98 protein-coding genes, 7 tRNA genes and 4 pseudogenes are annotated in these 107,577 nt (G+C 53.3%); 35 read left to right on the top strand and 74 right to left on the bottom strand.

The window, feature by feature from the left end:
• The 7 genes from entC to AC3G3F_RS21480 all read left to right on the top strand — a co-directional run.
• The coding region (gene entC, locus AC3G3F_RS21510; protein WP_488395727.1) for an isochorismate synthase EntC at positions 1-990 on the top strand (990 nt) is incomplete at its 5' end.
• Positions 991-999: 9 nt separating this feature from the next.
• Entirely contained in the window at positions 1,000-2,610 is a 1,611-nt protein-coding gene (entE, locus tag AC3G3F_RS21505) for a (2,3-dihydroxybenzoyl)adenylate synthase EntE (RefSeq protein ID WP_023246782.1), read from the top strand.
• Between the two features lie 13 nt (positions 2,611-2,623).
• Positions 2,624-3,481 carry an isochorismatase gene (locus tag AC3G3F_RS21500; RefSeq protein WP_023246783.1) on the top strand — a complete coding sequence of 286 codons (858 nt, stop codon included), beginning with the start codon at positions 2,624-2,626 and terminating at the stop codon, positions 3,479-3,481.
• Complete coding sequence (entA, locus tag AC3G3F_RS21495) at positions 3,481-4,236, top strand: 2,3-dihydro-2,3-dihydroxybenzoate dehydrogenase EntA (protein WP_053508450.1); 756 nt, start codon at positions 3,481-3,483, stop codon at positions 4,234-4,236. Before AC3G3F_RS21500 ends, entA begins: the two co-directional genes overlap by 1 nt.
• Positions 4,237-4,238: 2 nt before the next feature.
• The gene (gene entH / locus AC3G3F_RS21490; protein ID WP_023246785.1) at positions 4,239-4,652 is read left to right on the top strand and encodes a proofreading thioesterase EntH; all 414 of its coding nucleotides are present in this window, start codon (positions 4,239-4,241) and stop codon (positions 4,650-4,652) included.
• A gap of 181 nt (positions 4,653-4,833) precedes the next feature.
• Positions 4,834-6,939, top strand: coding sequence for a pyruvate/proton symporter CstA (cstA, locus tag AC3G3F_RS21485; protein ID WP_023246786.1), 2,106 nt, complete (start codon positions 4,834-4,836; stop codon positions 6,937-6,939).
• 63 nt (positions 6,940-7,002) lie between these two features.
• Positions 7,003-7,200, top strand: a complete 198-nt coding sequence (locus AC3G3F_RS21480; RefSeq protein WP_000460619.1) for a YbdD/YjiX family protein — start codon at positions 7,003-7,005, stop codon at positions 7,198-7,200.
• A gap of 35 nt (positions 7,201-7,235) precedes the next feature.
• Here the strand turns inward: AC3G3F_RS21480 and AC3G3F_RS21475 are convergent, their stop codons facing one another.
• A complete protein-coding gene (locus tag AC3G3F_RS21475) occupies positions 7,236-8,324 on the bottom strand; it encodes an oxidoreductase (RefSeq protein ID WP_070803502.1) in 1,089 nt (362 codons plus the stop codon).
• 126 nt (positions 8,325-8,450) lie between these two features.
• Here AC3G3F_RS21475 and AC3G3F_RS21470 point away from each other — a divergent pair, with 126 nt between their 5' ends.
• Entirely contained in the window at positions 8,451-9,611 is a 1,161-nt protein-coding gene (locus AC3G3F_RS21470; RefSeq protein ID WP_488395726.1) for a pyridoxal phosphate-dependent aminotransferase, read from the top strand.
• Here the strand turns inward: AC3G3F_RS21470 and AC3G3F_RS21465 are convergent, their stop codons facing one another.
• The 4 genes and pseudogenes from AC3G3F_RS21465 to dsbG all read right to left on the bottom strand — a co-directional run bounded on the left by AC3G3F_RS21465 (position 9,612) and on the right by dsbG (position 13,570).
• On the bottom strand, positions 9,612-10,229 hold the full coding sequence (locus tag AC3G3F_RS21465) for an IbrB-like domain-containing protein (RefSeq protein WP_044136115.1): 618 nt from the start codon (positions 10,227-10,229) through the stop codon (positions 9,612-9,614).
• Positions 10,202-11,437 (bottom strand): annotated as a pseudogene (locus AC3G3F_RS21460) (phosphoadenosine phosphosulfate reductase). The gene AC3G3F_RS21465 and the pseudogene AC3G3F_RS21460 overlap by 28 nt, the downstream one beginning before the upstream one ends.
• A gap of 134 nt (positions 11,438-11,571) precedes the next feature.
• On the bottom strand, positions 11,572-12,507 hold the full coding sequence (citR, locus tag AC3G3F_RS21455; protein WP_079817230.1) for a DNA-binding transcriptional repressor CitR: 936 nt from the start codon (positions 12,505-12,507) through the stop codon (positions 11,572-11,574).
• A gap of 316 nt (positions 12,508-12,823) precedes the next feature.
• Complete coding sequence (dsbG, locus tag AC3G3F_RS21450) at positions 12,824-13,570, bottom strand: thiol:disulfide interchange protein DsbG (RefSeq protein ID WP_070803506.1); 747 nt, start codon at positions 13,568-13,570, stop codon at positions 12,824-12,826.
• Between the two features lie 440 nt (positions 13,571-14,010).
• Here dsbG and ahpC point away from each other — a divergent pair, with 440 nt between their 5' ends.
• Together ahpC and ahpF are read left to right on the top strand one after the other, a co-directional pair.
• Complete coding sequence (gene ahpC, locus AC3G3F_RS21445) at positions 14,011-14,574, top strand: alkyl hydroperoxide reductase subunit C (RefSeq protein WP_000052802.1); 564 nt, start codon at positions 14,011-14,013, stop codon at positions 14,572-14,574.
• A gap of 241 nt (positions 14,575-14,815) precedes the next feature.
• Positions 14,816-16,381 carry an alkyl hydroperoxide reductase subunit F gene (gene ahpF / locus AC3G3F_RS21440; RefSeq protein WP_070803507.1) on the top strand — a complete coding sequence of 522 codons (1,566 nt, stop codon included), beginning with the start codon at positions 14,816-14,818 and terminating at the stop codon, positions 16,379-16,381.
• A gap of 76 nt (positions 16,382-16,457) precedes the next feature.
• Here ahpF and uspG read toward each other — a convergent pair whose 3' ends face one another.
• Positions 16,458-16,886 carry a universal stress protein UspG gene (uspG, locus tag AC3G3F_RS21435; protein ID WP_000278499.1) on the bottom strand — a complete coding sequence of 143 codons (429 nt, stop codon included), beginning with the start codon at positions 16,884-16,886 and terminating at the stop codon, positions 16,458-16,460.
• Between the two features lie 223 nt (positions 16,887-17,109).
• On the opposite strand from uspG, the gene AC3G3F_RS21430 reads away from it, so the two are divergent.
• A complete protein-coding gene (locus AC3G3F_RS21430; protein WP_053529311.1) occupies positions 17,110-18,348 on the top strand; it encodes a zinc-dependent alcohol dehydrogenase in 1,239 nt (412 codons plus the stop codon).
• An 82-nt stretch (positions 18,349-18,430) separates the two neighbouring features.
• Here AC3G3F_RS21430 and rnk read toward each other — a convergent pair whose 3' ends face one another.
• The 9 genes from rnk to citC form a co-directional block, all read right to left on the bottom strand.
• Entirely contained in the window at positions 18,431-18,841 is a 411-nt protein-coding gene (rnk, locus tag AC3G3F_RS21425; RefSeq protein ID WP_000089752.1) for a nucleoside diphosphate kinase regulator, read from the bottom strand.
• Between the two features lie 234 nt (positions 18,842-19,075).
• On the bottom strand, positions 19,076-19,882 hold the full coding sequence (gene rna / locus AC3G3F_RS21420; protein ID WP_063390241.1) for a ribonuclease I: 807 nt from the start codon (positions 19,880-19,882) through the stop codon (positions 19,076-19,078).
• A 109-nt stretch (positions 19,883-19,991) separates the two neighbouring features.
• Entirely contained in the window at positions 19,992-21,455 is a 1,464-nt protein-coding gene (gene citT, locus AC3G3F_RS21415) for a citrate/succinate antiporter CitT (protein ID WP_023246796.1), read from the bottom strand.
• A gap of 37 nt (positions 21,456-21,492) precedes the next feature.
• Positions 21,493-22,389: a triphosphoribosyl-dephospho-CoA synthase CitG gene (gene citG / locus AC3G3F_RS21410; RefSeq protein WP_053529312.1), complete on the bottom strand. Its 897-nt coding sequence runs from the start codon at positions 22,387-22,389 to the stop codon at positions 21,493-21,495.
• On the bottom strand, positions 22,361-22,912 hold the full coding sequence (gene citX / locus AC3G3F_RS21405) for a citrate lyase holo-[acyl-carrier protein] synthase (protein ID WP_053529313.1): 552 nt from the start codon (positions 22,910-22,912) through the stop codon (positions 22,361-22,363). The genes citG and citX overlap by 29 nt, the downstream gene beginning before the upstream one ends.
• A gap of 3 nt (positions 22,913-22,915) precedes the next feature.
• Positions 22,916-24,445 carry a citrate lyase subunit alpha gene (gene citF, locus AC3G3F_RS21400; RefSeq protein ID WP_063390243.1) on the bottom strand — a complete coding sequence of 510 codons (1,530 nt, stop codon included), beginning with the start codon at positions 24,443-24,445 and terminating at the stop codon, positions 22,916-22,918.
• Positions 24,446-24,454: 9 nt separating this feature from the next.
• Complete coding sequence (citE, locus tag AC3G3F_RS21395; protein WP_023246800.1) at positions 24,455-25,363, bottom strand: citrate (pro-3S)-lyase subunit beta; 909 nt, start codon at positions 25,361-25,363, stop codon at positions 24,455-24,457.
• The gene (gene citD, locus AC3G3F_RS21390; RefSeq protein ID WP_023246801.1) at positions 25,360-25,656 is read right to left on the bottom strand and encodes a citrate lyase acyl carrier protein; all 297 of its coding nucleotides are present in this window, start codon (positions 25,654-25,656) and stop codon (positions 25,360-25,362) included. Before citD ends, citE begins: the two co-directional genes overlap by 4 nt.
• Positions 25,653-26,729, bottom strand: coding sequence for a [citrate (pro-3S)-lyase] ligase (gene citC, locus AC3G3F_RS21385; RefSeq protein ID WP_023246802.1), 1,077 nt, complete (start codon positions 26,727-26,729; stop codon positions 25,653-25,655). Before citC ends, citD begins: the two co-directional genes overlap by 4 nt.
• Before the next feature lie 384 nt (positions 26,730-27,113).
• On the opposite strand from citC, the gene dpiB reads away from it, so the two are divergent.
• Together dpiB and dpiA are read left to right on the top strand one after the other, a co-directional pair.
• The gene (gene dpiB, locus AC3G3F_RS21380; protein WP_023246803.1) at positions 27,114-28,775 is read left to right on the top strand and encodes a sensor histidine kinase DpiB; all 1,662 of its coding nucleotides are present in this window, start codon (positions 27,114-27,116) and stop codon (positions 28,773-28,775) included.
• Entirely contained in the window at positions 28,744-29,424 is a 681-nt protein-coding gene (gene dpiA, locus AC3G3F_RS21375) for a two-component response regulator DpiA (RefSeq protein ID WP_000138786.1), read from the top strand. Before dpiB ends, dpiA begins: the two co-directional genes overlap by 32 nt.
• Positions 29,425-29,479: 55 nt before the next feature.
• On the opposite strand, the gene dcuC is transcribed toward dpiA, so the two are convergent.
• Positions 29,480-30,865, bottom strand: a complete 1,386-nt coding sequence (gene dcuC / locus AC3G3F_RS21370) for an anaerobic C4-dicarboxylate transporter DcuC (protein ID WP_023182931.1) — start codon at positions 30,863-30,865, stop codon at positions 29,480-29,482.
• A 379-nt stretch (positions 30,866-31,244) separates the two neighbouring features.
• Between dcuC and pagP the strand changes: the two genes are divergently transcribed.
• Both pagP and cspE read left to right on the top strand, forming a co-directional pair.
• Complete coding sequence (gene pagP / locus AC3G3F_RS21365) at positions 31,245-31,817, top strand: lipid IV(A) palmitoyltransferase PagP (RefSeq protein ID WP_072162039.1); 573 nt, start codon at positions 31,245-31,247, stop codon at positions 31,815-31,817.
• A gap of 187 nt (positions 31,818-32,004) precedes the next feature.
• A complete protein-coding gene (cspE, locus tag AC3G3F_RS21360) occupies positions 32,005-32,214 on the top strand; it encodes a transcription antiterminator/RNA stability regulator CspE (protein WP_000034826.1) in 210 nt (69 codons plus the stop codon).
• Between the two features lie 56 nt (positions 32,215-32,270).
• Here the strand turns inward: cspE and crcB are convergent, their stop codons facing one another.
• Positions 32,271-32,654: a fluoride efflux transporter CrcB gene (crcB, locus tag AC3G3F_RS21355; RefSeq protein ID WP_000939753.1), complete on the bottom strand. Its 384-nt coding sequence runs from the start codon at positions 32,652-32,654 to the stop codon at positions 32,271-32,273.
• A 90-nt stretch (positions 32,655-32,744) separates the two neighbouring features.
• On the opposite strand from crcB, the gene AC3G3F_RS21350 reads away from it, so the two are divergent.
• Together AC3G3F_RS21350 and tatE are read left to right on the top strand one after the other, a co-directional pair.
• Entirely contained in the window at positions 32,745-33,533 is a 789-nt protein-coding gene (locus tag AC3G3F_RS21350) for a deaminated glutathione amidase (protein WP_053508417.1), read from the top strand.
• 128 nt (positions 33,534-33,661) lie between these two features.
• Positions 33,662-33,865: a twin-arginine translocase subunit TatE gene (tatE, locus tag AC3G3F_RS21345; RefSeq protein ID WP_000503937.1), complete on the top strand. Its 204-nt coding sequence runs from the start codon at positions 33,662-33,664 to the stop codon at positions 33,863-33,865.
• 85 nt (positions 33,866-33,950) lie between these two features.
• Here tatE and lipA read toward each other — a convergent pair whose 3' ends face one another.
• The 11 genes from lipA to AC3G3F_RS21290 form a co-directional block, all read right to left on the bottom strand.
• Positions 33,951-34,916 carry a lipoyl synthase gene (gene lipA, locus AC3G3F_RS21340; RefSeq protein ID WP_023246807.1) on the bottom strand — a complete coding sequence of 322 codons (966 nt, stop codon included), beginning with the start codon at positions 34,914-34,916 and terminating at the stop codon, positions 33,951-33,953.
• A gap of 204 nt (positions 34,917-35,120) precedes the next feature.
• Positions 35,121-36,074, bottom strand: coding sequence for a YbeF family transcriptional regulator (locus AC3G3F_RS21335; RefSeq protein ID WP_023246808.1), 954 nt, complete (start codon positions 36,072-36,074; stop codon positions 35,121-35,123).
• 301 nt (positions 36,075-36,375) lie between these two features.
• Positions 36,376-37,017 (bottom strand): lipoyl(octanoyl) transferase LipB, encoded by a 642-nt coding sequence (lipB, locus tag AC3G3F_RS21330; RefSeq protein ID WP_023246809.1) that lies wholly within the window; start codon positions 37,015-37,017, stop codon positions 36,376-36,378.
• Positions 37,018-37,116: 99 nt separating this feature from the next.
• Positions 37,117-37,380 (bottom strand): DUF493 family protein YbeD, encoded by a 264-nt coding sequence (gene ybeD, locus AC3G3F_RS21325; RefSeq protein WP_000850547.1) that lies wholly within the window; start codon positions 37,378-37,380, stop codon positions 37,117-37,119.
• 107 nt (positions 37,381-37,487) lie between these two features.
• Positions 37,488-38,699: a D-alanyl-D-alanine carboxypeptidase DacA gene (gene dacA / locus AC3G3F_RS21320; RefSeq protein WP_023246810.1), complete on the bottom strand. Its 1,212-nt coding sequence runs from the start codon at positions 38,697-38,699 to the stop codon at positions 37,488-37,490.
• 139 nt (positions 38,700-38,838) lie between these two features.
• On the bottom strand, positions 38,839-39,933 hold the full coding sequence (gene rlpA / locus AC3G3F_RS21315) for an endolytic peptidoglycan transglycosylase RlpA (RefSeq protein ID WP_023246811.1): 1,095 nt from the start codon (positions 39,931-39,933) through the stop codon (positions 38,839-38,841).
• Between the two features lie 10 nt (positions 39,934-39,943).
• Complete coding sequence (gene mrdB / locus AC3G3F_RS21310; RefSeq protein WP_000131713.1) at positions 39,944-41,056, bottom strand: peptidoglycan glycosyltransferase MrdB; 1,113 nt, start codon at positions 41,054-41,056, stop codon at positions 39,944-39,946.
• A gap of 2 nt (positions 41,057-41,058) precedes the next feature.
• The gene (mrdA, locus tag AC3G3F_RS21305) at positions 41,059-42,960 is read right to left on the bottom strand and encodes a peptidoglycan DD-transpeptidase MrdA (protein WP_000828702.1); all 1,902 of its coding nucleotides are present in this window, start codon (positions 42,958-42,960) and stop codon (positions 41,059-41,061) included.
• A 30-nt stretch (positions 42,961-42,990) separates the two neighbouring features.
• Positions 42,991-43,458, bottom strand: coding sequence for a 23S rRNA (pseudouridine(1915)-N(3))-methyltransferase RlmH (rlmH, locus tag AC3G3F_RS21300; protein ID WP_023246812.1), 468 nt, complete (start codon positions 43,456-43,458; stop codon positions 42,991-42,993).
• A 3-nt stretch (positions 43,459-43,461) separates the two neighbouring features.
• Positions 43,462-43,779, bottom strand: coding sequence for a ribosome silencing factor (gene rsfS / locus AC3G3F_RS21295; protein ID WP_001161670.1), 318 nt, complete (start codon positions 43,777-43,779; stop codon positions 43,462-43,464).
• 329 nt (positions 43,780-44,108) lie between these two features.
• Positions 44,109-44,717, bottom strand: coding sequence for an adenosylcobalamin/alpha-ribazole phosphatase (locus tag AC3G3F_RS21290; protein ID WP_023246814.1), 609 nt, complete (start codon positions 44,715-44,717; stop codon positions 44,109-44,111).
• Positions 44,718-44,814: 97 nt separating this feature from the next.
• Here AC3G3F_RS21290 and cobD point away from each other — a divergent pair, with 97 nt between their 5' ends.
• Positions 44,815-45,909, top strand: coding sequence for a threonine-phosphate decarboxylase CobD (gene cobD, locus AC3G3F_RS21285; protein ID WP_488395718.1), 1,095 nt, complete (start codon positions 44,815-44,817; stop codon positions 45,907-45,909).
• On the opposite strand, the gene nadD is transcribed toward cobD, so the two are convergent.
• The 4 genes from nadD to leuS are packed head-to-tail and all read right to left on the bottom strand — an operon-like array spanning position 45,884 to position 50,745.
• Positions 45,884-46,525, bottom strand: coding sequence for a nicotinate-nucleotide adenylyltransferase (nadD, locus tag AC3G3F_RS21280; RefSeq protein ID WP_023246816.1), 642 nt, complete (start codon positions 46,523-46,525; stop codon positions 45,884-45,886). The genes cobD and nadD overlap by 26 nt on opposite strands.
• A gap of 1 nt (position 46,526) precedes the next feature.
• The gene (gene holA / locus AC3G3F_RS21275) at positions 46,527-47,558 is read right to left on the bottom strand and encodes a DNA polymerase III subunit delta (protein WP_023246817.1); all 1,032 of its coding nucleotides are present in this window, start codon (positions 47,556-47,558) and stop codon (positions 46,527-46,529) included.
• A complete protein-coding gene (gene lptE, locus AC3G3F_RS21270; RefSeq protein ID WP_023246818.1) occupies positions 47,558-48,148 on the bottom strand; it encodes an LPS assembly lipoprotein LptE in 591 nt (196 codons plus the stop codon). Before lptE ends, holA begins: the two co-directional genes overlap by 1 nt.
• Before the next feature lie 14 nt (positions 48,149-48,162).
• The gene (gene leuS / locus AC3G3F_RS21265; RefSeq protein WP_023246819.1) at positions 48,163-50,745 is read right to left on the bottom strand and encodes a leucine--tRNA ligase; all 2,583 of its coding nucleotides are present in this window, start codon (positions 50,743-50,745) and stop codon (positions 48,163-48,165) included.
• Positions 50,746-51,032: 287 nt separating this feature from the next.
• Between leuS and AC3G3F_RS21260 the strand changes: the two are divergent.
• Both AC3G3F_RS21260 and AC3G3F_RS21255 read left to right on the top strand, forming a co-directional pair.
• Positions 51,033-51,221, top strand: a pseudogene (locus tag AC3G3F_RS21260) (UxaA family hydrolase); the annotation flags it as partial.
• A gap of 135 nt (positions 51,222-51,356) precedes the next feature.
• Positions 51,357-51,830, top strand: a complete 474-nt coding sequence (locus AC3G3F_RS21255) for a zinc ribbon-containing protein (protein WP_023246821.1) — start codon at positions 51,357-51,359, stop codon at positions 51,828-51,830.
• A gap of 85 nt (positions 51,831-51,915) precedes the next feature.
• Here the strand turns inward: AC3G3F_RS21255 and rihA are convergent, their stop codons facing one another.
• The 10 genes from rihA to miaB all read right to left on the bottom strand — a co-directional run bounded on the left by rihA (position 51,916) and on the right by miaB (position 62,238).
• The gene (gene rihA / locus AC3G3F_RS21250) at positions 51,916-52,851 is read right to left on the bottom strand and encodes a pyrimidine-specific ribonucleoside hydrolase RihA (RefSeq protein ID WP_430725486.1); all 936 of its coding nucleotides are present in this window, start codon (positions 52,849-52,851) and stop codon (positions 51,916-51,918) included.
• A 116-nt stretch (positions 52,852-52,967) separates the two neighbouring features.
• Positions 52,968-53,693, bottom strand: coding sequence for a glutamate/aspartate ABC transporter ATP-binding protein GltL (gene gltL, locus AC3G3F_RS21245; protein ID WP_000631371.1), 726 nt, complete (start codon positions 53,691-53,693; stop codon positions 52,968-52,970).
• A complete protein-coding gene (gene gltK, locus AC3G3F_RS21240) occupies positions 53,693-54,367 on the bottom strand; it encodes a glutamate/aspartate ABC transporter permease GltK (RefSeq protein ID WP_000272799.1) in 675 nt (224 codons plus the stop codon). The genes gltL and gltK overlap by 1 nt, the downstream gene beginning before the upstream one ends.
• Positions 54,367-55,107 carry a glutamate/aspartate ABC transporter permease GltJ gene (gene gltJ, locus AC3G3F_RS21235; protein WP_000020930.1) on the bottom strand — a complete coding sequence of 247 codons (741 nt, stop codon included), beginning with the start codon at positions 55,105-55,107 and terminating at the stop codon, positions 54,367-54,369. Before gltJ ends, gltK begins: the two co-directional genes overlap by 1 nt.
• Positions 55,108-55,267: 160 nt before the next feature.
• Positions 55,268-56,176 (bottom strand): amino acid ABC transporter substrate-binding protein, encoded by a 909-nt coding sequence (locus AC3G3F_RS21230; protein ID WP_053508403.1) that lies wholly within the window; start codon positions 56,174-56,176, stop codon positions 55,268-55,270.
• Between the two features lie 353 nt (positions 56,177-56,529).
• The gene (lnt, locus tag AC3G3F_RS21225) at positions 56,530-58,068 is read right to left on the bottom strand and encodes an apolipoprotein N-acyltransferase (RefSeq protein ID WP_053508402.1); all 1,539 of its coding nucleotides are present in this window, start codon (positions 58,066-58,068) and stop codon (positions 56,530-56,532) included.
• A 19-nt stretch (positions 58,069-58,087) separates the two neighbouring features.
• On the bottom strand, positions 58,088-58,966 hold the full coding sequence (gene corC, locus AC3G3F_RS21220) for a CNNM family magnesium/cobalt transport protein CorC (RefSeq protein WP_053508400.1): 879 nt from the start codon (positions 58,964-58,966) through the stop codon (positions 58,088-58,090).
• A gap of 132 nt (positions 58,967-59,098) precedes the next feature.
• Positions 59,099-59,566: an rRNA maturation RNase YbeY gene (gene ybeY / locus AC3G3F_RS21215; protein WP_053508398.1), complete on the bottom strand. Its 468-nt coding sequence runs from the start codon at positions 59,564-59,566 to the stop codon at positions 59,099-59,101.
• Positions 59,563-60,609 (bottom strand): PhoH family protein, encoded by a 1,047-nt coding sequence (locus tag AC3G3F_RS21210; protein WP_053508396.1) that lies wholly within the window; start codon positions 60,607-60,609, stop codon positions 59,563-59,565. The genes ybeY and AC3G3F_RS21210 overlap by 4 nt, the downstream gene beginning before the upstream one ends.
• Positions 60,610-60,813: 204 nt before the next feature.
• Complete coding sequence (miaB, locus tag AC3G3F_RS21205) at positions 60,814-62,238, bottom strand: tRNA (N6-isopentenyl adenosine(37)-C2)-methylthiotransferase MiaB (protein WP_053508394.1); 1,425 nt, start codon at positions 62,236-62,238, stop codon at positions 60,814-60,816.
• Positions 62,239-62,381: 143 nt separating this feature from the next.
• On the opposite strand from miaB, the gene ubiF reads away from it, so the two are divergent.
• On the top strand, positions 62,382-63,557 hold the full coding sequence (gene ubiF, locus AC3G3F_RS21200; RefSeq protein WP_488395713.1) for a 3-demethoxyubiquinol 3-hydroxylase: 1,176 nt from the start codon (positions 62,382-62,384) through the stop codon (positions 63,555-63,557).
• Between the two features lie 132 nt (positions 63,558-63,689).
• Here the strand turns inward: ubiF and AC3G3F_RS21195 are convergent.
• From AC3G3F_RS21195 to nagB, 12 genes and pseudogenes are all read right to left on the bottom strand, one after another.
• Positions 63,690-63,764 (bottom strand) — tRNA-Gln (locus AC3G3F_RS21195).
• A gap of 106 nt (positions 63,765-63,870) precedes the next feature.
• Positions 63,871-63,945 (bottom strand) — tRNA-Gln (locus AC3G3F_RS21190).
• A 94-nt stretch (positions 63,946-64,039) separates the two neighbouring features.
• A tRNA-Met gene (locus tag AC3G3F_RS21185) sits at positions 64,040-64,116 on the bottom strand.
• Between the two features lie 15 nt (positions 64,117-64,131).
• Positions 64,132-64,206, bottom strand: a tRNA-Gln gene (locus tag AC3G3F_RS21180).
• Between the two features lie 35 nt (positions 64,207-64,241).
• Positions 64,242-64,316, bottom strand: a tRNA-Gln gene (locus tag AC3G3F_RS21175).
• A gap of 23 nt (positions 64,317-64,339) precedes the next feature.
• A tRNA-Leu gene (locus AC3G3F_RS21170) sits at positions 64,340-64,424 on the bottom strand.
• Between the two features lie 8 nt (positions 64,425-64,432).
• Positions 64,433-64,509, bottom strand: a tRNA-Met gene (locus AC3G3F_RS21165).
• Between the two features lie 221 nt (positions 64,510-64,730).
• Positions 64,731-66,395: an asparagine synthase B gene (gene asnB / locus AC3G3F_RS21160; protein ID WP_070789306.1), complete on the bottom strand. Its 1,665-nt coding sequence runs from the start codon at positions 66,393-66,395 to the stop codon at positions 64,731-64,733.
• Between the two features lie 288 nt (positions 66,396-66,683).
• Positions 66,684-67,436, bottom strand: a complete 753-nt coding sequence (nagD, locus tag AC3G3F_RS21155) for a ribonucleotide monophosphatase NagD (RefSeq protein ID WP_000153143.1) — start codon at positions 67,434-67,436, stop codon at positions 66,684-66,686.
• 46 nt (positions 67,437-67,482) lie between these two features.
• Positions 67,483-68,703: a DNA-binding transcriptional regulator NagC gene (nagC, locus tag AC3G3F_RS21150; RefSeq protein WP_023248889.1), complete on the bottom strand. Its 1,221-nt coding sequence runs from the start codon at positions 68,701-68,703 to the stop codon at positions 67,483-67,485.
• 4 nt (positions 68,704-68,707) lie between these two features.
• Positions 68,708-69,863: pseudogene (nagA, locus tag AC3G3F_RS21145) on the bottom strand (N-acetylglucosamine-6-phosphate deacetylase).
• 59 nt (positions 69,864-69,922) lie between these two features.
• Positions 69,923-70,723, bottom strand: coding sequence for a glucosamine-6-phosphate deaminase (gene nagB, locus AC3G3F_RS21140; protein ID WP_488395711.1), 801 nt, complete (start codon positions 70,721-70,723; stop codon positions 69,923-69,925).
• Between the two features lie 326 nt (positions 70,724-71,049).
• Here nagB and nagE point away from each other — a divergent pair, with 326 nt between their 5' ends.
• The 4 genes from nagE to chiQ all read left to right on the top strand — a co-directional run bounded on the left by nagE (position 71,050) and on the right by chiQ (position 77,121).
• Positions 71,050-73,002, top strand: coding sequence for a PTS N-acetyl glucosamine transporter subunit IIABC (gene nagE / locus AC3G3F_RS21135; protein WP_079814192.1), 1,953 nt, complete (start codon positions 71,050-71,052; stop codon positions 73,000-73,002).
• Between the two features lie 210 nt (positions 73,003-73,212).
• The gene (glnS, locus tag AC3G3F_RS21130; RefSeq protein WP_488395709.1) at positions 73,213-74,880 is read left to right on the top strand and encodes a glutamine--tRNA ligase; all 1,668 of its coding nucleotides are present in this window, start codon (positions 73,213-73,215) and stop codon (positions 74,878-74,880) included.
• 452 nt (positions 74,881-75,332) lie between these two features.
• Complete coding sequence (gene chiP / locus AC3G3F_RS21125; protein ID WP_001258799.1) at positions 75,333-76,739, top strand: chitoporin ChiP; 1,407 nt, start codon at positions 75,333-75,335, stop codon at positions 76,737-76,739.
• A 49-nt stretch (positions 76,740-76,788) separates the two neighbouring features.
• Positions 76,789-77,121, top strand: a complete 333-nt coding sequence (gene chiQ / locus AC3G3F_RS21120; RefSeq protein ID WP_070801456.1) for a ChiQ/YbfN family lipoprotein — start codon at positions 76,789-76,791, stop codon at positions 77,119-77,121.
• 49 nt (positions 77,122-77,170) lie between these two features.
• On the opposite strand, the gene tcuC is transcribed toward chiQ, so the two are convergent.
• The 9 genes and pseudogenes from tcuC to ybfF form a co-directional block, all read right to left on the bottom strand.
• Positions 77,171-78,475, bottom strand: a complete 1,305-nt coding sequence (gene tcuC, locus AC3G3F_RS21115) for a tricarballylate/proton symporter TcuC (RefSeq protein WP_023248882.1) — start codon at positions 78,473-78,475, stop codon at positions 77,171-77,173.
• Positions 78,476-78,525: 50 nt separating this feature from the next.
• A complete protein-coding gene (gene tcuB, locus AC3G3F_RS21110) occupies positions 78,526-79,665 on the bottom strand; it encodes a tricarballylate utilization protein TcuB (protein WP_023248881.1) in 1,140 nt (379 codons plus the stop codon).
• The gene (gene tcuA / locus AC3G3F_RS21105; protein WP_488395707.1) at positions 79,652-81,055 is read right to left on the bottom strand and encodes an FAD-dependent tricarballylate dehydrogenase TcuA; all 1,404 of its coding nucleotides are present in this window, start codon (positions 81,053-81,055) and stop codon (positions 79,652-79,654) included. Before tcuA ends, tcuB begins: the two co-directional genes overlap by 14 nt.
• A gap of 97 nt (positions 81,056-81,152) precedes the next feature.
• Complete coding sequence (gene tcuR, locus AC3G3F_RS21100; protein ID WP_053529330.1) at positions 81,153-82,079, bottom strand: tricarballylate utilization LysR family transcriptional regulator TcuR; 927 nt, start codon at positions 82,077-82,079, stop codon at positions 81,153-81,155.
• 116 nt (positions 82,080-82,195) lie between these two features.
• A complete protein-coding gene (gene fur, locus AC3G3F_RS21095; RefSeq protein ID WP_023248877.1) occupies positions 82,196-82,648 on the bottom strand; it encodes a ferric iron uptake transcriptional regulator in 453 nt (150 codons plus the stop codon).
• A pseudogene (locus AC3G3F_RS21090) lies at positions 82,641-82,726 on the bottom strand (fur leader peptide). Before AC3G3F_RS21090 ends, fur begins: the two are co-directional and overlap by 8 nt.
• 203 nt (positions 82,727-82,929) lie before the next feature.
• Complete coding sequence (fldA, locus tag AC3G3F_RS21085; protein WP_001018620.1) at positions 82,930-83,460, bottom strand: flavodoxin FldA; 531 nt, start codon at positions 83,458-83,460, stop codon at positions 82,930-82,932.
• 150 nt (positions 83,461-83,610) lie between these two features.
• Complete coding sequence (ybfE, locus tag AC3G3F_RS21080; RefSeq protein ID WP_023248876.1) at positions 83,611-83,904, bottom strand: LexA regulated protein; 294 nt, start codon at positions 83,902-83,904, stop codon at positions 83,611-83,613.
• Between the two features lie 133 nt (positions 83,905-84,037).
• On the bottom strand, positions 84,038-84,808 hold the full coding sequence (ybfF, locus tag AC3G3F_RS21075; protein ID WP_088734212.1) for an esterase: 771 nt from the start codon (positions 84,806-84,808) through the stop codon (positions 84,038-84,040).
• 184 nt (positions 84,809-84,992) lie between these two features.
• On the opposite strand from ybfF, the gene seqA reads away from it, so the two are divergent.
• Entirely contained in the window at positions 84,993-85,535 is a 543-nt protein-coding gene (gene seqA, locus AC3G3F_RS21070) for a replication initiation negative regulator SeqA (protein WP_023248874.1), read from the top strand.
• A 24-nt stretch (positions 85,536-85,559) separates the two neighbouring features.
• The gene (gene pgm, locus AC3G3F_RS21065) at positions 85,560-87,200 is read left to right on the top strand and encodes a phosphoglucomutase (alpha-D-glucose-1,6-bisphosphate-dependent) (protein ID WP_023248873.1); all 1,641 of its coding nucleotides are present in this window, start codon (positions 85,560-85,562) and stop codon (positions 87,198-87,200) included.
• Between the two features lie 129 nt (positions 87,201-87,329).
• On the opposite strand, the gene AC3G3F_RS21060 is transcribed toward pgm, so the two are convergent.
• From AC3G3F_RS21060 to kdpF, 10 genes are all read right to left on the bottom strand, one after another.
• Positions 87,330-87,815 (bottom strand): pyridoxamine 5'-phosphate oxidase family protein, encoded by a 486-nt coding sequence (locus AC3G3F_RS21060; protein WP_023248872.1) that lies wholly within the window; start codon positions 87,813-87,815, stop codon positions 87,330-87,332.
• A 64-nt stretch (positions 87,816-87,879) separates the two neighbouring features.
• A complete protein-coding gene (potE, locus tag AC3G3F_RS21055; RefSeq protein WP_000042655.1) occupies positions 87,880-89,199 on the bottom strand; it encodes a putrescine-ornithine antiporter in 1,320 nt (439 codons plus the stop codon).
• Positions 89,196-91,394: an ornithine decarboxylase SpeF gene (speF, locus tag AC3G3F_RS21050; protein WP_023248871.1), complete on the bottom strand. Its 2,199-nt coding sequence runs from the start codon at positions 91,392-91,394 to the stop codon at positions 89,196-89,198. The genes potE and speF overlap by 4 nt, the downstream gene beginning before the upstream one ends.
• A gap of 379 nt (positions 91,395-91,773) precedes the next feature.
• Positions 91,774-91,878, bottom strand: a complete 105-nt coding sequence (gene speFL, locus AC3G3F_RS21045) for a leader peptide SpeFL (RefSeq protein WP_015632840.1) — start codon at positions 91,876-91,878, stop codon at positions 91,774-91,776.
• 277 nt (positions 91,879-92,155) lie between these two features.
• Positions 92,156-92,833, bottom strand: a complete 678-nt coding sequence (gene kdpE, locus AC3G3F_RS21040) for a two-component system response regulator KdpE (RefSeq protein ID WP_023180512.1) — start codon at positions 92,831-92,833, stop codon at positions 92,156-92,158.
• Positions 92,830-95,514, bottom strand: coding sequence for a two-component system sensor histidine kinase KdpD (gene kdpD, locus AC3G3F_RS21035; RefSeq protein WP_053529334.1), 2,685 nt, complete (start codon positions 95,512-95,514; stop codon positions 92,830-92,832). Before kdpD ends, kdpE begins: the two co-directional genes overlap by 4 nt.
• The gene (kdpC, locus tag AC3G3F_RS21030) at positions 95,511-96,095 is read right to left on the bottom strand and encodes a potassium-transporting ATPase subunit KdpC (protein ID WP_023248869.1); all 585 of its coding nucleotides are present in this window, start codon (positions 96,093-96,095) and stop codon (positions 95,511-95,513) included. Before kdpC ends, kdpD begins: the two co-directional genes overlap by 4 nt.
• Positions 96,096-96,103: 8 nt before the next feature.
• Positions 96,104-98,152: a potassium-transporting ATPase subunit KdpB gene (gene kdpB, locus AC3G3F_RS21025; RefSeq protein ID WP_053510858.1), complete on the bottom strand. Its 2,049-nt coding sequence runs from the start codon at positions 98,150-98,152 to the stop codon at positions 96,104-96,106.
• A gap of 20 nt (positions 98,153-98,172) precedes the next feature.
• Positions 98,173-99,852 (bottom strand): potassium-transporting ATPase subunit KdpA, encoded by a 1,680-nt coding sequence (kdpA, locus tag AC3G3F_RS21020; RefSeq protein ID WP_053510860.1) that lies wholly within the window; start codon positions 99,850-99,852, stop codon positions 98,173-98,175.
• On the bottom strand, positions 99,852-99,941 hold the full coding sequence (gene kdpF, locus AC3G3F_RS21015) for a K(+)-transporting ATPase subunit F (RefSeq protein WP_001670793.1): 90 nt from the start codon (positions 99,939-99,941) through the stop codon (positions 99,852-99,854). The genes kdpA and kdpF overlap by 1 nt, the downstream gene beginning before the upstream one ends.
• A gap of 335 nt (positions 99,942-100,276) precedes the next feature.
• Here kdpF and AC3G3F_RS21010 point away from each other — a divergent pair, with 335 nt between their 5' ends.
• Both AC3G3F_RS21010 and phrB read left to right on the top strand, forming a co-directional pair.
• Positions 100,277-100,483: a YbfA family protein gene (locus tag AC3G3F_RS21010; protein ID WP_000401438.1), complete on the top strand. Its 207-nt coding sequence runs from the start codon at positions 100,277-100,279 to the stop codon at positions 100,481-100,483.
• A 111-nt stretch (positions 100,484-100,594) separates the two neighbouring features.
• Positions 100,595-102,016, top strand: coding sequence for a deoxyribodipyrimidine photo-lyase (phrB, locus tag AC3G3F_RS21005; protein WP_053529336.1), 1,422 nt, complete (start codon positions 100,595-100,597; stop codon positions 102,014-102,016).
• Between the two features lie 38 nt (positions 102,017-102,054).
• On the opposite strand, the gene AC3G3F_RS21000 is transcribed toward phrB, so the two are convergent.
• Positions 102,055-103,536, bottom strand: coding sequence for an MFS transporter (locus AC3G3F_RS21000; protein ID WP_053529337.1), 1,482 nt, complete (start codon positions 103,534-103,536; stop codon positions 102,055-102,057).
• A gap of 328 nt (positions 103,537-103,864) precedes the next feature.
• On the opposite strand from AC3G3F_RS21000, the gene ybgI reads away from it, so the two are divergent.
• The 6 genes from ybgI to AC3G3F_RS20970 form a co-directional block, all read left to right on the top strand.
• Entirely contained in the window at positions 103,865-104,608 is a 744-nt protein-coding gene (ybgI, locus tag AC3G3F_RS20995; RefSeq protein ID WP_023248864.1) for a radiation resistance protein YbgI, read from the top strand.
• A 15-nt stretch (positions 104,609-104,623) separates the two neighbouring features.
• Complete coding sequence (gene pxpB / locus AC3G3F_RS20990; RefSeq protein ID WP_001188371.1) at positions 104,624-105,280, top strand: 5-oxoprolinase subunit PxpB; 657 nt, start codon at positions 104,624-104,626, stop codon at positions 105,278-105,280.
• Positions 105,274-106,206, top strand: a complete 933-nt coding sequence (gene pxpC / locus AC3G3F_RS20985) for a 5-oxoprolinase subunit PxpC (RefSeq protein ID WP_023248863.1) — start codon at positions 105,274-105,276, stop codon at positions 106,204-106,206. The genes pxpB and pxpC overlap by 7 nt, the downstream gene beginning before the upstream one ends.
• Positions 106,196-106,945 (top strand): 5-oxoprolinase subunit PxpA, encoded by a 750-nt coding sequence (pxpA, locus tag AC3G3F_RS20980; protein ID WP_053529338.1) that lies wholly within the window; start codon positions 106,196-106,198, stop codon positions 106,943-106,945. The genes pxpC and pxpA overlap by 11 nt, the downstream gene beginning before the upstream one ends.
• Positions 106,946-107,253: 308 nt before the next feature.
• On the top strand, positions 107,254-107,376 hold the full coding sequence (locus AC3G3F_RS20975; protein ID WP_044136514.1) for a hypothetical protein: 123 nt from the start codon (positions 107,254-107,256) through the stop codon (positions 107,374-107,376).
• Between the two features lie 69 nt (positions 107,377-107,445).
• On the top strand, positions 107,446-107,577 hold a 132-nt coding region (locus AC3G3F_RS20970), incomplete at its 3' end, for a tyrosine-type recombinase/integrase (protein ID WP_345964801.1).

The raw sequence follows: 107,577 nt of genomic DNA, 5'->3' as shown, positions 1-107,577 counted from the left end.
CCGCCAAACCGCGCGGCCCCCCACCCCCCTTCGCGGGGGGGGGCCCCCCCTTTTCACCCCCCCCCGCGTTGTTCTTTTTTTTGTGCTGTGGTGGGGCGTTTATTGCCCCCCCCTAAAAACCCCCCCACGGCGCGTTATTTTACCGACCATCAATCGCTGACGGTGACGGCGCGAAAGGCGATTCCGGAGCAGGATGCTTTTGAAGCGATGGTCGCACGCGCGGCTATGCTGACCGCCACGCCAGATGTCGATAAAGTGGTGCTTTCCCGGCTGATAGATATCACCACTGACATGGCGGTGGATAGCGGAGCATTGCTGGAGCGGATGGTTGCGCAGAATCCAGTTAGTTACAACTTCCATGTGCCGCTGGCGGATGGCGGCGTTCTGCTGGGTGCCAGCCCCGAATTGCTGCTACGCAAAGAGGGCGATAGGTTTAGTTCGCTGCCGTTAGCAGGCTCAGCGCGCCGACAGCCGGATGACGTTCTGGATCGCGAGGCGGGAAACCGACTGCTGGCTTCACAAAAAGATCGCCATGAACATGAGCTGGTGACTCAGGCGATGAAGCAGATCCTGCGCGATCGCAGCACGGAACTGCAATTACCTTCCTCTCCGCAGTTGATCACCACGCCGACGCTATGGCATCTCGGTACGCCGTTTGAGGGCAAGGCCAACGCCGGAGAAAACGCGCTGACGCTGGCCTGTCTGCTGCATCCGACGCCTGCGCTAAGCGGTTTCCCCCATCAGGTCGCGAAAAAGCTGATCGCTGAACTGGAACCGTTCGATCGGGAACTGTTTGGCGGTATTGTCGGCTGGTGCGACGCCGAAGGAAACGGCGAGTGGGTAGTGACGATTCGTTGTGCGAAATTGCACGGTAATCAGGTGCGCCTGTTCGCCGGCGCCGGGATTGTCCCCGCCTCTTCGCCAGTCGGAGAGTGGCGGGAAACGGGCGTCAAACTCTCTACGATGTTGAACGTTTTTGGACTGCATTAAGGAACGATGATGCGTATACCTTTCACCCGTTGGCCGGATGAATTTGCCCGCCGTTATCGTGAAAAAGGCTACTGGCAAGACGTGCCGTTGACCGATATTCTGACCCGCCACGCTGACAGCGACAAGACGGCGGTCATTGAAGGCGAGCGCGCGTTCAGCTATCGCCAGCTCAACCAGGCTGCGGATAACCTGGCCTGCAGTTTACGCCGTCAGGGTATCAAACCTGGCGAAACCGCTCTGGTGCAACTGGGGAATGTGCCGGAACTGTATATCACCTTTTTCGCCCTGTTGAAGCTTGGCGTAGCGCCCGTTCTGGCGCTGTTTAGCCATCAACGCACCGAACTTAACGCCTATGCGACGCAGATCGCGCCGACGCTGGTAATTGCCGATCGCCAACATACGCTGTTCACCGGGGAGGACTTCCTCAACACGTTTGTGGCTGAGCACCGCTCTGTGCGGGTGGTATTATTGCGTAACGACGATGGCGATCACAGCCTGGACGCGGCGATGCGTCAGACGGAGGAAGATTTCACCGCCACGCCATCACCTGCTGACGAGGTGGCCTACTTTCAGCTTTCCGGCGGTACTACCGGCACGCCAAAGCTTATTCCCCGTACCCATAACGACTATTACTACAGCGTGCGCCGCAGCAATGAGATTTGCGGTTTCAACGAGGAGACGCGTTTTCTGTGCGCGATTCCCGCCGCGCATAACTACGCCATGAGTTCGCCGGGCGCCCTGGGCGTCTTTCTCGCCAAAGGAACGGTGGTGCTGGCGACCGATCCCAGCGCCACCCTCTGTTTTCCGTTGATCGAAAAACACCAGATTAATGCCACGGCGCTGGTGCCGCCAGCGGTCAGTCTATGGCTACAGGCTATCCAGGAGTGGGGCGGCAATGCGCCACTGGCGTCATTAAGGTTATTGCAGGTTGGCGGCGCACGGCTTTCCGCGACGCTGGCCGCCCGTATTCCGGCTGAAATTGGTTGTCAGTTGCAGCAGGTCTTCGGCATGGCGGAAGGGTTAGTGAACTATACCCGGCTGGACGATAGTCCGGAACGGATTATCAATACCCAGGGAAGACCCATGTGCCCGGACGACGAAGTGTGGGTGGCGGATGCCGAGGGAAATCCTCTGCCGCCGGGCGAGATTGGCCGTCTGATGACGCGCGGCCCCTATACTTTCCGCGGCTATTTCAACAGTCCGCAACACAATGCCAACGCTTTTGACGCCAACGGCTTTTACTGTTCCGGCGATCTGATCTCCATTGATCAAGACGGTTACATCACCGTCCACGGACGTGAAAAAGATCAGATCAATCGGGGCGGCGAGAAGATAGCCGCCGAAGAGATAGAAAACTTGTTACTGCGCCACCCGGCGGTGATCCATGCGGCGCTGGTCAGCATGGAAGATGAACTGCTGGGGGAAAAAAGTTGCGCATACCTGGTGGTAAAAGAGCCGCTGCGTGCGGTACAGGTACGCCGTTTCCTGCGAGAGCAGGGAGTGGCGGAATTTAAATTACCGGATCGTGTAGAGTGCGTTGCGTCACTGCCGCTGACGCCGGTTGGTAAAGTCGATAAAAAACAATTACGCCAGCGGTTGGCGTCACGTTCACCGCTCTGAAGGAGAAAGAGAGATGGCAATTCCGAAATTACAGTCTTACGCGCTGCCTACCGCACTGGATATCCCGACCAACAAAGTGAGCTGGACATTTGAACCGGAGCGCGCTGCGCTGCTCATCCACGATATGCAGGAGTACTTTGTCAGCTTTTGGGGCCGCAACTGTCCAATGATGGACCTGGTGATTGCCAATATCGCCGCCCTGCGCCAGTACTGTAAAGAGCATCATATTCCGGTCTATTACACCGCTCAGCCGAAAGAGCAAAGCGATGAAGACCGCGCGTTACTCAATGATATGTGGGGACCGGGACTGACGCGCTCTCCGGAACAGCAGAAGGTGGTAGAAGCCTTAACGCCGGATGAGGCGGATACGGTGCTGGTGAAGTGGCGTTATAGCGCGTTTCACCGCTCGCCGCTGGAACAGATGTTAAAAGATACCGGACGCAATCAACTCATCATTACCGGCGTATATGCGCATATTGGCTGTATGACCACCGCTACCGATGCGTTTATGCGCGACATTAAGCCGTTTATGGTGGCGGATGCGCTGGCGGATTTCAGCCGGGAAGAGCATCTGATGGCCCTGAACTATGTGGCGGGGCGTTCCGGTCGCGTCGTCATGACTGAATCGCTGTTGCCGGCGCCGGTTCCTGCCAGTAAAACGGCGCTGCGGGCGTTGATTCTGCCGTTGCTGGATGAGACCGACGAGCCGCTGGACGATGAAAATCTGATTGATTATGGCCTGGACTCTGTACGAATGATGGGACTTGCGGCGCGCTGGCGTAAAGTACACGGCGATATCGACTTCGTGATGCTGGCGAAAAATCCGACCATTGATGCCTGGTGGGCACTGCTTTCTCGCGAGGTGCAGTAATGCCTGGTATTGATTTTTCAGACCAAACGGTGTGGGTGACCGGTGCGGGGAAAGGGATTGGCTACGCGACGGCGCTGGCCTTTGTCGACGCCGGAGCCAGGGTAATCGGCTTCGATCGTGAATTTACGCCAGCGGATTACCCCTTTACTACCGAAGTTATGGACGTGGCGGATGCCGCGCAGGTCGCTCAGGTGTGCCAGCGCATATTGCAAAAAACACCACGGCTGGATGTGTTGGTCAACGCCGCCGGTATTTTGCGTATGGGAGCGACCGACGCGCTTAGTGTCGACGACTGGCAACAGACATTTGCGGTCAATGTGGGCGGGGCGTTTAACCTGTTTTCGCAAACGATGGCGCAGTTTCGCCGTCAGCGAGGTGGGGCGATTGTCACCGTTGCCTCAGATGCGGCGCATACACCGCGTATCGGTATGAGCGCCTACGGGGCCTCTAAAGCGGCGCTGAAAAGTCTGGCGCTGACCGTAGGGCTGGAACTGGCGGGCTGCGGGGTGCGCTGTAATGTGGTGTCGCCTGGCTCGACCGACACCGATATGCAGCGCGCATTGTGGGTGGGCGAGGATGCCGAACAGCAGCGCATTCGCGGTTTCGGTGAACAGTTTAAACTGGGTATTCCGCTCGGTAAAATCGCCCGTCCGCAGGAGATAGCCAATACCATTTTGTTCCTTGCCTCCGATCTGGCCAGCCACATTACCTTGCAGGATATCGTGGTGGACGGCGGTTCAACATTGGGAGCGTGATGATGATCTGGAAACGACATTTAACGCTGGATGAATTGAACGCCACCAGTCAGAACACGCTGGTGGCGCATCTGGGCATTGTTTACACCCGTCTGGGTGATGGAGTGCTGGAGGCGGAAATGCCCGTCGATACCCGCACTCATCAACCGTTTGGCCTGCTACACGGCGGCGCATCGGCAGCGCTGGCGGAGACGTTAGGATCAATGGCGGGTTATCTGATGACCCGCGACGGGCAGTGTGTGGTCGGGACCGAGTTAAACGCCACCCACCACCGCGTCGTCTCGCAGGGGAAAGTACGCGGCGTTTGCCAGCCGCTGCATCTGGGGCGGCAGAATCAAAGCTGGGAAATTACTCTCTTTGATGAGCAGGGAAGGCGCTGCTGCACCTGTCGCCTGGGAACGGCAGTAATGGGATAGTACTGGCAAAGCAAAATGTAATTGCAGCGTTAACGAAGAAAGGAAGTGATCTGGTTAACACTGTAATGTAAAAAATGAGTAACACTCCGGTTTTATCATGTTGTTGTGTTGTTAATTACGCTAAAGGTGTTATAGAAACAAAATGTAACATCTCTCTGGAACACACAAACGGACAACAACTATGAATAAGTCAGGGAAATACCTCGTCTGGACAGCGCTCTCAGTATTGGGTGCGTTTGCCCTGGGCTATATTGCGCTAAATCGTGGGGAGCAGATCAACGCGCTATGGATTGTGGTGGCGTCGGTCTGTGTCTATCTTATTGCGTATCGTTTTTATGGACTCTATATCGCCAAAAAAGTGCTGGCGGTTGACCCAACGCGTATGACGCCCGCGGTACGTCATAACGATGGTCTGGATTATGTCCCGACCGATAAGAAAGTGCTTTTTGGTCACCATTTTGCGGCCATTGCTGGCGCTGGTCCGCTGGTCGGGCCGGTACTGGCGGCGCAGATGGGCTATCTGCCGGGGATGATCTGGCTACTGGCGGGCGTCGTGCTGGCGGGAGCGGTACAGGACTTTATGGTGCTGTTCGTCTCGACCCGGCGCGATGGACGTTCGCTTGGCGAGCTGGTTAAAGAGGAGATGGGCGCGACGGCAGGGGTGATCGCGCTGGTAGCCTGCTTTATGATCATGGTGATCATTCTGGCCGTCCTGGCGATGATCGTGGTGAAGGCGCTGACCCATAGCCCGTGGGGAACGTACACTGTCGCATTCACCATTCCACTGGCGATTTTTATGGGCATCTACCTGCGTTATCTGCGTCCGGGGCGCATCGGCGAGGTGTCGGTCATTGGGCTGGTATTTCTCATTTTCGCTATTATTTCCGGCGGATGGGTGGCGGCAAGCCCAACCTGGGCGCCGTACTTTGACTTTACCGGCGTGCAGCTTACCTGGATGCTGGTGGGGTACGGTTTTGTCGCGGCGGTATTGCCGGTCTGGCTGCTGCTCGCGCCGCGTGATTACCTCTCTACCTTCCTGAAAATTGGTACGATTGTCGGTCTGGCGGTTGGGATTCTGATCATGCGTCCGACGCTGACTATGCCAGCGCTGACCAAATTTGTTGATGGTACAGGACCGGTCTGGACGGGTGACCTGTTCCCGTTCCTGTTTATCACCATCGCCTGCGGCGCGGTATCCGGTTTCCATGCGCTCATCTCCTCCGGCACGACGCCGAAGATGTTGGCCAACGAAGGCCAGGCCTGTTTTATCGGCTACGGCGGGATGTTAATGGAATCTTTCGTCGCTATTATGGCGCTGGTCTCCGCCTGTATTATCGATCCGGGCGTTTACTTTGCGATGAATAGCCCGATGGCGGTACTGGCGCCAGCGGGGACTGCGGATGTCGTGGCTTCTGCTGCGCAGGTGGTCAGCAGTTGGGGGTTCGCTATCACGCCGGATACGCTACACCAGATTGCCAATGAAGTCGGCGAACAATCCATTATCTCCCGCGCAGGCGGAGCGCCAACGCTGGCGGTAGGGATGGCCTACATTTTACATGGCGCGTTGGGCGGCATGATGGATGTGGCGTTCTGGTATCACTTCGCCATTCTGTTTGAAGCGCTGTTTATTCTGACGGCGGTGGATGCGGGTACCCGTGCGGCGCGCTTTATGTTGCAGGATCTGTTGGGCGTGGTGTCGCCAGGGCTGAAACGTACCGATTCGCTGCCAGCGAACCTGCTTGCTACGGCATTGTGCGTGCTGGCGTGGGGGTATTTCCTCCATCAGGGCGTGGTCGATCCGTTGGGCGGTATTAACACATTGTGGCCGCTGTTTGGCATCGCTAACCAGATGCTGGCGGGTATGGCGCTGATGCTTTGCGCCGTGGTACTGTTCAAAATGAAGCGTCAGCGTTATGCGTGGGTCGCGCTGGTGCCGACGGCCTGGCTGCTGATTTGCACGCTGACGGCGGGCTGGCAGAAAGCGTTTAGTCCGGATGCGAAAATCGGCTTCCTGGCCATTGCCAACAAGTTCCAGGCGATGATCGACAGCGGCAATATTCCGCTGCAGTACACCGAATCGCAGCTCGCGCAGTTGGTATTCAATAACCGTCTGGATGCCGGGCTAACAATCTTCTTTATGGTGGTGGTCGTGGTGCTGGCGGTATTCTCTATTAAGACGGCGCTGGCCGCTCTGAAGATTGATAAACCGACGGCGCATGAAACACCGTATGAGCCGATGCCGGAAAATGTGGATGAGATCGTGACGCAGGCGAAAGGCGCGCACTAATCTTTTTTCATCAATAGCCCTCTCCAGGACAAGGGGAGGGCGTTTGGATGACAGGTGACAACGATGTTCGATACGCTTTCGAAAGCCGGAAAATATCTGGGACAGGCAGCAAAAATGATGATTGGCGTGCCAGACTACGACAACTATGTTGAGCATATGCGCATAACGCATCCGGATCAGACGCCGATGACCTATGAAGAATTTTTCCGCGAGCGGCAGGATGCGCGCTATGGTGGAAAAGGCGGCGCGCGTTGCTGCTGATTGTTGCCAGGCCTGATAAGCGCAACGTCATCAGACTATATCCTGAAAAATTCAACTTTTTCAAACGCCGCACGCAGAGTTGCTGGCGTTAACGTAACCGGCAAATAGTGGATGGATTCGACCGGACGCAGGGTATGTGCGATCACTTTATCGATCTCTGCGGTGTTATGAATATCCACCTCCAGCTCGCTGAGCCGGGTCGGCAGATGAAAACGCCGGTACGCCGCAATCAATTGCGTTAGCACCTCATTTTGTCCCAGCAGCGCGCTTTGTACCAGAATGCCATAAGCCACTTTCGTTCCGTGCAGGAATTTTTCCGTTTGCGGCAGGACGGTCAGGCCGTTGTGTACCGCGTGGGCGGCGGCGACACGGGTATAGCGTTCCCCAAGGCCGCCGACCATACCGCCGCCAGCGATAATCGCGTCTACCACGTCACAAAATTCCTGTGTCAGTCGGTGTTGCTGTTTATCCGCTAATGCCTGTTCGCTGCTTGCCAGCAGGAGATCGCGAATGGCGCACGCGCTGTTAATGCCCAGTCGTACGGTTAATGGCAACGTTTCAGGCTGCGGTGCAAGCACAACGGCTTCATACCATTTCGCCAGCGTATCGCCAATGCCAGCTAACAGATAGTCATCGGGCGCCTGCAGAATAATGCGCGGTTCGACCAGCACCAGAAAATTGGCATCATCAAAAATTTCGAACTGTAACGCCTGTCCCGTGTCGTTATACCAGACGGAAAGCGGTGTCCAGGCAGCGCAGGTTGCCGCGATCGTCGGGATAGCGACAAACGGCAGCGTCAGACGGCGAGCGAGCGCTTTGGCAGTATCAAGCAGTGCGCCGCCGCCGACACCTATCACCACCTGACGATCGTCGCCGCAGGCGTGCGCCAGTTGGGCAACCTGGCGTTCGCTGCAATGACCGGTAAACCGCAGATGTTTTGCGCCAGCACATTCAAACGCTTCCGGCAGGTAAGGCCGGGCGGCGGCAATCGCGCGTTCGCCGTATACCCAAACGGCGTGGCAAAGCTGTTCCGGCGTGAAAAAATCCGTCAATCTTCCAGGGCTGCCGGCATGGGAAAAATAATTCGCCGGGCCGGTAGCGACGCGGATTTCAGTGTGGTTCATGTTGTGTTGTCCTTAGGGGCTTCTGACTAATGTTATTATATTTAGACATCTAAACGTCTTGATTGCCAAATACTAGCACCGTGTTATAGTGTGTCAACAACCACATCACTGGCGGGTATGAAGATAATGAGAAATAACCCACTGATCCCACAAAGCAAATTGCCCAGTCTTGGTACCACGATTTTTACGCAAATGAGCGCGCTGGCGCAGAAACATCAGGCAATAAATTTATCGCAAGGCTTCCCTGATTTTGATGGTCCTCGTTATTTGCACGAGCGGTTGGCTTACCATGTCGCGCAGGGGGCGAATCAATATGCGCCGATGACGGGCGTGCAGGCGCTGCGGGAGGCCATTGCCGATAAAACGGCGGAAATATATGGTTATCGACCAGATGACGTGAGTGATATCACCGTCACGGCGGGCGCGACAGAAGCGCTGTATGCGGCGATTACCGCGCTGGTGCGGGCAGAGGATGAGGTTATCTGTTTCGATCCCAGTTACGACAGCTATGCCCCAGCCGTGGCGCTTTCCGGCGGCGTGCTAAAACGCATAGCGCTTACGCCGCCGCATTTTAACGTCGACTGGCAGGCGTTTTCGGCATTGCTTAGCGAGCGCACGCGGCTGGTGATCCTCAATACGCCGCATAATCCCACCGCTACCGTCTGGCGCCAGGCGGATATCGAGGCGCAGTGGCAGGCTATCGGCGAGCGGGAAATTTATGTATTAAGCGATGAAGTGTACGAACATATTTGTTTTGCCGCCGAAGGTCATGCCAGCGTATTAGCGCACCCTCAGTTACGAGAGCGGGCGGTTGCCGTTTCATCGTTTGGTAAAACCTTTCATATGACGGGATGGAAGATTGGTTACTGCGTTGCGCCTGCGGCCATTAGCGCCGAAATACGCAAAGTTCACCAGTACCTGACGTTTTGCGTCAATACGCCGGCGCAACTGGCGCTGGCGGATATGCTGCGCGCCTCGCCGGAACACTATCGCGCGTTACCCGATTTTTACCGGAAAAAACGCGATGTGCTGGTTAACGCGCTGGCGCAAAGCCGATTAAAAGTGCTGCCCTGTGAAGGTACCTATTTTCTGTTAATCGATTACAGCGCAGTGTCGACGCTAAATGACGTTGAGTTTTGTCAGTGGCTAACCCAAGAAGTCGGTGTTGCCGCTATTCCACTCTCTGTCTTTTGCGCCGCCCCTTTCCCGCATCAGCTTATACGTTTATGTTTCGCTAAACAGGAATCAACGCTGCTGGCCGCGGCAGATCGCCTGTGTAAACTGTAGTTATTTAACCGTCCACGCTCTGGAGAATCGACGGTCTGCAAAAAGCTCCTGCAGACCGTTAATCTGTTTCAGGCGCAAGACTTCATCGGCGTCCATACCTAACTCCTGACTGATTTTGCTTTCGTCCCAGCCCAACTGAGAAAGTTCGCGCACGATTTCGGACATGGCGTGGATCTGGTGGCGCCCGCGTGCGCGATTATGCCGGATGGTTGCCGCCATCCGTTCGTGACGTTCTCTGTCCAGACACGTTACCGGCAGGTAGCCTTTCAGACGCCTGTTCAGGACGGCTTTTCCTTTGCCCAGTTCATGACGGTGAAAACCATCCACAATCTCGTATTCCTCCGCATCGGCCTTTACTACCACAATCGGCTGAGTAAACCCATCTTTTTCAATCGATTTAAGCAGCAGTTTTTTCTCTGGCGGCGCAACGTTATTCGGGTTGTAGTCATTAGGCAAAATATGGTCGTTTTTCACCCACAGAACACAATCGACAGGTTCATTGCGAAAGGGACTAACGCTATGTATCGCCATTCTAAATTCATTAATGGCGGCAATCCTTTCCTCTTCTGGCAACTCAGAGAGAAAGTGAGTTATTTCGGCTGTGAGTCGGTGTTGCATAAGATCCCCCATTGCTGGCGTTTAGCTTTCATGCGTTCGTTATAGCGCTGGTAGCCCTTTGGCTTTGTCGGACTGAATGATAGCGCCCGGCACCAGTAATCATTGTTCAGTAATACTTTGCAGATCCGTCGCCACGACGGCACATCCCGCGATCCGATATCGCCCTGCTGCGTCTGCGGGATCGTGTCCATGCCTTTTTTCTTATACCACTGCAAATAAACGGCGATTTTATTACGGTAATGTTCGGCAGTTACTTCGGGCATACTGTGTAGCAGGAGCAGCGCGTATTCCTCCCAGTTAAGGTGGGCGGGTTTTAAAATTTTCCGGTGGCCGTAAAAATGGCTGTCCTGTCCGGCGTATATTCCTCCGCTAAGTACACCGCTGACTCTGGCGCACATGGCTGCCCAACGCTCAGGTTCGATAACATGATACAGCCATAATCCCTGTCGTTGTTCCGGGCCGAACGGTTCGCAGATACGCATGTAGCGGGACGGTACGCCAGCCTGATACATCAAGTTATACAAAGGGTTACATGGTTTACCTGTTTTGGCGAATCAGGTCCAGATATCTGCGGTTTTCCAGTCATAGATGGGGTAGATATACCAGGTGTGCCCCATGGGGGCTAATGTGGTCCAGGGTTTATCATCAGCAAAACGCAGCTTATGCGAGTTAGCGATAGCGACAAACCGGTTATAGGATTCGTCGGAGCGAATACCAACCAGCATAGCGGCAGGGCGCTTTTCTGAAAACCAGTCGGCAAAATCGCGAACGAACTGTTCAAAGGTCATACCGTGTTGGTAAAACGAAAAAAAGGCAGGATCGGTAATCGCATCTTCTGGCGGTTGTCGTACCCAATCGGTTCCCGGTTGCCAGCATTGCCACTCTGGCTGGTATTGGGAAAGGGAATTTTGTGTGGTTAAGGGCAATGCAACCCAATAAAAACGCTCAATAACGTCCGCGTAGTGTTCACGTAAAGATTGTACATAGGCGATAGTACAGGAGAATTGCGCTTCCCAGTCAATGAAGAGTACGTGGATCTTTTTATTCATTTTGCGCGCCAGCGTTGCCGTCAGGTGCAGCATGAGTCCTGAATCCTTTCCACCAGAAAATGAGACGCAGACCCGGGGTAAGGCTTCCAGGGTCCACATTATACGTTCTTCAGCCGCTTCCAGAACATTTTGCTCAAGCGGAACTTTATAAACCGACATCTTTGGATATTCTCCGATGTGTTAATTATAGTATACTCTAAATAATTAACACAAAGGATAAGCTGATTAGATTAACTTGCAATGTTTTATTATATTTACCAAGCAAATAAATTACGTTGATACATACATTTGATTTATATTGATTCTTGTTCATCGACATTCTTAGTAATGTTTTTTGTGATGTTTTCAATTAATTCAGCAAATCCACTATTATTCATCGAAGCTCTATTGTACATAAGGTAGAGCGGATGGACAGGGATAGAAAAAGGTGTGGAAATCTTTCTAAGTTTAATCGTGGGTTGATAATAATTTACGATCATTTTTGGTAAACAACCAATAAGATCTGTAACGCTAATAGTATTGGCAATAGTGATAAGCGACTTACTTTTAAAGCCTATGGTTCTTTCTGCTAATACATGATCAAGGAATGTCTGATGCTTTTTTACCGCGACATTGTCGGTGGCGATGAGATGGGTAAAAGTCTCTTTCAGTAGATCTTCAACGCTTGCGCTCTCTCGCAATCTGGGATGGTTTTCACTGCAAACCAGAACGCAATCCACCATATAAAGTTGCGTACAAACAATGGAACGATTATTGATCGGCGACGTCGAGAGGACAATATCTGCTTTACGGTAAGCGAGAAGATCCTCAGGGGATTCATCCGTTGCCAGAATATCATTATGTTCAATTTCAACCTGTATATCTTTACGAAGATACTTAATCAGATCCAGTAATGGTTTATTGATCAACAATTGTGGGCTGTAGATAATAAACTTTTTTTTCAGGCTGGACTGATTCATTATATTAATAGTCTGTTCCAGGCTATTAAGGTTATTTTCTAAATGATAATGTAAATTAATGCCTGTGATGGTAGGCGTAATTCCTTTTCCTGAACGAATAAACAGGGGGTCATTGAATTGCATGCGCAGACGTTGTAATGACTGGCTTACGGCAGAAGGCGTAATATAGAGCGTTTCTGCCGCTTTGCTGATGCTTAAATGTTGATAAATACATTCAAATATGACCAATAGGTTAAGATCGAATTTCTTGAGGTCGTAAAGGTTAGCCATAATATCTTCCCGGCGTTATCATGGTATCTTCCATGATTATGACTTAATCTAAATAATTTACCAGATTTATGTTTATTAAACTTAACGGAGAGTTTATTTAAACTAAAATACCACAGTTATGAATATTTTAGCGAGTAAATAATTACAGTAAAGGCGAACGTAATTTACACACGTAACAATCATTCAGTTAGCCTAAAAAGGCTGTACCGGATGGCATTTTGGTCTGGCGTCGCGTGATGCCTGGACGTGGTGGGCCCGATAAGCGTAGCGCTATCGGGCGTGGTACGGTTAAGCTCCTGCCTTACTGAGTTCTGCGTTAAGGTTGTCCCATCATGGCGTCCAGTTGTGCCTTTTCTGGTAAACCGACGACCTGTTGCAGCGTGTTATCTTTATTCATGTAATAAATTGCCGGCGTCGCGTTAGCGCCAAGATCGTCCATTAACTGCTGATTCTGATTAATGATTTTCATCTGTGTTGGGGGGATGGACGCCGGAACCTCCAGTTTCATCTTTCCTGCGGAAGCCTCATAGTCATGCCAGGTTTTCGCCGGGTCTTTCGCGGCTAAAATCGCTGCGGCTGTGGCCGGGCTTTCCGGTTTAATCACGCCGACCAGTAGTGTGCGTAATTGTACTTTACCGGACTCGACCCACGGACGAGCTTGCTGCCAGAACTGCTTACAATAAGGACAGAAAGGGTCGGCGAAGACATACAGCACCACCGGCGCGTCTTTTTTACCGTCGAGTATCCATGACGCTTTATCCATTTTCTGCCACATTTCACGTCCGGCTGGAGCGTAAATTTCTTTTTCTATCAAGGTGTTGCTAAGATTTTCACCTTTTTCATTATACATATAGCCGGAAATCGCGTGTTTACCGTCCGGCGTCAGGTAAATCGTGACGCCCATATCCTGATACTTCCCAAGATAGCCCTTCATGCCGCCCGGCGCCTCGAAGGATTTCAGGATAGTTATACCCTGCTTTTCAATGGCCTTAACCGGCGCAGGCAGTTCTTCCGCGTGGGCGAGAATGGGTAGCATAGCAAGCAGCAGTGTACGTTTAATCATATTTTTTCCTTTTAAGATCAAAGCGAAAAGAGTATTAATGATGATACCTATTGCAGACATAGGTAAGAGCTGGCGTGGTAAGATTGCCCTTTCTGTGCTGGGGTGATGTAATCCTTTTCGCTGTTACAGCCTTTGTTAAGGTAATGTAGAGCGCAACACTTAGCCAGCATATACGCTATGGATTTCGAATTGCAGACAATGCGCCTGTAATTTGAAAGATGAGTTGTATTGGCTCTGAAGTTACCTACGGGTAGTTCAGGTAATGGGGCCGCCTGTCAGGCGGCCTTTTTACTTTAGATGGCTGACAGGGCGCAGTGTTCACAATGTCGCCCGAATCGGGTTGTTAGTTAACGCTTATTGATTTGATAATGGAAACGCATTAGCCGAATCAGCACAATTTCGTTAACTTACTCCTCAATGAAAACACGGAGGAAGTATAGATGTCCTTAATTAACACCAAAATCAAACCTTTCAAAAACCAGGCGTTCAAAAACGGTGAATTCATTGAAGTCACCGAGAAAGATACCGAAGGCCGCTGGAGCGTCTTCTTCTTCTATCCGGCCGATTTTACCTTTGTTTGCCCGACTGAGCTGGGCGACGTTGCCGACCATTACGAAGAACTGCAGAAGCTGGGCGTAGACGTTTATTCCGTCTCAACCGATACCCACTTCACGCACAAAGCATGGCACAGCAGCTCTGAAACTATCGCAAAAATCAAATATGCGATGATCGGCGACCCGACTGGCGCCCTGACCCGTAACTTCGACAACATGCGTGAAGATGAAGGTCTGGCAGACCGTGCGACTTTCGTTGTTGACCCGCAGGGTATCATCCAGGCGATCGAAGTTACCGCTGAAGGTATCGGCCGTGACGCGTCTGACCTGCTGCGTAAAATTAAAGCAGCACAGTATGTTGCCGCTCACCCAGGCGAAGTGTGCCCGGCGAAATGGAAAGAAGGCGAAGCGACGCTGGCTCCATCCCTGGACCTGGTCGGTAAAATCTAAATTTCCGTCGTCTTTCGCGCCATCACGGCGTTGGCGTCGCCTGTTCACCCCGGTCACTTACTTATGTAAGCTCCCGGGGATTCTCAGGCTGGCCGTCTTGCTCTGACACGAAATACTTAGGAAATAACCGCATCAATGGGTGCTTGTGCGCCCATTTTATTCAACACCATGATTCAAGATGCATTCAGGCACCGCAAATAAGGCAGCTTGCATGATGATGTTTTAAGCCCAGGAGATACCCATGCTCGACATGAATATGAAAACCCAGCTCAAGGCTTACCTTGAGAAACTGACCAAACCTGTTGAGCTGATTGCTACGCTGGATGACAGCGCAAAATCGGCGGAAATCAAAGAACTGCTGGCTGAAATCGCTGAACTGTCAGACAAAGTTACGTTTAAAGAAGACAATACTCTGCCGGTGCGCAAGCCGTCTTTCCTGATTACGAATCCAGGTTCTCAGCAGGGGCCGCGCTTTGCCGGTTCTCCGCTGGGTCACGAATTTACCTCGCTGGTTCTGGCACTGTTGTGGACTGGCGGTCATCCGTCAAAAGAAGCGCAGTCGCTGCTGGAGCAGATTCGCGATATTGACGGCGATTTTGAATTCGAAACTTATTATTCACTCTCCTGCCATAACTGCCCGGACGTGGTGCAGGCGCTGAACCTGATGGCGGTGCTGAACCCGCGTATTAAACATACGGCGATTGATGGCGGCACTTTCCAGAACGAAATCACCGAGCGTAACGTAATGGGCGTTCCGGCAGTGTTTGTCAACGGTAAAGAGTTCGGCCAGGGACGTATGACTCTGACCGAGATCGTCGCTAAAGTGGATACTGGCGCAGAAAAACGTGCGGCGGAAGCGCTGAACAAACGTGATGCGTATGACGTGCTGATTGTCGGCTCCGGCCCAGCGGGCGCGGCGGCGGCGGTCTACTCGGCGCGCAAAGGCATCCGTACCGGTCTGATGGGTGAGCGCTTCGGCGGTCAGGTGCTGGATACCGTGGATATCGAAAACTATATCTCGGTGCCGAAAACCGAAGGCCAGAAACTGGCGGGTGCGCTGAAAGCGCACGTCAGCGATTACGATGTTGACGTTATCGACAGCCAGAGCGCAAGCAAACTGGTTCCGGCAGCGGCAGAAGGTGGCCTGCATCAGATTGAAACGGCGTCCGGCGCAGTATTGAAAGCGCGCAGTATCATCATCGCCACCGGCGCGAAATGGCGTAATATGAATGTGCCGGGCGAAGATCAGTACCGCACCAAAGGCGTCACCTATTGTCCACACTGTGACGGTCCGCTGTTTAAAGGTAAGCGTGTGGCGGTTATTGGCGGCGGTAACTCTGGCGTCGAAGCGGCCATCGATCTGGCGGGTATTGTAGAACACGTTACGTTGCTGGAGTTCGCACCGGAAATGAAGGCGGATCAGGTGCTACAGGACAAAGTACGTAGCCTGAAAAATGTCGATATCATTTTGAATGCACAAACGACGGAAGTGAAGGGCGACGGTTCGAAAGTCGTGGGGCTGGAGTATCGCGACCGCGTCAGCGGCGATATTCATAGCGTCGCGCTGGCCGGGATTTTTGTGCAAATTGGCTTGTTGCCGAATACCAACTGGCTGGAAGGTGCGCTTGAGCGTAACCGCATGGGCGAGATCATTATTGACGCCAAATGTGAAACCAGCGTTAAGGGCGTCTTCGCCGCAGGCGACTGCACCACCGTTCCTTATAAACAGATTATCATCGCCACAGGCGAAGGGGCGAAAGCCTCGTTGAGCGCCTTTGATTATCTGATTCGCACCAAAATCGCATAAAAAGAAGTAGACACACCTGCAAGGTAAGAGGCTGCCCACTGGCAGCCTCTTTTTTTACCTGCTGGTCAGAAGCGAGTTAACGCACAACCAATACCGGCAGCGTCGCATGGCGTACCACGCTTGAGGCGTTAGACCCCAGCAGGTGTGTCGTGATGGACGGATTACGCGAACCGATTACCACGACATCCGCATCCAGCTCTTCGCCCATCTCATTGACGACATCGCGCACGCTACCAAAGCGAACATGCGTTTTAATCCGTGAAGGATCGATGCTGAAGTGTCCCACCATCGTTTGCAGACGCGTTTCCGCCTCATGCTGTAAATGTTCTTCAAAGCGGCGCACGTCGGCGGCAAAGCGGTGCAGGCTCATGCTTGCGGAGCCTGGCAGAACATGCAACAGATGAATGACGCCATCCTGTTGCGCCAGAAACTCAGCGTGGCGAATCGCTTTATCGCTCAGTTCCATTTCAAAAACATCAACCGGCATAATGATTGTCTTATACATACCCGTTACTCCCTGTTAATCAATACTGAACTTATTCAAACATATAATAATATTTCTTTCTGCTATTTGTCTGGCAATTTTAAATATTACGGCAACCTGGCGCTAAAAAAAGCCGTATATTTTCCAGGAAAAATCCTAAAGCCGCCTGTTTTTCCGGCAGTCACCCCGGGATAGCTACCCTTTTATAGACGAACGCGACATTCACCGTTACCCCGGAGGCTGCATGAAAGCATTGACGTATCACGGTCCACATCACGTAAAGGTTGAAAACGTACCCGATCCCGGCATTGAGCAGCCCGACGATATTATTTTGCGTATTACCGCCACCGCGATTTGCGGATCTGATTTGCACCTGTATCGCGGCAAGATCCCACAGGTAAAACATGGCGATATTTTTGGCCATGAATTTATGGGCGAAGTGGTCGAAACCGGGCGGGAAGTGAAGAACATTCAGAAAGGGGATCGGGTTGTGATCCCGTTCGTCATTGCTTGCGGCGACTGCTTTTTCTGTCGATTACAGCAATATTCGGCCTGTGAAAACACCAACGACGGACACGGCGCGGCGTTGAATAAAAAACAGATCCCGCCGCCAGCGGCGCTGTTTGGCTACAGCCACCTTTATGGCGGCGTTCCCGGCGGGCAGGCCGAATATGTTCGCGTGCCAAAAGGTAATGTCGGCCCATTTAAGGTGCCGCCGCTGTTATCTGACGATAAGGCGCTGTTTCTTTCTGATATTTTGCCTACCGCCTGGCAGGCGGCAAAAAACGCCCAGGTTCAGCAAGGTTCCAGCGTGGCGGTTTTTGGCGCAGGGCCGGTCGGATTGCTGACCATCGCCTGCGCGCGTTTGTTGGGCGCGGAGCAGATCTTTGTCGTGGATCATCATCCCTATCGCTTACGTTTCGCCGAAGAACGTTACGGCGCGATACCGATCAACTTTGATGATGAGAATGATCCGGCGGAAAAAATTATCGAACAGACGGCAGGACACCGCGGCGTGGACGCGGTGATTGATGCTGTAGGCTTTGAAGCGAAAGGCAGTATGACGGAGACAGTGCTGACGAACCTTAAACTGGAAGGCAGCAGCGGTAAAGCGCTGCGGCAATGTATCGCGGCGGTCAGGCGCGGCGGCGTAGTCAGCGTGCCCGGCGTTTATGCCGGTTTTATTCACGGTTTTTTGTTCGGCGACGCGTTTGATAAGGGGCTAAGTTTTAAAATGGGTCAAACCCATGTTCACGCGTGGCTGGGGGAATTATTGCCGCTTATTGAGAAGGGACTGCTGAAGCCGGAGGAGATTGTCACGCACTATATGCCATTTGAAGAGGCGGCGCGCGGCTACGAAATTTTCGAAAAACGCGAAGAAGAGTGCCGGAAGGTCATCTTAGTGCCGGGAGCATCGTCGGTGGAAGCGGCGCAGAAACAGGCGACGGGATTAATCAACCCGATGCCCGGCGGCGTCGTCTGACATAGGCAGCAATGAAAGGGATAACGGAAAGAGGATGCGCAGGCATCCTCTGTGTAAACGCGTTAACGCTTATGCAGATGGTTTAACGCAGGAAGTCGCCCGCGGCTTCAGGCTGATATTCGAGTTCCAGCACTTCGAGATGAGTGGAGGCGCCGCCCGGCAGTTCCCAGTGAATGGTGTCGCCGACGCGCAGTCCCAGCAACGCCGCGCCGACGGGAGCCATTACCGAAAGCTGGGTACTGCTGTCCGTCATATTGGCGGGATACACCAGTGTCCGTACGCGTGTTTCACCGTCGCTCAAATTGCGGAATTTAACGCGGCTGTTCATGGTGACGACATCGCTCGGCATCTCTTGTGGCGAACACATTTGCGCGCGATCCAGTTCGGCGTTGAGCGCGTCGGCAATCGGCAGATCCGCATACGCAGGCTGTTCCAGCAGACGATCAATACGTTCGGCGTCAAGGTCGTTAATGATAATAGTGGGTCTGGACATTTCTTACTCCATGTCATCGATACTGCGAGTAGTGCAGGTAAATGGTCCCAAAAGAAAACCCTCACCGTCTGGCGGCGAGGGTTTAACTCTCATGATGATACTGAGACTTACCCCGTCTTTGAAGTGATTTAGTTCACATTCGGGTAAATCCTCAAACGTCATAGCCTTGAGTGAATTTTAGTCTACATTCGGGCGTGTTCTCAAATTTGGCTACGGTTTTAAACCTCTGTTTCGTCAATAACCGGCTTTATCGATAATAAACTGTTTCCCGCAGTTGCCGGGATGCGGCTGCGGCAGGAATGAGGCGGAGGAGAGCGGAGCGTTAATCATCGACGCCTTTAATGAAAACTGAATCTCTGTTAAATAGGCGGGATTACCATGGCAGTTTACTTTAACGGCTTTGACATTATCCTTGCCCCACATTTGTTCGACTACGCTATCAAACGCGGCGCGGCTAACGGTTTTGCCGTAATTATCCGCCAGAAACTGCCCCAGCGTGCTGCCTTTTATCGCCTTATCCAGCCGTATCATGGTGCCGAAATAGGCATTTGGATCAAACCCGAAACAGGCGCCATGTTTGGCATATTCGTAGCGCTCCAGGCAGGAATTTCCTCCCGCGCCGGGCATTACTTCCCTAAGCGTTGCCGCGATGTCAGGCGAAAGTCCGGGGTCGGGGGCTGCGCATTTCCGGCTGGCCCTGACTTCAGGCAGATTCGGGATTGGCCGCGTCGCACAGCCAAAGCGTTGCCAGCGTCGCTGGTCAACGCCGCGTGCGGCGATAGATTTGGGTAATCCTGGCCACAGGCCGTGGACGGTCAGAAAGTCTGCTTTGCTGGCTGGCTCTTTTTGCAGACGGCACTCATCGGGCTCCCGATGATGGCGTTCATGCTGGCTTTGACAAAAACCGGTTTGCCAGGAAAGCGCCAGCACATAGCCAGTGAAATCACCGTACTGTTGCGCCTGAAGTTCGTCGGCGTTGGCGGCAAAAATCGGGGTTAAGAGGACAGCCAGCAGCGGACTGTAATGCCATATTGTGTTCATGATGAATTCGATAATTTATACACATTATGAATATCACTCATTTAATCATAAAAAATGCCGCTCAGGTGAATCTGACCGGCATCATTTTTAACCTACGTTGGCGAAATGTTTAATTCCACATTGCCAGAATCGGCCAGCCCACCAGCAACAGCATAGCGATATAGATAACGCCAAAGATTGCGCCAAGCCGCCAGTAATCTCTGGATTTCACGTAACCGCAGCCGTAGATAATCACGCCAGGACCGGTGGCATACGGCGTCAGACAGCCCATGATACCGATTGACAGCACCAGCAGAATACACAGTTGTTCCATCGGAACGCCCGGAATACCTTTACCCACCGCCAGAATGACCGGCAGCATGGTCGCGGTGTGAGCGGAAAGGCTGGCGAACAGATAGTGCGCGAAATAGAACACCAGTACCAGTACAATGACGGTCGCATCCGGTGAGAAACCTTCCAGATGAGTGCTCATGGTATTGGCGAACCAGTCAATAAAGCCGGAGCGGGTTAAGCCATTAGCCATGACCACCAGCGTAGCGAGGTTCACCAGGGTGTTCCAGGCGCTGTTGTAACGCGTAATGTCTTTCCACGGCACGACATGCAACGCCAACATCAGTGAGACGGCCAACAGACCCACGGCGGTAGCGTTGATGATTTTTCCGCCAAAAACCCATAATCCTAAGCTAAGCAGCACCAGGCCAATCAGCGTCCACTCTTTGCGGGACAGACGTCCCATGCTTTTTAACTCGTCGCCAGCCCAGGCCGCGACTTCCGCACTGTGGGTCACTTCGGGTTTATAAAGCACATAGGAGAGCCACGGCGCAACGATCAGTAAAATAATCCCTACCGGCAGAAAGCTGAGAAACCACTGCAGCCAGCTAATCTGGACGCCGGCGATCTTGCTGACAAACTCCAGACCTAACACGTTTGGTGCCGCGCCAGTGACAAACATAGAAGAGCTAAGGCTGGTACTGATCACCATCATCCACATCAAATAACCGCCGATGCGGCGTGCGGAAGGATCGTTTGGAAACGATTTAAACAGCGGCGGCAGGTTTTTGATGACCGGGAAGACAGTACCGCCGGTACGGGCGGTATTGGATGGGGTAAACGGCGCCAGTAAAATATCGATAATGACAATCGCATAGCCGAGCGTCAGCGTGCGTTTGCCCATGAATTTTACCAAAAACAGCGCAATGCGGCGCCCCAGCCCGGTCACTTCGTAGCCCAGCGCGAAAATAAATGCGCCAAAGACCAGCCAGACCGTGGTGCTGGAGAAACCGGCAAGCCCCCATTTCAGCGCCTGTTTACTGGCTTTAAACGCTGGATCGGCCAGTTCTGAAGCATCAAATAGCAGGTAATTGCTGCCGATAACGCAAATGGTTACGGCGATAAAACTGATCGCCGTCGCCGGGATTGGCTCGAGGATCATACCAACAATCATCGCGACGAAAACCGCAAAATAGTGCCAGGCCTGCGGCGGCATACCATCTGGAACAGGAATCAGCAACATGACGCCCATCACCACTAATGGGGCCAACAACTTCCATATATTATCTTTGGATAAAGACATAAATGACTCTCCGGAAAGGATATTTTCTATAATTGTGTTAATGATTAACTTGCGAAATTTGCGCTAAAAACCAGGTCACGATCAGCAGATCGGCGCTACCGCCGGGGCTGAGATTGCGTTCAATGCATTGCTGATCGAACCGGTGGAGATAAACGAGATCGTCAGGAGTCCGTATGCCGCCCTGATGTAATAAGCACGCCGCCTGCTGCTGTAACCAGCGCAGGCCGTCCGCCCCGCCGCGCGACGCGACGTTGGTATCATCGTTAAGCGACATCAGCAGCAGTAAGGTATCAAGCAGTGCCAGTTCCGGATCGCGCCCCTGCGCCAGCAATGCGCGGTAGTGCGGCAGAGCGTGGCGGATGACCAGCGGGTAGCCCGCTTCCGCCTCGCCGCGCGCGCCGGTTAATCCCAGTTGCTGATACAGCCGCTGACCTGCCGTAAGCTGGAGATTGTTCTGGCGCAGTTCGCGCGTGGTCAGGCCGCGGCAAAAGTCGGCGACGGTAGCGCAGAGCGTTTCTGCGGCGATCGGCTGGCGTTGCTGATACAGGCGGCCAATAGCGGCGCACAGTAGTCCCAGTGAGAAAATGCTGCCTTTATGGGTATTGACGCCTGCTGTTGCGCGAAACATCGCCGCTTCACAGGCCATCCCCAATGGACGCAAGCCCGCCAGAACCGACTCTGGTGGCAGGCGCGTGCAACTTGCGCCATATTCCATAAAGCGCGGCAGCCAGTCTCGAATCGCCTCCGCGCTGCGGTGAAAATCCACCAGCGCCATATCTTTGTGCGCGCCGCAGTTTAGCCGGTCTACCAGACCGGGTTTTGGCGATAAATTTACCTCGGTCAGCATGGCGCGCCAGGCCAAATCGGCCCAGGCGTGGTACAGCGACTGAGGCTGAATGGAGGCGTTAGTTGGGTTGGCGGGAATCGGCATCATGCAGCAGCGCCTCCATATGAATCAGTAAATCAGCCAGCGCGTGGGTTTTACCCCGCGCGCATTCAGCCGCGCTTTGCCCGCACAGCAGACAGCGGCGGGCGGGAAGCGCGAAATGGTGGCGGGAGAGTATTTCGCCTTCCGCCGTCAGGACATCGATATCCCACAGGCGCCCCAGTGGATAACGCTGTTCAAGCGTAATGGTCGCCTGTTTGAGCGCCTGAGCGGGCGCGTCAATCGCCAGCAACCCTTCCGGTCCGCTGGCGGAAGCCAGTGCAGCCTGCTCCCGGATGGTCCAGCCATACTCTTCTGCCAGCGTGTGCAGGGCAGTCACGCCGTGATTAAAGATCCGGCGGGTTAACGCGCTGTCTTTCATCGGGCCTGGCGCCACCACGGTAAAGGAGACCAGCGGAGTGGCGTGACGGGTAAGCCAGGCGCGCTGTCTTGCTTGTCTCTCATCCCGGCTGGCGAGCAGTTCAGGAATAGAAACGTCGTGACAGGCGGCGAGTTCCGGAAGCAGGCGCATGGCTTATTCCTTCACCTGATGCACCACATCGATCACTGAACCGTCGCGATAACGCACGACAGCAATCACGCGGTCGGTGAATTCGATAGGGCAGGGTTGACCGGTAAGCAGTTGCGCGCGTTCGCGCAGCCATTCAATCGATACCACTTTCATTCCCGCTGCTTTCAGGCGTTCAGCGAGCTCCGGACGCGCCGGGTTGACGGCGATACCGTGATCGGTGACCAGAATGTCGACGCTGGAACCCGGTGTGACGCAGGTGGTGACGTTATCAACCAGCGTTGGGATGCGACCGCGTACCAGCGGCGCGACGATGATGGATAGCGCCGCCGCGACGGCGGTATCGCAGTGACCGCCGGACGCGCCGCGCAGAACGCCGTCGGAGCCGGTCAGCACGTTAACGTTAAAGTGGGTGTCTACTTCCAGTGCGCTCAGCACCACCACGTCCAGACGGTCGACGGAAGCGCCTTTAGAACCCCAGTTGGCGTACTGGTTAGCGCTGATTTCGATATGGTTCGGGTTACGCGCCAGGGATTGTGCAGCGTTACGATCGAAGCTCTGAACGTCAAGCAGTTTGCGGATTAAGCCCTTTTCATGCAGGTCGACCATGGTGGCGGTGATACCGCCCAGCGCGAAATTAGCCACAATGTTGCGGCTACGCATTTTGTCTTCCAGGAAGCGGGTGACCGCCAGCGATGCGCCGCCGGTGCCGGTTTGCAGTGAGAAACCTTCGTTAAAGTAGCCGGAGTGAGCAATGACTTCCGCCGCGCTGCGGGCGATCAGCAGTTCACGCGGGTTAGTGGTCATGCGGGTCGCACCAGCGCCGATTTTGTTTGCATCACCGACTTCTTCGATTTGCACGATCAGATCAACCTGATCCTGGGCGATGCTGGCTGGGTTATGCGGGTATGGCAGCAGTTGCTCCGTCAGCATCACGACCTGCTTCGCGCTGTCGGCATCAACCATCGCATAGCCCAGTGAACCGCAACAGGCCTTGCCGGTATAACCGTTAGCATTACCGAATTCATCGCAGGAGGGCACGCCAAGAAACGCAACATCAATATTGAGTTCCCCGCTTTGTACCAGATGCACACGACCGCCGTGGGAGTGAATCTGAACCGGCTCAGCCAGCAGGCCACGAGAAATTTCTTCCGCCAGCGGGCCGCGCAGACCTGACGTGTAGATGCGGCTGACCACCCCGTTACGAATGTGTTCAACCAGCGGCGCATGGCAGTCGCTCAGCGAACTGGAGGCCAGCGTCAGGTTTTTGAAGCCCATCTTCGCGATGGTTTCCATCACCAGGTTAATCGTCAGATCGCCGCCGCGAAACGCGTGGTGAAAGGAGAGAGTCATACCGTCGCGTAAACCGGAACGGCGGATAGCCTCTTCCAGGCTGGCGCACAGTTTGTGGTTGCGCGGTTTTTGCGCTTGTAGATTCAATTTTGCCGCACTTTGGTAAGCGCTCAGTTCGCTTTCAGCGTGACGGCTCCAGGTTGCTACGCGATCCTGGCGTTGAGATTCGTTTTTCTGCGTCATTTTTTTGCCTTATTCTTCGCGAATACCGGAAAGTTCTGCACGGGAGAGCACCAGACGGGCGCGTTCAATCACCGGGCTGTCGACCATCTTGCCGTTAAGGGAAACGACGCCGAGACCTTCGCGGGCGGCGGCTTCTGCGGCTTCAACCACCAGACGCGCATGGGCGACCTCTTTACGCGTCGGCGCATAAAGGTTGTGCAGCAGTTCGATCTGGCGGGGGTTGATCAGTGACTTACCGTCAAAACCCAGTTGTTTAATGTGGGAGGCTTCTTGCAGGAAACCGGCTTCGTTGTTGGCGTCGGAATAGACGGTATCGAAGGCCTGAATACCGGCGGAACGCGCGGCCTGCAAAATGGCGCAGCGGGCGAACAGCAGTTCGGTGCCTTCCGGAGAACGTTCGGTGCGCAGGTTGCGAACATAGTCTTCCGCGCCCAGCGCAATCCCGATCAGCCGTTCAGAGGCGTGGGCGATTTCTACCGCGCGGGTAATACCCAGCGGCGATTCCACGGCGGCTAACAGGCCGGTACTGCCCGGTTCGCGACCGCAGGCGTTTTCAATGCGTAGAATTTCGTTTTCGATGTCAATGACATCCTGCGCGGTGTCGGTTTTCGGTAAACGCACCACGTCCGCGCCGCCGCGCACGACCGCTTCCAGATCGTTGACGCCCCATTCGGAGTCCAGCGCGTTCACGCGGACAATGGTTTCGACGTCACGGTAAAGAGGATGTTGCAGCGCGTGATAAACCAGACGGCGCGCCGCGTCTTTTTCGCGTAATGCAACGGAGTCTTCCAGGTCGAACATCAGCGCGTCGGCCGGATAGATAAACGAATTGCTCACCATCGCCGCGTTGGCGCCCGGTACGAATAACATGCTGCGGCGGGTGCGGGTTTTACGTTGTTGCAGAGAGGCGGAAATCATTGGCGATCCTCCCAGGGCAGAGCGGCAATACCGCTGGCGCGCGCCAGTAGCGTTTCCAGTCGGGCGCGCAAAATGCAGTCCAGAGCGCCTTTATCATCGACGTTCAGTTGCACACCGCGCACATCGTAGCGAGAAAGCACCTCCAGGATAGTGGCGCGAATGGCCTCGCCAAACTGTTTTTCAACGCTACTGTTGATTTGCAGGTCAATATCCTGCGTATCGAGCGGCGCAATGCGTATCATCACATCACCGGACTCAAGCGTGCCTGCGACGGCTAGCTGCTTTATTTTCATTTTTCACCTGTTGCTAATGCGGGGGACTTTTGACGGGCTGCCGCGCTGCCCGGATGGCGTTCGTCCATGCCCTGCAAATAGCGCAGGGTGGCGTCGGGAACCAGCGGCGCGATAGCCGTGAGATCGTGTTTAACCAGCAGCTTGCGTACCCAGGAGGCGGATATCGGCGTCTCCTGGAAGCAAAGCCGCTCTATTTCCACCAGCGCAATGGGTGGGGCAGGAAGCGTTGGCGTCTCTAGCCAGAAACACATATCACGGTTGTACTGGGCGGTAACGGTGCAAAACGGCTCCGTACCGACAAAACGGTGTGTGATGCCAAGCGCGGGCGCCAGATACTGGCGGAAAATCTTCAGGTCGATTTCGGTATAACAGTGATTAATGACGCTCTGCTCTTTAATGAAATAGCAGGGGAACGTCGCACGAGAAATAATGTATTCGGAGCCGCGGTGAACGGTTAAGCGTGGGATATCGGTTGTCCCTTTAAGTACCAGATTGAGTCGGTCTTCATAGGGAAAGCGTGACGTATCCTCTTTGACCAGGAACAGATGCAGCCAGTCGCACTGCGCAGCCGCCTGTTGGATCAGATAGCGATGACCGTGAGTGAAAGGATTGGCGTTCATCACGATACAGCCAATTTTCTTTCCCTCATGACGCAATGTCGCCAGCGATTCCGCATACCGTTTCAGCCGGGTCGCGCTATTTTCCATTAATACCATCACGCCAGGGACGCTGGCTATCGTCGAAAAGCTACACTGTTTAAACAGCGCTTCGTATTCCGTTTTTGTATAAATAAAAAGATGGGTGCAGTGCCGTTCCCAGGCGAGATTAATCAATTCCGTCGCCAGCGTTAACGCTAAACCTTCACCGCGTACTGATTCGCTAATGGCCACGCATTTAATGATATTTCCGGCGATACCGCCGCAGGCAATAAGACGATCATGACGGGTGACGGTAATAAACACCTCGACGGTGGTATCGACGCTTAAATCATTCTCTTTGAGAAAGTGAGCGATCTCCGCCATTTTTTTATTTTCAGAGCGTTTTACCCGGGTGAATACATTATTGCCAAACATAGTAAGAAATATCCTGGTGATATGCTTGTTGCCACTTTTCTGTATATGTTGCGCTGTGTTGCAACTTGATAACTTTTTCTTTTCAGTCAGAGTGGGAGGGTTTTTATTGCGAATTATTTATTTTTCTCTCTGACGTATACATCGTAAGGAGTATTTTGGAGGTAAATTTTGATTTATTTCACAAAGCGTTAGATGGTTTTTAAGTGTTTTATGGTTTTAAGTTTTTTAATTAATTTAATCGCCATTCCGGCGGTGGGTTTTAGTTGTTTAATTGATTTAATGTGGGGAATCTGTAACGATCGCTTTTTATATGCCTCAAGTTAATTAAAACATTTTTATTACATTTGCGGTAAGTCCGTAGTGAAATGCCCATAAGGAACCTTAATGCCATATCAGAAAAATAAAAAGCTGTTTCCTTTTTTTCGGCAACTCGCGTTTCCGTTACGTATTTTTCTGCTCATTCTGGTGGTTTCTGTTTTCATCGTGGCAGCGCTAGCACAATATTTTTCTGCCAGTTTCGAAGATTATCTGGCGTCCCATGTTCGTGACATGGCGATGAATCAGGCAAAAATTATTGCCTCTAACGACAGCATTATCGCCGCCGTAAAAACCCGGGACTATAAACGCCTGGCGACAATTGCGAATAAACTACAGCGCGGGACGGATTTTGACTATGTGGTGATAGGCGATCGCCACTCGATCCGGCTTTACCATCCGAATCCGAAAAAAATCGGTTATCCCATGCAGTTTACGAAACCCGGCGCGTTGGAAAGAGGAGAAAGTTATTTCATTACCGGCAAGGGCTCGATAGGGATGGCGATGCGCGCTAAAACGCCCATCTTTGACAACGAAGGCAACGTGATCGGCGTTGTTTCAATTGGCTATCTGGTCAGTAAAATCGACTCCTGGCGGCTGGACTTTTTATTGCCGATGGCGGGTGTTTTTGTACTGTTGCTGGTGGTATTAATGCTGCTTTCCTGGTTTTTCGCCGCGCATATCCGCCGACAAATGCTGGGCATGGAGCCGAAACAGATTGCGCGCGTGGTACGCCAGCAGGAGGCGCTGTTTAGTTCGGTCTATGAAGGATTGATCGCCGTTGATCCGGAGGGACATATCACCGCGATTAACCGCAATGCGAGAAAAATGCTGGGGCTGCCGTCGCCGGGGCGTCAGTGGCTGGGTAAGCCGGTAGCGGAAGTCGTCAATCCTGCAGACTTTTTTACCTGCCAGATCGCAGAAAGACGCCAGGATGTGATGGCCAACTTCAATGGCTTGAGCGTCATCGCCAATCGTGAAGCTATCCGTTCCGGCGAGGAACTGCTGGGCGCTATTATTAGTTTTCGCAGCAAGGATGAAATCGCGACGTTGAATGCGCAACTAACCCAGATTAAACAGTATGTTGAGAGTCTGCGCACGCTACGCCATGAGCACCTGAACTGGATGTCGACCCTGAGCGGCCTGCTGCAAATGAAAGAGTATGATCGGGTCAGAGAGATGGTGCAGGGCGAATCGCAGGCGCAGCAGCAACTTATTGATAGTTTACGTGGTGCTTTCGCCGATCGTCAGGTGGCCGGTTTGCTGTTTGGCAAAGTTCAGCGCGCGCGTGAACTGGGGCTCAAGATGGTGATTGTTCCCGGCAGCCAGCTACATCAACTGCCGGAGGGGCTGGATAGCACGGAGTTCGCCGCTATCGTCGGGAATCTGCTGGATAATGCGTTTGAAGCAAGTTTGCGTACACAGGAAGGCGACAAGACCGTCGAACTTTTCCTGAGCGACGAGGGCGACGAGGTGGTGATAGAGGTCGCCGACCAGGGCTGCGGCGTTCCTGAAGCGCTGCGGGAAAAAATTTTTGAACAGGGCGTAAGTACGCGAACCGACGAACCCGGTGAGCATGGTATCGGGTTATATCTGATTGCAAGTTATGTGGGGCGCTGTGGCGGGGTCATTACACTGGAAGATAATGATCCTTGTGGCACCTTATTTTCTTTATTCCTTCCGAAAGTGAAAAAAAACGATGACAGAACCATTAACCCTATTGATCGTTGAGGATGAAACGCTGCTGGCGGAGATGCACGCGGAATATATCCGCCATATTCCTGGCTTTAACCAGATATGGCTGGCGGGCAATCTGGCGCAGGCGAGAATGATGATTGACCGGTTCAAACCTGGATTAATTCTGTTGGATAATTATCTGCCGGATGGGAAGGGGATTACGCTGCTGCATGAATTAATGCAGTCGCGCTATCCTGGCGGCGTAGTGTTTACGACCGCTGCCAGTGACATGGAGACGGTAGCGGAAGCGGTACGTAGCGGCGCGTTTGATTATCTGGTCAAACCTATTGCTTATGAACGTTTGGGGCAGACGCTGACCCGTTATCAACAGCGCAGACGTATGCTGGCGAGCGCGGATAGCGCAAGCCAGAAGCAGATAGATGAAATGTTCAACGCCTATGCGCGCGGCGAACCGAAAGGGGATTTGCCGACGGGTATTGATGCCTTAACCCTTAATGCGGTGATGAAGCTGTTTGCCGATCCAACAGTACGCCATACGGCTGAAACGGTCGCGCAGGCCTTAACGATAAGCCGCACCACGTCCCGACGCTATCTGGAATATTGTGCGAGTCGGCACCTGATTGTCGCAGAGATTATTCATGGCAAAGTGGGTAGGCCGCAGCGTATTTATCACGGCGGCTAAGCCAGGCTTAAGATGCCGGGACGGTGTTTTACCTCGCCCCGGCGCTTACCGACTATCAGCCGCCAGTGACGGCGGAGGAGGCGCCTGGCACCATAATTTCCGTGGCGATAATGACTATCAACAGACCGACCATGACCGGAACGGACGTGCGTTTCACCACTTCAAACGGTGAAATTTTAGCCATCCCGGCGACAGCGACCACCACGCCGGAGACCGGCGAAATCGTGCGCCCCAGGTTTGAGGCTTGTAGCATTGGGATGGATAAATAGGCTGGGTTAATACCGGAGGAGTGCGCCAGTTTAGGAATCATCTCAACAAAAGCGTAAAAAGGCGCATTGCCTGAACCAGTGGTCATCGCGGCCAACATGGTTAAAATCACTAATACCAGCATCAGAATAATGCTGGCGGAGCCAAAAGAGGTGGCGATCGAGATCAGACTTTGGATAAAGCCAATGGTGCTCAGCCCCTGGGCGAAAACGCCCGCCGCGACCAGCAGCATCACGACGCCGGCAAACGCATCCGCCATGCCGCGATAAGCCACTTCCAGACCGGAAAACACATTTTGCGTATTGAAGCCGCGCACGAATTCCAGCACGGCGGCAAGCAGCATACAGATCACCAGGATGGTAATAATGTGTAGCTGAGGCCCCCATTTACCGTCAAAAATCAGTACGCCGATAATGGGCGTGAACGGCAAAAGGGCATAAAACGCAGGGGCAGTTGTGGTAATCTCCGCCACGTCCAGCATCTCATGTGAAATGTTCTCTTTTTTATCCAGATAGCGCTGCCAGAAAAAGTGCGCAATCGCCATACCGATAATTGCGGCGATGGAAATCGGTAGAGTGGTTTTGAACGCAAAGTCGATTAATGGCATTTCCGCCGCTTTTGCGGCTAAAACCACATCGCCAGACGTTGGCGAGAGGATGATGGCGGCCGGAGAGGCGCAAATAGCCGCCGCCGCGCCGCGGCTAATGCCGACGTTTACCATCACCGGGAAGAGTGTGGCCATGAGCAGTACGCCAAGTCCTGTCGCGGAAGAGACGGCCAGCGACATCAGACAGGCGACAAAGTAGGCGGCAATCATTAATAGATAGGGCGAATTGATGTATTGCAACGGCTTCGATGCCAGCTTCACGACCATATCATTCGCGCCGATATGCGTCATATAGGCGGCAAAACCGCACAGCATCATGATCATCATGCCAAGATCGCCGCCGCGACTCATGAGCAAAATTTTGATGTATTCAACAATATCGGTTGCGGTATAGCCAGTACTGGTTTCGCTGGCAGGTAATACGTTATGTCCCATCAGCGCGCTGATAATAAGCAGAACCAGACCGCCGACAAATAAAACGCCAGTGGCGGAATATCCCTTAATGATGTAGCGCGCTACGCCCACAATAACGACGACTCCGATAAGGAGCTCTATAACTGTTAGCATTGTTTCCCCTGTCTTATCGACATCCAGAGTAAAAAATAAGAGCCACAAAAGTGGTATAAAAATGTACCGAATAAAGGATGGCGCCTTACTGATTAAAATCACGGCGCTGTTATTTTTTCATGTCACCGCTAAAGATGAAATATGTTTATACGACATTTTCCGCAGTGCTATAAACATCAATTTATTGTTATTTTATTGTTTTGTTTTTGTGCTTTGTTTTGTGTTATTTGTGAAAACTTAGTAAGGAGCGCGCGACGGTTCTGAGTGCTAAATCAAACGCCGTTAACCCGATACTCTCTCAGGTTATTCTCTGTTTATAGTTTGTTAAGATTTTATTCAGGTTTATGTTGTTATTATCACGGTCGAATTTTTGAACGGTATGTATGTTGTGATGATCATCAGAAAGCATTTTTTTATTATCGCTCTCCTTGTTATGCCATGGCTGGCTATTCCTTCAGTCGCTGCGGCGGATAAAGGGTGGTTTAACACGTTTACCGATAACGTTGCAGAAACGTGGCGACAGCCTGAGCATTATGATTTGTATGTCCCCGCCATTACCTGGCATGCGCGCTTTGCCTACGATAAAGAGAAAACGGATCGCTATAACGAGCGGCCGTGGGGCGTTGGTTTTGGTCAGTCGCGTTGGGACGACAAAGGCAACTGGCATGGCCTTTATATGATGGCCTTTAAAGATTCATTTAACAAATGGGAACCCATAGGCGGTTATGGCTGGGAAAAGACCTGGCGACCGCTGGAAGACGATAATTTTCGCCTGGGATTGGGCTTTACTGCAGGCGTTACAGCGCGTGACAACTGGCATTATATTCCCATCCCTGTGCTGTTGCCTTTAGCATCGATAGGCTATGGTCCCGCCACCTTTCAGATGACCTACATTCCGGGTTCGTATAACAATGGAAACGTCTATTTTGCCTGGATGCGTTTCCAGTTTTGACGAGGAATGGCATTCTTCTGTTGTGAATTAAAAAGCCTTAAAAAACAATAAGTAGATAGGGTTAGCTAAAAATTAACGCGATATTTATCACTTTTTCGCAAAGTTCGACTGGACAAAATGCATCACAATTGTTGTACTGGTATCCGACACAGCATTTGTGTCTATTTTTCATGTAAAGGTAATTTTGATGTCTAAGATTAAAGGTAACGTTAAGTGGTTTAATGAATCCAAAGGATTCGGTTTCATTACTCCGGAAGATGGCAGCAAAGACGTGTTCGTACACTTCTCTGCAATCCAGACCAATGGTTTTAAAACTCTGGCTGAAGGTCAGCGCGTAGAGTTCGAAATCACTAACGGTGCCAAAGGCCCTTCCGCTGCAAACGTAACTGCTCTGTAAGCATACGTCCGACAGCAAGATTTCAAAACCCGCCCTTTCGGCGGGTTTTTTTGCGCTTAACGCGCCGCTGCGGCGGAAAATAGCCAGAATGCCAGCGCCGTCATGGCAAACGACCCCAGTAAGTTAATTAGCACATTCAGTAACGCCCAGCCAAAGCGCCCCTCTTGCAGCAAAAATACCACTTCGGCAGAAAAAGTAGAAAAGGTCGTCAGGCCGCCGCAAAAGCCGGTAGTGATGAGCACTTTCCACATCGGATCGATATGTGTCATGCGGTTAAACCAGGCGAACCCCATGCCGATAATAAACGCGCCAAGCAAATTTGCTGTTAGCGTACCGATGGGAATCGCCTGATGGAGCGGGTTAAAACGCATACTTAGCATCCACCGGGCTACGCTCCCCGTTCCACCGCCGATAAAAACTGCTAAAAGAAGCTGTAACACTGCCGAATCCTTTATTTAATTGCTATACAGGAGGAGTGTAACGCCGAACAAGCATAATTGGCGAGTCCTGACAGATGTGTGGGAGGTGATATGTTCGTTGCAGCCGGACAGTTTGTCGTAAGCCCTGTATGGGAAAATAATGCGCAAGTCTGCGTTTCGTTAATGTCTCAGGCGGCGGAGCGCGGCGTATCGCTTCTGGTGCTGCCTGAGGGGATATTAGCGCGAGATGACATCGACCTTGACCTGCCGATTCGCGCCGCGCAGCCGCTGGATGGCGCGTTTATGACGCGGCTTCAGGAAGAAAGCGCTCATAATAATATGACGACGATATTCACTGTCCCTGTCCCGTCAACGCCCGGACGGGCGGTTAATATGTTGGTGGCGTTGCGGGCGGGTAATATTGTCGCGCGTTACGCGAAGCTGCATCTCTATGATGCGTTTTCGATGCAAGAGTCTAAAAGTATTGATGCCGGAGCCCTTATCGCGCCGGTACTGGACGTCGAAGAGTTTAAGGTGGGGCTTATGACCTGTTATGACCTGCGCTTTCCTGACATGGCTCTGGCGCTGGCTTTACAGGGAGCCGACGTATTGGTGCTGCCGACGGGCTGGATTCGCGGCCCGTTGAAAGAGCAGCAGTGGTCGACGCTGCTGGCGGCGAGAGCGCTGGATACCACCTGCTATATGATTGCGGCCGGGGAGTGTGGTAATCGTAATATTGGTCAAAGTCGTATTATCGATCCGTTGGGCGTAACGATAGCGGCGGCTGCCGATCGCCCGGCGCTGATCGTCGCGGAAATATTCAGAGAACGAATAGACCAGGTGCGGGAGCAGCTTCCTCTTTTGCAGCAACGACGATTTGCGCCACCGCAATTATTATGATGTTTTTTTACGCAAGGCTTGATTCACCTTGTTACAGATTGCTATTGTGTGCGCGCGTCGAAAGACCGTTAATATTCTCAGGTTAATCCGGCGCGTTACGCAGCCTGTTTTTAGTGAAGAAGGTATCTATGGGTGAGATTAGTATTACCAAACTGCTGGTGGTTGCCGCACTGGTTGTTCTGCTGTTTGGTACCAAGAAGTTACGTACGCTGGGCGGAGACCTGGGCACGGCGATTAAAGGATTCAAGAAAGCGATGAACGATGAAGACGCGGGCGTGAAGAAAGACGTTGACGGCGGCGTTCAGGCTGAAAAGCTCTCGCATAAAGAGTAATGGCGCGATGCGCTTGCTCTGCAGAGTAAAAAACCGGCGAGTTGCCGGTTTTTTTCTGCCTGAAATGTAAGCGTGTATTACACGATCATTTCACTTCCATGCCTTTGGCCTGTAGATCAGCATGGTACGAAGAACGCACAAAGGGACCACAGGCAGCATGGGTAAAGCCCATCGCCAGGGCTTCCGCTTTCATCTCGTCAAACTCTTCCGGGCTGACATAACGCTGTACCGGCAGGTGATGGCGGCTTGGCTGTAGATACTGGCCAAGCGTCAGCATGGTGACGCCGTGACGGCGTAAGTCGCGCATAACCTCAATGATTTCTGCGTTGGTTTCGCCTAAGCCGACCATCAGACCCGATTTTGTCGGAATTTGCGGGTGCGCTTCTTTGAAGCGTTCCAGTAATTTCAGCGACCAGTTGTAATCGGCGCCCGGACGTACCTGACGGTAGATACGCGGCACGTTTTCAAGATTATGGTTAAACACATCCGGCGGCGTTGCGTTAAGGATATCCAGCGCACGATCCATACGTCCACGGAAGTCTGGCACCAGCGTCTCTATTTTTATCTCCGGGCTTTTGGCTCGGATGGCGGTGATGCAGTCAGCAAAATGCTGGGCACCGCCGTCACGCAGATCGTCACGGTCGACAGAGGTGATTACCACATAGCGTAGCGCCATGTCGGCGATCGTTTGCGCCAGTTTCTGCGGCTCTTCCGCATCCGGCGCAACAGGGCGGCCATGGGCGACATCACAGAACGGACAGCGGCGGGTGCAAATGGCGCCGAGGATCATAAACGTGGCGGTACCGTGGTTGAAACATTCAGCCAGGTTCGGGCAAGACGCTTCCTCGCAGACAGAATGCAGGCCATTTTTGCGCATTGCGGCTTTGATGCCCTGGATACGGGTAGAATCCGCCGGAAGTTTTATTTTCATCCATTCCGGTTTACGTAGCAGAGCGTCGCGCTCTGTGACCACATTTTTTACCGGGATAAGAGCCATCTTATCGGCATCGCGGTATTTTACACCGCGTTCCATCACAATGGGTTTACTCATAGCGTGCGTGTTCCAGTTGCGAATAACGAAGAAAGCGTTTCAATTCAAGGGAAAGTTGTATTTATCAACTATTTTTGAATTTGTGACACGCAGTATATCATTGATAAGGGCCATAAAGCAGCCTGACAGCCCGGCAAAATGTAAAATAGTTGTTGTTTTGTGCTGTTTGCCCATCTCTTCCGTGACCTGAATGCAACATTTTTGTCAGAACGCCTCACGAATAATATCAATGACGTTCTCCAGCACCGGATCGCGCAGACTCAGTTTATTGTAATGCAGCGAGAACTCGACCTGTTCACTATTCACCGGCACGTAGGGAAGGCGTTCAAGCGGCCAGCAGCGGCTAAATAAGGTGTAGAAGCGGGTGGGCATCAGACCCAGCAGATCGCTGCTGGCGATCAGCGAGGCAATGGTAAAAATATTGTAACTACTAAAACTGATTTGCTGATCGGGAAATGTCTCCTGCAGCCGCTGGCGCAGTAGGGAAAGATTTTGTCCCTCCAGCATCAGAAAGGTGTGATCCGCGCTGTTCAGTTTCTCTTCAGTAATGGCGTTCGCCAGACACGGGTGATGCTGGCGACAGACAATCTCAAGCGTATCGCTAAACAGGACGTGATGCTGAATGCTCCGGTTGTTATAGCTATGGGTATTGATAATGAGATCGGTCTGAAACTGGCTAAGCTGGCTTTCGGCATCGTCTACCGGAATATTGCGCAGCAAAAGCTGAGGATAACGCGTCCTGATGGCCTGATAAATCACCGGCATCACCAGCGCGCCGACCGAAGGCGTCGTGCCAATCGTAATGGTGCGTTGCTTATCATAGCTGCCCGTAAGATCCAGGGCACCAAGAATAGACTCCAGCCCCTGGCTGATGTATTCGTGCAGATGCGTAGCATACGTCGTGGGCGTTACGCCCTGGCCTTTGCGAATAAACAACGGATCGGGAAATATGGTCCGTAATTTTTGAATGGACTGGCTGATAGCTGACGGCGTCAAATTAAGAATTTTCGCTGCATTGACGATCCCTTTATGGACATACACGGCTTCGAAAATCGTCAATAGATTGAGGTCGATATTTCTCAGTGTTCTGAAAATTTGCGGTTTGTCTTGTAGGTGTTGATCGGCAGGCTGTCTTTCTGTCTGATTATTATCACTCACGCTCTGGCTCCGAATTTATTCGTATTATGAATAATAGATGAAATAACATATCTTGCATTTATAAGTTGCTTTAAAAATTGCTCTAATGAATATATCTTTAGTCATTTCAATAAGGTAAGTAACAGCAAGGTCGATATTTTGCTCACGGAAAATGCCTCATCGTGAGGACTGAAGAGACCATGCCGCCTGGCGGGTACAGCAGGGATATAACGAAAATATAGAAAGCGAGGGGAGAAGTAAAGTATTCAAATCATATATGATTAATGACCCATAAATTTCTTGGGCCATTATATTTTACTCATTAAGCGGCAATATATTCATGCGGTGGATTATTTAGCAGGGCTAAAATATTCGCCAGCAAGCGGGGCGCAATATTATCCGTGGTAGCGTCTTCCTTCCATTGCGTTATTTTGGCCATTTCCATTCCGGCATAACCACACGGGTTGATACGTAAGAAAGGGGAAAGATCCATGTTAACGTTTAGTGCTAAACCGTGGAAGGAGCAGCCGCGACGGATACGTAAACCCAGCGAGCAGATTTTCTTTTCACCCACGTAGACGCCCGGCGCATCGGCGCGCGGATGCGCCTCAATACCAATTTCAGCCAGCGTATTCACCACGGTCTGTTCGAGTAGGGTGACTAAATCACGCACGCCCAGTTTACGTCGCTTCAGGTTAAGTAAAACGTACATCACCTGTTGGCCCGGACCATGATAGGTCACCTGCCCCCCTCGATCGCTCTGCACAACGGGAATATCGCCAGGCATCAATATATGTTCCGCTTTACCGGCCTGGCCCTGGGTAAACACCGGGTAATGTTCAACCAACCAGATTTCATCATTGCTGTTTTCATCGCGCATATCGGTAAAGTCATGCATGGCCTGAGAGATAGCCTCATAGGGCCGAAGGCCGAGCTGGCGGACAAGGATTTTATCCTGATACAAAACGGCATCTCCGTAGAGAATGAAAAAAGAGAGGAAAGTATATCACAGCGGGGAAGGCGAGGAGTTACCCGGATAAGACCGGGTAACCGTCTGGATGTATTACAATACCATTCGTACGATATCAATATTGCCCAGTTCTTCGTACAGCGTTTCAACCTGTTCAATATGGGTGGCGTTAATGGTGATAGAGACCGAGTGGTAGTTGCCTTTGCTGCTCGGTTTTACCGTCGGAGAGTAATCACCAGGCGCATGGCGCTGTACCACTTCAACCACCTGATCAACCAGCTCAGGTAACGCCTGCCCCATTACTTTGTAAGTAAATGGCGTAGGGAATTCAAGCAGTTCGTTAAGTTTGGTTTTCATGTCAGCTCCGGCATTACGTAAAAAAATAATAACTCCCGCCACAGGACGGGAGTTTTACTGATGCATAGTATATGGGGACGAAAATCACACTTTCAAGCGTTCAATTTTTATCCAAACCAGTGATGGAACATTAATTTAATGTAATCAATGATTTTACCGAAGAAGTTCCCCTCCGGGATCTCTTGCAGTACGACTAGCGGACGCTGCTCGATGGTTTTGCCGTCCAACTGGAAGTTGATGGTGCCGACCACCTGGTTTTTCTGCAGCGGCGCGTGCAGTTCCGCAGTATTCAGTACATAGCTCGCTTTCAAATCTTTCATGCGGCCGCGAGGGATCGTCAGGTAAACGTCTTTATCGACGCCCAGCGAGGCGCGATCGGTATTACCAAACCAGGCGGGTTCAGAGGCGAACTCTTTACCAGCCTTCAGCGGATTAACGGTTTCAAAGAAACGGAAGCCCCACGTCAGCAGTTTTTTGCTTTCTGTTTCACGGCCTTTATAGGTCCGTCCGCCCATCACGGCGGAGATCAAGCGCATCTGGCCTTCGGTTGCGGAAGCGACCAGATTATAGCCCGCTTTGCTGGTATGCCCGGTTTTGATGCCGTCCACATTTAGGCTGTTATCCCACAGCAAACCGTTACGGTTTAACTGGCGAATGCCGTTAAAGGTGAACTCTTTTTCTTTATAAACGGCATATTCGTTAGGCACATCGCGAATTAACGCCTGGCCAATCAGCGCCATATCGCGAGCTGAACTGTATTGTCCGTCGGCGTCCAGGCCGTGTACGGTCTGGAAATGGGTATTTTTCAGTCCCAGCGCGTTCACATAGCTGTTCATCAGCCCGACGAAAGCATCCTGGCTACCGGCGGCGAAATCAGCCATCGCCACACAGGCGTCATTACCGGATTGCAGATTGATGCCGCGTATCAACTGGGAGACCGGTACCTGCATTCCCGGCTTGAGGAACATCAGCGAGGAGCCTTTAAATACCGGATTGCCGGTGGCCCAGGCGTCATTACCGACGGTAACCAGGTCGGTTTCTTTAAATTTACCCGCTTTCATTGCCTGTCCGATGACGTAACTGGTCATCATCTTCGTCAGACTCGCCGGGTCGCGACGTTCGTCGGCGTTTTGTTCCGCCAGAACTTTGCCGGAGTTGTAGTCGATCAGGATGTAGGATTCCGCATCGATCTGCGGAACACCCGGGATCATAGTTTTGATATTCAGGTCATCGGCATGTGCGGCTGAGATAAACGAGGCACAAAGCGCCGTGGTGAGCGCCATGCGCTGCATAAAACGAGCGGAAAAAGTGGTCTTCATGGTCTGAACTACGACGTCCGTGATGAAATTAAAAAAAGAGCCCTACTATAGCAAAAGCATAACTGGCAGGCATCTGACTTTCCGCGTGACTTTGTTAATGTCATTTACAGAAATTGACAGTACAGATGCCTGCAATATGTTACTGCGCGCTGGCGATAAAGGACTGTAATTGTGCTTCTGTTTGCAAACGTTGCTGTAACGCGCTGGCTTCCGTTTTACTGGCAAAAGGCCCCAGTTGAATACGCCAGACCGCGCCGTTTTGCATTACGCGGCCTGGTACACTGAACTGCTGGCTTAAACGCTGTTGGTACTGCTGCGCGCGCGTTTGATCGCTGACGGCACCGACCTGGACGACGAAACGACCGCTCGCCGCGGCGGCAGGCGCGCTAACCGTCGCCGTAGCCGCTGGAGCCGTCACCGGCGCGGAGACCGGCGCTGGCTGTGGAGCCGGCGTCGGTTCGTTACCCTCCAGCACGCCAGGCGCCAGCGTGGTCGGCGCGCCAAGGAAGCCGCTGCTGCTCACCGGCGCGCCGGTAGTATCGTCACTTTTCAATGTGGAATTGCTGACCGGAAGTACGTCGCCTTGCGGTTGCGCAGGCGCTGAGGAGACACTTCCCATGCCGCCGCTTAAATCAGGGCGAGGAGGCAGAGCGTAGGTCTGTTTCGCCACCGTCGTACAGGCCATCCCCGGGCCGGAAAGCGAACCGTCCGGCGCCACGATAATAGGGTCAATCCGTACTTTAGTATTATTCGAGGTATTCAGACGATCGGCTGCCGCGCGGGAAAGAGAGATGACCCGATCGGTGCCATAGGGGCCACGATCGTTAATACGTACGACGATCATGCGTCCGTTAGCCAGGTTGGTAATTCGCGCATAGCTGGGGATGGGCAGCGTCGGATGAGCGGCGGTAAGCTGCATCGGATCGAACATCTCCCCGGAGGCGGTTAAATTACTGCCGGGTTCCGCATCATAAATAGCGGCCAGGCCAGCCTGGCTAAAGCGGGACGGGTCCTGAACGATTTTATAACTTTTACCGTCACGCTGATAATCCTGGTTTGCAGTCGGATTCAGAGGTTCATAACGCGGTTCCGCTCCGCTGATTTCCACCGCCGGACCATTACATACCGCAGGCTGCGGCGCGACGGTGGGTTGCTGCTGACCGCCGTCATTAGTACATGCCGCGAGTAGTACTATCCCTGCCGCGACGCAGATTACAGGCAACTGCTTACGCATTGCGCACCCCTTATACGCTTTTCGACAACATTTTTCTGTGGGTGTGGATCGACATCACAATCCCGAACCCGGCCATCAGCACGATCAGTGCGGAGCCCCCGTAGCTGACCAGGGGTAAAGGTACTCCAACCACAGGCAGAATACCGCTCACCATACCAATATTTACGAAGACATAAACGAATAATATTAACATTAATCCGCCAGCCATCACGCGACCAAATGTAGTTTGCGCTCTGGCGGCAATCCACAGACCGCGCATTATCAGCAAAATATAGAGCGCGAGCAGAATCAGGATGCCCACCAGACCGAGTTCTTCCGCCAGTACCGCGAAGATAAAGTCGGTATGGCGTTCGGGTAAAAACTCCAGTTGCGACTGGGTGCCATGGAGCCAGCCTTTACCGCGCAGGCCGCCTGAGCCAATGGCGATTTTAGACTGAATAATATGATAGCCCGCGCCCAGCGGATCGGTCTCCGGATCAAGGAGCATCATGACACGCTGGCGTTGGTAATCGTGCATCAGGAAGAACCACAAAATAGGAATAAATGCAGCGATCAATACAATGGCGACCCCAATTAAGCGCCAGCTCAGACCAGACAAAAATAGGACAAAGAGACCTGAAAGGGCGACCAGAATAGACGTCCCCAGGTCCGGCTGGGCGGCGACCAGCAGGGTAGGCATAAAAATTAATACCAGGGCGATGGCGGTGTTTTTCAGCGAGGGTGGGCAGACGTCGCGATTAATAAAGCGGGCGACCATCAGCGGCACGGCGATTTTGGCTATTTCCGAAGGCTGAAAGCGAACGATTCCCAGATCGAGCCAGCGCTGCGCGCCTTTGGATATTGCGCCAAAGGCATCAACGGCGACCAGCAGAATGATACAAATGATATAGAGATAGGGTGCCCAGCCTTCATACACGCGCGGCGGGATCTGCGCCATCACCACCATGACCACCAGCCCCATCGCAATCTGGCCAATTTTACGCTCCATCATGCCGATGTCCTGGCCGCTGGCGCTCCAGATGACCAACGCGCTGTAAACCAGTAACGCCAGCAGAATCAGTAGCATCGTGGGATCGATATGAATTTTATCCCAGAAGGTTTTTTTGTTCGGATTATCCGTCATGATTATTGGTCCTCCGCCGCTGCAACCACCGGGTTTTCCGCAGGCAAATGGGTGTTGTTGTCGCCCAGCATGATGTGATCAAGAATTTGGCGCATGATTGTACCTACTGCCGGGCCTGCGCCGCCGTTTTCAAGGATGATCGCGACGGCGACCTGGGGATTGTTATACGGCGCAAAAGCGGTCATCAATTTATGGTCGCGCAGGCGCTCGGCGATTTTATGCGCATTGTACGTTTCGTTGGCCTTCAGGCCAAAGACCTGCGCGGTGCCCGATTTCGCCGCGATTTTATAGGGCGCGCTGGCAAAATATTTATGCGCCGTGCCGTTAGGGCGGTTGGCGACGCCATACATGCCATCTTTCGCAATTTCCCAATAGCCGGAGTGAATATCACCCACCGGCGGCTCATGCGGCTGTACCCACGGCACCTGTTTACCGTTTTCCGCGGTGCTCATTAACAGGTGCGGGACTTTAACTACGCCGTCGTTAATAAGGATCATCAGCGCCTTACTCATCTGAATTGGCGTCGCTGTCCAGTAGCCCTGGCCGATACCCACCGGAATCGTATCGCCCTGATACCACGGTTTTTTAAAGCGTTTCTGTTTCCACTCGCGGGTCGGCATATTACCAGAGCGCTCTTCTGCGAGATCAATTCCGGTATAGTGACCATAGCCGAATTTACCCATCCATTCTGACAGGCGGTCGATCCCCATGTCATAGGCCACCTGATAGAAGAAGGTATCCGCCGACTCTTCAAGGGATTTGGTGACGTTCAGATGCCCGTGGCCCCATTTTTTCCAGTCGCGGTAGCGTTTCTCCGACCCCGGCAACTGCCACCAGCCAGGGTCGAAAAGACTGGTGTTACGGGTGATGACGCCAGCGCTTAAGGCCGATACGGCGACGTAAGGCTTAACGGTAGAGGCCGGTGGGTAGACACCCTGGGTCGCGCGGTTCACTAATGGCGTGTTCGGATCGTTAAGCAGCCCGGAGTAATCTTTGCTGGAGATGCCGTCCACGAAAAGGTTAGGGTCGTAGCTTGGCATGGATACCAGCGATAGCACGCCGCCGGTACGCGGATCGGTGACAATTACCGCCGCGCGGCTGCCTGCCAGCAGCGTTTCAATATACTGCTGGAGTTTGAGATCCAGCGTCAGGTAGATATCGTGCCCTGCTTGCGGCGGCACCTCTTTGAGCTGGCGAATAACGCGACCGCGGTTGTTGACTTCAACCTCTTCATAACCGGTTTGCCCATGCAAAATATCTTCATAGTAGCGCTCAATGCCCAGCTTGCCGATGTCATGGGTGGCGGCGTAGTTCGCCAGTTTGTTTTCTCTGTCGAGGCGCTCGACGTCTTTATCATTGATTTTCGATACGTAGCCGATAACGTGAGTCAGCGCCGATCCGTATGGATAATAGCGGCGTTTATAGCCTTTGACTTCGACGCCTGGAAAACGGTATTGGTTAACGGCAAAGCGCGCGACCTGAACTTCCGTCAGGTTCGTTTTCACCGGAATAGAGGTAAAGCGATGCGAGCGGGCGCGCTCTTTTTTAAAGGCGGCGATATCGTCGTCGTTTAAATCGACCACACTGCGTAGCGCATCCAGCGTTTGCTGAACGTTATCCACCTTTTCCGGCATCATTTCAATCTGATAGATAGTGCGGTTCAGCGCAAGGGGAATGCCGTTACGGTCGTAGATTATTCCGCGGCTTGGCGCAATTGGCACCAGCTTGATACGGTTTTCGTTCGAGCGGGTCTGGTAATCGGTAAAACGGAGGATTTGCAGATTATACAAATTGGCGATCAGTACGCCGGTCAGCAGCAAAATACCCAAAAAGGCGACCAGCGCCCGACGCACAAACAGTGCGGACTCAGCCGTATAGTCACGAAAAGAATTTTGTCGTTTCATCCGCTGCTTAATCTTCTCAAGACTTCACGATCACTCACGGTGATAAGGGTGGTTGGTCGTGATGCTCCACGCCCGGTATAAACTCTCCGCGACCAGAACCCGAACAAGCGGGTGAGGGAGCGTTAACGCCGAGAGCGACCAACTCTGTTCCGCTGCCGCTTTGCAGGCGGGAGATAATCCTTCCGGCCCGCCAATCAGCAAACTGACGTCGCGCCCGTCCTGTTTCCAGCGCTCCAGCTCATTGGCTAACTGCGGCGTATCCCACGGCTTGCCTGGAATATCCAGGGTAACAATGCGATTCTTACCGGCGGCGGTCAGCATCTGCTCGCCCTCTTTGTCGAGAATGCGTTTGATATCCGCGTTCTTGCCGCGTTTGCCCGCAGGGATTTCGATCAGTTCAAAGGGCATGTCTTTCGGAAAACGACGCAGATATTCCATAAATCCCGTTTGAACCCAGTCGGGCATTTTCGTGCCGACAGCGACAAGTTGCAGCTTCACGCATTAACTCCAGAGTTTTTCCAGTTCATACAGGCGGCGACTTTCTTCCTGCATGACATGCACAATCACATCGCCCAGATCGACGACAATCCAGTCAGCCGCATTTTCGCCTTCGACGCCCAACGGCAGCATACCGGCCGCGCGCGACGACTGCACAACGTGGTCGGCAATAGACATAACGTGACGGCTGGAGGTGCCGGTACAAATAATCATACAGTCGGTGATACTGGATTTACCCTGAACATCTAAGGCGATGATGTCCTGACCTTTCAGGTCATCAATTTTGTCGATAACAAAATCCTGGAGTGCTTTACCCTGCAAGTTTTCCCCCTGGGTGAATAATTGCGTTATAACGATAGAAAAAAGGCCAACAGGCTGGACCGGTAAGGCGTTGCGAGGTTAACGCTAACCTTCCGGCGGGACGCCGTGTAGTATACCTGAATCAGCGGCGATACCGGGACTTATGTCGCCGGATCGGCGTTTAAAACCAGATTATCATCCCATCCCACGTCACAGAAAGCATCGCCATTTTTGTAAAACAATTTCTGCAAAGCTCTGAAAGGTGAAAATAGCCTGGCTGCGGAGAATAACAGCCTGTCGGGGGCTGTCAATGGGCGAAACCGCTGCGGCGAGAAAAAACGGAAAATTCATCACTCAGGCCGCCAGACGGCACGACTATTTAATACCTTCAGGGTGGCGAACCCTTCGCATATGTCGATTGCGCTCCAGCATCCCTGTTCTACCCGGAAATGCCATAGCGAGGCGGCGGGCATCGCAAGCAGGCGGGCAATCAACAGACTGAGTACGCCCTGATGGCTGACGATCAGCAGGCTCTGGCAATCGCTGAACGCGTCGAGTCGCGAGATAAAGCGCTCTACGCGCTGGGTAAAAGCCTGAAACCCCTCGCCATTGGTCGGAACCGCATTCTGCCAGTCCGTACACCAGGCGGCATAGCTTTCGGCATCTTCATGGGTGAGGTCGCGGTGATGGCGCATTTCCCAGTCGCCGAAATACATCTCATTAAGCTCAGGTAAGATGTGTTGCGGCGCATCCCGGCCCTCCAGTACGAGCCGGGCGGTATGGCGCGCGCGCTCCAGTTCGCTGCATAACACCCTGTCAAATGGCGCGTGGCGCAATAAGGTATGTAGCGTTTTCGCCTGGCCAATCCCTTTTTCCGTTAACGGCGTTGGAGCATGTCCGCTATACAACCCGGCGACATTGGCCTCGGTTTCGCCATGACGCACCAGCCACAATCGCATGGTATCCCTCATGATGGTTAAATGCGCAAAACATGATAATGGCCCTGATTGCGCAACGTTTTTTTCACTAAAATAGCCTTTTTTGGCCGGAGGCATAATGGCGTTATTCAACAGCGCGCATGGCGGTAACATTCGGGAAGCCGCGACGGTGTTGGGCATCTCGCCTGACCAGTTACTGGATTTTAGCGCAAACATTAATCCGCTGGGTATGCCTGTCAGCATGAAACGCGCGCTTATCGACAATCTGGATTGCATTGAGCGCTACCCGGATGTCGATTATTTTCATTTGCACCAGGCGCTGGCGCGTCATCATCAGGTGCCGGCATCGTGGATACTGGCGGGAAATGGCGAGACGGAGTCAATCTTTACCGTGGCGAGCGGCCTTAAACCGCGTCATGCGATGATTGTCACGCCAGGTTTCGCGGAGTATGGTCGGGCGCTGGCGCAAATTGGCTGTGAAATTCGTCGCTGGTCTCTACGCGAAGCGGATGGCTGGCAACTTACCGATGCCATTCTTGAGGCGTTGACGCCCGATCTGGACTGCCTGTTTCTGTGTACGCCCAATAATCCTACCGGCCTGCTGCCGGAGCGTCAGTTATTGCAGACCATTGCCGATCGCTGCAAATCACTGAATATTCATCTGATCCTGGATGAAGCGTTTATCGATTTTATTCCGCATGAGACGGGCTTTATTCCTGTTCTTAAAGATAATCCGCATATCTGGGTGCTGCGTTCGCTGACCAAGTTTTATGCCATTCCCGGCCTGCGGCTGGGATATCTCGTCAACAGTGATGACGCGGCGGTGGCGCGGATGCGTCGCCAACAAATGCCGTGGTCGGTTAACGCGCTGGCGGCGCTTGCCGGTGAGGTAGCGTTACAGGATAGCGCCTGGCAGCAGGCGACCTGGCGTTGGTTACGGGAGGAGGGCACCCGGTTTTATCAGGCGCTTTGTCAGATCCCGCTGTTGACGGTTTATCCCGGTCGGGCGAACTATCTGTTGTTACGCTGTGAGCGAGAGGATATTGATCTGCAGCGACGGTTGCTGACGCAGCGGATTTTAATCCGTAGCTGCGCTAACTATCCGGGGCTGGACAGCCGCTATTACCGCGTGGCGATACGCAGCGCTGCGCAAAACGAGCGTCTGCTGTCGGCGTTGCGCAATGTGCTTACCGGTATAGCCCCTGCTGATTGATGTAGTTCAGCACGTTTTCCGGCAACAGATCGTCGCAGGATTCGCCTTTTTCCAGCCGTTCGCGGATGAGGGTCGCGGAAATATTAAGCCAGGGCGTTTCCGCCAGGTAAATTTTACCGGCTGGCAACTGGTGCAGATCGTCCGGCGTATGGGTCAGATGCTGTTCCAGCCACTGTTGGTGTTGCGCCTGCGTCATTTCAAGCGGGTAGCCCGGACGACGACAAACGATCAGGTGAGTGTTATCGAGGATGGTGTCGTAATCATGCCAGGTGGGGAAGTTAAGCAGCGAGTCCTGGCCGATAATAAACGCCAGCGGCGCTTCGGGACCCTGTTCTTCGCGCCATTCTTTCAGCGTTTGCGCAGTGTAAGAGGGCGCGTTTCGCTGTAGCTCGCGTTCATCCAGCGTAAAAAGCGGCTTATCGGCGATAGCCAGCTCCAGCATATATTTACGCTGCGCGCTGGAGGCTTCCGGCTGGGGGCGATGCGGCGGCACATTGTTAGGCATAATAATCACCCGCGATAAGCCGATCAGATTCGCCAGCGTTTCAACAGGTTTAAGATGTCCATAATGCACCGGATCAAAGGTGCCGCCGAATAAAGCCTGTAACGATTTCATATCACCCATCAATAAATACGTCTGCCAGCGCCTTATGGCAAAGCAGGAGCGATAGCCCTTCAAGCTCTGCCCATACTGACTGACCATAATCCTGTTTGAGCGTAATTTCCGTACGCGTCAGTAACTGCACGGCCTGTCGAAGCTGTGTAGGATGGAGACGCTGCAACGCGTCGCCGATCATGGGGCGACGGTTTTGCCAGACCCGGTGTTTATCAAACAGCGTGCGTAACGGCGTATGGGCGGACTGACGTTTGAGATTTACGAGCAGCAGCAGCTCTCGCTGGAGCGTACGCAGTAGAATGACCGGCTCGCTGCCTTCAAGGCGTAGCTGTTGCAGGATATGCAGCGCGCGTTTGCTTTTCCCCATCAGTAACGCATCCACCCAGTGGAAAGGGGTAAAGTGGGCGGCGTCATTGACGGCCTGCTCCACGCGAGGAAGCGTTAACTTACCGTCAGGCCAAAGCAGCGACAGTCGTTCAAGCGCCTGTGCCAGCGCCAACAGATTGCCCTCATAGCAATAGCACAGCAGTTGGTTCGCGGCGTCATCCAGTTGCAAATTCTGCGCTTTCGCTCTGGCGGCAACCCAGCGGGGAAGTTGCGCCTGTTCCGGCGTCTGACAACTGACCTGAACGCTCCGGTCTGCCAGTGCGGTATACCAGGCGGCGTTTTCCTGCGCTTTGGTGAGCTTGTTTCCGCGCACTATTAACAACAGGTCGTCATGCAGTAGGCCGCTCAGCGTGGCGAGTTGCTCATTCATTGCCGCGTTAGGCCCGTTTTCCGGCAGTTGCAGCACCAGCGTTTGACGGCTGGCGAACAGGCTCATCGCCTGGCAGAGTGAGAAAAGCGATCCCCAGTCGGTACTGGGATCGAGAGTAAAAGCGTGGTGCTCTTCGAATCCTTGCGATGCAGCCGCCAGACGAATAGCGTCCTGGCTTTCCTGCAATAGCAGCGGATCGTTGCCCAATAGCAGATATGCCGCGCGCAGCCCTTCTTTGAGCTGCGCGCGGAGTTGTTCAGGATATAACCTGATCATTAGTTACTCAGCGTAGTGGAAACGCGTGCTGGCGTAGAGGCGGGTGCCGCCGTCTCATTGTCTGCGGTAGCCTCCTCTTTTGTCGCCTGAATATCCGCCGCGCGGACGCTGGTCAGCTTACGAATGAGCTGTTCAGCGGCTTTGTCGTACATCTCCTGAACAATCATGGCCTGCTCGTTATCCTTCGCCAACGCCATTTGCGGGTTATCGAAGAACGAACGGTACACTTTCGTGCTGATAGGATAGATGTCATGGCCCGGAATCAATACCGAGGCGTTGACGGTCATTACCATCTGATATTCCGCCGTCTGGCCGTCCTGGAACACTGACGCCGTATCCTGCGAAATAGTCACCGTTCCAAGTCGCAGAGACGGAACGTCTTTGCGCGTTGTGTTTTTATCAAGCAGGTTTACGTTATTCAGCCGTAACTGATTACGTACCGCACGACTTAGCGGACCGTTCGGATCGCCTGAATCGAGGATCATCGTTTTCATTGAAGCCGGGACCTGCGTAGTACTACGCAGATGCCAGCCGCATCCGGCGGTGACCAGCACCGCCAGAGATAACAACAGTGTTACCAGATATCGCACGCTTCCTCCCGCGCTTAGCCAACAACCAGATTGAGGAGTTTACCCGGAACGTAAATCACTTTACGCACGGTAACGCCATCAAGATATTTTGCCACCAGGTGTTCCTGGCCTGCGCGCTCGCGTACCTGTTCTTCGGTAGCATTTACCGGTACGGTGATTTTTCCGCGCACTTTACCGTTTACCTGTACCACAACCAGCGTGGACTCTTCGACCATCGCTTTATCGTCCGCCACCGGCCACGGCGCGTTATCAATATCGCCTTCGCCTTCCAGCGCCTGCCACAAGGTAAAGCAGACGTGTGGCGTGAACGGGTTAAGCATACGCACGACCGCCAGCAGCGCTTCCTGCATCAGCGCTCTGTCCTGCTCGCTGTCCTGCGGCGCTTTCGCCAGTTTATTCATCAGTTCCATAATCGCCGCAATGGCGGTGTTGAACGTCTGACGGCGGCCGATATCATCGGTCACTTTGGCAATGGTTTTATGCACATCGCGACGCAGCGCTTTTTGATCGTCGTTCAGCGTATCTATGTTCAGCGCCGCGACAGAACCTTTAGCGGTGTGTTCGTAAACCAGCTTCCAGACGCGTTTAATAAAGCGGTTTGCGCCTTCTACGCCGGACTCCTGCCATTCCAGAGTCATATCCGCCGGAGAAGCGAACATCATAAACAGGCGTACCGTGTCCGCGCCATAACGTTCAACCATTACCTGCGGGTCGATACCGTTATTTTTGGACTTGGACATTTTACTCATGCCAGTGTAGACCAGCTCATGACCCGCTGCGTCTTTTGCTTTTACGATGCGGCCTTTTTCATCGCGCTCGACGATAGCGTCAACTGGCGAAACCCAGTTACGTTCGCCGTTCTCGCCGACATAATAGAACGCATCCGCCAGTACCATGCCCTGACACAGCAACTGTTTAGCCGGCTCGTCAGAGGTGACCATGCCCGCATCGCGCATCAGCTTATGGAAGAAGCGGAAATAAAGCAGGTGCATGATGGCATGTTCAATACCGCCGATGTAGATGTCGACCGGCAGCCAGTAGTTTGCCGCTTTCGAATCCAGCATCCCTTCCTGATACTGCGGGCAGGTGTAACGCGCGTAGTACCATGACGATTCCATAAAGGTGTCGAAGGTGTCGGTTTCACGCAGCGCAGGCATACCGTTAACGGTGGTTTTCGCCCACTCGGGGTCGGCCTTGATTGGGCTGGTGATACCGTCCATGACTACGTCTTCCGGCAGGATCACCGGCAGTTGATCTTCTGGCGTCGGGATCACGGTGCCGTCTTCCAGGGTAACCATCGGGATCGGCGCGCCCCAGTAGCGCTGACGGGAAACGCCCCAGTCGCGTAGACGGTAGTTCACTTTACGTTCGCCAACGCCTTTTTCCGCCAGCTTATCGGCAATGGCGTTAAACGCCGCTTCAAAAGCCAGGCCGTCGAACTCGCCGGAGTTAAACAGCACGCCTTTTTCGGTCAGCGCCTGTTCGGAAAGATCCGGCTCGGAACCGTCGGCAGCCAGAATAACCGGCTTGATGGTCAAACCGTATTTGGAGGCAAATTCGTAGTCGCGCTGATCGTGACCCGGAACGGCCATCACCGCGCCGGTGCCGTACTCCATCAACACGAAGTTTGCCGCCCAGACCGGGATCTCTTCGCCGGTTAACGGATGAATCGCTTTAAAGCCGGTGTCGACGCCTTTTTTCTCCATGGTCGCCATTTCGGCTTCGGCCACTTTGGTGTTACGGCATTCGTCGATGAACGCCGCCAGCTCGGCGTTGTTCGCGGCGGCCTGTTGCGCCAGCGGGTGACCGGCGGCCACCGCCAGGTAAGTGGCGCCCATAAAGGTATCCGGACGGGTGGTATAGACGGTCAGCGTGTTATCGTAACCCTTCACGTCGAAGGTGATTTCCACGCCTTCAGAGCGGCCAATCCAGTTGCGCTGCATCGTTTTCACGGTATCAGGCCAGTGGTCCAGCTTATCCAGATCGCGCAACAGTTCGTCTGCGTAAGCGGTGATTTTGATAAACCACTGTGGGATCTCTTTACGCTCAACTTTGGTATCGCAGCGCCAGCAGCAGCCGTCGATCACCTGTTCGTTGGCGAGAACAGTCTGATCGTTCGGACACCAGTTAACGGCAGAGGTCTTCTTGTACACCAGGCCTTTTTTATACAGCTCGGTGAAGAATTTCTGTTCCCAGCGATAGTATTCCGGGGTGCAGGTCGCCAGTTCGCGGCTCCAGTCATAACCAAAGCCCAACATTTTGAGCTGGTTTTTCATGTACGCGATGTTGTCGTATGTCCACGGCGCCGGCGCAGTGTTGTTTTTCACCGCCGCGCCTTCCGCGGGCAGGCCAAACGCGTCCCAGCCAATAGGCTGCAACACGTTTTTACCTAACATACGTTGGTAGCGGGCGATCACGTCACCGATGGTGTAGTTACGTACGTGGCCCATGTGTAGTCGGCCAGAAGGATAGGGAAGCATCGACAGGCAGTAATACTTCTCTTTGCTCTCGTCTTCGGTCACTTCAAATGTGCGCTTCTCATCCCAGTGAAGCTGTACTTTGGATTCTATCTCTTCCGGGCGGTATTGCTCTTGCATGGCAGCCAGTAGTCCTGTTTTCAATACAGCTACAAATGTAGCTTTAGAGGTGGTGTTTAGATCCGCATAGCATAGCCCAAACGCCCGCGCCAAAACAGGGGTTAGCACATTTGTCGCGTCTGGCGCGCATGAAGCGATGATGCAAAATGTGGCACGACTGCAGCAAATTGCCGTATTTCCTTCCGCCATCTGGCAAATCACTCAAAATAAAATCATATAAAACAGCCTGTTAAAAAATAACATGCCTGTTGATTAGGGAAAGCAGGACTATAGCAAAGGAGTGACCCGTGAAAAAAAATACGGTAATGATTCACCCTTAAGATGGCGTTGTGACGACTATCATGGCGCTCAAGGCTGACGAAACCGCCACGATGTTTATTGATGAACGCGTGATAAGCGCTGTGTTACGTCAGGACGTGCCGTTTGGCCATAAATTCGCAATCTGCGATGTGCCTTTTCATGGCGAAGTTTATAAATAGGGCGAATCAGGCAGGTGGCAGGCGATGCGCGTCAGCCTGACAAGAATTTACAGACTCTGTGGGCAGTCTTGCAAAGCGTAACGTAAATAAGGTCTATTATTATAGGCAGTTAACGATCCGGGAGACGAAGTGATGAATAAAGTTGCTCAGTATTACCGTGAACTGGTGGCTTCATTAAGCGAGCGTTTACGCAATGGCGAGCGCGACATTGATGCGCTGGTGGAGCAGGCGCGCCAGCGTGTGATGCAAACAGGGGAGTTAACGCGAACCGAAGTAGACGAACTGACGCGCGCCGTCAGACGCGATCTGGAAGAGTTCGCTATGAGCTACGAAGAGAGTCAGGACGACAGCGTCTTTATGCGGGTCATTAAAGAGAGTCTGTGGCAGGAGCTGGCGGATATTACCGATAAAACCCAGTTGGAGTGGCGTGAGGTTTTTCAGGATCTCAATCACCATGGGGTTTATCACAGCGGAGAGGTAGTGGGGCTGGGCAATCTGGTATGCGAGAAGTGCCACTTCCATTTAGCGGTTTATACGCCGGATGTGCTGCCGCTGTGCCCGAAATGCGGTCATGACCAGTTTCAGAGAAGACCGTTTGAGCCGTGAGTGGAAGAGCGCCGGTGCGTCTTATCCGGCCTACCAAAAATCGTTCACGTAGGCCGGATATGGCGAAGCTGCCCTCCGGCAAATATTACGCGTAAAACTTCAGCCGCTCAGCCAGCAGATCGACAAATCCTTGCCGGTCGACATCGACCATCACCATGGCGTTAGGTTTATTCCCGGTCAGGAAATAATAATCCACCACCGTCATTCCCTGAGTATATTTTCCCTGCGTTTCGACGCCGACCCAGCGTTCAATCGTCGTGAAAAGCTCTGGTTTTAATAGCCAGGCTATCGTACACGGATCGTGTAGCGGCGCGCCGATAAATCCCCATTTTTCATCTTTGTGATATTCGAGGAAGAAATCGAGCAGTTCGGCGACAATGGTTGAGATGGGGTTACCAATCGCGCGGAAGCGTTCGATATCGGCGGCGTGAATCTGCGCGTTATGGGTGACATCCAATCCGGCCATCACCACCGGAATGCCTGACTGGAAGACGATTTCCGCTGCTTCCGGGTCGACATAAATATTAAATTCAGCGGCAGGCGTCCAGTTCCCCAACCCTATTGCGCCGCCCATGATCACAATACGCGCAATTTTCGCGTGCAGCTCCGGGTGGCTATTGAGCAGCAACGCCACGTTGGTCTGTGGGCCAGTGGCGACGAGGGTGACGGGCTGCGCGCTGTCGCGCAGGGTTTTTGCCATCAGCTCTACGGCAGTGCAGCTTTGCGGCGTGAAAGACGGCTCCGGCAACGCCGGGCCGTCGAGGCCGCTTTCGCCGTGAACGTTATCGGCGATAATCAGCTCGCGCATCAGCGGCTTGAGCGCGCCGCCCGCCACCGGGATATCCGGACGTTTGAGCAGCGTCAGCATCCGCAGCACGTTACGCAGGGTCTTCTCCGGCGTCTGGTTGCCGGCGGAAGAGGTGATCGCTTTCACTTCCAGTTCAGGGGAGGCGAGGGCGAGAACGAGGGCGATAGCGTCATCATGACCCGGATCGCAATCAATAATAATGGGCAGTGCCATTATGGCTCCTTGTAAGTGGTACTTTGTGACAAGGTTAACGCTCGGCTGGATACGTTTCGAGAAGCGAAGAGGTAAAGCGTGAGATAGCGCGCACTCTGACATGCGCGCCGGGAATATTAGTGCAGGATTTTCGCAAGGAAGTCTTTTGCGCGATCGGAACTGGGGTTAGCGAAGAACTCCTCTTTTGGCGAATCTTCGACGATTTTTCCTTCATCCATAAAGATTACCCGGTTAGCCACTTTACGGGCAAAACCCATTTCGTGCGTCACTACCATCATGGTCATGCCTTCATGGGCCAGTTCGACCATGACGTCCAGCACCTCGTTGATCATTTCCGGATCGAGCGCGGAAGTAGGTTCATCGAATAACATGGCAATGGGGTCCATACACAGCGCGCGGGCAATCGCCACGCGCTGCTGCTGACCGCCGGAAAGCTGGGCGGGATATTTATTGGCGTGCGCCGAGAGCCCAACGCGCTCCAGCAGCTTGAGCCCTTTATCGCGGGCGGCGGCCTTATCGCGTTTCAGCACTTTCACCTGCGCCAGCGTCAGGTTTTCGATGATCGACAGGTGGGGAAACAGCTCGAAGTGCTGGAATACCATGCCCACGCGGGAACGCAGTTTCGCCAGGTCGGTTTTTTTGTCGTTCACAATAATGCCGTTAACGGTAATTTCGCCTTTTTGCACCGGTTCCAGACCGTTGACGGTCTTAATCAGCGTGGATTTACCGGAACCCGATGGCCCGCAGACTACCACCACTTCGCCTTTTTTCACTTCTGTTGAACAATCGGTCAGCACCTGAAAGTGACCATACCATTTTGAAACATTTTTCAGGGTAATCATTAAACTGTCCTTTTCTTCAAATAGCTGACCAGCAACGACGCGCTCAGGCTGATAACAAAATAAACGGCGCCGGCGAACAGAATCATTTCGACCTGAGTACCGTCACGCTCGCCGATAGTAGACGCGGTGCGGAAGAAGTCCGCCAGGCTTAGTACATAAACTAAAGAGGTGTCCTGAAATAGCACAATGCCCTGCGTAAGCAACAGCGGCACCATCGCCCGAAACGCCTGCGGCAGAATAATTAGCTTCATCGACTGCCAGTGGGTCATCCCCAGCGCCAGCGCCGCGCTGGACTGCCCGCGGGAAATACTTTGAATACCGGCGCGAATAATCTCGGAATAGTAGGCCGCTTCAAACATGGAGAATGCCACCATCGCGGAGATCAGGCGGATATCGGTTTTCGGCGATAGCCCCAGCACGTTTTGCAGAAAGCCGGGTACAATCAGATAGAACCACAGTAAGACCATGACCAACGGGATGGAACGGAAAACGTTAACATACGCTTTAGCAAACCAGGCGATGGGGGCAAAGCTTGAGAGGCGCATGACGGCCAGAATGGTTCCCCAGACTATCCCCACGACAACGGCGGTGACGGTGATCTTCAGCGTGATGACCAACCCGGCCAGCAGGTAAGGCAGTGAGGGGATAATCGAACTCCAGTCAAATTCGTACATTATTTGCTCCCCACGTTGCCCGGCAGGCGGACTTTGCGTTCAACCAGGCTCATGACCAGCATGATAACGGCGTTAATCAGCACATAGGCCAGCGTAATGGCGGTGAAGGATTCCCAGGCGTGCGCCGAGTAATCCAACAGTTTGCCTGCCTGCGCCGCCATATCCACCAGACCGATGGTTGAGGCGATAGCTGAGTTTTTCACCAGATTCATCATCTCTGACGTCATTGGCGGCACAATAACGCGATAGGCATTCGGCAGCAGGACATAGCGATAAGCCTGCGGCAGCGTTAGCCCCATCGCCAGCGCCGCGTTCTTCTGTCCGCGAGGCAGAGACTGAATAGCGGCGCGCACCTGTTCGCAAACGCGGGCGGCGGTAAACAGTCCCAGACAGATCATTGAGGAGAGGAAAAACTGAATATTGGGATCGAGTTCCGCCTTAAACCACATGCCAAGATCTTCCGGCAACAGTTCAGGCACCACCAGGTACCAGGTGAAGAATTGCACGATCAGTGGCACGTTACGGAACAGTTCTACGTACAATGTGCCCAGTCCGGAGAGGAAACGGTTGGGAACGGTACGTAAAATGCCGAAAATAGATCCTACCAGGAAAGCGATAATCCAGGCGGTAATCGAAAGGGCTACGGTGACCTGAAAACCACTCCATAGCCAGCCAAGATAGGTGGTGTTGCCGAAGGGGGCTTCTTGTAAAAAAATACCCCAGTTCCAGTCTATTGACATACATCTACTCCGAAAAAAAAGGGTAGCAGCGCTACCCTCGAAGATTGTTGCCCGGCGATTTGCGGTTTCAGGCCCGATGGGGAACGACCATCAGGCTTATAGTCTGTCCGTGCTGAGCGACAATCGAGAGGACAGGAGGTCCCGCCCCATTTAGTTTTAGTTAGTTAAGCGCTTTATCATTCGGTGCTTTGAACAGGGCTTTCATCTCGTCAGACAACTCGAAATTCATGTTCAGATTTTTCGGGGGGATCGGATTTTTAAACCACTTATCAAACCACTTCGCCGCTTCGCCGGAGGTTTGCGCCTGGGCGATAGTGTCATCCATTAACTTTTTGAATTGCGGATCGTTTTTACGCAGCATACAGCCGTAGGCTTCCTGGGACTGCGGTTTACCGACAATCTCCCAGTTATCCGGTTTCTTCGCTTTGGCGCGCTCGCCGGCCAGCAACGCGTCATCCATCATAAAGGCGACAGCGCGACCGCTTTCCAGGGTGCGGAACGAGTCACCGTGGTCTTTCGCGCTAATAATGCGCATATCCATCTTTTGCTCTTCGTTAAGCTTATGCAGCAGAATTTCAGAGGTCGTCCCGGAGGTTACGACGACCGCTTTCCCTTTCAGGTCCGGGAAATCTTTAATATCGCCGCCTTTTTTAGTCAGCAGTCGCGTGCCGACGACGAAAATCGTATCGGAGAAGGCAGCCTGTTTCTGGCGTTCAAGGTTATTAGTCGTTGAACCGCATTCAAAATCGAACGTTCCGTTTTGCAACAGCGGAATACGGTTTTGCGAGGTGATCGGGATCAGCTTCACCTGCAGATCGGGCTTGTTAAGTTTCTTTTTTACCGCTTCCACAATGGCGTTGGAGTAGTCCTGGGAATAGCCGACCACTTTCTGCTGGTTGTCGTAATAAGAAAAGGGCACAGATGATTCGCGATGCCCGACGACGATCACGCCATTTTTAGCGATCTTATCCAGGGTGCTACCAGCGGCAGGGGCGCTATCTTCTGCGTGCGCAAGGCCCGCAGACAGTCCCATGACCAGCATTGCTGTGGTTAGCTTACGTAATTGCATATCCAACTCCTTTATCATCTGCGCCGTCGACGCATTGATAGCTATTGTGATGTTGTTATTGCCTGCAACTTGCGCGTGCAGTGTTATATGTGTTTGTTAACATTTAGTGTGGCTTGTTGTAAATATTTTGCTGCGATATTGTTTATTTTTGCGAAGTGCGCCGCACCGTTCAGAGGCAAAAATCCTACATTGCACCGTTCAGGTGCTACCGACGATCGATTTTGGTGCGACCCGGTTGCACAAGCAGCCAGAACAGGTTTGTCATGTATAACAAAGCAATAGACGTGCCAGAATAGGGTAAAAGGGGGATTTCCAGGCCGGATAAGCGAAGCGCCATCCGGCCTGGGGAGAGATTATTTCCGCCGTTGCCGCAGACTCATTACCACCGCGCCAAAAGCAAACAGCGCGGTCAGTATCCATAGCGGCCAGTTGCCGGTACGGGCATAGGGGGTTAAACCTGTGGTTGGCGTGACGTTGGTTGTCAGTACCTGGCGAGTGAACTGCGGGATCATCGCCTGGATTTCGCCCTGCGGGCCAATCACCGCCGTAATACCGTTATTAGTACTGCGCAGCAACGGACGCGCCAGCTCCAGCGAACGCATCCGCGCCATCTGGAAATGTTGCCACGGGCCAATGGACTTACCAAACCAGGCGTCGTTAGAAATAGTCAGCAGATAGTCGGTGTCCGGGCGGAAGTTATCCCGCACCTGTTCGCCAAGAATTATTTCATAACAGATTGCCGCCGTCAGCTTATAGTCGTGCGCATGTAACTGCGGCTGGATATAAGGGCCACGGCTAAAGGAGGACATGGGCAGATCGAAGAACGGTGCCAGCGGACGCAGGATAGACTCCAGCGGAACAAACTCGCCAAAGGGCACAAGGTGATTTTTATTGTAGCGATTGGGCGAGTCATAACTGTATGGATTATCCTTGCCCAGCGTGATAATCGTATTGTAGGTGTCGTATCGATTCTGTTTATTGAGACGCGCATCGACAATACCGGTGATCAGCGTGCTATTTTTTTCGCGTAACATCTCGTCCAGCGAACGAAGGAAGGGCTGCTGATTGATTTCGAGATCCGGAATCGCCGACTCCGGCCAGATAATAATTTGTGATTTGCCTAACTCTGGTCGGGTTTCGTTGAGATAGATTTTTAGCGTATTCAGTAGCTGGTTTTCGTCCCACTTCAGCGACTGCGGGATATCGCCCTGTACCAGCGATACCTGGGTCGTTTTGGCCGGTTCCAGCGTAAACCACTGGATATAGCGTAGCGGAAAGGGCAGAGCAAACAGAATCACGGCGACAGCCAGCGGACGCCAGTTCCGCGTCGCCAATGCCAGCGCTAACAGACCGCTGACCATCATCAGCAGGAAGTTGATCGCTTCGACGCCCATCACCGGCGCCAGACCTTTTAGCGGGCCGTCGACCTGACTATAGCCAAATTGCAGCCAGGGGAAGCCGGTCAGCACCCAGCCGCGTAAAAATTCGGTGATTTGCCATATTGCAGGCGCGGCGATAGCGACGCGCAGCCAGTTGGTTTTTGGCCACAGGCGCGACAAAATCCCGGCAAACAGTCCGGTATACAGCGAGAGATAAGCTGCAAGCAGCACCACCAGAAAAACGTTAACCGGACCCGGCATTCCGCCAAACTGCGCGATACTGACATAAACCCAGTTAATCCCGCTACCGAAAAGTCCGAGTCCCCAGCAATAGCCGATGGCGGCAGACTGGAGCGGGCGGCGATTGAACGTTAAGGCCTGCAGCCCGATAAGCGACACTATCGCTGCGGGCCAGACGTCATACGGAGAGAAAGCCAGTGTTCCGCAGGCGCCGAATAATAACGCCAGCAGCAGGCGAAGACGCTGGCGTTCAATTAACGAGGCAAATGCCATTTTTAGTCCACTATTGCTGTTATTCGTTCAGTTTTGGCTGGGGCGAGTCATCCGGGATTCTGACATGCACCTGAATGATACGGCGACTATCGGCCATCGCCACTTTGAACTGGTAACCATCAATGTCAATGGTTTCGCCGCGGGCCGGTAAATGACCGAACGCCTGCATCACCAGCCCGCCGATGGTATCGACTTCTTCATCGCTGAAGTGGGTGCCGAAAGCGTCATTGAAGTCTTCAATTGACGCCAGCGCGCGAATCGTCCAGGTATGGCGGCTAAGCTGACGGAAGTCGATATCGTCTTCTTCGTCATACTCATCTTCAATTTCACCGACAATCAGTTCGAGGATGTCTTCGATAGTCACGAGGCCGGAAACGCCGCCGAACTCATCAATCACGATCGCCATATGGTAACGCTGGGAGCGGAACTCCTTGAGCATACGATCGACGCGTTTGCTCTCCGGTACGACAACGGCGGGGCGTAACACTTTGTCCATGCTGAAGGCTTCGGCATCGCTGCGCATAAACGGCAGCAAATCTTTGGCCATCAGAATCCCTTCAATGTGATCTTTATCTTCGCTGATCACCGGAAAACGCGAGTGGGCGGACTCGATGATAACATCGAGACATTCGTCCAGCGTCTGGTTGCGTTTCAGGGTAATCATCTGGGAGCGTGGGATCATAATATCGCGAACGCGCTGGTCGGCGATGTCCATTACCCCTTCGAGCATATCGCGCGTATCTTCATCGATAAGCTCGTTCTGCCCGGAATCACGGATCAGCGCCAGCAACTCATCACGGTTTTTAGGTTCACCGTGGAAAAGCTGGCTGAGTAGTAGGGAAAAAAATCCCTTTTTACTGTTTACTGTGTCACTACTGTGTGAATTGTCGTCGCTCATGGCGTCGTATGGGTTCTCATGTTAGTTAATGTGTTGCACATGCGCGTAAATTCAGCACATGGCGGTGTGATACAAGTAGGCCGGAGCATCAGGCATTGTGCCGGATGCTCCGGCCTGCAAGATTTCGGCATCCTATTCCTTCTCGGCAATGTACGGATCCTCATAGCCCATAGCAAGCATAATCTCCGTTTCGAGAGACTCCATCTCTTCCGCCTCGTCATCGTCGATATGATCGTAACCCAGCAAATGCAGGCTACCGTGCACGACCATGTGCGCCCAGTGCGCCTCCAGCGGCTTGCGCTGCTCCTGCGCTTCCTGCTCCACGACCTGACGGCAAATAATCAGATCGCCCAGTAGCGGCATTTCAATGCCTGGGGGCGCTTCAAACGGGAAGGAGAGAACATTAGTGGGTTTATCTTTCCCGCGGTACGTCAAATTAAGGTCGTGGCTTTCGGCCTCATCCACCAGACGGATTGTGACTTCCGCCTCTTCCTGAAACTGCGGAATAACGCCGTCCAGCCAGCGTTGAAACTGAGCTTCATCCGGCAGGCCCGCGTGGTTTTCACAGGCCAACTGTAAATCGAGGATCACCTGGCTCATTTCTGTTCCTGCTCCTGGGCTTCACGCTTACGCTCCGCCGCCTGCGCCGCTTTGCGTTTTTGTTCGGCCTCTTCCCAGGCTTCATAGGCGTTAACAATGCGGGCAACGACCGGATGGCGCACCACGTCTTCGCTGTGGAAGAAGTTGAAACTGATTTCATCTACTTCCGCCAGCACTTCAATGGCATGACGCAAGCCGGATTTGGTATTACGCGGTAGGTCAATCTGCGTCACGTCGCCGGTGATCACCGCTTTCGAGTTAAAGCCGATACGCGTCAGGAACATCTTCATCTGTTCGATAGTGGTGTTCTGGCTTTCATCCAGAATGATAAAGGCGTCGTTTAACGTGCGTCCGCGCATATAGGCCAGCGGCGCGACTTCAATCACATTGCGCTCGATAAGCTTCTCGACTTTTTCAAAGCCGAGCATTTCGAACAGCGCGTCATACAGCGGACGCAGGTACGGGTCCACCTTCTGGCTTAAATCGCCCGGCAGAAAGCCCAGTTTTTCCCCGGCTTCCACCGCCGGACGAGTCAGAAGAATACGGCGAATCTCCTGGCGCTCCAGGGCGTCTACCGCAGCGGCGACCGCAAGATAAGTTTTACCGGTACCCGCCGGGCCGACGCCGAAGGTAATGTCATGATCGAGAATATTGGCGATGTACTGCGCCTGGTTCGGCGTACGCGGTTTAATTACGCCGCGCTTGGTTTTGATATTGATAGCTTTGCCATAGTCAGGCACGCTTTCCGCGCTCTGTTCCAGCACCCGCGCTTCTTTAATCGCCAGATGAATTTGTTCCGGTTCGATATCCTGAGTCTGGCCGCGCATCGGAGCGGTATCGACATACAGGCTTCGCAAAATATCTGTCGCCGCGGTCACGCAAATCGGACGACCGGTCAGTTTAAAGTGATTGTCACGGCGGTTGATTTCAATACCGAGACGACGTTCGAGCTGTTTAATATTGTCATCAAACGGCCCGCAAAGGCTCAATAGACGGGCGTTGTCTGCGGGCTCAAGGGTAATTTCGCGAGTGTCTATATTCAAACCGTTCCTCTTGTATCTGTATCGCCGGACAACGGATGGTTACCGGCCTGTAAGGAAATTATTCACGCCAGTGGGTAAAGGCGCAAGCATTGCAATGAAGATGGGGATGAAGAGGGAAAATTGCAAGGCCCGTCGGGCGACGGGCCATGATCACCAGGCCCGATAAGCGCAGCGTCATCGGGCCTTATTGTCTTTCCTGCAGGATTAAGGCTGGTAGAATCCTACGCCCAGCTCATTTTCTTTACGGGTACGGGCAATGACGGACTCCGGCGTTTCAGCGACGCGCAGCCCCATTTCATCTTCAGTGCGCACTACTTTCCCGCGCAGGGAGTTCGGATAGACGTCGGTAATTTCCACATCGACAAACTTACCAATCATCTCCGGCGTGCCTTCAAAGTTCACCACCCGGTTGTTTTCGGTACGGCCAGACAGCTCCATAATATTTTTACGCGACGTGCCTTCCACCAGAATGCGCTGTGTCGTGCCGAGCATACGGCGGCTCCACGCCATTGCCTGCTGATTGATACGCTCTTGCAGAATATACAGACGCTGCTTCTTCTCTTCTTCCGGTACGTCATCAACCATATCGGCAGCCGGCGTTCCCGGACGCGCAGAGAAGATGAAGCTGTAGCTCATATCAAAGTTAACGTCGGCGATAAGCTTCATAGTTTTTTCGAAATCATCGGTAGTTTCGCCAGGGAAACCGACGATAAAGTCAGAGCTTATCTGAATGTCCGACCGCGCCGCGCGCAGTTTACGGATGATTGCTTTATATTCCAGCGCAGTATGGGTGCGCCCCATCAGATTCAGCACGCGATCGGAACCGCTCTGTACCGGCAGATGCAGGAAACTGACCAGTTCCGGCGTATCGCGGTACACCTCGATAATATCGTCAGTGAACTCAATCGGATGGCTGGTGGTAAAGCGAATACGGTCAATGCCGTCGATGGCGGCAACCAGACGCAGCAAATCGGCAAAGGTGCCGGTGGTGCCGTCGTAGTTTTCTCCGCGCCAGGCGTTAACGTTCTGGCCAAGCAGGTTGACTTCACGCACGCCCTGCGCGGCTAACTGGGCGATTTCAAACAGGATATCGTCTGAGGGACGGCTGACTTCTTCACCGCGGGTATACGGCACTACGCAGTAAGTACAATATTTATTGCAGCCTTCCATGATGGAAACGAAAGCGGTCGGGCCTTCTGCGCGCGGTTCCGGCAGACGGTCGAACTTCTCGATTTCCGGGAAGCTGATATCTACCACCGGGCTGCGGTCGCCGCGCACGGAGTTAATCATCTCTGGCAGGCGGTGCAGGGTTTGCGGACCAAAAATAATGTCGACGTAATGGGCGCGTTGACGAATGTGCTCGCCTTCCTGGGAAGCCACGCAGCCGCCGACGCCGATAATCAGATCGGGATTCTTCTCTTTTAACAGTCTCCAGCGACCTAATTGATGGAAGACTTTTTCCTGAGCCTTCTCGCGGATTGAGCAGGTATTCAACAGCAGCACATCCGCCTCTTCCGCCACGTCGGTCAGTTGATACCCGTGGGTGGCGTCCAGCAGATCGGCCATCTTCGATGAATCGTACTCGTTCATCTGACAGCCCCAGGTTTTAATATGGAGTTTTTTAGTCATCGACTTGCTCTTGCGAAATAGTGGCTGAAAAGCAGGGCGCATAGTGTAATGCTTTGGCGCGGTTGTGACCAGTATGACTGACGTCAGCCCTAATGGGTAAAAAATCCTGTAAACTTGTCTAAAACGTAACAGGATGAATGACCATGACAAATCAACCAACGGAAATTGCCATTGTCGGCGGGGGAATGGTCGGCGGCGCGCTGGCGCTGGGTCTGGCGCAGCAAGGGTTTACGGTGATGGTAATAGAACATGCCGCGCCTGCGCCGTTTGTGGCTGACAGCCAGCCTGACGTGCGGATTTCGGCTATTAGCGCGGCATCCGTAGCGCTGCTCAAGGGGCTGGGCGTCTGGGAGGCGGTGCAGGGAATGCGTACCCATTCTTATCGGCGACTGGAAACCTGGGAGTGGGAAAACGCCCATGTGGTGTTTGACGCTGCCGAACTCAAGCTGCCACTGTTGGGCTATATGGTAGAGAACAACGTTCTGCAACAGGCGCTATGGCAGGCGCTGGAAGCGCACCCCGGTGTGACGTTGCACGTTCCGGCTTCACTAACGGCGTTGCATCGCCACAATGATGGTTATGCGCTGGAACTGGCCGACGGCGAACGTATTACGCCGAAGCTGGTGATTGGCGCCGACGGCGCGAATTCGCAGGTTCGGCAAATGGTGGGAATTGGCATCCACGCCTGGCAATATGCGCAGTCGTGTATGCTTATCACCGTCAAGTGTGAAAATGCGCCAGGCGACAGCACCTGGCAGCAGTTTACGCCGGATGGGCCGCGCGCCTTTTTGCCGCTGTTTGACGACTGGGCGTCGCTGGTGTGGTATGACGCTCCGGCACGTATTCGCCAGCTACAGGGGTTATCGATGACGCAATTGCAGGTGGAAATTAACCAGCACTTTCCGGCGCGTCTGGGGGCTGTGATGCCTGTCGCGGCGGGCGCGTTTCCGCTGACCCGTCGTCACGCGTTGCAGTATGTGCAACCGGGGCTGGCGCTGGTGGGCGACGCGGCGCATACCATTCATCCGCTGGCCGGACAGGGCGTCAACCTGGGGTATCGGGACGTTGATGCGTTGATTGATGTACTGGCGAATTCCCGTAGCTATGGCGAGTCCTGGGCCAGCTATTCGGTGTTGAAACGCTATCAGATGCGGCGCATGGCAGATAATTTTATGATGCAAAGTGGAATGGATCTGTTTTATGCCGGATTCAGCAATGAGCTGCCGCCGCTGCGTATTTTACGCAATATGGGGCTGATGGCGGCGCAGCGCGCAGGCGTGCTAAAACGTCAGGCGCTGAAGTATGCGCTGGGGTTGTAGTTTGTGTTATGCCGGGTGGCGGCAATACCTTACCCGGTCTGTATTCGCCCGCAGGCCTGATAAGCGTAGCGCCATCAGGCAGTCCGAGTCGCCAGAAAAGCAAAAAGCTCGCCGAAGCGAGCTTTTTAAATGTGGCTGGGGTACGAGGATTCGAACCTCGGAATGCCGGAATCAGAATCCGGTGCCTTACCGCTTGGCGATACCCCAGTGATATGTTGGTTTATCTCGCCATATGCGTCTGACTCAGCCCGACGCCTTACAGCCTGGAGATACCCCAACGGTGGCGCTCATCGAAATGAACGGCTTTTAAATGTGGCTGGGGTACGAGGATTCGAACCTCGGAATGCCGGAATCAGAATCCGGTGCCTTACCGCTTGGCGATACCCCAATTTAGTATCAGTAATCATACCGGAATCGAACCGGTGGCTAATACTTCAACAAATTGTTTTCGGATTAGCGGGCGAACCCGATGTTCCTCAATATGGTGGCTACGACGGGATTCGAACCTGTGACCCCATCATTATGAGTGATGTGCTCTAACCAACTGAGCTACGTAGCCAGATAATTTCTTCGATGGCTGGGGTACCTGGATTCGAACCAGGGAATGCCGGTATCAAAAACCGGTGCCTTACCGCTTGGCGATACCCCAATACCGTCGCGGTGAACCGCAAACTCGAAGAAATATGGCTGGGGTACCTGGATTCGAACCAGGGAATGCCGGTATCAAAAACCGGTGCCTTACCGCTTGGCGATACCCCATCCGTACAACGCTTATCGGTGAATGGTGCGGGAGGCGAGACTTGAACTCGCACACCTTGCGGCGCCAGAACCTAAATCTGGTGCGTCTACCAATTTCGCCACTCCCGCAAAAAAGATGGTGGCTACGACGGGATTCGAACCTGTGACCCCATCATTATGAGTGATGTGCTCTAACCAACTGAGCTACGTAGCCATCTTTTTCCGCGTTACCTTATCGGCGTTGCGGGGCGCATTATGCGTATTGAGCCTTGAAGCGTCAACCTCTTTTTCATCGAAAAACGTCGGAAAGTGTCTGTTTGGTTAGGTTGCGAACAGCGTGGCGCAATATTCGGCAATTATTGGTTATTAATCGTTTTTCTGAAAGTGGTTTGCCATAAAAAAAGAGCCCCTAAGGGCTCTTTCGTCATCGTTAATTTACTGGTACGCCGACTGATGCACGCCGACCGCGCGGCCTGACGGGTCATCCATCGTTTTGAATGCTTCATCCCACTCAATGGCTTTGGCGGAAGAACAGGCTACGGACGGGCCGCCGGGTACGCACTCCGCCGCGCTTGGCACCGGGAACAGCTCTTCAAAAATTTCCCGGTACAAGTACGCCTCTTTAGACGACGGCGTGTTGTATGGAAAGCGGAAGCGCGCGGTTTCCAGTTGTTGATCGGAAATCTGTTTCGCCGCCACCTCTTTTAGCGTATCGATCCAACTGTAGCCTACACCGTCAGAGAATTGCTCTTTCTGACGCCACGCGACGCTGGCCGGCAGATAAGACTCGAAGCACTCGCGCAGCACGTGTTTTTCCATCTTACCGTTGCCGCACATTTTATCCTGTGGGTTGATACGCATCGCCACGTCGAGGAATTTTTTATCCAGGAACGGTACGCGCGCTTCCACGCCCCAGGCGGACATCGCTTTGTTGGCGCGGGCGCAGTCATACATATGCAGCGCCTGTAGCTTACGGACCGTCTCTTCATGTAACTCTTTGGCGTTCGGCGCTTTATGGAAGTACAGGTAGCCGCCAAACACCTCATCGGAACCTTCGCCGGAGAGCACCATTTTGATGCCCATCGCTTTGATCTTACGCGACATCAGATACATTGGCGTTGAGGCGCGGATAGTGGTCACGTCATAGGTTTCGATGTGGTAAATTACGTCGCGAATCGCATCCAGACCCTCCTGGACGGTGAAATGAATTTCGTGATGTACGGTGCCGAGGTGGTTAGCCACCTCCTGTGCCGCCTTCAGGTCAGGCGAACCTTCCAGACCCACCGCAAAAGAGTGCAACTGCGGCCACCAGGCTTCGGAGCGCTCCTGATCTTCGACGCGACGGGCGGCGAATTTTTTGGTGATCGCCGAAATAATCGACGAGTCCAGGCCGCCGGAGAGCAGTACGCCGTAGGGCACGTCGGACATCAGGTGGCTTTTCACCGCCTCTTCCAGCGCCTGGCGCAGCTCGTTTTTGTCGGTGACGTTGTCTTTTACCGCGGCGAACTCAAACCAGTCGCGCTGATAGTACTGGCGGATCTCCCCATCTTTGCTCCACAGGTAGCTGCCCGCCGGGAACTCTTTAATAGTGCGGCAGACCGGCGTCAGCGCTTTCATTTCTGAAGCCACATAGAAGTTGCCGAATTCGTCATAGCCCATATAGAGCGGAATAATACCGATATGGTCACGACCAATCAGATAAGCGTCTTTTTCGCTGTCATACAGGGCGAAGGCGAACATCCCCTGTAAATCGTCAAGGAAATCCGGCCCTTTTTCCTGATATAGCGCGAGGATAACTTCGCAGTCGGAACCGGTCTGGAACGCGTAACGATCGCCATACTCCGCGCGTAACGCCTGATGGTTATAAATTTCACCATTCACCGCCAGCACGTGAGTTTTTTTGGCGTTATACAGGGGCTGGGCGCCAGCGTTGACGTCAACAATCGACAAACGTTCATGCGCGAGAATCGCGTTATCGCAAGCGTAGATGCCGGACCAGTCCGGGCCGCGATGGCGCATCAGGCGTGACAGTTCAAGGGCTTTTTTACGCAGTTCCACTGCATCTGTTTTGATATCGAATACGCCGAAAATAGAACACATAGCCTTCTCCGTTAATCTGTTGCGTCGTACTTTTTGTGTTTGCTTGATTAAAAAATGCCGCAAAGGCGTGGAAGGCGCAAGGGGTTTACCGTCTGAAAAAGAAAAAACGCAATAGTCATTGTTGATTAGTGAAAAATGATTACGTATTGCGCGAATTTATTGATGGATCTTCAGTTTTATCGTGATTTAATTGAATAATGTTTTTGCTGGTGGCGCCTCGCTATCAGGCCTACGGTTCGAACAACATTGTAGACCTGTAAGCTGCGCGCCATCAGGCAGGTGACCGTTTTAGATAACGTCGATCTCGGCGACGGAAGGGTAAATCCAACTCGGGCGGAACGGCATACTATCAATATCATTGATCGTTGATACGCCAGAAAGTACCAGAATGGTCTCCAGACCGGCCTGGAACCCCGCCAGAATGTCGGTGCGCAGGTTGTCGCCGACGATAACGGTCTCTTCCGAGTGCGCCTGCATTTTGTTTAACGCCGCGCGGATGATCCACGGGCTTGGTTTGCCGACATAAAACGGCTTCCGGCCGGAGATTTTTTCAATGCCTGCGCACAGCGCGCCGCAGGCCGGGTAAAAACCGCGACCGTGAGTATCCGGGTTGGTGGCGATAAAGCGCGCGCCGTTGGCGACGAAAAATGCCGCTTTATGCATCATGTCCCAGTTGTAGGAGCGGGTCTCTCCAACAATGACAAAATCAGGGTTCACATCGGTAATGGTAAAACCCGCTTTATAGAGCTCGTGAATGAGCGCGCCTTCGCCCACGACATACGCTTTCTTACCTTCCTGACGGCGCAGAAAATCGGCTGTCGCCATTGCTGAGGTATAAAACACGCTGTCCGGCACGTTAACGCCAGCGGTGGCAAAACGGTTCGCCAGATCCTGTCCGGTTTGCGACGGGTAATTGGTCAGCAGCACCAGCGGCAGACCTTTTTCCAGAATCCCCGTCAGAAATTCCGCCGCACCGGGTACGGCTACGTTGTCGTGCATCAGCACGCCGTCGATATCGCAGATTACATTCTTGATGGTCATGAACTACCCAGGGAATTTGTGAATAATCCGATACTATAAGAGCGCATCAACTTTCCAGCAAACGTTGCAGCAATGTTCCGTTGAGCATAGCGCGTTTAACTAAGGCAAATGCACCGATAGCGGAACGGTGATCGAGCGTGGAGCGTACCACCGGCAAATTTTTGCGAAATGCCTTCAACGCCTGCGTATTGATGCAGCTTTCAATAGCAGGCAACAGGACTTTATCGGCTTCAGTGATCTCGCCGGCAATGACGATTTTTTGCGGATTAAACAGGTTGATAGCAATGGCGATCGTTTTGCCCAAATGACGGCCGACATGCTCGATAACTTCCGAGGCCAGGCTGTCGCCCTTATTTGCCGCCTTACAGATAGTTTTAATCGTGCAGTCGTCAGGCGGAACACGGCTTTGATAGCCTTGTTTAAGCAAATTCAGCACCCGTTGTTCAATTGCCGCATTGGCGGCAATGGTTTCCAGGCAGCCAAAATTACCGCAGTGGCAGCGCTCGCCCAGCGGTTCCACCTGAATATGCCCAATTTCGCCGACGTTGCCGTTACGGCCAATGAAGATGCGCCCGTTGGAGATAATCCCGGCGCCTGTACCGCGATGGACGCGTACCAGAATGGAGTCCTCGCAATCCTGGCTGGCGCCAAAGTAGTGTTCCGCCAGCGCCAGGCTACGGATATCGTGCCCGACAAAACAGGTGACGTGAAACTGTTTTTCCAGCGCTTCGACCAGTCCCCAGTTTTCAACCTGAATGTGCGGCATGTAACGAATCACGCCGCTTTCCGGATCAACAAGCCCTGGCAGGATCACGGAAATAGCGATCAATTCGCGGATTTTACGCTGACAGCTATCAATAAAGACGGCGATAGTATTGAGCAGCGCGTGTTCCAGCGTCTGCTGGGTGCGCTCCGGCAGCGGATAATGCTCCTCAGCGACCACTTTACTGCTCAGATCGTAAAGCGTTAAGGTGGTATCATGACGCCCCAGGCGAACGCCAATGGCATGGAAGTTGCGGGTTTCCGTGACGATAGAGATAGCGCGGCGGCCTCCGGTGGAGGCCTGCTGATCGACTTCTTTGATCAGCCCGCGTTCAATGAGTTGACGCGTAATTTTCGTTACGCTGGCGGGAGCAAGCTGGCTTTGCTCGGCAATTTGTATGCGCGAGATAGGACCATGCTGGTCAATCAGGCGGTAAACGGCTGCGCTGTTAAGCTGTTTTACGAGATCAACATTACCTATCTGAGCTTGTCCGCCTGGTGTCATATTCTCACTTACTCAAGTCAAACGACCTCGTTACCATTAACGATGGTCTTGATAATTTTAAAATCGTGGGTGAACGCGGTCAGGTTCGCGACTTTACCGGGCGCAATGCTACCGAGATGCTTATCAACACCGATAGCGCGAGCCGGGTAGAGTGTTGCCATGCGCAGCACTTCATCCAAAGCGATGCCGCAATGCGCGACCAGGTTGCGTACGCCTTCAATCATGGTTAAGGAGGAACCGCTCAGCGTACCGTTTTCATCCACACACAGTCCATTGCGGTAGTATATTGTTTTACCTGCGAAAATGAACTGCTCAATGTTGGCCCCCGCCGGTGCGGTGGCGTCTGTCACCAGACAAAGTTTGTCGCCTTTCAGGCGCTTGGCATTGCGAATGTTGGCGTAGTCGACATGCAGACCATCGGCAATAACGCCGCAATAAATATCCGCTTCGTCCAGAATAGCGCCAGCAAGACCGGGCTCACGGCCTGTAATATATGGCATCGCGTTAAACAGGTGAGTCGCAAAGGTAATCCCGGCGCGGAAGCCCGCTTTTGCCTCTTTTAACGTCGCGTTGGAGTGGCCTGCGGAAACCACAATGCCTGCATTTGCCAGTTTAGCGATCACGTCAGCAGGAACCATTTCCGGCGCGAGTGTGACTTTGGTAATGACGTCGGCATTATCGCACAAGAAATCGACCAGCGCAGCGTCTGGTTTACGCACGAAATCAGGATTATGGGTGCCTTTTTTTACCAGATTAAGCCAGGGGCCTTCCAGGTGGAGCCCCAGCGCCTGGTGCGGATGTTTTTCCAGGTACTCGCGCATGACGCGAATGCCCTGTTTCATCAATTCGTCGCTGGTAGTGATAAGCGTTGGCAGAAAGTTAGTACAGCCCGATTTTTCATTGGCTTTCTGCATAATTTCCAGCGTTTCAACGCTGACAGCTTCTGCGGTATCGTTAAACTGCACGCCGCCGCAGCCGTTTAGCTGCACATCAATAAAACCGGGGGAGAGAATGGCCCCATTCAATGAGCGTTGTTCTATTCCCGGCGGCAGTTCGGCCATCGGACAAACGCGGTCAATCAGGCCATTAGCGACAACAAGCGCATGGTCATCAAGAATTTCGTGACCGGTATAGATCCGGCCCTGGGTTAAAGCATACATTCCGACCCCCGATATCAAAAATTTACCGCCCCGCGTTGACTGTTGGGGCGGAGACAACATTACAGACCTTTAATATTTTCTGCTTCTAATTCATTGAAGTATTTCAATGTTTTAACTTTAAGCTCCATTGTGGAGGGCTCATCGCATACCACAACCGCTTTCGGATGGAGTTGCAGGCAGCTAATGGTCCACATGTGGTTGACGTTGCCTTCAACCGCCGCTTGCAGCGCCTGGGCTTTCTGATGGCCCAGCACCAGAATCATGACTTCTTCCGCATCCAGCAGCGTGCCTACGCCTACCGTCAGCGCATATTTCGGCACCTGGTTTACGTCGCCGTCAAAGAAGCGGGAGTTCGCTACACGAGTATCATGGGTTAACGTTTTGATACGGGTACGGGAAGCCAACGAAGACGCCGGTTCGTTAAAGGCGATGTGACCGTCGTTGCCGACGCCGCCCATAAACAGATGGATTTTACCGTAAGAACGAATTTTTTCTTCATATTGACGGCATTCTGCATCAATATCCGGTGCATTACCGTTGAGAAGATTAATGTTTTCTGCTGGAATATCAACGTGATCGAAAAAATTACGATGCATAAAGCTGTGGTAGCTTTCCGGGTGCTCTTTCGGCAGACCGACATATTCGTCCATATTAAAGGTGACCACATGCTTAAAGCTGAGCTCGCCCGCTTTGTGCATCTCAACCAGCGCTTTATAGGCCGTCAGCGGCGTACCGCCGGTAGGCAGTCCCAGGACAAACGGACGATCGGCGGTCGGTTTGAACGCATTAATACGGTTAACGATATGGCGAGCGGCCCATTTGCCAACCTGTTCTGCGGTATTCAGGGGGATCAGTCTCATTCTTCACCTCAATAATCAATGTCAAAATTTGGCGGATCGTATTAAGCGTAACCTGGATATCCAGGGTTCGCGTTCAATCCGTCCTGATTTTTTGAATCATAAAATAAGTTTTCCGTGTTAGCCAGTGGATGGTAGGGGTGATTACGATATTTAGTGATTATAATCACAAAAAACACGCATTTAATTTGCGAGGCGAATTAATTTTTCACACACTCTGCAGGAGATGATCTCACCGTTCGATTACAGAACATCACGTTTTTAACGTTTGCAGCACAATAAAAAACGGCTTCAAAGAAGCCATATCGGCGTCTCGTAGGGGGAATAAGATGAATATTTTAGGTTTTTTCCAGCGGCTGGGTAGGGCGTTGCAGCTCCCTATCGCCGTGTTGCCGGTAGCAGCGTTGTTGCTGCGATTCGGCCAACCAGATTTGCTGAATATGCCGTTTATCGCACAAGCGGGCGGGTCTATTTTCGATAACCTGGCGCTGGTTTTCGCTATCGGCGTGGCATCCAGTTGGTCTAAAGATAGCGCGGGCGCGGCAGCGCTGGCGGGGGCCGTGGGTTACTTCGTCATGACCAAAGCGATGGTGACGATTAACCCGGAAATTAACATGGGCGTGCTGGCGGGGATTATTACCGGTCTGGTTGGCGGCGCGGTTTATAATCGCTGGTCTGGTATTAAACTGCCTGATTTTCTCAGTTTCTTCGGCGGAAAACGTTTTGTGCCGATCGCAACGGGCTTTTTCTGTCTGGTGCTGGCCGCTATTTTCGGTTACGTCTGGCCGCCGGTACAGCATGGCATCCATGCGGGCGGTGAATGGATTGTTTCTGCTGGCGCGCTGGGTTCCGGTATTTTTGGCTTCATCAACCGTCTGCTGATCCCAACCGGCTTACATCAGGTACTGAACACCATCGCCTGGTTCCAGATTGGCGAATTCACCAATGCCGCAGGCACCGTATTCCACGGTGACATCAACCGCTTCTATGCTGGCGACGGTACGGCGGGGATGTTTATGTCCGGCTTCTTCCCGATCATGATGTTTGGTCTGCCGGGTGCCGCTCTGGCGATGTATTTCGCCGCGCCGAAAGAACGTCGTCCGATGGTGGGCGGTATGCTGCTGTCTGTCGCGATCACCGCGTTTCTGACTGGCGTAACCGAGCCGCTGGAATTCCTGTTTATGTTCCTGGCGCCGCTGCTGTACCTCCTGCACGCCATTTTGACCGGTATCAGCCTGTTTGTCGCGACGCTGCTGGGTATCCATGCGGGCTTCTCTTTCTCGGCAGGTGCGATTGACTATGTACTGATGTATAACCTGCCAGCGGCCAGCAATAACGTCTGGATGTTGCTGGTGATGGGCGTTGTATTCTTTATCATCTACTTCCTGCTGTTCAGCGCGGTTATTCGTATGTTTAACCTGAAAACGCCGGGCCGCGAAGATAAAGTTGATGATATGGTAACGGAAGAAGCCAACAGCAACACTGAAGAAGGGTTAACGCAGTTGGCGACCAGCTATATCGCTGCGGTTGGCGGTACGGATAACCTGAAAGCGATCGATGCGTGTATTACCCGTCTGCGTCTGACCGTGAATGACTCTGCTCGCGTCAACGATGCGGCCTGCAAACGCCTCGGCGCTTCCGGTGTGGTGAAACTGAACAAACAGACCATTCAGGTTATTGTCGGCGCGAAAGCGGAATCGATTGGCGATGAAATGAAAAAAGTGGTGGCGCGGGGTCCGGTCGCGGCAGCGTCTGCTGATGCGGCTCACGTTGCAACACCTGCTCCGGCGCCCAAACCCCAGGCGGTGCCGAATGCGGTGACTATCGCTGAGCTGGTCTCTCCGATTACCGGTGAGGTAGTGTCGCTGGATCAGGTACCAGATGAAGCCTTCGCCAGTAAAGCGGTCGGTGACGGCGTGGCGGTGAAACCCACCGATAAAACTGTGGTTTCTCCGGCGGCGGGCACTATCGTGAAAATCTTCAACACTAACCACGCGTTCTGTCTGGAAACCGAAAAAGGCGCGGAGATCGTTGTCCATATGGGTATCGATACCGTCGCGCTGAACGGTCAGGGCTTCAAGCGTCTGGTAGAAGAGGGTGCAGAAGTAACGGCGGGTCAGCCGGTTCTGGAACTGGATCTGGACTTCCTGAATGCCAATGCGCGCTCCATGATAAGTCCGGTTGTTTGCAGCAATATCGATGACTTCAGCGGTCTGGTCATCAAAGCGGATGGTCACGTGGTGGCGGGTCAAACGCCACTGTACGAGATCAAGAGCAAATAATCGCTTCCTGGCCGGATAAGGCGTAAGACGCCATCCGGCGATATCACATAAAACATAAGCGGCAGAGGGAAACCTTCGCCGCTTTTTTTTACCGCAATTAGCCCCAATATTTTCTGCAAAGCCACTTTTTAAGTAACTAAAGGTTGTCAGTCTGTCCGGCTTATAAGATCATATGCCGTTATACGTTGTTTACGCTTTGAGGAATCCACGATGAGTGAGGCTGAAACCCGCCCGACTAACTTTATTCGTCAGATTATTGATGAAGATCTGGCGAGTGGTAAACATACCACTGTCCATACCCGTTTTCCGCCGGAGCCGAATGGCTATCTGCACATCGGCCACGCGAAATCTATCTGCCTGAACTTTGGCATCGCGCAAGATTATCAGGGCCAGTGCAACCTGCGTTTCGATGACACCAACCCGGTAAAAGAAGATATCGAGTACGTTGATTCGATCAAAAACGACGTCGAGTGGTTAGGCTTTCACTGGTCTGGCGATATTCGCTACTCCTCCGATTACTTTGACCAACTGCACGCCTATGCGGTCGAGCTCATCAATAAAGGCCTGGCCTACGTTGATGAGCTGACGCCGGAGCAGATCCGCGAATACCGCGGCACGCTGACCGCGCCGGGTAAAAACAGCCCGTTCCGCGATCGCAGCGTGGAAGAAAACCTTGCGCTATTTGAAAAAATGCGTACCGGCGGTTTTGAAGAGGGTAAAGCTTGTCTGCGTGCTAAAATCGACATGGCGTCGCCATTTATCGTGATGCGCGATCCGGTGCTGTATCGGATTAAATTCGCCGAGCACCATCAGACCGGCACGAAGTGGTGCATCTATCCGATGTATGACTTTACTCACTGCATCAGCGATGCGCTGGAAGGCATTACTCATTCTCTGTGTACGCTGGAGTTCCAGGACAACCGTCGTCTGTACGACTGGGTGCTGGACAACATCACCATTCCGGTTCACCCGCGCCAGTACGAATTCTCGCGTCTGAATCTGGAATACACCGTGATGTCCAAGCGTAAGCTGAACCTGCTGGTGACCGACAAACACGTAGAAGGCTGGGATGACCCGCGTATGCCGACCATCTCGGGTCTACGCCGTCGCGGCTATACGGCGGCCTCCATTCGGGAGTTCTGTAAACGCATTGGCGTCACCAAGCAGGACAACACCATTGAGATGGCGTCTCTTGAATCCTGCATTCGCGAAGATCTGAACGAAAACGCGCCGCGTGCGATGGCGGTGATCGATCCGGTAAAACTGGTTATCGAAAACTATCCGCAGGGTGAGAGCGAAATGGTTACCATGCCTAACCATCCGAATAAACCGGAGATGGGCAGTCGTGAAGTGCCGTTTAGCGGTGAGATCTGGATCGATCGCGCGGATTTCCGCGAAGAAGCTAACAAGCAGTACAAGCGTCTGGTGATGGGCAAAGAAGTGCGTCTGCGTAATGCCTACGTTATTAAAGCGGAGCGCGTAGAGAAGGATGGCGAAGGGAATATCACCACCATCTTCTGTACCTATGATGCCGATACGCTGAGTAAAGATCCGGCTGACGGACGTAAAGTGAAGGGCGTAATCCACTGGGTTAGCGCAGCTCATGCGCTGCCGATTGAAATTCGTCTCTACGATCGTCTGTTCAGCGTACCGAATCCGGGCGCCGCGGAGGACTTCCTGTCCGTTATCAACCCGGAATCATTAGTGATTAAGCAGGGTTATGGCGAGCCGTCGCTGAAAGAGGCGGTAGCAGGGAACGCTTTCCAGTTTGAGCGTGAAGGCTACTTCTGCCTCGACAGCCGCTATGCGACAGCCGATAAGCTGGTCTTTAATCGCACCGTGGGCCTGCGTGATACGTGGGCGAAAGCGGGCGAATAAGCGCAGCGCCATCAGGCAAACGCTGTAAAAAATACCTTGCCAACGCCGCATTCTGCGGCGTTTTTTCTCTGTATTTCTCAGTGGCTTCTCTTTTTTGTGAAGCGAATTAATTATTCTTCGAAAGTTATTATTCTGATAAATGCTTCTTAAGCTAAATGTTATTAGCATCAGGTCAACAGGAGACAATTATTTTCATTCGTATGGAAAATAAGTCAATTTTCTTTCTGACAGTCTGCTTTCCCCACCTGGAGTTGAATGTAACAGAAAGCGATAAAATATGTGCGGTTGCTCATATTATTACATACTGGTTACAGAAAGAGATTGATAATTCGCATCGCGAAAAATAGTCTGTTTAACGTAGTTAATGAGGTTTCTCAGCACTACTTTTTATTTTTATTTTTTCGCTGTTCGCTTTTGTCGACAGCAATTTATACGTCAAAGAGGATTAACTTATGCGTACGTTTAGTGGCAAACGTAGTACGCTGGCTCTGGCTATCGCCGGTATCACAGCAATGTCGGGGTGGATCGTTGTTCCGCAGGCGCAAGCCTCCGGCTTTTTCGACGATTCCACGTTAACGGGCGGCATCTATTATTGGCAGCGTGAACGCGATCGTAAAGATGTGACCGATGGCGATAAATATAAAACAAACCTTTCTCATGCGACCTGGAACGCTAACCTGGATTTTCAGTCTGGTTACGCCGCGGATATGTTCGGTCTGGATATCGCGGCGTTTACCGCGATTGAAATGGCGGAAAACGGCGACAGCGGTCATCCAAACGAAATTGCTTTCTCGAAAAAGAATAAAGGCTACGACGAAGACTATTCCGGCGATAAGAGCGGTATCAGTCTTTATAAAGCCGCCGCGAAATTTAAATATGGCCCGGTCTGGGCGCGCGCCGGTTATATTCAGCCTACCGGACAGACGCTGTTAGCGCCGCACTGGAGTTTTATGCCGGGTACCTATCAGGGAGCGGAGGCCGGCGCAAGTTTTGACTATGGCGATGCGGGCGCGTTAAGTTTCTCCTACATGTGGACTAACGAATATAAAGCGCCGTGGCATACCGAAATGGATAAGTTTTATCAGGCGGATAAAAAAACTAATGTGGATTATCTCCACTCTATCGGCGCGAAGTACGACTTCAAAAATGACCTGGTGCTGGAAGCGGCGTTTGGTCAGTCCGAAGGCTATGTTGATCAATATTTCGCGAAGGCCAGTTATAAATTTGATTTAGGCGGCAATCCGTTCACTACCAGTTACCAGTTCTACGGCGCGCGCGACAAAGTAGATGATCGCAGCGCGAATGATATTTACGACGGTACGGCCTGGCTGCAGGCGCTAACCTTCGGCTACAAAGTCGCGGAAGTGGTTGACCTGCGTCTGGAAGGCACCTGGGTGAAAGCGGACGGTCAGCAGGGCTATTTCCTGCAACGTATGACGCCAACCTACGCTTCTTCAAACGGTCGTTTGGATATCTGGTGGGATAACCGTTCCGACTTTAACGCTAATGGCGAAAAGGCGGTTTTCTTCGGTGCGATGTATGACCTGAAAAACTGGGACCTGCCAGGATGGGCTGTGGGCGCGTCTTACGTTTACGCCTGGGATGCCAAACCGGCAACCTGGCAAAGTAATCCGGATGCTTACTACGACAAAAACCGCACTATCGAAGAGTCCTCATACAGTCTGGATGCGGTCTATACCCTGCAGGAGGGGCGCGCCAAAGGCACCATGTTCAAACTGCACTTCACTGAATACGACAACCACTCCAATATTCCAAGCTGGGGCGGTGGTTACGGCAACATCTTTCAGGATGAGCGTGACGTGAAATTTATCGTTATTGCGCCATTCACTATTTTCTGATGTCAGATGTGGCAGGCTGCAGGTCTGCCGCGCTGTTGAGGAACGACCTATGAAAAAAATTTTACTCATCGCCAGCATGACCGCCGGTTTGACGGCCTGTGCGTCATCAACCACGCCGGAAGAAGATAGCCGCCTGAAAGAGGCGTACAGCGCCTGTATCAATACCGCACAGGGCTCGCCTGAGAAGGTAGAGGCCTGCCAAAACGTGCTGAATGTGCTTAAAAAAGACCGCAAACACCAGCAATTTGCTAATGAAGAAAGCGTACGGGTTCTGGACTATCAGCAGTGCATTCAGGCGACGCGTATGGGTAACGATCAGGTGATTACGGCTGACTGCGATAAGGTCTGGCAGGAAATTCGCAGCCATAATAGCGCGCGATAAAGCTTTTTATTGCTGCCCCCGGACGGGGCATTTCCCGTCCGGGGCTTTTTCAGGCTTTATTTTCTGCCGCGATATAGCCGCGACTCAGACGCACAAACAGCATCGCCGTCGCGGCAAGTCCACATAACGCCGCGCACATCAGCCACCAGCCGGGCGAGCTTTTATCGCCGGTTAATTTTACCAGCGCGGTAGAAATGGCCGGCGTCAGGCCGCCAAAAATCGCCGTCGCCAGGCTAAAGGCCAGCGAGAAACCGACGGTACGCACATAGACTGGCATCACTTCGGTTAACGCCGCGACCATTGCGCCGTTATACATGCCAAAAAAGAAAGAGAACCACAGCAGTACCAGCGTCATGCGGGTAAAGTCGGGCGCGGCGGTCAGCCATTGCATGACAGGCCAGGTGGTGATCAGCGCCAGTAAAGTAATGCCCATTAACACGGCGCGACGGCCAATCCGGTCGGAAATCGCGCCACCAATGGGTAACCAGATAAAATTGGACACGCCCACCAGCATGGTGACGATCAAACTGTCCCGCGCGCTGAGATTAAGCACGGTTCTGCCATAGGTCGGCGTATAAACGGTGATAAAATAAAACGTTGTGGTGGTCATCGCTACCAGCAGCGTTCCGGCCGTAATAATGCGCCAGTTTTTGGCGATAGTAGCAAAGATTTCCCTGGTGTCGGGGCGATGCTTGCGTTGTAAAAACGCCTCTGTTTCTTGTAATGAACGACGTAAAACAAAAATCAGCGGAATGATCATACAGCCGATAAAGAACGGAATTCGCCAGCCCCATTCCGATATCGCGTCGTGTCCCAGCGTGAGATTCAGGCTATAACCAATCAACGCGGCAACAACGATCGCGACCTGCTGACTGGCGGATTGCCAACTGGTATAAAATCCTTTATTGCCTGGCGTTGCGATTTCGGACAGATAGACCGAAACGCCGCCTAACTCAACGCCTGCAGAAAATCCTTGTAATAACCGGCCCAGCAGCACCAACGCAGGTGCCGCCAGGCCGATCGTTTGGTAGCCGGGGACGAGGGCGATGAGCAACGTACCGCAGCCCATAATCGCCAGTGTCACCATCAGCCCTTTACGACGTCCGATTCTGTCAATATAGGCGCCAAGCACAATCGCGCCGATGGGGCGCATTAAAAAACCGGAGCCAAAGACGGCAAAGGTCAACATTAATGAGGCAAATTCGCTTTCCGCCGGAAAAAACGTTCTGGCGATATAGGTGGCGTAAAATCCGAACAAGAAAAAATCAAACTGTTCAAGAAAATTGCCGCTTGTCACGCGCAGTATTGCGCCGAACGTGCCGGCGCGCGATGTTGCAGGTGTGTGTTGTGCCATAGGGTTTGCTCTCCACTGTCTTTATTGTTTTATGGGTAAGATGCTGCGGGTCAGTTGCCTGTATCCCCCGCATGTTTTCCGCGTCGCCTCTCAACTGCCCATTTGAGTAAGGCCGCGCAGCGGAAAAATCCGTGGGCGAATTTTCCGTAGGGAAGGGTGAGAAAGAGTGCCATCACCACGCCTAAATGGAGCGCCAGCAGTATGCCCATTCCGCTGGTGTCTCTGCCTGCCAGCAGCGCCAGCCCGGTAAGACTGGTTAAGAACAGAAGCAGAATAAAGCCGCGATCCATTGGTTTCTGGCGCGCATCGCCATGTAACGGCGACCGCCGCAGATTGAGCCATAGTAGCCCCGCTGGGCCGATAAGCAGACCGATACCGCCCAGCGTGCCAAGCATGACCGGCAGGCTAAAGAACGGGTAGGGCGCTTCCCAACCGGCGACGTAGTGATAGCCCGTCGCCACGACTGTGGCGGCAAAACAGAGCATAAAACCGTAAAAGGTAAAGTGATGAAAGCGACGGCGTAGCAGCGTGAACGCATCATCCGCTTCGTTACAGCCTTTGCCGTGTCCACCATCGAGATATTTCAGCGTTAACGCATTGTGCGAAGCTTCCGCAATCTCCGCCGAACGCGGTACGCCCGGCGAGATCTCACGCCAGAAGCGGATTAGGCCCACCATAAGCAAACCGATTGCCAGCACAAAAACTGAGCCAAACATCCATGCCAGCAGGCTATGCGGAAAAATTTGATAGAAGTCACCGGCCAACGGCGGATGAATTAGCGACCCTTTCAGCGCCATCGCCAGTAATAAAAAGAGCGTCAGACCGACTATCAGCGCCAGCGCGACGGTGATCCCCGCCCGACGGTATAACGCGCCAAAAGCGGCAGGCTGGGCATACTGTTGATATGTTTCCAGGCGGACTTGCGCCATCGCTTTCGGCACGTTAATGGCAAATTCATGGGGCGGTGCGTACTGGCACGCGTGCAGGCAGGCGCCGCAGTTATGACATAAATTCGCCAGATAATGAACATCGGCTTTACCGAATTCGAGTCGCTGGGTCATCGCCGGAAATACCGCGCAAAATCCTTCGCAGTAGCGACACGCGTTACACACTTGCATGACGCGTTCGACCTCAGCTTCCGGTTCGGTAAGTACGGTGGTCTCAATGATTAATTTTTCAAGCTGTTTCATGATGCGCCTCCTTGTGCGCCGCGCGGGCGGCTTCTATCCCCGCAATGCGGCCAAAGGTTGTGCCGATAGACATGCCTACGCCTGCGGTATACCCCTTGCCCAGTACATTTCCTGCCATCATCTCGCCGGCAACAAACAGGTTGCGGCTTGGATGACCGGCAAAATGTACGGCGGCACGTTCATTGACTTTCAGGCCCAGGTAGGTAAAAGTGATTCCGGGTCGCAGCGCATAACCGTAGTAGGGCGGTGCATCAAGCGGGCGCGCCCAGTGGGTTTTCGCCGGCGTCAGGTTTTTGGTGGCGCAGTTATCAAGCAAGGTATGATCAAAATGACCGGGTTGGCAGGCCTGGTTATACTGCGTGACGGTGCGGGTAAATTTTTCCGCGTCCAGCCCCAACTGGCAGGCCAATTCAGCCAGCGTATTGGCCTGCGCGCCAGGAAAAACCGGCGGCATAAAGTGGCCGATGGCTTTGCTGTCAATAATCGAATAGCCAATTTGTCCTGGCTGTTGAGCAACCAGACGCCCCCAAATGGCGTAACGCTTCGGCCAGAAATCTTCGCCTTCATCATAAAAACGTTCGGCGTCGCGATTCACGACAATACCCAGCGATACGCAATCAACGCGAGTACAAATACCGCCGTCGTACAGCGGCGCCCTGGCATCAATCGCTACGCAGTGCGACTGGGACGGATCGCCAATGATATCCGCGCCGGCATCCATCATAAATTTGAGCAATACGCCCTGGTTAAAACGCGTGCCACGAATCAGAAAATTATCCGCGGGCCATTCGCCGCGCGCGTTTTCTCCCCAGGCCTTCCGCAGCCATTCACGATTTGATTCGAAACCGCCAGCCGCCAGTACGCAGGCTTTGGCAGTAATACGTTCGTTGCCCGCCAGCGCTGCTACGAATTCGCCGTCATGAAGTTCAAGCGCATGAACCGGCGTGTTATAACGAATCTGCACGCCCAGCCGTTCGGCGCTACGGTAATAGGCATTGACGAGCGCTTTCCCACCGCCCATAAAAAATGCATTAGTGCGCGCGACGTGGAGCGCCCCCGATAGCGGCGGTTGAAAGTTAACGCCATGTTTGCGCATCCAGTCGCGGCATTGCGAAGAGGTGCGAATGACCAACCGCGCCAGCGCTTCTTTGGTGTTGCCGTCGGTGACGCGCCACAGATCCTGCCAGAACTCCTCTTCAGGATAGCGTTCCACCAGCACATCCTGCGGCGCATCATGCATACAACGCAGGTTTCGTGTATGCTGAGAGTTTCCGCCGCGCCATTCCCGCGGGGCAGCCTCCAGCAGCAGAACCGATGCGCCCGCTTCCCGTGCGGTCAGGGCGGCGCATAATGCGGCATTGCCTCCGCCTATCACCAGTACATCAACCATCTTATGCTCCCGTACCATTTAACTATTTGTTAAATTTGTAATTAAAATGTATACGGATAAATAAGCGGCGCGCTATCAGGTAGCGCTAAACAGGGGTTTAGTAAGCGTAAAGGGTAGCACCTGGCCATTCGCCAGCGTCGACTAACTGACGCATGACTTTGGTGAGTACCACTCTGGCGGCAAGACCGGCGGGCGTCAGCTCATCATCCGACAGGCTGACTAAAAAGTTGGGGCGGCTGAGTATCGGATTATGGACGCCGATCACGCGTAGCGCGTCGTTATCCAGATGAGAAATCGCCGCGCCGGGCTGTAACGTGGCGCCAAGGCCGTCGCGCACGGCGCGCATCAACAACGCCAGGCCGTCAATTTCCGCAACGATATCAACGTTAAGCGCATGTTCCTGGCATACAGCGTCCAGCCTGCCGCGCAGTCCGTGTCCCTGGCTCGGCATAATGAGCGGAATGTCTGCCAGTTGTTCAGGCGTGATCGGGTTATCAGGAAGCGCCGCCAGCAGGGCATGGGAGCCAATCAGAAAAAGCTGTTCTTCAAGGATCGGTCTGGCGCTCCAGCGCAGGATTTTATCTTTTTGAAAGACAACGGCTAAATCAATCTGGCGGGTATTAATCATTCTTTCCAGATTACCGGACAAGCTTTCCACCACATGCAGTCGGACATCGGCATAGTTTTCCTGCATGGCATGGATAAAAGGTATACCCAGTATGGAGGCGGTACTGGGGGCCATTCCTACGCTCACATGACCGGAAAGACGTGCTTCTCTTGCGGCGAGAATCGCGTCGTCGGCATGACGCAGGGCGAGTTGTGCCTGTGAATAAAAGGCCAGCCCGGCGTTGGTCGGCGTTACGCCGCGCGAGGTGCGCTGCAACAGACGGATGGCAAGCTCGTTTTCCAGACGGGACATCTGCTGGCTTAAGGCTGAAACGCCAATATCAAGATCCTGCGCGGCGCTACCCATACTGCCGGTTTCAATAATACGCACGAAATAGCGTAACTGGCGAAGCTCCATTCCTGCTCTCCTGAGATGCGATAGCGGTTTTTTTACATTAAATCAACATCAAGCAGCAGGAAAGAGGAGGATATAAAAAAGCCAACCGGGCGGTTGGCTCTTCGAAAGATTTATACTTATTTGGTCGCGTCATCGTGCGCGTGCTCGTCTTCGCGGCAGTCGCCTTCAGCGCAGTGGCCGTAAAGATAGAGGCTGTGATTAGTTAAACGAATACCGTGTCTCGCCGCAATTTCACGCTGGCGCGCTTCAATAGAATCATCACTAAATTCAATCACTTTTCCACAGTCAAGGCAGATAAGATGATCGTGATGATGCTGTTGCGTCAGTTCAAAAACGGATTTACCGCCTTCAAAATTATGGCGGGTCACGATACCGGCATCGTCAAACTGGTTCAGCACACGGTACACGGTTGCCAGACCGATTTCTTCACCCATGTCGATCAGGCGTTTGTATAAATCTTCCGCACTGACGTGATGGTTATCTGGTTCCTGAAGAACTTCCAGAATTTTTAAACGAGGAAGCGTTACTTTCAGGCCAGCCTTCTTTAATGCGGTATTGTTGTCAGTCATGCGGAATCTGTCCTGTTGCTAAACGATTCACTTCATTAGAGAAGTGACAGAAATTGCACTCAAGATAATGCGTATCATTATAGGACTGCCATGCCGAAATGAAAACCGCAAGTCTCTCGCAGATGTTAATAAAACTGTGGTTTTGCCTGCAAATTCTGGCGCCACCTGATTACACCCGGACATTGTACAGGGATGGGTGTGAAAGTTACAAATTTGTAGCAATTATTTTGATTGGTCTTGTCTATTGATGCGGCGCAGACGTAATGCTGCGCCGCATAAGATTAGGCGTTGAGGATGTCGTCGAGGTGCAATTCAGCCGAAATTTGCTTGACCCATTTTTCAACACGCTCGGCGGTCAGTTCAGGCTGACGGTCTTCGTCAATCGCCAGGCCGACAAAATGATCGTCATCAGCCAGACCCTTAGAGGCTTCAAAATGATAGCCTGCGGTTGGCCAGTGACCCACAATCGTGGCGCCGCGCGGCTCAATAATGTCGCGAATAGTGCCCAGCGCATCACAGAAGTATTCCGCGTAGTCTTCCTGATCGCCACAGCCAAACAGCGCCACCAGCTTACCGTTAAAGTCAATCTCTTCGAGAGTCGGGAAGAAGTCATCCCAGTCACATTGTGCTTCGCCATAGTACCAGGTTGGGATGCCCAGCAGCAGAATGTCATACCCTTCCAGGTCTTCTTTACTGCTTTTTGCAATGTCATGCACATCGGCAACGTCTTTACCAAGCTGTTTTTGAATCATTTTTGCGATATTTTCGGTATTACCGGTGTCGCTGCCGAAAAAGATGCCAGTGATTGCCATGAGTAAAATAACCTCTTGAAACTTATTGAAATGGTGGTGGCGAATTGCCCACGGATAAGGGCAATCATAGCAGAACAGGCAGATATGCGGAAACAGCAATCACGCGGGACTGCACGCTCTGCTACACGAAATATGAAACAAAACTTGTTTTCAGACTAAACCCTGGCCGCGCAGCGCCATAAGCTGCTTCATTAACATTTCTTCAATGAGCTCGCTGCGGCTAATGTTGCGCGCTTCGGCCAGTTCATTCAGCGCGTCAACAGCTTGTGCGTTGAGTTTTAATTCGACACGCTTGAGGCCACGAACTTTGTCGCGTTTTAACTGGTTACGCTTATTGATGCGTAACTGTTCATCGCGCGAAAGCGGATTCGTTTTAGGTCGTCCCGGGCGACGCTCGTGCGCGAACAGATCTAATGTCGTACGGTCCGTTTGTTCTTTGGCCATGATTTTGGTGACTTCGGGGGAAACAATCAGCCAGGCTTATGCCCGGATGGATAGCGCGCCATCATACATCAGCGAGGAAGCGACGCCAACGCCCGCGCGCGTAATCGCGCACAGGCGATGAGTTTTTAATCAGTTAGCGCTTATCGTGCAGATAACGGCGGATGGCGCGCAGAACCGCCTCTGGTTTTTCGGCATGTACCCAGTGGCCCGCGCCGGCTATCACATGCGCGCGCGCCAAAGGGAATTGCGCCAGCAGCGCGTCGCGGTACGCTTCGGTCACGTACGGCGAGTTACCGCCTGGAATAAACAGCGCCGGATGTTCCCAGGCCGGAATGGTTTCCCAGCCGACGATATACGGATACTGCTCCCATAATACCGGAACATTAAAACGCCATTCGCCTTCAGCCCAGGATTTTAACAGAAACTGGATCACGCCTTCTTCGTTAAGATGCTGGCGCATAATACCTGCCGCCTGTTGGCGGGATGTAGCGTCGGATTCGCTTACGGCGTTAATGGCCGCGAAAATGCGATCGTGGCGGCGAACGTGATAATCCACGGGGGCGATATCAATCGCGACCAGACGATCGATGCGATCGGGCGCCAGCGCCGTCAGCGCCATTACCGCTTTTCCGCCCATGGAATGACCAATAAAAGTCGCTTTCTCGATCTGCTGCGCGTCAAGCGTATCCAGCAGATCCTGGGCCATTGCCGGATAATCCATGACCGGATCGCGCGGCGATAAACCATGATTGCGCATATCGACCTGAATAATGTCGTGATCGGTCACCAGATCGCGCGCCAGTACGCCGAGGTTGTCCAGGCTGCCAAACAGGCCATGAACGAGAACGATGGGGGAATTATTGTGCAGGTTTTGTGCAGATTGCGCTCGGATATTTAATTTCATGGCAAAGTTCTTTTTTTCGCTCTGTCGGGTTAGGGTATTATGTTGACCATTCTGCCACTGGGCTGCAACCTCTAAGGTTTACTCCGAGTTTTTTTGTCAGCCGGGCTTAACGCTATCCGCTGTTGGGATTTGTTCCTATAATCCCAATGACTTGTATTCAGCAAAGACATCGCACTGGATTAAGATGAAAACGATTGAAGTTGATGATGAACTCTATAGCTATATTGCCAGCCACACCAAGCATATCGGCGAGAGCGCATCCGACATTTTACGGCGTATGTTGAAGTTTTCCGCCTCTACACAGCCAACTGCTTCGGCACCGAAAGGGACGCCTGCGGCGCAACCCGTCGCAGAAGCGAAACCGGTCAATCCGGTAAAAGACAAAGTTCGCGCGATGCGTGAGTTGCTGCTGTCTGACGAATATGCCGAGCAGAAAAAAGCGGTCAATCGCTTTATGCTGATTCTGACTACACTCTATTCACTGGATCACCACGCGTTTGCGGAGGCGACGGAGTCGTTGCATGGCCGCACGCGCGTCTATTTTGCGGCGGATGAACAAACGCTGCTGAAAAATGGGAATCAAACTAAACCTAAGCACGTTCCCGGCACGCCGTATTGGGTGATCACCAACACCAACACCGGCCGTAAATGCAGCATGATCGAACATATCATGCAGTCAATGCAATTCCCGGCGGAATTGATTGAAAAGGTTTGCGGAACAATTTAATCCTTGCATTAGAAGGACCAGGCAATGGCAATCCACAACCGCGCAGGACAACCCGCGCAACAAAGTGATTTGATTAACGTCGCCCAACTGACGGCGCAGTATTATGTACTGAAACCGGAGGCAGGGAATGCAGAACATGCCGTGAAATTTGGCACCTCCGGCCATCGCGGCAGCGCAGGTCGTCACAGTTTCAACGAACCGCATATTCTGGCAATCGCCCAGGCGATTGCTGAGGAGCGGACGAAGAACGGCATTACCGGCCCCTGCTATGTGGGGAAAGACACCCATGCGCTCTCGGAACCGGCCTTCATTTCCGTGCTGGAAGTGCTGGCGGCAAACGGCGTAGACGTTATCGTGCAGGAAAATAATGGCTTCACGCCAACGCCTGCCGTGTCAAATGCTATCCTGGTCCATAACAAAAAAGGCGGCCCGCTGGCAGACGGTATTGTGATTACGCCGTCGCATAACCCGCCGGAAGATGGCGGTATTAAATATAATCCGCCTAACGGCGGCCCGGCGGATACCAACGTCACTAAAGTGGTAGAAGATCGCGCCAATGCGCTGCTGGCGGACGGTCTGCAAGGCGTTAAGCGCATCTCTCTGGATGCGGCAATGGCTTCGGGCCACGTTAAAGCGGTAGATCTGGTACAGCCATTTGTCGAAGGGCTGGCGGATATCGTTGATATGGCGGCGATTCAGAAAGCCGGTCTGACGTTGGGCGTTGATCCACTGGGCGGCTCCGGTATCGAATACTGGAAACGTATCGCTGAGCATTACAAACTTAACCTGACGTTAGTTAACGATCAGGTTGATCAAACTTTCCGCTTTATGCACCTTGATAAAGATGGCGCGATCCGCATGGATTGCTCCTCCGAATGCGCGATGGCGGGTCTGCTGGCGCTGCGTGACAAGTTTGACCTGGCCTTCGCCAACGACCCGGACTACGACCGTCATGGCATCGTGACGCCTGCGGGGCTGATGAACCCGAACCATTATCTGGCGGTCGCCATCAACTATCTGTTCCAGCATCGTCCGCAGTGGGGCAAAGACGTGGCCGTCGGTAAAACGCTGGTCTCTTCCGCGATGATTGACCGCGTGGTGAATGATTTGGGACGCAAGCTGGTGGAAGTGCCGGTAGGCTTCAAATGGTTTGTTGACGGTTTGTTCGACGGCAGCTTCGGTTTCGGCGGGGAAGAAAGCGCGGGCGCTTCGTTCCTGCGTTTCGACGGTACGCCGTGGTCTACCGATAAAGACGGTATCATTATGTGCCTGCTGGCGGCGGAAATCACCGCTGTTACCGGGAAAAACCCGCAAGAGCATTACAATGAACTGGCAGCGCGTTTTGGCGCGCCGAGCTATAACCGTCTGCAGGCGGCAGCGACATCGGCCCAGAAAGCGGCATTGTCTAAACTGTCTCCGGAAATGGTGAGCGCCAGCACGCTGGCAGGCGACCCGATCACCGCGCGTCTTACCGCAGCGCCGGGTAATGGCGCATCGATTGGCGGCCTGAAGGTAATGACCGACAACGGCTGGTTCGCCGCGCGTCCATCCGGTACGGAAGACGCTTACAAGATCTATTGCGAAAGCTTCCTGGGGGAAGAACACCGCAAGCAAATTGAGAAAGAAGCCGTTGAAATCGTTAGCGAAGTATTGAAAAACGCCTGATGGGTGATACTGAAGAAAAAGGAGCCGTAAGGCTCCTTTTTTGTATTAACGTCTATTTGCCTGATAGCGCTGTGCTTATCAGGCCTATAAATCGCCCCCAGGCCGGATAAAGCGCTTGTGATGTCTGGCTTATTCGCTCTGAGTCGCCAGATGTCGGCGGCAGGTGAGGGCGTCGCATTCAATACGCACCACGCAAACCGCTTTCATCATATCTTCCCGATAACTGAAGGTTTTTCCCGGATCGGTCTGGCGCATAATGACGTCCAGGCCGTAGCGCATCTCCTCGCGCGTTTGCAATATCGATGCCAGCCCGGTGGCGAAAACGCTGGTGTAGGCGTAGCTATAATCACAGGGGTCATCGGCGCGCAGTAATGCGTGGTCGCCGTCCATTTCAATGCATACTGCCGGGTTTTTGCGTAACAGACGCATCTTTTTCCCGGTGCGTGCGCCGTGAAAATAAAATATCCAGCGCCCGTTCTGATACTCATAGCCAAAATTTACGGGGACAACATACGGGCAGAGATTGTCGTTAAATCCTATCCGACACACTTCGTGTTTACCGAGAATAGCCAGTATTTCTGCTATGTCAGTGACTTCCCGTTCTGGATTACTCATTTCTATTATCTTATTCAAAGAGTGAAAATACCCGGACTGCCGTTACCGCAGTCCGGGCACGCCATCAGCCGTGTTTATTTTTCAATTCAAAACGCGGTGAGACCAGGCCATATAACGTCCAGCCGAGGAAGGTCACAATTGAGCCGTACAGCATGGCTTCTTCACCGGAGGAATATAGCGCGTAGAAGCTATACATGGCGCCTACGAAGGCCACGAAGTTAGCGACTTTCGCTTTTGATGACGGCACATTCGCCATTTTCTGAATGATAACCAGCGCGGCCATCGACAGAATATACGGAATAATGTTCGTCACCACCGCCAGGTTAACCAGGACGTTAAACTGACTATTCAGCGACGGGCTAATAGTCATCAGCGACAGGCCAGTCTGAATAATCACAATAATCAACATCCCCTGTACCGGCGCGTCGACTTTCGTTACGCGAGAGAAGACTTTCGGGAAATAGCCTTCGTCAGCGGAGGATTTAAAGACCTGGGCGATAGTGAACTGCCAGCCCAGCAATGAGCCGCAGCAGGACATCACCATCAGCGCCATGATCACTTTACCTACCGCAGGCGTGAACATCTGTGCAAACGCCAGACCAAACGGTGCCGTGGAGTTCGCCAGATCCATGTTTGGCACAATCCCGGCAATCACGTTAGTCGAAACGATATAGATGACCGCCGCGCCCAGCGTACCGCCCAGTACCGCGATGGGGACGTTCTTTTCCGGATTCTCGACCACGTCTGCGTTGGCGCAGGCGGATTCCAGTCCAAGAAATGCCCACAACGTCATCGCGATGGAAGAGCCGACCGCGCTAAAGAACGGAACATGGTGCGGGTTCCATGACGCCACGTACATGCTGGGGCTAAACCAGAACCAGCCGATGATGCACAGGCCGACAACCGGAATGATGACGCCCCAGACGGTAACGCTACTGATCTGTCCGGTGATACGCGCGCCGCCAAAGTTTGCGATGGTACAAATCCATAATACGGCGATAGTCGCTAGCCCGATCTGGATCGGCGTCAGCGCGGCGCCGAACAACTCGGTGCCATAACCGACAGCGGAGATGGCGATAGCAACGTTGGCGATCAGCAGCGAGACGCCGTAGGTATAGTTCGCCATAAAGTTGCCGGATTTACCGAAGGCATATTCGGCGTAGCCGCCCATGCCGCCGGATTTACGGCTAAACATACCGCATTTCGCAAACGCCCATGCCAGCGCCATCGAGCCGACGGCGGTGACCAGCCAGGAGATAATGGATATCGTGCCGACTTCAGACAGTTTGGTCGGTAGCATGATGATCCCGGAACCCATCATGTTGACCATGGTCAGAATTGTGAGCTGCACGACACCCATTTTATTGGATTTAGGTTTACTCATAATTTTTCCTCCTTCAGCAGGGAGCGCTGCGCGTCGCGAGGCTTAATCACGTAGCACCAGACCTGCTTACGGCCGTCGTGTTCTTCGATATAAACGCCCTGCAGTTCAGGCGCAAAGCCCGGCAGCAGGTTGATCCCTTCTTCCAGGGCGCTGAAGTAACGCAGGACAGAACCGCCCCAGATTTCACCCGGAACTACACACAGTACTCCCGGCGGGTAAGGCAGAGCGCCTTCAGCCGCGATACGACCTTCCGCTTCCGGCAGGCGAACCAGTTCGACCTCGCCGCGCAGATAGGCATAGTTGGCCTCTTGCGGATTCATACTGACTTTCGGGAAATGCGATTTACGGAACATCTCTTTTTGCAGTTGTTTCACATTATGCCGCGCATAGAGATCGTGCATCTCCTGGCAAAGCTGACGCAGGGTATAGCCGGCATAACGCGCTTCATGCTGTTTGTAGATGGACGGTAATACTTCCGCTAACGGCGCATCGGCTTCCAGCAGTTTTTCGAAACGAGCCAGCAGAGCGACAAGCTGTTGCAATTTCGCCATGTCTTCTGCCGGCGTCAGCAGGAACAGAATGGAGTTGAGATCGCATTTTTCCGGCACAACGCCGTTCTCGCGCAGGAAGTTGGCGAGGATCGTGGCAGGAACGCCAAAGTCTTCATATTCGCCGCTCGCTGCATTAATGCCCGGCGTGGTGAGCAGCAGTTTGCAAGGGTCGACAAAATACTGATGTTCGGCATAGCCTTCAAACGCATGCCAGTGTTCGCCCGGGACGAAGTGGAAGAAACGCAGATCGCTGGCGATTTCCGACGTCGGGTATGACTGCCACGGCTTGCCGTCAATCAGTTCCGGTACGAACGGACGGATGTGATGACAGTTTTCGAGGATTAATTTACGGGCATCGATGCCGTTGACCACGCAATCCATCCACATATTGCGACCGCTGACGCCTTCGTGCATTTTGGCGTTAACGTCCAGCGCGGCGAACAGCGGATAGAACGGGCTGGTGGAGGCGTGCATCATAAAGGCGTTGTTCATGCGCTTATGCGGAACGTAGCGCGGTTGCCCTTTGATATGGCTATCTTTTTTATGGATCTGCGAGGTCTGGGAGAACCCGGCTTGTTGTTTGTGAACGGACTGCGTCACCAGAATACCCGGATCGTTTTCGTTCAGTTCCAGCAGCAGCGGCGAACAATCGGCCATCATCGGAATAAATTGTTCATAGCCGACCCAGGCGGAGTCAAACAGGATGTAGTCGCACAGATGACCAATTTTATCGACGACCTGACGGGCGTTATAGATGGTACCGTCGTAGGTGCCTAACTGGATGACGGCCAGACGGAACGGACGAGCCTCGCGGGCGCGCTGCGGTGCGACTTCGTTAATCAGCTCGCGCAGGTAATCTTCTTCGAAGCAGTGAGCGTCGATGCCGCCGATAAAACCATACGGGTTACGCGCGGTTTCCAGATAAACTGGCGTTGCGCCCGCCTGCAATAATGCGCCGTGGTGGTTAGATTTGTGGTTGTTACGGTCAAACAGTACCAGATCGCCCGGCGTTAACAGCGCGTTTAGTACGACTTTGTTAGAGGAGGAGGTCCCGTTCAGCACAAAGTAGGTCTTATCGGCGTTAAAGACTTTCGCCGCATGTTGCTGCGCAATGCAAGGTGCGCCTTCGTGAATCAGCAGATCGCCCATAGCCACATCCGCGTTGCATAGGTCGGAGCGGAAGAGCGTTTCGCCAAAGTATTCCACGAACTGATTACCGGCAGGATGACGGCGGAAGAATTCGCCGCCCTGGTGCCCCGGGCAGTCAAATGCGCTGTTGCCCTGGTTGACATAATCCACCAGCGCGCGGAAAAACGGCGGACGTAACTGCGTTTCGTAATGGCTTGCCGCGGTTTCCAACTGGCGGCCATAGAAAGCAGTACGGGATTCATTATATTCGAATACACCAGAGATACGCGGCAGATACTCAGGCGGTACGCGCCCTTCGTCATGTGTCGCGACAAAGACGGGAATACCGTAACCCGTTGCGTCTATTTCATCGAGTTTTCCTCGTTCAATATCGTCGATGGATAACACGATGGCAGCCACGTCGATGAAACGACTCTCATCAACATTTACAATATTACGCTGTGTAGAAAAACAATCCGGGCAATGACGGCTAACGGCAATTTTTAATTCTGACATTTTTTCATCTCTTTATTTCAGGTAATAGCAGGCCCTCAATTTCTCGAATGAGAAACTGATTCTTCCGGAAAAAATAAAAGCTATCCCGCTGATAAAAAATCAGTAAATTAGCTTTATTTTAGATGTAATAAACCCTAACCCGTCCGGTCGCAGGAAATACAGGATTTAAGAGGTTGAGTACTACGATATACAGGCGGAAACCGTGATAACTAAAACTGCGCTGAGTCGGGATTTCTTCTGTCAGACCAGGTGGTTACCGGGATTGGCGTAAAGAAATTACCGTACTGCTGCTTTTAACAATTCGAGTTATTTAGGCAATAGACCTGAATGACATAAGGGTCGGAAAGACCTGTATGCTGAAGTACCCGTAGCAGAAAAACTACCGGGCATTAAAGAAATGAAAGTCGAAACTATTACGGTGGGCAAACATCATAATATGCGTTGTCCGCCTTATATGGGGCATAAAACGATTATTATTTTCCATTTTGAGATCCTTTCATTGATTTATTGAAAGCATGGATATTTTATCCAGGAAGCGCCAGCGATCTGTGAACCAGATCAACAAAAAACGATCATTTGAAAAATAATTAGTCGGCGATTATGCATATCGTGCTGTGAGATAATAAGTTGTTTATTCAATGTTAATTAAATGTTTTTTATATTCTCCATAAAATATAATATCGCCGCGAAAATAATTATTCGCGGTACCGAAAATAAATGACATAAAAGTTATAATTTATTTAAAAATAATGAATAGCTATTCATGGCATAAAGCGATAGCCAATTCCTGTTTCGGTAATAAAATGGCGTGGACGGGTGGGATCTTGTTCCAGTTTCTGGCGTAAATGTCCCATATAGATGCGCAAATAGTGGCTATGCTCCACGGCGTTAGGGCCCCAGACCTGGTTTAATAACTGCCGTTGGGTTAATACTTTGCCGGCATTATTGAGTAATACCGCCAGCAGGCGGAACTCAATCGGCGTCAGATGGATTTCTTCGTCGCCACGGTGGATCAACCGTGCGGCGAGATCGACCGTCACGCTGGAAAAGCGGACGATCGGATCGGCGCAAGGGCTGGCGGCGTGCCGTCGCAGCGCGACACGCAAACGCGCCTGCAACTCGCCAATGCCGAATGGCTTGCTCAGGTAATCGTCAGCTCCGGCGTCAAGCGCGGCAATCTTATCGCTTTCTTCGCTGCGGGCGGAAAGGACAATCACCGGTATTGCGCTCCACTGACGCAGGTCGCGAATGAAATCGATTCCGTCGCCGTCCGGCAGGCCGAGATCGAGAATAATCAGGTCGGGCTTTCGCGTGGCGGCTTCCAGTAAACCACGTTGTAATGTTTCAGCTTCATACACGCGCAGGCCGTCGCCTTCCAGCGCGGCGCGCAGAAAGCGGCGGATGGCCTGTTCATCTTCAACAATCAGAACGTTTGTCACATATCCTCATGAAAATCATCAAGTTCAGGTGGCTTTCCTTGCGGCAGCGTAACACGGAAACAGGCGCCGCCCTGCGGTCGATTATAGGCGGTAAGCGTGCCGCCGTGTACCTCTACGATAGCATGGCAAATCGCCAGCCCCAGCCCCACGCCGGGAACGGCGGACTCTTTGTTGCCGCGGGCGAACTTATCGAAAATCATCTGTTCCTGCCCCGCAGGAATACCCGGACCGTTATCCCAGACATCCAGTTGTAAACGATTGTCCTTAACCGCAGCATCAATGCCGATACTGGCCTGCGGTCCGGCGTACTTAACCGCGTTTTCCAACAAGTTGATCAGGACACGCTCAAATAAGGGGCCATCGACATGGATAAGCGTTAACTGTTGCGGCAGCGACAGGGTAATCGGATGCAATAAACCCGGTTCTAACATCTGTAACGCGCTCCCGACGACCTCTTCCAGCGTGAGCCACTCTTTTTTAAGATTAAACCCGCCGGACTGAATACGCGCCATATCCAGCAAATTATTCACCAGTCGGGTAGTATTGAGAATATGCTGGCGGATTTCACTGGCCTGACGCGCGTGGGGCGATCCTGCGCTGGCTAAATCCAGCGTCAGAATTTCCGCCTGGCCGAACAATACCGTCAGCGGCGTGCGTAAATCATGCGACAGCGCCGCCAGCAGCGCATTGCGAATACTTTCGCGCTCGCTGGCGAGACGCGCCTGTTCTTCGCTGGCGGTCAGCGCCAGTCGTTCCAGCGCGTTGGCGACAAGCAGAGTGAATGTTTCCAGCAGGCGTTGCTGCTCCGGCACCATTAACTGACGCAAATTACCTGGTTCGACGATAGCCAGACCGTGCGTTTTATCGGCGCTTTTCAGCGGCAGGATTTGATAAGGCACGCCAGGGAGGGTATCGGTGCCTGCGCCGGCAGGCTGGCCTTTATCAAAACTCCAGCGTGCAATCGCGTCGTCCCACGGCGTTATGCCTTGCTGGTGGGTGAGAGGCAGCAACTTACCGTTAGCATCAGGTAATAAAATTTGGCTGCGCGCCTGAAACGTCGAGGCGATAAACCGCTCGCTGGTAGCGGCGATATCATGTTCGCTACGCCCGACGGCCAGCGCTTTAGACATTTCATATAAATGGCGGGTACGCTGTTCCCGATAACGGGCGACGCGCGCCTGATAGCGCACCCCAGCAGTAAGATTGCCAATTACCAGACCTACCGTCAGCATCACGGCAAAGGTCAGTAAATACTGCACGTCCGAAACGGCGAGCGTACCGCGTGGCGCGATAAAAAAGAGATCGAAACTCGCCACGTTAATCACCGTCGCCACCACCGACGGCCAGCGTCCGTAAAGCAGCGCAATCACCACTACGCCCAGCAAATAGAGCATCACCAGATTGGCGGCGTCGAAAGTGACAAGCCACTGCATAGCGATAAGCGTGGTGATGGCGCAAAGCGCCACGGCGACCAGACAGCCCTGAATCTGTCCACGCCATTTCTCTTTGAAAGTTCGGTTATCAGGTGCTTGCGTCAACGCGCGGGCAGGGGGGTCTTCCAGCGCGACGATCACCTGATCGAGATCCGGCGCGCGCCTGGCAAGACGGTCGGCGAAAGCGTCGCGTCGCCACCAGCGTCGCGACGCCGGACGGCCCATGACGATTTTCCCCAGATTATGCTCGCGGGCATAGCGCACGACCGCTTTCTCTTCGGCGGGATCGGACAGGGTGGCGGTTTCCGCGCCAAGTTCCTGCGCCAGGCGCAGCGCGCTTAAAATAGCCCGCCGTTGCTTTTCCGGTAAGCGGTGTAACGTCGGCGTTTCGACATAGACGGCGTGCCAGACGCTGCCGAGCCGGGAGGCCAGACGCGCCGCGGTACGCACCAGTTTTTCGCTGCCGGTGTTATGCCCGATACACAGTAAAATCGCATCGCGGGTATGCCATACTTTTTCTTCGCCCGGATGCGCGCGCCAGGCGCGCATCTGATCGTCCACGCGATCGGCTGTCCGGCGCAGCGCCAGCTCGCGTAGGGCGATCAGATTGCCCTTGCGGAAAAAATGTTCAATAGCGCGTTCCGCCTGACCGGCGATATACACTTTACCTTCGTTGAGCCGTTGGCGCAGATCGTCGGGCGGCAGATCGACCAGTACGATTTCATCGGCGGCATCGAAAAAGGGATCGGGGACGGTTTCGCGCACCTGAATCCCCGTGACGCCGCTTACCACATCGTTCAGACTTTCCAGATGTTGTACGTTCACGGTGGTAAAAACGTCGATTCCCGCTTCCAGCAACTCTTCAATATCCTGCCAGCGCTTAGGATGGCGTGAGCCAGGCGCGTTACTGTGCGCCAGCTCATCCATTAAGATCAGCGCTGGACGCCGGGCGAGGGCGGCATCCAGGTCAAATTCGCGAATTTGCCGCCCCCGGTGCGTGTGACGTTTTGGCGGCAGGACGGTCAGCCCGTCAAGCAGTGCGGCGGTCTCTTTACGGCCGTGTGTCTCTACCACGCCGATCACCACATCCAGCCCCTGCGCTCGCAGCCGCTGCGCTTGTGCCAGCATCGCCCAGGTCTTTCCGACGCCTGCGCAGGCGCCGAAGAAAATTTTCAACTTCCCCCGGTGGGGCGGGGGCGTTTGTTCCAACAAGCGATCCGGGTCAGGACGCAAGGGTTCGTCGTTCATTTCGCTTTGTGTCCCTGTAGCGCATCCAGCGCCAGATTAAGCTCAACAATATTTACCACCGGTTGCCCAAGAAAGCGCGTCAGCGGCCTGTGCGTATATTCTGCAACCAGTTGCGCCACCTGTTCAACGGGAAGCTGGCGAGCCGCCGCCACGCGGGGGATTTGCCATGCCGCGGCACCGGGCGTCAGGTTATTATCCAGCCCGCTTGCCGACGCCGTCGCCAGCTCAACCGGAACCGCGGAGCCTGCCTGGGGGTTAGCGGCGCGTAGCGCGGCGACGCGGGCCTGTATTTGCGCATCCAGTTCGGGATTGCTGGTGGCCAGGTTGCTCCCGCCCGACGCCAGTGGATTATAAGGCATATCGGCGGTGGCGGAGGGCCGGCCATGAAAATATCCCGCGGCGGTAAACGATTGTCCGATAAGCGCTGAGCCGCGTATCACATTGCCTTTATGAATCAGCGATCCATTAGCCTGCCAGGGAAACCACCACTGCCCCAGCGCCGTGGTCAGAAGCGGATACACGCCGCCGGTCAATAACAGCAGAAATAACATTGTCGAAAAAGCAGGACGTAAACCGATCATCATACACCTCACGCCAGACCCAGCAGGGTCAGCAGCACATCAATTACTTTGATGCCAATAAACGGCACCACCAGACCACCCAGACCATAGATCCATAAATTACGGCGCAGCATGGCCGACGCGGAGAGCGGTTTATAACTCACGCCTTTTAATGCCAGTGGGATCAGAAAAATAATAATCAGGGCGTTAAAGATCACCGCGCTCAGAATGGCGGAGTTCGGCGAATGCAGACCCATCACGTTGAGCGCGTTTAGCTGCGGGTAGGTAGCGGCAAACGCGGCGGGAATAATGGCGAAATATTTCGCTACATCATTCGCGATACTAAAAGTGGTGAGCGAGCCGCGCGTCATCAGCATCTGCTTACCAATATGCACCACTTCAATCAACTTGGTCGGGTTAGAGTCCAGATCCACCATATTACCGGCTTCTTTTGCTGCCTGGGTACCGGAGTTCATCGCCACCGCGACGTCGGCCTGCGCCAGCGCCGGGGCATCGTTAGTGCCGTCGCCGGTCATGGCGACCAGCCGTCCTTCCGCCTGATATTGACGGATCAGCGCCAGCTTGGCTTCCGGCGTGGCTTCGGCAAGAAAATCGTCCACACCGGCTTCGGCGGCAATCGCTGCCGCCGTCAGGCGGTTATCGCCAGTGATCATCACCGTTTTAATGCCCATCTTTCGTAGCTGGGCGAAGCGTTCTTTAATGCCGCCTTTAACGATATCCTTGAGGGCGATAACACCCAGTACGCGCGAGCCTTCCACTACCACCAGCGGCGTCGCGCCAAGACGTGCCACGTTCTCGACGTTTTGCTCGACATCGGCGGGAAAATGGCCGCCATTGCTCTCGACATGACGACGAATCGCGTCCACCGAGCCTTTACGGATCATTCGGTTATCGATATTAATTCCACTCATGCGGCTTTGCGCGGTAAACGGAACAAAGGTGGCATGAAGCGACTGCACATCGCGTTCACGCAGGTTAAAGCGCTGTTTGGCGAGGATCACAATGCTGCGGCCTTCCGGTGTTTCGTCGGCCAGCGAAGCGAGTTGCGCGGCGTCAGCCAGCGTGCGTTCGTCCACCCCCCGGGCGGGAATAAAATCGGACGCCTGGCGGTTGCCGAGCGTGATAGTGCCGGTTTTATCCAGCAGCAGCACATCGACATCACCCGCGGCTTCTACGGCGCGGCCGCTGGTGGCAATTACGTTCGCGCCCAACATTCGGCTCATTCCGGCAACGCCAATGGCGGAGAGTAGCCCGCCGATGGTGGTGGGGATCAGGCACACCAGCAACGCCACCAACACGGTGACGCTGACCGCGTTTTCGCCCCAGGCAGAGAAGGGCCACAGGGTGGCGGTCGCCAGTAAAAAGACAATGGTCAGGGCGATGAGTAAAATCGTCAGGGCAATTTCGTTAGGCGTTTTCCGCCGCTGCGCGCCTTCCACCATCGCGATCATCCGGTCAAGAAAGGTTTCACCAGGATTGACGCTACAGGCAATCACCAGCCAGTCGGAAAGAATTCGCGTGCCGCCGGTGACAGAGGCGAAATCGCCGCCGGACTCGCGGATCACGGGCGCAGATTCGCCGGTAATCGCACTTTCATCCACCGAGGCGCCGCCTTCGATTACCTCGCCGTCACAGGGAATAATATCGCCCGCTTTGACCAGTACAATGTCGCCTTTACGCAGTTCAGCGGCGGGAACGTTATCCGCCTGCGCATCATGGCGCGGGGCGCGCAGGCGGCGAGCGAATGCGGTCTTTTTCACCCCTTTCAGACTGTTTGCCTGGGCTTTGCTGCGGCCTTCCGCCAGCGCTTCGGCAAAATTGGCGAACAGTACGGTGAACCATAGCCACAGGCTGATCACCCCTGTGAACAAGGCGCTTCCCGCTGTTTGTCCTGTTACCATAGCGAGCGTTAACAGGGTGGTTAGTACGCTGCCTGCCCAGACCACAAACATCACCGGGTTACGCCACTGGGCGCGTGGGCTTAATTTTTTTACGGCATCCGTTAGTGCCTGTACGAATAAAACAGGTTCAAACAGCGCCAGTTGCTTGCGACTCATATCAATGTACTCCGCATCGCTCAAGGTAAAGAGAAATGTTCCGCTACCGGACCAAGCGCCAGGGCAGGAATAAACGTCAGCGCGCCGACCAGCAGTACCGTGCCGATGAGCAGTCCAATAAATAGCGCGCCGTGGGTCGCCAGCGTTCCCGGACTAGCCGGCTGGGCTTTTTTACTGACCAGCGATCCGGCGATGGCCATGACAGGAATAATCACGCCGAAACGTCCGACGAACATGCAGAACGCCAACAGACAGTTCCAGAAAGGCGAGTTAGTGCTCAGACCCGCAAAGGCACTACCGTTGTTATTGGCCGCAGAGGAGACGGCATACAGCACTTCGCTAAAACCGTGCGGGCCAGGGTTTAGCATTGCGCTGCGCCCGGCATCCGTCATCATTGCCAGCGCCGAACCCAACAAGACCAGCATCGGCGTGACCAGAATCGCCAGCGCGGTCATCTTCATTTCGCGCACGTCGATTTTTTTCCCCAGATACTCCGGCGTGCGGCCGATCATCAGCCCAGCGATGAACACCGCCAGCAGGACAAACAGCAACATGCCGTACAGACCTGAACCGACGCCGCCGAAGACCACTTCGCCAATTTGCATCAGCCACATCGGCACCATACCGCCCAGTGCGGTAAACGAGTCGTGCATGGCATTTACCGCCCCGCAGGATGCCGCGGTAGTGACGACGGCAAACATGCTGCTGGCCAGCACGCCAAAGCGGGTTTCTTTACCTTCCATGTTGACGCTACTGTCCGCGCCTGCCGCCAACAGATGTGGATTTCCCTGAACTTCCGCCCACATCACTACCGCTACGCAGACAACAAAAATGAATGACATTGCCCACAGTAGTGCGCGTCCCTGACGGCGATCGCCCGCCGCTTCGCCAAAGGCGAAACAGAGCGCGGCTGGAATCAAAAATATCGCCAGCATCTGCGCCAGATTAGTAAGCGCGGTGGGGTTTTCGAACGGATGCGAAGAGTTGGCGTTAAAGAAACCGCCGCCGTTGGTGCCAAGCATTTTGATCGCCTCCTGCGAAGCAACCGGCCCCATCGGCAAGAGCTGTTTAGCGCCTTCAAGGGTGGTAATGGGCTGATAAGCCGACAGGTTTTGCAGTACGCCTTGTTGAATAAAAAACAGCGCGATAATTAACGCGACAGGAAATAATATCCATAGCGTAATACGTACCAGATCTTGCCAGGCATTACCCAGCGTGTGCATATTCTGGCGCGTAAAGGCGCGGATAAGCGCAAAAACCACCGCAATCCCGGTCGCCGCCGACAGGAAGTTTTGCACCGTTAGCCCCGCCATCTGGCTAAAGTAGCTCAGCGTGCTTTCGCCGCTGTAGGCTTGCCAGTTGGTATTGGTGACAAAGCTGACGGCGGTATTCAGCGCCAGATCCCAGGGCAGCCCCGGTAGCCGCTGCGGATTTAAGGGTAGCCACTCCTGCCAGAATAGCAGGCAAAACAGGATGCCCAGTCCCAGCAGATTGAGCGTCAGTAACGCCAGTAAATACTGACGCCAGTTCATTTCGTGGTCGGTAATGCCAAGAGTCCGCCAGAGGACACGCTCAACGCCAGCCACGCCCGGCAACGGAACGGCGGCGATGAGCCTTGCCAGGCCCGAACCCAACGGTTTCGCCAGTACAAATAAAATCAGTAAAAAACTGGCGATCAGTAAAAATCCTTGCGCGGCCATCAGAACGCCTCCGCATTAATCAGGGCATAGACCAGATAACCCAAAAGTAAGAAAACCAGCACGATGCCGGTTATCACGCCTGCACTCACAGAGCACCTCCAGTGGCATTGTTTTACTCCTGAGAAAGGTAATTTTTTGGCTGCAAAGATTTCGCAAAAATTGGCGGGCGGAGTGTAAAAAAAATATAAAAATGGCAAAGACCATTATTTAACTAATGATTAGTATTAATTTAACTTTTTTGTAACTAATTTACGCTTTAAATGTAAATCTGCTGGAAAAGCGAGAAAATAAGTGGTCGGATGAGTAGTAAAATTACACCGAAAGCGGTACTATTTTAATCAGGTAACGAGGTTCAATTTTTCGGTGCTATTCACCGATTCAATCTATACCGAGGCGGGTAGCGTCGGTATAAAGGGGGAAACGTATGGAACACTATAAAGACTATCCGGCGCATGTCATTTTTGTCCGTCGTGCTTTCGCGGTGACCGCAGGCGTGCTGGCGCTGCCGGTGATGCTCTTCTGGAAAGACCGCGCGCGTTTTTATAGTTATCTGCACCGTGTCTGGTCGAAAACCAGTGATAAACCGGTGTGGATGGCGCAGGCTGAAAAAGCCACCTGCGACTTTTATTAATCGCGACCAGCCTGAAAAACCGTCAGCCGCTACGCTGGCGGTTTTTTTATGCGCCAGGGTCTACACTGTTTAACGCTATTCTGCCGTGACGTTTCATCTTTCAGGAGTTGTATGCCCACCCATTTAGTCTGGTTCAGGCGCGATCTGCGTTTACAGGATAACCTTGCGCTGGCCGCCGCCTGCCGCGATGCATCCGCGCGGGTGCTGGCGCTTTATATTTCCACCCCCGCGCAGTGGCAGGCCCATGATATGGCGCCGCGGCAGGCGGCATTCATCAGCGCGCAGCTCAGTGCGCTACAGACGGCCCTTGCAGAGAAAGGGATTCCGCTGCTGTTTCATGAAGTGGCGGATTTTAACGCCAGTATTGAGACGGTCGAAAACGTTTGCCGACAGCATGACGTCAGCCATCTGTTTTATAACTATCAGTATGAGATTAACGAGCGTCAGCGTGATGCGGCGGTGGAAAAAACGCTGCAATCTGTCATCTGCGAAGGCTTTGACGATAGTGTGATTCTGGCGCCTGGCGCGGTGATGACCGGCAATCATGAAATGTATAAAGTTTTTACGCCGTTTAAAAACGCCTGGTTGAAACGGCTAAAAGAGGATATCCCGCCGTGCGTTCCGGCCCCGAAGAGCCGGGCAAGTGGCGCACTTTCTACACCCTTAACGCCAGTCTCGCTTAACTACCCGCAACAGGCGTTTGACGCCGCGCTTTTCCCGGTTGAAGAAAACGCGGCCATCGCGCAGTTACGTCAGTTTTGTGCGCAGGGCGCAGACGGGTATGAGTCACGGCGCGATTTCCCTGCGGTTGAAGGCACCAGTCGGCTTTCCGCCAGCCTGGCGACTGGTGGCCTGTCGCCGCGACAGTGCCTGCACCGATTATTGGCGGAGCAGCCGCAGGCGCTGGATGGCGGACCGGGAAGCATCTGGTTGAATGAACTCATCTGGCGGGAATTTTACCGTCATTTAATGACCTGGTATCCGGCATTATGCAAACACCAGCCGTTTATCCGCTGGACAAAACGCGTCACGTGGCAGGAGAACTCACACTATTTTCAGGCATGGCAGAAAGGCGAAACCGGTTATCCCATTGTCGATGCGGCGATGCGCCAGCTTAACGCGACGGGCTGGATGCATAACCGTTTACGCATGATTACCGCCAGCTTTCTGGTGAAAGATCTGCTGATTGACTGGCGGTTGGGGGAGCGCTATTTCATGTCGCAGCTCATTGACGGCGATCTTGCCGCCAATAATGGCGGCTGGCAGTGGGCCGCCTCAACCGGTACTGATGCCGCGCCTTATTTTCGTATTTTTAATCCCACGACCCAGGGGGAAAGGTTCGATCGCGACGGCGAATTTATCCGTCGGTGGCTACCGGCGTTACGCGATATCCCCGGAAAAGCAATTCACGAGCCGTGGCGGTGGGCAGAAAAATCGGGAGTCGCACTTGATTATCCTCGGCCCATTGTGGATCACAAACAGGCGAGAATCGCGACGCTTTCCGCCTATGAAGCAGCGAGAAAAGGGGCGTAATGCAGGCCCGGTAGTGCAGACTACCGGGCATTTTGATGTCAGGGTTCGACGGCTAGCGAGCGTTTTTTGAATTTGAAGGACTGATACAGCCAAATCAGCAGGACAACGCCTACGCAGGCTAAAGCGCCCCAGGTGATCTGTTCAAAAACATCGATATAGGCGTTGATGGTGTAATTAACCGCGCCGCTGGCGTCGAAGGCGCTTTGCGAGGTCTGATCAGCGATGACGCCTGCCAGATAGTTAGCTATCGCGCCGGACAGCAGCATATAAATTCCGGTTAATACGCCAGTGACGCCGGGGATGTCAATGCGCGTAATTTGCGACATGGCGACCGGGTCGATAAACAGCTCGGCAAAGCCCATCACCGCCAGCCCCAGCACCATTAGCGGCATTGAAGAGTGCCCATAAGCGGCGGACCAGCGCGCGCTCAGGGTCAGAATGCAGAATCCGGCGCTCATCAGACCGAGACCCAGCGCGAATTTTCCCCAGATACGCACGGTGCGATTACCGCTTACGCTCTCTTTAACCAGCCAGGCCAATACGACCCCACACAGCATCACGGCAAAGGCGTTCACCGACTGGAACATGGCGGTGGGAACGGAATAGCCCAGAATATCGCGGTTCACAAAGCGGTCGATATACAGGCTGATAGAACTGCCGCCCTGCTGAGCAAACGCCCAGAACAGCATACTGAACAGGGTCAGGGTGACAATCAGCCCCAGCTCTTTGCGCTGTTTTGCCGTTTGCGCCTGGCGATAAATTTTTGTCAGCACGCCCAGGCCGATCGCGGTCGCCACGATTAAGGCATAGACCGACCATTCTTTCCAGAATAGAACGGTAATCAGCAATGGCGCCGCTACCAGCAGAATTAACAGCCAGCCCCAGTTCGGCAACAGGTAGTTTCTGGCACACAACACGGCTTTATTAACGCCGGTGGTGTGGGTGAAATGACGATTCCCACACAAGAAGATCACCAGTCCCGCCAGCATACCAATGGCGGCGAGCGCAAAGCCCATTGCCCAACTGTATTCCTCTTGCACATAGCCGCAGGCGATAGGGGCCACGATCGAACCAATATTGCCCGCCGCGTAAAGCAGCGAGAACCCGCCGTCGCGGCGCGGATCTTCCGGCTGGTACAGTTCGCCCAGCAGGCAGCTAATATTCGATTTAAACAGGCCGTAGCCGCAGACAATGATCGCCAGCGACAGATAAAGAAATGTCGGCGCGATCTCACTGGCGCCCAGCACTAAATGACCGACCGCCATTAAAAATGCGCCCAGCATGACTGCCATTCGGTTGCCAAGCACCTTATCCGCCAGATAGCCGCCAAGAATCGGCGTTACGTAGACCAGCGAACAATAAGCGCTGAATAACTCATAGGCGTGGTTATCGTCGTATTTTAGCTGATTGGTGAGATAAAGAATCAACAGGGCGCGCATACCATAAAAGCTGAAGTACTCCCAAATTTGCAGGGCGACAACGTAGTAAATGGCGCGGGGTTGAGATGCTTGTTTATTCATCGTATTTCCGGGATAGAGGCGCTGTGGCAAGAAATAGACATTCTCAGATAATGCCTTTCTTTGTGGACTTATTAAGCCTGCCGTATCGCCGTGTTTCCTTAAAGTTACCAACTTGATACAGAACTGATTTCTTCTGCAATATGCGTTCTGATTGCATAAATATACATGAAACCGATCGTGTTTTGCTAAGTAATTTGCACCAAACCAGGGGGTGATTGTTTCTTGATGTGTCAAACAAATGTTTATCGACGAACTGCTAACGGGAGGCTATGTTAACGGAGGCTGAACCCGTAATGGGAAAGCAGAACGTGGGTTAAAGGAAGCGATGATGAAAAACACCGAGCTGGAACAACTGATTAACGACAAGCTGAACAGTGCGGCGATAAGTGATTATGCGCCGAATGGTTTACAGGTCGAAGGAAAAGAGACGGTACAGAAAATCGTTACCGGCGTGACCGCAAGTCAGGCGCTGCTCGATGAGGCGGTGCGTTTGCAGGCCGATGCGGTCATTGTTCATCATGGTTACTTCTGGAAAGGCGAGTCTCCGGTTATTCGCGGCATGAAACGCCGTCGCTTAAAAACGTTACTGGCAAATGATATTAACCTTTACGGTTGGCATCTGCCGCTGGATGCGCACCCTGAACTGGGCAACAATGCGCAGTTGGCGACGCTATTGGGTATTACCGTGAAAGGAGAGATTGAGCCGCTGGTGCCGTGGGGGGAGCTCTCAATGCCGGTGCCGGGGCTGGAACTGGCCTCATGGATTGAAGCGCGTTTGGGGCGTAAACCGCTATGGTGCGGCGATACCGGGCCAGGGAATGTCCAGCGTGTCGCCTGGTGTACCGGCGGCGGACAAAGTTTTATTGATAGCGCCGCCCGCTTCGGCGTTGACGCCTTTATTACCGGCGAGGTGTCTGAACAGACCATTCATTCCGCGCGCGAACAGGGGCTGCATTTTTATGCCGCCGGGCACCATGCCACTGAACGCGGCGGTATTCGCGCCCTGAGCGAATGGCTGAACGAAAACACGGAGTTGGATGTGACGTTTATTGATATCCCTAACCCGGCATAACTGAGAGGCAATAAAGTGCAGCGAGCGCGTTGTTATCTGTTAGGCGAAACGGCGGTCGTCCTGGAACTTGAACCGCCAATTACGCTGGCGAGCCAGAAACGCATCTGGCGTCTGACGCAGCGTCTGGTCGATATGCCGAACGTGGTGGAAGCGATTCCTGGGATGAACAATATCACCGTGATCTTGCGGGAACCGCAAACTCTGGCGCTGGATGCGATTGAGCGTCTGCAGCGCTGGTGGGAAGAGAGCGAGGCGCTGGAGCCGGACTCGCGTTCGGTTGAGATCCCGGTGATCTATGGCGGCGCAGGCGGGCCGGATCTGGCGGCGGTGGCGCGGCACAGCGGTTTGAGTGAAAAGCAGGTCGTGGAGCTACATGCGTCCGTTGAGTATGTCGTCTGGTTTTTAGGCTTTCAGCCTGGCTTTCCCTATCTTGGGAATTTACCAGAACCGCTCCATATGCCCAGACGCGCGGAGCCGCGCCTGCAGGTTCCGGCAGGTTCTGTCGGCATCGGCGGCGCACAGACGGGTATTTATCCATTATCCACGCCGGGCGGCTGGCAACTGATCGGCCTCACGCCGTTGAAGTTATTCGATCCGATGCGGGAGCCTCCGGTTCTGCTACGCCCTGGCGATAGCGTACGCTTTGTGCCGCAAAAGGAGGGAATATGCTGAATATTATTCGCGCGGGGATTTACACCTCCGTGCAGGACAGCGGGCGTCACGGTTTTCGTCAGTCGGGACTGAGCCACTGCGGCGCGCTGGATAAACCCGCCTTTCAGACCGCTAATCTCCTGGTCGGGAACGATGCGAATGCCCCGGCGCTGGAAATCACTCTCGGTCAACTGGTCGTCGAGTTTGAAAATGAGACCTGGTTCGCTCTTACCGGCGCGGGCTGCGAGGCGCAGTTGGATAATCAACCGGTCTGGACAGGCTGGCGATTGCCGGTAAAAGCGGGCCAGCGTCTCACTCTGCATCGACCGCTTCACGGGATGCGTAGCTATCTGGCGGTGGCGGGCGGTATTGCTGTGCCGGAGGTGATGGGCTCTTGCAGTACCGATCTGAAGTCCGGTCTCGGTGGGCTGGAAGGGCGGCTGCTAAAAGATGGCGATCGGCTGGCGACGGGCAAACCATCGCGGCAGTTTAGCGGGCCGCAGGGCGTGAAACAGTTACTGTGGGGTAATCGCATTCGTGCGCTGCCGGGGCCGGAATACCGTGAGTTCGATCGCGCATCGCAAGAAGCGTTCTGGCGTTCGCCGTGGCAACTCAGTCCGCAAAGTAATCGCATGGGCTATCGTTTGCAGGGACAATCGTTAACGCGGACAACGGATCGCGAACTGCTGTCGCACGGTTTGCTGCCCGGTGTCGTGCAGGTGCCTTACAACGGTCAACCTATTGTGCTGATGAATGATGCCCAGACTACCGGCGGCTATCCGCGTATTGCCTGCATCATCGAGGCGGATATGTACCATCTGGCGCAAATCCCGCTAGGGCAACCGATCCATTTTGTGCAATGTTCGCTGGAAGAGGCGCTCAACGCGCGTCGCGAGCGTCAGCGCTATCTGGAACAGCTTACCTGGCGACTTCAGCATGAAAATTGATTTAAATGCGGACGTGGGCGAAGGTTGCGCCAGCGACGGCGAATTATTAACGCTGGTCTCCTCCGCCAATATCGCCTGTGGTTTTCACGCCGGCGATGCGCAAACCATGCTGACCTGCGTGCGCGAGGCGCTGAAAAACGGCGTGGCGATCGGCGCGCATCCCAGCTTTCCGGATCGGGATAATTTTGGGCGGACGGCGATGGTTTTGCCGCCGGAAATGGTATACGCCCAGACGCTGTACCAAATCGGCGCGCTGGGGGCGATTGCTCAGGCGCAAGGCGGCGTGATGCGCCATGTCAAACCGCACGGTATGCTCTATAACCAGGCGGCGAAAGATCCCCGTCTGGCACAGGCGATTGCGAAAGCGGTACACGACTATGATCCGTCATTGATTCTGGTTGGACTGGCGGGCAGTGAGTTGATCCGAGCCGGTGAGCGCTATAGTCTGACGACGCGGCAGGAGGTGTTTGCCGATCGCGGCTATCAGGCCGACGGTAGCCTGGTGCCGCGCACGCAGCCTGGCGCGCTGATTCACGACGAAGGGCAGGCGCTGGCGCAAACGCTGGATATGGTGCAAACCGGGAGAGTGAAAAGCGTTACTGGCGTGTGGACGACTGTCACGGCGCAAACGGTGTGCATTCATGGCGACGGCGAGTATGCGCTTGCGTTCGCACGCAGGCTACGCGCCGCGTTTAATGCGTGTAATATACACGTTATTGCCGGAGAGCCAGACGATTGAAGCTATTATATTCCGTCTGCTAAAGTTTATCGTATACCGCTCACTTAATGTTAAGAAGGGGGATTTATTCAATATTACATAAATCCCCTCTTAATATATTATTTTAAAAATAACTCAGTGATGCTGTAATAGTCAGTATGACGAGTTTATTGTTGTCAGCAGCAGAATTTTTGAAAATCTTTATGAGATTGTTAGCTATCGCCATCTAATTAAATGTCCGGGGCGGGTAAGTTACTTGACTCTTTATAAACACTTTCTGATTGATTTACCTCACGATAGCCTCATTTTTAGCATTTATATTCCTCGTCATGATGACTTATCAGGAGACTGAAGCCAGATTGATTCGCTGTTTTACTATCACGTCATGGATAGCGTGCCAGATTGCCAGGTATATGGATTTTAAGCTGTTTACGCGTAACAACTTTTTTTAGCGAAAATTAAACTCATCTGATCAGTGATTTTTTAGTATATTACTCATTTTGTTATGATGGATTTGTTTTGTGAAAAGAAAATATCTTACTCAAGAAGAGATCGAAAAACTGCTGTCAGCGACTGACAGAATGCCCTTCCCGGAAAGAAACCGCTGCTTAATCCTGATGGCGTTTATTCATGGCTTCCGGGCCAGTGAGTTG

The organism is Salmonella sp. FC25216 (assembly GCF_057751355.1).
This window is presented reverse-complemented; position numbering and strand designations above follow the sequence as displayed.

Coding starts and splice junctions, on each gene's coding strand:
- lipA (WP_023246807.1), bottom strand. CDS start 34,916: ATGAGTAAACCCATTGTGATGGAACGCGGTGTAAAATACCGCGATGCC.
- dpiB (WP_023246803.1), top strand. CDS start 27,114: ATGCCATATCAGAAAAATAAAAAGCTGTTTCCTTTTTTTCGGCAACTC.
- ahpC (WP_000052802.1), top strand. CDS start 14,011: ATGTCCTTAATTAACACCAAAATCAAACCTTTCAAAAACCAGGCGTTC.
- rlpA (WP_023246811.1), bottom strand. CDS start 39,933: ATGCGTAAGCAGTTGCCTGTAATCTGCGTCGCGGCAGGGATAGTACTA.
- rna (WP_063390241.1), bottom strand. CDS start 19,882: ATGAACACAATATGGCATTACAGTCCGCTGCTGGCTGTCCTCTTAACC.
- nadD (WP_023246816.1), bottom strand. CDS start 46,525: ATGAAATCGTTACAGGCTTTATTCGGCGGCACCTTTGATCCGGTGCAT.
- AC3G3F_RS21255 (WP_023246821.1), top strand. CDS start 51,357: ATGAATAAAGTTGCTCAGTATTACCGTGAACTGGTGGCTTCATTAAGC.
- pxpA (WP_053529338.1), top strand. CDS start 106,196: ATGAAAATTGATTTAAATGCGGACGTGGGCGAAGGTTGCGCCAGCGAC.
- AC3G3F_RS21290 (WP_023246814.1), bottom strand. CDS start 44,717: ATGCGATTGTGGCTGGTGCGTCATGGCGAAACCGAGGCCAATGTCGCC.
- miaB (WP_053508394.1), bottom strand. CDS start 62,238: ATGACTAAAAAACTCCATATTAAAACCTGGGGCTGTCAGATGAACGAG.
- tcuR (WP_053529330.1), bottom strand. CDS start 82,079: ATGGAGCTTCGCCAGTTACGCTATTTCGTGCGTATTATTGAAACCGGC.
- dcuC (WP_023182931.1), bottom strand. CDS start 30,865: ATGCTAACAGTTATAGAGCTCCTTATCGGAGTCGTCGTTATTGTGGGC.
- ybeD (WP_000850547.1), bottom strand. CDS start 37,380: ATGAAAACCAAACTTAACGAACTGCTTGAATTCCCTACGCCATTTACT.
- AC3G3F_RS21000 (WP_053529337.1), bottom strand. CDS start 103,536: ATGAATAAACAAGCATCTCAACCCCGCGCCATTTACTACGTTGTCGCC.
- ybfE (WP_023248876.1), bottom strand. CDS start 83,904: ATGGCCAAAGAACAAACGGACCGTACGACATTAGATCTGTTCGCGCAC.
- lnt (WP_053508402.1), bottom strand. CDS start 58,068: ATGGCATTTGCCTCGTTAATTGAACGCCAGCGTCTTCGCCTGCTGCTG.
- nagD (WP_000153143.1), bottom strand. CDS start 67,436: ATGACCATCAAGAATGTAATCTGCGATATCGACGGCGTGCTGATGCAC.
- fur (WP_023248877.1), bottom strand. CDS start 82,648: ATGACTGACAACAATACCGCATTAAAGAAGGCTGGCCTGAAAGTAACG.
- chiP (WP_001258799.1), top strand. CDS start 75,333: ATGCGTACGTTTAGTGGCAAACGTAGTACGCTGGCTCTGGCTATCGCC.
- kdpA (WP_053510860.1), bottom strand. CDS start 99,852: ATGGCCGCGCAAGGATTTTTACTGATCGCCAGTTTTTTACTGATTTTA.
- kdpD (WP_053529334.1), bottom strand. CDS start 95,514: ATGAACGACGAACCCTTGCGTCCTGACCCGGATCGCTTGTTGGAACAA.
- glnS (WP_488395709.1), top strand. CDS start 73,213: ATGAGTGAGGCTGAAACCCGCCCGACTAACTTTATTCGTCAGATTATT.
- mrdA (WP_000828702.1), bottom strand. CDS start 42,960: ATGAAACGACAAAATTCTTTTCGTGACTATACGGCTGAGTCCGCACTG.
- pgm (WP_023248873.1), top strand. CDS start 85,560: ATGGCAATCCACAACCGCGCAGGACAACCCGCGCAACAAAGTGATTTG.
- citF (WP_063390243.1), bottom strand. CDS start 24,445: ATGACGCAGAAAAACGAATCTCAACGCCAGGATCGCGTAGCAACCTGG.
- fldA (WP_001018620.1), bottom strand. CDS start 83,460: ATGGCAATCACTGGCATCTTTTTCGGCAGCGACACCGGTAATACCGAA.
- gltL (WP_000631371.1), bottom strand. CDS start 53,693: ATGATTACCCTGAAAAATGTTTCAAAATGGTATGGTCACTTTCAGGTG.
- tcuA (WP_488395707.1), bottom strand. CDS start 81,055: ATGGTTGATGTACTGGTGATAGGCGGAGGCAATGCCGCATTATGCGCC.
- entH (WP_023246785.1), top strand. CDS start 4,239: ATGATCTGGAAACGACATTTAACGCTGGATGAATTGAACGCCACCAGT.
- chiQ (WP_070801456.1), top strand. CDS start 76,789: ATGAAAAAAATTTTACTCATCGCCAGCATGACCGCCGGTTTGACGGCC.
- cobD (WP_488395718.1), top strand. CDS start 44,815: ATGGCGTTATTCAACAGCGCGCATGGCGGTAACATTCGGGAAGCCGCG.
- entE (WP_023246782.1), top strand. CDS start 1,000: ATGCGTATACCTTTCACCCGTTGGCCGGATGAATTTGCCCGCCGTTAT.
- cspE (WP_000034826.1), top strand. CDS start 32,005: ATGTCTAAGATTAAAGGTAACGTTAAGTGGTTTAATGAATCCAAAGGA.
- AC3G3F_RS21010 (WP_000401438.1), top strand. CDS start 100,277: ATGGAACACTATAAAGACTATCCGGCGCATGTCATTTTTGTCCGTCGT.
- seqA (WP_023248874.1), top strand. CDS start 84,993: ATGAAAACGATTGAAGTTGATGATGAACTCTATAGCTATATTGCCAGC.
- asnB (WP_070789306.1), bottom strand. CDS start 66,395: ATGTGTTCTATTTTCGGCGTATTCGATATCAAAACAGATGCAGTGGAA.
- tcuC (WP_023248882.1), bottom strand. CDS start 78,475: ATGGCACAACACACACCTGCAACATCGCGCGCCGGCACGTTCGGCGCA.
- gltK (WP_000272799.1), bottom strand. CDS start 54,367: ATGTACGAATTTGACTGGAGTTCGATTATCCCCTCACTGCCTTACCTG.
- AC3G3F_RS21500 (WP_023246783.1), top strand. CDS start 2,624: ATGGCAATTCCGAAATTACAGTCTTACGCGCTGCCTACCGCACTGGAT.
- ubiF (WP_488395713.1), top strand. CDS start 62,382: ATGACAAATCAACCAACGGAAATTGCCATTGTCGGCGGGGGAATGGTC.
- AC3G3F_RS21350 (WP_053508417.1), top strand. CDS start 32,745: ATGTTCGTTGCAGCCGGACAGTTTGTCGTAAGCCCTGTATGGGAAAAT.
- kdpC (WP_023248869.1), bottom strand. CDS start 96,095: ATGATCGGTTTACGTCCTGCTTTTTCGACAATGTTATTTCTGCTGTTA.
- corC (WP_053508400.1), bottom strand. CDS start 58,966: ATGAGCGACGACAATTCACACAGTAGTGACACAGTAAACAGTAAAAAG.
- AC3G3F_RS21480 (WP_000460619.1), top strand. CDS start 7,003: ATGTTCGATACGCTTTCGAAAGCCGGAAAATATCTGGGACAGGCAGCA.
- AC3G3F_RS21465 (WP_044136115.1), bottom strand. CDS start 10,229: ATGCAACACCGACTCACAGCCGAAATAACTCACTTTCTCTCTGAGTTG.
- holA (WP_023246817.1), bottom strand. CDS start 47,558: ATGATCAGGTTATATCCTGAACAACTCCGCGCGCAGCTCAAAGAAGGG.
- uspG (WP_000278499.1), bottom strand. CDS start 16,886: ATGTATAAGACAATCATTATGCCGGTTGATGTTTTTGAAATGGAACTG.
- citR (WP_079817230.1), bottom strand. CDS start 12,507: ATGGCTAACCTTTACGACCTCAAGAAATTCGATCTTAACCTATTGGTC.
- potE (WP_000042655.1), bottom strand. CDS start 89,199: ATGAGTAAACCTAAATCCAATAAAATGGGTGTCGTGCAGCTCACAATT.
- gltJ (WP_000020930.1), bottom strand. CDS start 55,107: ATGTCAATAGACTGGAACTGGGGTATTTTTTTACAAGAAGCCCCCTTC.
- citC (WP_023246802.1), bottom strand. CDS start 26,729: ATGTTTGGCAATAATGTATTCACCCGGGTAAAACGCTCTGAAAATAAA.
- rnk (WP_000089752.1), bottom strand. CDS start 18,841: ATGTCCAGACCCACTATTATCATTAACGACCTTGACGCCGAACGTATT.
- ahpF (WP_070803507.1), top strand. CDS start 14,816: ATGCTCGACATGAATATGAAAACCCAGCTCAAGGCTTACCTTGAGAAA.
- speFL (WP_015632840.1), bottom strand. CDS start 91,878: ATGGAAAATAATAATCGTTTTATGCCCCATATAAGGCGGACAACGCAT.
- tatE (WP_000503937.1), top strand. CDS start 33,662: ATGGGTGAGATTAGTATTACCAAACTGCTGGTGGTTGCCGCACTGGTT.
- tcuB (WP_023248881.1), bottom strand. CDS start 79,665: ATGAAACAGCTTGAAAAATTAATCATTGAGACCACCGTACTTACCGAA.
- pxpC (WP_023248863.1), top strand. CDS start 105,274: ATGCTGAATATTATTCGCGCGGGGATTTACACCTCCGTGCAGGACAGC.
- citX (WP_053529313.1), bottom strand. CDS start 22,912: ATGCGCCTGCTTCCGGAACTCGCCGCCTGTCACGACGTTTCTATTCCT.
- ybfF (WP_088734212.1), bottom strand. CDS start 84,808: ATGAAATTAAATATCCGAGCGCAATCTGCACAAAACCTGCACAATAAT.
- entA (WP_053508450.1), top strand. CDS start 3,481: ATGCCTGGTATTGATTTTTCAGACCAAACGGTGTGGGTGACCGGTGCG.
- citE (WP_023246800.1), bottom strand. CDS start 25,363: ATGATTTCCGCCTCTCTGCAACAACGTAAAACCCGCACCCGCCGCAGC.
- citT (WP_023246796.1), bottom strand. CDS start 21,455: ATGTCTTTATCCAAAGATAATATATGGAAGTTGTTGGCCCCATTAGTG.
- leuS (WP_023246819.1), bottom strand. CDS start 50,745: ATGCAAGAGCAATACCGCCCGGAAGAGATAGAATCCAAAGTACAGCTT.
- AC3G3F_RS21470 (WP_488395726.1), top strand. CDS start 8,451: ATGAGAAATAACCCACTGATCCCACAAAGCAAATTGCCCAGTCTTGGT.
- mrdB (WP_000131713.1), bottom strand. CDS start 41,056: ATGACGGATAATCCGAACAAAAAAACCTTCTGGGATAAAATTCATATC.
- AC3G3F_RS21060 (WP_023248872.1), bottom strand. CDS start 87,815: ATGAGTAATCCAGAACGGGAAGTCACTGACATAGCAGAAATACTGGCT.
- phrB (WP_053529336.1), top strand. CDS start 100,595: ATGCCCACCCATTTAGTCTGGTTCAGGCGCGATCTGCGTTTACAGGAT.
- citD (WP_023246801.1), bottom strand. CDS start 25,656: ATGAAAATAAAGCAGCTAGCCGTCGCAGGCACGCTTGAGTCCGGTGAT.
- nagB (WP_488395711.1), bottom strand. CDS start 70,723: ATGAGACTGATCCCCCTGAATACCGCAGAACAGGTTGGCAAATGGGCC.
- pagP (WP_072162039.1), top strand. CDS start 31,245: ATGTATGTTGTGATGATCATCAGAAAGCATTTTTTTATTATCGCTCTC.
- dacA (WP_023246810.1), bottom strand. CDS start 38,699: ATGAAGACCACTTTTTCCGCTCGTTTTATGCAGCGCATGGCGCTCACC.
- AC3G3F_RS20975 (WP_044136514.1), top strand. CDS start 107,254: ATGATGACTTATCAGGAGACTGAAGCCAGATTGATTCGCTGTTTTACT.
- AC3G3F_RS21475 (WP_070803502.1), bottom strand. CDS start 8,324: ATGAACCACACTGAAATCCGCGTCGCTACCGGCCCGGCGAATTATTTT.
- ybeY (WP_053508398.1), bottom strand. CDS start 59,566: ATGAGCCAGGTGATCCTCGATTTACAGTTGGCCTGTGAAAACCACGCG.
- speF (WP_023248871.1), bottom strand. CDS start 91,394: ATGTCAGAATTAAAAATTGCCGTTAGCCGTCATTGCCCGGATTGTTTT.
- AC3G3F_RS21430 (WP_053529311.1), top strand. CDS start 17,110: ATGAAAGCATTGACGTATCACGGTCCACATCACGTAAAGGTTGAAAAC.
- cstA (WP_023246786.1), top strand. CDS start 4,834: ATGAATAAGTCAGGGAAATACCTCGTCTGGACAGCGCTCTCAGTATTG.
- nagC (WP_023248889.1), bottom strand. CDS start 68,703: ATGACACCAGGCGGACAAGCTCAGATAGGTAATGTTGATCTCGTAAAA.
- citG (WP_053529312.1), bottom strand. CDS start 22,389: ATGATGCCGATTCCCGCCAACCCAACTAACGCCTCCATTCAGCCTCAG.
- ybgI (WP_023248864.1), top strand. CDS start 103,865: ATGAAAAACACCGAGCTGGAACAACTGATTAACGACAAGCTGAACAGT.
- dsbG (WP_070803506.1), bottom strand. CDS start 13,570: ATGATTAAACGTACACTGCTGCTTGCTATGCTACCCATTCTCGCCCAC.
- kdpB (WP_053510858.1), bottom strand. CDS start 98,152: ATGAGTCGCAAGCAACTGGCGCTGTTTGAACCTGTTTTATTCGTACAG.
- dpiA (WP_000138786.1), top strand. CDS start 28,744: ATGACAGAACCATTAACCCTATTGATCGTTGAGGATGAAACGCTGCTG.
- nagE (WP_079814192.1), top strand. CDS start 71,050: ATGAATATTTTAGGTTTTTTCCAGCGGCTGGGTAGGGCGTTGCAGCTC.
- AC3G3F_RS21230 (WP_053508403.1), bottom strand. CDS start 56,176: ATGCAATTACGTAAGCTAACCACAGCAATGCTGGTCATGGGACTGTCT.
- rihA (WP_430725486.1), bottom strand. CDS start 52,851: ATGGCACTGCCCATTATTATTGATTGCGATCCGGGTCATGATGACGCT.